This window comes from Methylobacterium sp. Leaf466, assembly GCF_001425565.1.
In the GTDB taxonomy this organism is placed as follows: Bacteria; Pseudomonadota; Alphaproteobacteria; order Rhizobiales; family Beijerinckiaceae; genus Methylobacterium.
Map to the genome: position 1 here is coordinate 167949 of NZ_LMRC01000032.1, position 94135 is coordinate 262083.

At 71.2% G+C, this 94135-nt stretch carries 93 protein-coding genes (1 of these 93 running past the window's edge); 37 read left to right on the plus strand and 56 right to left on the minus strand.

Translation table 11 applies throughout. From position 1 onward, the window contains the following. Together lpdA and ASG59_RS14520 are read left to right on the plus strand one after the other, a co-directional pair. A protein-coding gene (gene lpdA, locus ASG59_RS14515; RefSeq protein WP_056409576.1) for a dihydrolipoyl dehydrogenase crosses the window boundary here: on the plus strand, positions 1 to 1244 show its 3' portion. Its footprint begins 157 nt before the window's first position; the window shows 1244 of its 1401 coding nt (coding positions 158-1401); its start codon lies off the left edge, out of view; it ends in the stop codon at positions 1242 to 1244. 63 nt (positions 1245 to 1307) lie between these two features. Further along, entirely contained in the window at positions 1308 to 2030 is a 723-nt protein-coding gene (locus ASG59_RS14520) for a glutathione S-transferase (protein ID WP_056409578.1), read from the plus strand. Here ASG59_RS14520 and ASG59_RS14525 read toward each other — a convergent pair. Continuing rightward, entirely contained in the window at positions 1984 to 2970 is a 987-nt protein-coding gene (locus ASG59_RS14525) for a tyrosine recombinase XerC (protein WP_200945966.1), read from the minus strand. The genes ASG59_RS14520 and ASG59_RS14525 overlap by 47 nt on opposite strands. Before the next feature lie 278 nt (positions 2971 to 3248). Between ASG59_RS14525 and ASG59_RS14530 the strand changes: the two genes are divergently transcribed. Beyond that, positions 3249 to 3833, plus strand: coding sequence for a histidine phosphatase family protein (locus ASG59_RS14530; protein WP_055880729.1), 585 nt, complete (start codon positions 3249 to 3251; stop codon positions 3831 to 3833). An 8-nt stretch (positions 3834 to 3841) separates the two neighbouring features. On the opposite strand, the gene ASG59_RS14535 is transcribed toward ASG59_RS14530, so the two are convergent. From ASG59_RS14535 to ASG59_RS21335, 22 genes are all read right to left on the minus strand, one after another. Next, positions 3842 to 4567 carry a hypothetical protein gene (locus tag ASG59_RS14535; RefSeq protein ID WP_056409581.1) on the minus strand — a complete coding sequence of 242 codons (726 nt, stop codon included), beginning with the start codon at positions 4565 to 4567 and terminating at the stop codon, positions 3842 to 3844. A gap of 184 nt (positions 4568 to 4751) precedes the next feature. Continuing rightward, positions 4752 to 5765 (minus strand): nickel transporter, encoded by a 1014-nt coding sequence (locus tag ASG59_RS14540; RefSeq protein WP_056409583.1) that lies wholly within the window; start codon positions 5763 to 5765, stop codon positions 4752 to 4754. Next, entirely contained in the window at positions 5756 to 6427 is a 672-nt protein-coding gene (locus ASG59_RS14545) for a DUF1007 family protein (protein WP_056409584.1), read from the minus strand. Before ASG59_RS14545 ends, ASG59_RS14540 begins: the two co-directional genes overlap by 10 nt. 204 nt (positions 6428 to 6631) lie before the next feature. Then, entirely contained in the window at positions 6632 to 6775 is a 144-nt protein-coding gene (locus ASG59_RS20675) for a hypothetical protein (RefSeq protein ID WP_156399252.1), read from the minus strand. Between the two features lie 23 nt (positions 6776 to 6798). Further along, entirely contained in the window at positions 6799 to 7869 is a 1071-nt protein-coding gene (locus ASG59_RS20680; RefSeq protein WP_156399253.1) for a hypothetical protein, read from the minus strand. A gap of 41 nt (positions 7870 to 7910) precedes the next feature. Next, positions 7911 to 8438, minus strand: coding sequence for an ImmA/IrrE family metallo-endopeptidase (locus tag ASG59_RS20060; protein ID WP_162245459.1), 528 nt, complete (start codon positions 8436 to 8438; stop codon positions 7911 to 7913). A 279-nt stretch (positions 8439 to 8717) separates the two neighbouring features. After that, a complete protein-coding gene (locus ASG59_RS14550; protein WP_056409586.1) occupies positions 8718 to 9182 on the minus strand; it encodes a cytochrome c-type biogenesis protein in 465 nt (154 codons plus the stop codon). After that, positions 9179 to 11182: a heme lyase CcmF/NrfE family subunit gene (locus ASG59_RS14555; protein ID WP_056409588.1), complete on the minus strand. Its 2004-nt coding sequence runs from the start codon at positions 11180 to 11182 to the stop codon at positions 9179 to 9181. Before ASG59_RS14555 ends, ASG59_RS14550 begins: the two co-directional genes overlap by 4 nt. A 31-nt stretch (positions 11183 to 11213) precedes the next feature. Further along, entirely contained in the window at positions 11214 to 11738 is a 525-nt protein-coding gene (ccmE, locus tag ASG59_RS14560; protein ID WP_055880747.1) for a cytochrome c maturation protein CcmE, read from the minus strand. Between the two features lie 153 nt (positions 11739 to 11891). Further along, positions 11892 to 13457 (minus strand): c-type cytochrome biogenesis protein CcmI, encoded by a 1566-nt coding sequence (gene ccmI / locus ASG59_RS14565; protein ID WP_056409590.1) that lies wholly within the window; start codon positions 13455 to 13457, stop codon positions 11892 to 11894. 94 nt (positions 13458 to 13551) lie between these two features. Further along, positions 13552 to 14970 carry a sensor histidine kinase gene (locus ASG59_RS14570; RefSeq protein ID WP_055880752.1) on the minus strand — a complete coding sequence of 473 codons (1419 nt, stop codon included), beginning with the start codon at positions 14968 to 14970 and terminating at the stop codon, positions 13552 to 13554. Positions 14971 to 15086: 116 nt separating this feature from the next. Continuing rightward, positions 15087 to 15998 carry an NAD(P)-dependent oxidoreductase gene (locus tag ASG59_RS14575; RefSeq protein WP_277996119.1) on the minus strand — a complete coding sequence of 304 codons (912 nt, stop codon included), beginning with the start codon at positions 15996 to 15998 and terminating at the stop codon, positions 15087 to 15089. Continuing rightward, entirely contained in the window at positions 15995 to 16528 is a 534-nt protein-coding gene (locus ASG59_RS14580) for a dTDP-4-dehydrorhamnose 3,5-epimerase family protein (protein WP_056409592.1), read from the minus strand. The genes ASG59_RS14575 and ASG59_RS14580 overlap by 4 nt, the downstream gene beginning before the upstream one ends. A gap of 5 nt (positions 16529 to 16533) precedes the next feature. After that, on the minus strand, positions 16534 to 17763 hold the full coding sequence (locus tag ASG59_RS14585) for a class I SAM-dependent methyltransferase (protein WP_056409594.1): 1230 nt from the start codon (positions 17761 to 17763) through the stop codon (positions 16534 to 16536). After that, on the minus strand, positions 17760 to 18866 hold the full coding sequence (rfbG, locus tag ASG59_RS14590; RefSeq protein WP_056281148.1) for a CDP-glucose 4,6-dehydratase: 1107 nt from the start codon (positions 18864 to 18866) through the stop codon (positions 17760 to 17762). The genes ASG59_RS14585 and rfbG overlap by 4 nt, the downstream gene beginning before the upstream one ends. Before the next feature lie 173 nt (positions 18867 to 19039). Then, a complete protein-coding gene (gene rfbF, locus ASG59_RS14595) occupies positions 19040 to 19807 on the minus strand; it encodes a glucose-1-phosphate cytidylyltransferase (RefSeq protein ID WP_055880763.1) in 768 nt (255 codons plus the stop codon). 340 nt (positions 19808 to 20147) lie between these two features. Then, a complete protein-coding gene (locus ASG59_RS14600) occupies positions 20148 to 20666 on the minus strand; it encodes a hypothetical protein (protein WP_055880765.1) in 519 nt (172 codons plus the stop codon). A 136-nt stretch (positions 20667 to 20802) separates the two neighbouring features. Then, on the minus strand, positions 20803 to 21480 hold the full coding sequence (locus tag ASG59_RS14605) for a response regulator transcription factor (protein WP_055880767.1): 678 nt from the start codon (positions 21478 to 21480) through the stop codon (positions 20803 to 20805). Between the two features lie 55 nt (positions 21481 to 21535). Continuing rightward, positions 21536 to 21904 carry a PepSY domain-containing protein gene (locus tag ASG59_RS14610; RefSeq protein WP_055880770.1) on the minus strand — a complete coding sequence of 123 codons (369 nt, stop codon included), beginning with the start codon at positions 21902 to 21904 and terminating at the stop codon, positions 21536 to 21538. Positions 21905 to 21991: 87 nt separating this feature from the next. Then, the gene (locus ASG59_RS14615) at positions 21992 to 22204 is read right to left on the minus strand and encodes a hypothetical protein (RefSeq protein ID WP_055880772.1); all 213 of its coding nucleotides are present in this window, start codon (positions 22202 to 22204) and stop codon (positions 21992 to 21994) included. A 40-nt stretch (positions 22205 to 22244) separates the two neighbouring features. After that, on the minus strand, positions 22245 to 22613 hold the full coding sequence (locus ASG59_RS14620; RefSeq protein WP_244472243.1) for a hypothetical protein: 369 nt from the start codon (positions 22611 to 22613) through the stop codon (positions 22245 to 22247). A gap of 18 nt (positions 22614 to 22631) precedes the next feature. Beyond that, the gene (locus tag ASG59_RS21335) at positions 22632 to 23954 is read right to left on the minus strand and encodes a glycoside hydrolase family protein (protein ID WP_244475720.1); all 1323 of its coding nucleotides are present in this window, start codon (positions 23952 to 23954) and stop codon (positions 22632 to 22634) included. Positions 23955 to 24050: 96 nt separating this feature from the next. Between ASG59_RS21335 and ASG59_RS20685 the strand changes: the two genes are divergently transcribed. Then, complete coding sequence (locus ASG59_RS20685; protein WP_156399254.1) at positions 24051 to 24227, plus strand: hypothetical protein; 177 nt, start codon at positions 24051 to 24053, stop codon at positions 24225 to 24227. A gap of 24 nt (positions 24228 to 24251) precedes the next feature. Here the strand turns inward: ASG59_RS20685 and ASG59_RS14635 are convergent, their stop codons facing one another. Further along, positions 24252 to 26012 (minus strand): DUF2793 domain-containing protein, encoded by a 1761-nt coding sequence (locus tag ASG59_RS14635; RefSeq protein ID WP_056409595.1) that lies wholly within the window; start codon positions 26010 to 26012, stop codon positions 24252 to 24254. A gap of 38 nt (positions 26013 to 26050) precedes the next feature. Then, positions 26051 to 29959 carry a glycoside hydrolase/phage tail family protein gene (locus ASG59_RS14640; RefSeq protein ID WP_056409706.1) on the minus strand — a complete coding sequence of 1303 codons (3909 nt, stop codon included), beginning with the start codon at positions 29957 to 29959 and terminating at the stop codon, positions 26051 to 26053. A 74-nt stretch (positions 29960 to 30033) separates the two neighbouring features. Here ASG59_RS14640 and ASG59_RS14645 point away from each other — a divergent pair, with 74 nt between their 5' ends. Continuing rightward, entirely contained in the window at positions 30034 to 30375 is a 342-nt protein-coding gene (locus tag ASG59_RS14645; protein ID WP_055880785.1) for a type II toxin-antitoxin system RelE/ParE family toxin, read from the plus strand. Beyond that, a complete protein-coding gene (locus ASG59_RS14650; protein WP_056409598.1) occupies positions 30372 to 30653 on the plus strand; it encodes an XRE family transcriptional regulator in 282 nt (93 codons plus the stop codon). The genes ASG59_RS14645 and ASG59_RS14650 overlap by 4 nt, the downstream gene beginning before the upstream one ends. A 19-nt stretch (positions 30654 to 30672) precedes the next feature. On the opposite strand, the gene ASG59_RS14655 is transcribed toward ASG59_RS14650, so the two are convergent. The 3 genes from ASG59_RS14655 to ASG59_RS14665 are packed head-to-tail and all read right to left on the minus strand — an operon-like array spanning position 30673 to position 32929. Beyond that, entirely contained in the window at positions 30673 to 31131 is a 459-nt protein-coding gene (locus ASG59_RS14655; protein ID WP_056409599.1) for an NlpC/P60 family protein, read from the minus strand. Then, complete coding sequence (locus ASG59_RS14660) at positions 31128 to 32009, minus strand: DUF2163 domain-containing protein (RefSeq protein WP_056409601.1); 882 nt, start codon at positions 32007 to 32009, stop codon at positions 31128 to 31130. Before ASG59_RS14660 ends, ASG59_RS14655 begins: the two co-directional genes overlap by 4 nt. An 11-nt stretch (positions 32010 to 32020) precedes the next feature. Further along, positions 32021 to 32929: a LysR family transcriptional regulator gene (locus ASG59_RS14665; RefSeq protein WP_056409603.1), complete on the minus strand. Its 909-nt coding sequence runs from the start codon at positions 32927 to 32929 to the stop codon at positions 32021 to 32023. Between the two features lie 139 nt (positions 32930 to 33068). Between ASG59_RS14665 and ASG59_RS14670 the strand changes: the two genes are divergently transcribed. Both ASG59_RS14670 and ASG59_RS14675 read left to right on the plus strand, forming a co-directional pair. Next, on the plus strand, positions 33069 to 33683 hold the full coding sequence (locus ASG59_RS14670; RefSeq protein ID WP_055880802.1) for a glutathione S-transferase: 615 nt from the start codon (positions 33069 to 33071) through the stop codon (positions 33681 to 33683). Positions 33684 to 33728: 45 nt separating this feature from the next. Further along, positions 33729 to 34670, plus strand: a complete 942-nt coding sequence (locus ASG59_RS14675) for a pyridoxamine 5'-phosphate oxidase family protein (protein ID WP_056409709.1) — start codon at positions 33729 to 33731, stop codon at positions 34668 to 34670. On the opposite strand, the gene ASG59_RS14680 is transcribed toward ASG59_RS14675, so the two are convergent. From ASG59_RS14680 to ASG59_RS14715, 8 genes are all read right to left on the minus strand, one after another. Further along, entirely contained in the window at positions 34651 to 35292 is a 642-nt protein-coding gene (locus ASG59_RS14680; RefSeq protein WP_055880806.1) for a DUF2460 domain-containing protein, read from the minus strand. The two genes, ASG59_RS14675 and ASG59_RS14680, sit on opposite strands and share 20 nt — an antisense overlap. Positions 35293 to 35429: 137 nt before the next feature. Next, positions 35430 to 36005 (minus strand): phage tail tape measure protein, encoded by a 576-nt coding sequence (locus tag ASG59_RS14685; protein ID WP_056409605.1) that lies wholly within the window; start codon positions 36003 to 36005, stop codon positions 35430 to 35432. A 14-nt stretch (positions 36006 to 36019) separates the two neighbouring features. After that, positions 36020 to 36241 carry a phage tail assembly chaperone gene (locus tag ASG59_RS14690; RefSeq protein WP_056409714.1) on the minus strand — a complete coding sequence of 74 codons (222 nt, stop codon included), beginning with the start codon at positions 36239 to 36241 and terminating at the stop codon, positions 36020 to 36022. Continuing rightward, the gene (locus ASG59_RS14695; RefSeq protein ID WP_055880812.1) at positions 36238 to 36564 is read right to left on the minus strand and encodes a gene transfer agent family protein; all 327 of its coding nucleotides are present in this window, start codon (positions 36562 to 36564) and stop codon (positions 36238 to 36240) included. Before ASG59_RS14695 ends, ASG59_RS14690 begins: the two co-directional genes overlap by 4 nt. Then, entirely contained in the window at positions 36564 to 36971 is a 408-nt protein-coding gene (locus ASG59_RS14700) for a phage major tail protein, TP901-1 family (protein ID WP_055880815.1), read from the minus strand. The genes ASG59_RS14695 and ASG59_RS14700 overlap by 1 nt, the downstream gene beginning before the upstream one ends. Positions 36972 to 36995: 24 nt before the next feature. After that, positions 36996 to 37469, minus strand: coding sequence for a DUF3168 domain-containing protein (locus ASG59_RS14705; RefSeq protein WP_244475721.1), 474 nt, complete (start codon positions 37467 to 37469; stop codon positions 36996 to 36998). Further along, positions 37466 to 37816: a head-tail adaptor protein gene (locus ASG59_RS14710; protein ID WP_056409608.1), complete on the minus strand. Its 351-nt coding sequence runs from the start codon at positions 37814 to 37816 to the stop codon at positions 37466 to 37468. The genes ASG59_RS14705 and ASG59_RS14710 overlap by 4 nt, the downstream gene beginning before the upstream one ends. A 26-nt stretch (positions 37817 to 37842) precedes the next feature. Then, a complete protein-coding gene (locus ASG59_RS14715) occupies positions 37843 to 38412 on the minus strand; it encodes a phage head-tail connector protein (protein WP_055880821.1) in 570 nt (189 codons plus the stop codon). Positions 38413 to 38442: 30 nt separating this feature from the next. Here ASG59_RS14715 and ASG59_RS14720 point away from each other — a divergent pair, with 30 nt between their 5' ends. From ASG59_RS14720 to ASG59_RS14730, 3 genes are all read left to right on the plus strand, one after another. Further along, positions 38443 to 39195 (plus strand): trypsin-like serine protease, encoded by a 753-nt coding sequence (locus ASG59_RS14720; protein ID WP_055880824.1) that lies wholly within the window; start codon positions 38443 to 38445, stop codon positions 39193 to 39195. A gap of 128 nt (positions 39196 to 39323) precedes the next feature. Continuing rightward, the gene (locus tag ASG59_RS14725) at positions 39324 to 40187 is read left to right on the plus strand and encodes a trypsin-like serine protease (protein WP_056409610.1); all 864 of its coding nucleotides are present in this window, start codon (positions 39324 to 39326) and stop codon (positions 40185 to 40187) included. Positions 40188 to 40454: 267 nt separating this feature from the next. Continuing rightward, the gene (locus tag ASG59_RS14730) at positions 40455 to 41558 is read left to right on the plus strand and encodes a PAS domain-containing protein (protein WP_082528777.1); all 1104 of its coding nucleotides are present in this window, start codon (positions 40455 to 40457) and stop codon (positions 41556 to 41558) included. 9 nt (positions 41559 to 41567) lie between these two features. Here ASG59_RS14730 and ASG59_RS14735 read toward each other — a convergent pair whose 3' ends face one another. Then, complete coding sequence (locus ASG59_RS14735) at positions 41568 to 42254, minus strand: Crp/Fnr family transcriptional regulator (protein WP_056409614.1); 687 nt, start codon at positions 42252 to 42254, stop codon at positions 41568 to 41570. 233 nt (positions 42255 to 42487) lie between these two features. Here ASG59_RS14735 and ASG59_RS14740 point away from each other — a divergent pair, with 233 nt between their 5' ends. Continuing rightward, the gene (locus ASG59_RS14740) at positions 42488 to 43252 is read left to right on the plus strand and encodes a Crp/Fnr family transcriptional regulator (RefSeq protein ID WP_055880838.1); all 765 of its coding nucleotides are present in this window, start codon (positions 42488 to 42490) and stop codon (positions 43250 to 43252) included. 2 nt (positions 43253 to 43254) lie between these two features. Further along, a complete protein-coding gene (locus ASG59_RS14745; RefSeq protein WP_055880842.1) occupies positions 43255 to 43551 on the plus strand; it encodes a hypothetical protein in 297 nt (98 codons plus the stop codon). Between the two features lie 50 nt (positions 43552 to 43601). Here the strand turns inward: ASG59_RS14745 and ASG59_RS14750 are convergent, their stop codons facing one another. The 4 genes from ASG59_RS14750 to ASG59_RS14765 all read right to left on the minus strand — a co-directional run bounded on the left by ASG59_RS14750 (position 43602) and on the right by ASG59_RS14765 (position 46914). Further along, positions 43602 to 43847: a hypothetical protein gene (locus ASG59_RS14750; RefSeq protein ID WP_055880845.1), complete on the minus strand. Its 246-nt coding sequence runs from the start codon at positions 43845 to 43847 to the stop codon at positions 43602 to 43604. A gap of 2 nt (positions 43848 to 43849) precedes the next feature. Continuing rightward, a complete protein-coding gene (locus ASG59_RS14755; RefSeq protein ID WP_056409619.1) occupies positions 43850 to 44953 on the minus strand; it encodes a hypothetical protein in 1104 nt (367 codons plus the stop codon). A gap of 180 nt (positions 44954 to 45133) precedes the next feature. Beyond that, positions 45134 to 46399 carry a phage major capsid protein gene (locus ASG59_RS14760; protein ID WP_056280960.1) on the minus strand — a complete coding sequence of 422 codons (1266 nt, stop codon included), beginning with the start codon at positions 46397 to 46399 and terminating at the stop codon, positions 45134 to 45136. Further along, the gene (locus tag ASG59_RS14765; RefSeq protein ID WP_055880854.1) at positions 46396 to 46914 is read right to left on the minus strand and encodes an HK97 family phage prohead protease; all 519 of its coding nucleotides are present in this window, start codon (positions 46912 to 46914) and stop codon (positions 46396 to 46398) included. Before ASG59_RS14765 ends, ASG59_RS14760 begins: the two co-directional genes overlap by 4 nt. Positions 46915 to 46997: 83 nt before the next feature. Between ASG59_RS14765 and ASG59_RS14770 the strand changes: the two genes are divergently transcribed. Further along, entirely contained in the window at positions 46998 to 47177 is a 180-nt protein-coding gene (locus ASG59_RS14770; RefSeq protein WP_055880858.1) for a type II toxin-antitoxin system VapB family antitoxin, read from the plus strand. 576 nt (positions 47178 to 47753) lie between these two features. Here the strand turns inward: ASG59_RS14770 and ASG59_RS14775 are convergent. The 3 genes from ASG59_RS14775 to ASG59_RS14785 all read right to left on the minus strand — a co-directional run bounded on the left by ASG59_RS14775 (position 47754) and on the right by ASG59_RS14785 (position 50806). Then, complete coding sequence (locus ASG59_RS14775) at positions 47754 to 48914, minus strand: phage portal protein (protein WP_056409621.1); 1161 nt, start codon at positions 48912 to 48914, stop codon at positions 47754 to 47756. 136 nt (positions 48915 to 49050) lie between these two features. Then, a complete protein-coding gene (locus ASG59_RS14780) occupies positions 49051 to 50358 on the minus strand; it encodes a terminase family protein (RefSeq protein WP_082528780.1) in 1308 nt (435 codons plus the stop codon). Further along, on the minus strand, positions 50276 to 50806 hold the full coding sequence (locus ASG59_RS14785) for a hypothetical protein (RefSeq protein WP_056409623.1): 531 nt from the start codon (positions 50804 to 50806) through the stop codon (positions 50276 to 50278). Before ASG59_RS14785 ends, ASG59_RS14780 begins: the two co-directional genes overlap by 83 nt. Positions 50807 to 50989: 183 nt before the next feature. On the opposite strand from ASG59_RS14785, the gene ASG59_RS20690 reads away from it, so the two are divergent. The 4 genes from ASG59_RS20690 (at position 50990) to ASG59_RS14795 (ending at position 57355) form a co-directional block, all read left to right on the plus strand. Next, on the plus strand, positions 50990 to 51493 hold the full coding sequence (locus tag ASG59_RS20690; RefSeq protein ID WP_156399255.1) for a hypothetical protein: 504 nt from the start codon (positions 50990 to 50992) through the stop codon (positions 51491 to 51493). 79 nt (positions 51494 to 51572) lie between these two features. After that, positions 51573 to 52439: a hypothetical protein gene (locus ASG59_RS20695; protein ID WP_162245460.1), complete on the plus strand. Its 867-nt coding sequence runs from the start codon at positions 51573 to 51575 to the stop codon at positions 52437 to 52439. 219 nt (positions 52440 to 52658) lie between these two features. After that, on the plus strand, positions 52659 to 53894 hold the full coding sequence (locus ASG59_RS14790; RefSeq protein ID WP_056409624.1) for a DNA repair exonuclease: 1236 nt from the start codon (positions 52659 to 52661) through the stop codon (positions 53892 to 53894). Further along, positions 53894 to 57355: a YhaN family protein gene (locus ASG59_RS14795; protein WP_056409625.1), complete on the plus strand. Its 3462-nt coding sequence runs from the start codon at positions 53894 to 53896 to the stop codon at positions 57353 to 57355. The genes ASG59_RS14790 and ASG59_RS14795 overlap by 1 nt, the downstream gene beginning before the upstream one ends. 248 nt (positions 57356 to 57603) lie before the next feature. Here ASG59_RS14795 and ASG59_RS14800 read toward each other — a convergent pair whose 3' ends face one another. Further along, entirely contained in the window at positions 57604 to 58989 is a 1386-nt protein-coding gene (locus ASG59_RS14800) for a M20/M25/M40 family metallo-hydrolase (protein ID WP_056409627.1), read from the minus strand. Between the two features lie 213 nt (positions 58990 to 59202). Between ASG59_RS14800 and ASG59_RS14805 the strand changes: the two genes are divergently transcribed. From ASG59_RS14805 to holA, 16 genes are all read left to right on the plus strand, one after another. Further along, entirely contained in the window at positions 59203 to 59709 is a 507-nt protein-coding gene (locus ASG59_RS14805) for a (2Fe-2S)-binding protein (RefSeq protein ID WP_055880882.1), read from the plus strand. Next, complete coding sequence (locus tag ASG59_RS14810; RefSeq protein ID WP_056409629.1) at positions 59706 to 60713, plus strand: xanthine dehydrogenase family protein subunit M; 1008 nt, start codon at positions 59706 to 59708, stop codon at positions 60711 to 60713. Before ASG59_RS14805 ends, ASG59_RS14810 begins: the two co-directional genes overlap by 4 nt. A 13-nt stretch (positions 60714 to 60726) precedes the next feature. After that, positions 60727 to 62979 carry a xanthine dehydrogenase family protein molybdopterin-binding subunit gene (locus ASG59_RS14815; RefSeq protein ID WP_056409631.1) on the plus strand — a complete coding sequence of 751 codons (2253 nt, stop codon included), beginning with the start codon at positions 60727 to 60729 and terminating at the stop codon, positions 62977 to 62979. A gap of 267 nt (positions 62980 to 63246) precedes the next feature. Next, a complete protein-coding gene (locus ASG59_RS20700) occupies positions 63247 to 63408 on the plus strand; it encodes a hypothetical protein (protein ID WP_156387536.1) in 162 nt (53 codons plus the stop codon). Further along, positions 63398 to 63721 carry a hypothetical protein gene (locus ASG59_RS14820; protein ID WP_056409633.1) on the plus strand — a complete coding sequence of 108 codons (324 nt, stop codon included), beginning with the start codon at positions 63398 to 63400 and terminating at the stop codon, positions 63719 to 63721. The genes ASG59_RS20700 and ASG59_RS14820 overlap by 11 nt, the downstream gene beginning before the upstream one ends. Before the next feature lie 137 nt (positions 63722 to 63858). Then, a complete protein-coding gene (locus ASG59_RS14825) occupies positions 63859 to 64050 on the plus strand; it encodes a hypothetical protein (RefSeq protein WP_056409635.1) in 192 nt (63 codons plus the stop codon). 191 nt (positions 64051 to 64241) lie between these two features. Then, positions 64242 to 64496: a hypothetical protein gene (locus tag ASG59_RS14830; RefSeq protein ID WP_082523878.1), complete on the plus strand. Its 255-nt coding sequence runs from the start codon at positions 64242 to 64244 to the stop codon at positions 64494 to 64496. A 174-nt stretch (positions 64497 to 64670) separates the two neighbouring features. Continuing rightward, a complete protein-coding gene (locus ASG59_RS14835) occupies positions 64671 to 65102 on the plus strand; it encodes a hypothetical protein (RefSeq protein ID WP_082528781.1) in 432 nt (143 codons plus the stop codon). A 102-nt stretch (positions 65103 to 65204) separates the two neighbouring features. Beyond that, positions 65205 to 66101 (plus strand): diguanylate cyclase, encoded by an 897-nt coding sequence (locus ASG59_RS14840; RefSeq protein WP_055880903.1) that lies wholly within the window; start codon positions 65205 to 65207, stop codon positions 66099 to 66101. Between the two features lie 153 nt (positions 66102 to 66254). Further along, a complete protein-coding gene (locus ASG59_RS14845; RefSeq protein ID WP_056280929.1) occupies positions 66255 to 66992 on the plus strand; it encodes a hypothetical protein in 738 nt (245 codons plus the stop codon). Next, entirely contained in the window at positions 66989 to 69013 is a 2025-nt protein-coding gene (locus ASG59_RS14850) for a glycosyltransferase family 4 protein (protein ID WP_056409639.1), read from the plus strand. Before ASG59_RS14845 ends, ASG59_RS14850 begins: the two co-directional genes overlap by 4 nt. Next, on the plus strand, positions 69010 to 71064 hold the full coding sequence (locus ASG59_RS14855; protein ID WP_056409641.1) for a glycosyltransferase: 2055 nt from the start codon (positions 69010 to 69012) through the stop codon (positions 71062 to 71064). Before ASG59_RS14850 ends, ASG59_RS14855 begins: the two co-directional genes overlap by 4 nt. Then, positions 71061 to 71969: a hypothetical protein gene (locus tag ASG59_RS14860; RefSeq protein ID WP_056409643.1), complete on the plus strand. Its 909-nt coding sequence runs from the start codon at positions 71061 to 71063 to the stop codon at positions 71967 to 71969. The genes ASG59_RS14855 and ASG59_RS14860 overlap by 4 nt, the downstream gene beginning before the upstream one ends. 266 nt (positions 71970 to 72235) lie before the next feature. Continuing rightward, positions 72236 to 74815: a leucine--tRNA ligase gene (leuS, locus tag ASG59_RS14865; RefSeq protein ID WP_056409645.1), complete on the plus strand. Its 2580-nt coding sequence runs from the start codon at positions 72236 to 72238 to the stop codon at positions 74813 to 74815. A gap of 156 nt (positions 74816 to 74971) precedes the next feature. After that, the gene (lptE, locus tag ASG59_RS14870; RefSeq protein ID WP_056280922.1) at positions 74972 to 75508 is read left to right on the plus strand and encodes an LPS assembly lipoprotein LptE; all 537 of its coding nucleotides are present in this window, start codon (positions 74972 to 74974) and stop codon (positions 75506 to 75508) included. 22 nt (positions 75509 to 75530) lie between these two features. Then, entirely contained in the window at positions 75531 to 76559 is a 1029-nt protein-coding gene (gene holA / locus ASG59_RS14875; RefSeq protein ID WP_056409647.1) for a DNA polymerase III subunit delta, read from the plus strand. Positions 76560 to 76580: 21 nt separating this feature from the next. Here the strand turns inward: holA and hisS are convergent, their stop codons facing one another. From hisS to ASG59_RS14925, 10 genes are all read right to left on the minus strand, one after another. Continuing rightward, entirely contained in the window at positions 76581 to 78104 is a 1524-nt protein-coding gene (gene hisS, locus ASG59_RS14880; RefSeq protein WP_056280918.1) for a histidine--tRNA ligase, read from the minus strand. 434 nt (positions 78105 to 78538) lie between these two features. Then, complete coding sequence (locus ASG59_RS14885; protein WP_056280917.1) at positions 78539 to 79429, minus strand: ParB/RepB/Spo0J family partition protein; 891 nt, start codon at positions 79427 to 79429, stop codon at positions 78539 to 78541. Positions 79430 to 79486: 57 nt separating this feature from the next. After that, entirely contained in the window at positions 79487 to 80329 is an 843-nt protein-coding gene (locus ASG59_RS14890; RefSeq protein WP_055880940.1) for a ParA family protein, read from the minus strand. After that, positions 80326 to 80961 carry a 16S rRNA (guanine(527)-N(7))-methyltransferase RsmG gene (gene rsmG / locus ASG59_RS14895; protein ID WP_056280915.1) on the minus strand — a complete coding sequence of 212 codons (636 nt, stop codon included), beginning with the start codon at positions 80959 to 80961 and terminating at the stop codon, positions 80326 to 80328. Before rsmG ends, ASG59_RS14890 begins: the two co-directional genes overlap by 4 nt. Then, the gene (mnmG, locus tag ASG59_RS14900; RefSeq protein WP_056409649.1) at positions 80961 to 82841 is read right to left on the minus strand and encodes a tRNA uridine-5-carboxymethylaminomethyl(34) synthesis enzyme MnmG; all 1881 of its coding nucleotides are present in this window, start codon (positions 82839 to 82841) and stop codon (positions 80961 to 80963) included. The genes rsmG and mnmG overlap by 1 nt, the downstream gene beginning before the upstream one ends. A 98-nt stretch (positions 82842 to 82939) precedes the next feature. Continuing rightward, a complete protein-coding gene (gene mnmE, locus ASG59_RS14905; protein WP_056409651.1) occupies positions 82940 to 84244 on the minus strand; it encodes a tRNA uridine-5-carboxymethylaminomethyl(34) synthesis GTPase MnmE in 1305 nt (434 codons plus the stop codon). A gap of 228 nt (positions 84245 to 84472) precedes the next feature. Continuing rightward, positions 84473 to 85810: a transcription termination factor Rho gene (gene rho / locus ASG59_RS14910; protein WP_055880952.1), complete on the minus strand. Its 1338-nt coding sequence runs from the start codon at positions 85808 to 85810 to the stop codon at positions 84473 to 84475. Positions 85811 to 86051: 241 nt separating this feature from the next. After that, positions 86052 to 86732, minus strand: coding sequence for a Smr/MutS family protein (locus tag ASG59_RS14915; protein ID WP_055880955.1), 681 nt, complete (start codon positions 86730 to 86732; stop codon positions 86052 to 86054). After that, positions 86729 to 87895 (minus strand): MltA domain-containing protein, encoded by a 1167-nt coding sequence (locus tag ASG59_RS14920; RefSeq protein ID WP_056409722.1) that lies wholly within the window; start codon positions 87893 to 87895, stop codon positions 86729 to 86731. The genes ASG59_RS14915 and ASG59_RS14920 overlap by 4 nt, the downstream gene beginning before the upstream one ends. 42 nt (positions 87896 to 87937) lie before the next feature. Continuing rightward, entirely contained in the window at positions 87938 to 88648 is a 711-nt protein-coding gene (locus ASG59_RS14925) for a Tim44/TimA family putative adaptor protein (RefSeq protein ID WP_055880958.1), read from the minus strand. 470 nt (positions 88649 to 89118) lie between these two features. Here ASG59_RS14925 and ASG59_RS14930 point away from each other — a divergent pair, with 470 nt between their 5' ends. The 3 genes from ASG59_RS14930 to ASG59_RS14940 all read left to right on the plus strand — a co-directional run bounded on the left by ASG59_RS14930 (position 89119) and on the right by ASG59_RS14940 (position 92774). After that, positions 89119 to 89892: a ferredoxin--NADP reductase gene (locus tag ASG59_RS14930; RefSeq protein WP_055880961.1), complete on the plus strand. Its 774-nt coding sequence runs from the start codon at positions 89119 to 89121 to the stop codon at positions 89890 to 89892. Further along, positions 89889 to 90563, plus strand: a complete 675-nt coding sequence (gene bioD / locus ASG59_RS14935) for a dethiobiotin synthase (protein WP_056409653.1) — start codon at positions 89889 to 89891, stop codon at positions 90561 to 90563. Before ASG59_RS14930 ends, bioD begins: the two co-directional genes overlap by 4 nt. A 306-nt stretch (positions 90564 to 90869) precedes the next feature. Then, positions 90870 to 92774 (plus strand): KUP/HAK/KT family potassium transporter, encoded by a 1905-nt coding sequence (locus ASG59_RS14940; RefSeq protein WP_244475722.1) that lies wholly within the window; start codon positions 90870 to 90872, stop codon positions 92772 to 92774. A gap of 84 nt (positions 92775 to 92858) precedes the next feature. Here ASG59_RS14940 and ASG59_RS21340 read toward each other — a convergent pair. Beyond that, positions 92859 to 94135: flagellin (locus tag ASG59_RS21340; RefSeq protein ID WP_056409655.1), on the minus strand; the 1277-nt coding region annotated here is incomplete at its 5' end.

Below are 94135 nucleotides of genomic sequence, written 5' to 3' on the forward strand. Positions count from 1 at the left end.
TCCACGCCTCGGAGGCGTTCGAGGAGGCGGGTACGCATTTCGCCGACATGGGCGTGATCGTGAATGCCCCCAAGCTCGACCTCGCCAAGATGATGGCGTTCAAGCAGGACGGCGTCGACGGCAACACCAAGGGCGTCGAATATCTGCTCAAGAAGAACGGCATCGACACCTATCGCGGCATCGGCCGGCTGGCGGGTGCCGGCCGGGTCGAGGTGCTGTCGGAGGACGGCGGCAACCGGATGCTGGAGACCAAGAACGTGGTCATCGCCACGGGCTCGGACGTGACGCGGCTGCCCGGCGTCACCATCGACGAGACGGTGGTGGTCTCCTCCACCGGCGCCCTCGACCTCAAGAGCGTGCCGGGCAAGCTCCTCATCATCGGTGCCGGCGTCATCGGCCTCGAACTCGGCTCGGTCTGGCGGCGGCTGGGCTCCGACGTCACGGTGGTCGAATACCTCGACCGGATCCTGCCGGGCATGGACGGCGAAACCGCCAAGCAGTTCCAGCGCATCCTGGGCAAGCAGGGCATCGCCTTCAAGCTGTCCTCGAAGGTCACCGGCGTCGAGGTCGCGGCCGGGGCGGCGGCGGTCACCGTGGAGCCGGCCGCCGGCGGCGAGCCCGAGACCCTGGCGGCCGACGTGGTGCTGGTGGCGGTGGGGCGGGTGCCCTACACCGAGGGCCTCGGCCTCGACACGGTGGGGGTCGGCCTCGACAACAAGGGCCGTATCCAGACCGACAGCCACTACGCCACCAACGTCACCGGCATCTACGCCATCGGCGACGTCATCAGTGGGCCGATGCTGGCTCACAAGGCCGAGGACGAAGGCGTGGCGGTGGCCGAACTCCTCGCCGGCCAATCGGGCCACGTGAACTACGGCGTCATCCCCAACGTGGTCTACACCTATCCGGAGGTCGCCTCAGTGGGGAAGACCGAGGAGGAGCTGAAGAAGGACGGGATCGGCTACAACACCGGCAAGTTCCCCTTCACGGCCAACGGCCGCGCCAAGGTCAACCACACCACCGACGGCTTCGTGAAGATCCTGGCCGACGCCAGGACCGACCGGGTGCTAGGCGTCCACATCGTCGGGGCGGATGCCGGCAACCTCATCGCCGAGGTGGCGGTGGCGATGGAGTTCGGGGCGAGCGCCGAGGACGTGGCCCGCACCTGCCACGCCCACCCGACGCTCACCGAGGCGGTCAAGGAAGCGGCCCTGGCGGTGGGCAAGCGGGCGATCCACATCTGAGAGTGCCGCTCGACCGCCGGCTTCCGTCGCAGGACCGCCGGCCACCCTCGCGGAACCCGCATCGTGCCCTATGAGCTGCATGACTGGCCCACCATCCTGGGGCGCGGCGAGTTCGTCCGCCTCGCCCTGGAGGAGGCCGGTGCCGCCTATGTGGACGTCGCCCGCTGCGACGAGGCGGAAGGCGGCGGGCTCGGCGCGTTGGTAGCGCGGCTGCAGGACCCCACGGTCGCACGCCCGTCCTTCGCCCTCCCCGTCCTGAAGGACGGGACGGTGACTATCGGCCAGACCGCGGCGATCCTGCTCTATCTCGGGCCCCGCCTCGGGCTGGTGCCGAAGTCGGAGGCCGACCGACTCTGGACGCACCAGATCCAGCTCACCGTCGCCGACATGGTGACGGAGGCCCACGACACCCATCACCCGATCGCCGTCGGCCTCGCCTACGAGGACCAGAGGCCGGAGGCCCTGCGGCGGGCCGAACACTTCCGCCGCGAGCGCATCCCGGAATTCTTCGCCTGGTTCGAGCACCTGCTCGCCCGCAACGGCGGCCGTCACCTCGTCGGACGCGCGCTCACCTATGCCGACCTGTCGCTGTTCCAGCTGGTGGAGGGCCTGCTCTACGCCTTCCCTCGCGCCGCCCGCGCCGAACTCCGCGAGAGCCCGCACCTGAGCGCGCTCCACGCCGCGGTTCCCGCGCGCCCGCGGATCGCCGCTTATCTCGCCGGACCGCGTCGGATTCCGTTCAACGAGAACGGGATCTTTCGGCGCTACCCGGAGCTGGACGGATAGGCGCCGTGCCGGCCCGCGGGTGCGCCGCGTCGAACGCCTCCATCAGGCGGGCGGCATCGACCCGCGTGTAGAGCTGGGTCGTCGAGAGCGAGGCGTGGCCGAGCAGCTCCTGGATCGCCCGCAACTCGCCCTGGCGGCCGAGCAGGTGGGTCGCGAAGGAGTGGCGCAGGGCGTGCGGCGTGGCGCTGTCGGGAAGGCCGAGGCCGGCCCGCATCGCGGCCACCGCATATTGGATGATCCGCGGCGACAGCGGCCCGCCCCTCGCCCCCACGAACAGCGGCCCCTCGCCGGGCAGCGGGTGCGGGCAGGCGGCGAGGTAGGCGGCCACCGCCTCGGCCACCACCGGCAGCACCGGCACCATCCGCTGCTTGTCGCCCTTGCCGGTCACCGTCACGGCGTCGATGCCGGGCACCGGCGCATCGCGCCGCGCCAGGCCGAGGGCCTCGGAGATGCGAAGACCCGAGCCGTAGAGGAGCGCCAAGACGGCGGCGTCGCGGGCGAGGATCCAGGGTTCGCGGGTCTCGCCGGCCCGCACATCGGCTCCGGTCATGGCGCGGGCCGCCGCGATCGGGATCGGCCGGGGCAGGCGCCGCTCGACCTTGGGCGACCGCACGGCACCGAGCGCCGCCACGGTGCCGTGACCGTCGCGTTCCAGATGTCGCGCGAACGAGCGCAAGCCCGCCAGGGCCCGCATCAGCGAGCGCCCGCCGACGCCCTCGGCGCGCCGCGCGGCCATGAAGGCGCGCAGGTCGCGGGGTTTCAGGGCGACGAGGTCGGCGATCCCCGGAGGGCCTTGCCGCCCCTGGAGATGGTGGAGGAACTGGCGCAGGTCGCGGCCATAGGCCTCGACGGTGTTGCCGGCCATGCGGCGCTCTCGCTCCAGGCACTCCTGCCAGGCCCGTGCCGCCGTCCGCACGCCGGCGTCGCCCGGCCATCCCATCGCTTCGGTCCTCGGGGAGAGCGTCGTCGGGACCATGGAGACCCTGCCGGGCGAGGAACCACATCGGTCGAGACCGGCGGCCCCGCCGCGGCACGCTACGGTCGGGCGGGTTTACATCGGGTGTCCGGCTACGGTCCCTATGGCACTGCCGTCGACCGGCGCACCCGCATCGTCGTCTGACCGGGCGCACGACGCGCTTCTCACGCCGTATCGCTCCGGCTATGGACAGCGGGTCAAAAAACCGTCGACACCGACACGGTACGTCAGCACTGGACCGCATGACCCTTCAGCGCATCGTCTGCATCCGCCACGGCGAATCCACCTTCAACGCCGCCCATCGCGCCACCGGGCGCGACCCAGGGCACATCGATGCGCCGCTCACGACGCGCGGCCTGTCGCAGGTCGCGGCGGCGCGCCGGGCCCTGCACGACGTGCCCTTCGAGGTGGTGGTGACCTCGCCCCTCACCCGCGCCATCCAGACCACCGTGGGCCTGTTCGCCGAGCATCCGGCCCGGCCCGAGATCCTGGTGGAGGTGCTGCACCGCGAGTGCCAGGAGAGCAGCTGCGACGTCGGCCGCGCCGCCTCGCTGATCGCCGCCGAGTTTCCCGACATCCGGGTCGACCACCTGCCGGAGACCTGGTGGTACGCGGAGGGCGAGCCGCATCCCAGCGGGTTCCACATCGAGCCGCGCACCGTCTTCGACGCCCGCGTCGCCGCATTCCGGGACTGGCTCGCCGCCCGGCCGGAGCGCACGATCGCGGTGGTCGGGCACGGGACGTTCTTCTTCCACCTCACCGGGGTCTGGCTCGACAACTGCGAGACCGTCGAACTGGACCTGGCGAGCGCCCCCGCCCTGTCCTGAGGCCGGCGTCAGCCGGCCGCGATCCTGCCCGCGATCCTGGCCGCATCCAGCCGTTCGCGCGCGCGCAACGGGTCGATGTCGCCCGCCTGCCGACCGATGAGCAGGGCCTCGTCGAGGATCGTCATGGCACTCGTCCAGGTGCCTGGCGAGAAGGGAGCCGCAGCCGCGGCGACATCGGCGGCACAGCGCGCATCGCCAGCCGACCGCACCGCCGCGGCGGCGGCGCGGGCCACCGCCGAGGCCAGCGCACCGCGCCGCCACTCGCCCCGTTCCGAGTCGCCTTGAGCCGCCGCACCGCCGCGCCATTCGGCCGCCCGTGCCGCCGAGACGGCGGCGTCGAGATCCCGCACGTCGTCGCAGCGGGCGGCCAGATCCGAAAAGCCCGCCCGGTCGAGGAGCGGCGGCAGGATGCGGCGGATGCCCTCCAGCGCCAGGAAGGCGATGCGCCTGGCCTCGACGTCCGCCCCGTCCGCCGATCCCGACAGCCGCAGCACGAAGGCCATCAGCCGGGGCCGCTCCGCGTCGGGCATGGTGTCGTTGAGGCCCAGGGCATAGGCGGCCAGCGGCGGCGAGAAGCAGGGCGGGCAATCGGCGGACGAGCGGATGGCGCGGTAGGGCAGCCCGGCCGCCACCACCGCCGCCTCGTTGATGCAGGTGCCGCCATCGGGCCCCGGAAAATCGTGCGAGCCGGCCAGCAGCCGCCAGTCGAGGATGTGGTCGAAGCTCGCCGCCATGCCGTCCCGTTCCTGAGCCGTCCCGTCCCTGATCGCTCCGCAGCCTGCCACGTCGCGGGTGGGCTGGCGAGGGGGCGTTCTTCAGCGGACCCGGCATCGGCGGGCCCACGCCAGGTCCGCTTAGGGTCTTGGCGGGGAAGCAGGTTTTCGTCGGGATTCCGGCGACCGCCGACCCGAAACCCGCTCAGCCGCCGACGCCGACCGACAGGCCCGCGAGCATGGCGAGGCCCAGCACCAGCACGAAGGCTCCTGCCACCACCTCGAGGCCGGCGATGACCATGGCGCCGGTGGTGCCCCGCCCGCCGGCGAGGCGCAGGGCGAAGGCCTTGGCGAAGACCGCGAGGCTGGCCAGGACGCCGGTGGTCAGGGCGGTGCCCAGGGCCATGGCGAAGGTCGCCGCGATGCCGGCCGCGAGCATGCCCTGCGAGGCCGAGAACACCAGGATGAGGATGGCGCCTGCGCAGGGGCGCGAGCCCGCGGCCAGGACGACGCCCACGCGCGCCGACCAGCCGTCGAGGCGGCCGACGGCGGCGGCATCGTTGAGATGCACGTGTCCGCAATCCGGGGCGCAGGCGGCGGGGGACCCTCCCCGGACCACGGCGGCGAGGCGCCCGGCCTTGCGCCAGGTCATGGCGAGGCCGAGCAGGGCCACGAGGGCGAAGCTCACGGTCTCGATGGCGGTGCCGGCCCGGGTCAGGGTCGCGGCGGTGGCGCCGAGAAGCAGGGTCCCGATCCCGACGATGGCGATGGCGACGAGGGCCTGGAGCAGGGCGGCGGCCGCACTCAGGGTGAAGCCGCGCAGGAGCGCCCGCTCGCCCGCCAGGAGATAGCCGGCGATCACCGCCTTGCCGTGGCCCGGCCCGGCGGCATGGAAGACGCCGTAGCCGAAGCCCAGGGCCAGCATGGGGCCGTAGCCGCCGCCCGCCCGGATCGCGGCGAGCGCGGTCTGGAGGCTGCGGGAGAAACTGGCCTGCAGGGCGAGGATCCAGCCGCCGAGCCCGGTCGCGGTCGGTGCGGCCTCGCGCAGTCCCATGCCGAAGGGCGAGCGGGCCGGCGCGGGGGCGGCGACGGGTGCGAGCAGGAACGACAGGCCGGCGAGGACGAGGCCCGCGAGCAGGATCGCTCCGGCGGCGACCAGCAGCCGCGCGCCGAGCCGGGAGGGCTCCGGCACGGTGCCCGACGCGACCCCTACGGACATGCCACCAGGATCCGGTTGGCGAACTGCTCGCCATAGGTGGAGGCGTTGGTGAGTGCCTCGAAGAAGGCCTCCGACATGCCGGGCTTGGCGGCATTGGCCTGCGCCGGTGGCGCGGCATCGGATTTCGCGCGGGTGACGGTGATGGCGCAGCCGCCCGGCGCATCGGCGAGCCTGGCGACGTCGGCGGCATCCGACAGGCTGAAGGCCACGAAGTAGGTGGGGTCGTAGACCTCCAGTGCCGCGACGCCGCGCCCCTGCGCCGCGGGGCTCTTGAGCGGCAGGAGGAAGCTCAGGGTGAGCTTATCGCCCTCCATCGCCATCCGCGGTTCGGCGGGCTCGGCGAAGGGCTGGTCCTTGCCCGCCACCTTGAGCTTGGTGAAGTAGCCGAACTCGGCGAGGTTGGTGGTGTTCTCGGTGGCGAGCCCGGCCAGTTCCTCCGGGCTGAGCTTGCCGTCGCCGTTGGTGTCGAGCCCCTGCGTCACGAAGGCCGAGTAGGACGCATCGAAGGTCCAGGCATGGCGGATGCCGGTGACGCGACCGCCGGGGCCGTAGGCGACCTGCGCCTTGGCGGTGATCCAGACATGGGGATGGGCCTGCGCGGTGCCGGGCAGGGCGAGCGCGAGGGCGAGCGCGAGGAGGGGGAGCGAGGCGTTGGGCTTCATGTCGCTCGGCACGCTCGCGGCTCGTGGTTAACGCATCGTTATCGCCGGGCCATACGGCGGGCCGGCAACCCCGTGGTCTCGTTTCACTGGGGCGAAAGCGAGGCGTCGCCGTGGCCGCAGGGTCGTCGACGACAAAAGCCCGGCCGCGTCGGCGGCCGGGCTCTTCTTCGGGCATCGCGGCGGGCGGCCCGCGCCGGAGGCGCGTCAATCGTTCGCGATGTCGGCCGCGGCCACCTCGACCCGGTCGCCGCGCCGGGAGAACGCCACCGTGGCGTCGCGGCCGTCGGCACCGAGCGCGCCCGGCAGGGAGGGAGACAACAGGGATTGCGTGTTTAGGGGGTAACTCAATTTGCTTACAAATTGATCCATGACTATCCATCGCTCTTTGAGCTAAGATCTTCGATAAGCCTCTTGAACATGGATTTTATTTCTACCTCTTCTGCTGATGTTCCTTTTTCTAAGGCGTTAGGATCATCTTTAAATGCATCAGCTTCGGCTTGATTTTTATCTTTCTCTTCATCTTCGCGGTAGCTCGCTGCCCACGCTTTTTTAAGATCCTCGTAGCACCTGGGAAAATTACCATTCTCTGTTAACTCATTATGCATTGAGATAATTGGGATTTCGACTTTGTGATGCTCCATAAAACTATGCAAATAATTCCTTAAGCCGATATGCTCGGCAAAACCTGAACCAGCAACCGTGCGTTCGAGTGCCTCGAGCTCGCGGCGTTTTACTGATCTTTCTGTTTGAATCGTAATGATTGGATAGGGAGTTCCGCCAATAACGCCCTTCAATGATTCTCTGCCTCGAAAAGTAAAGTGACAGTCTATAAGATTCCTTTGTCTTAAGAGCGTAAGTAGCCATGCTAAGTCAATGGAGAGCGCCAGCTCATGTGTTTGGGCAAATTTTGATATGCGAAATCCAGTATCTATTTGTTTGCCAAGAAAGTCATAATTGCCCGGCCTTACATCCGCCTGTAGCTCGTCCGCTTCGTACAGTTGTCCGCCGACTTCCGCGATGGATGCATCTTGGGGTGCTCTGCTGGCGGATACTATAGTTACGTTCGGTGCGGGAAAGGAGGCAATCCACGCACACCCCTTAACATCAAGCTCGCTTTCAAGCGAGTTTATTGACTCGCCATACGTTGCCAAAGCTTTGATGAACGCACGAATACAGCACGCCAAGTGCTCAAGACAATCAATTTTCACACAAAATATTATTTCGTCGCCAACAGTCTTCCAAACCTGTGGAGAGTAGTTTTTATATACATCCGACCCGTCTAAAACACTAAGAAATTCATGAAAGTGGCCTGAAAGTATTTGAGGAAATAGACGATAAAAATTTTTTGTCCTATTAAGCCAAGTTGGATATGGCTCGTTTGGCAGTCGAGCATCTCCATTTTTGGCTTTAAATGCTGTCGACCCAACTAGGTCGACAGACATAAACAAACGAACTCGGTACGCAGGACAGTCTTTGCTCAAAACTAAAGTCCGAGTGATTGCGCGCGGATTTCAGCAGCCTTTGTGCTAACTCCAAATTCTATAGCAGTTACTTTTATAGAATTAAGGTTTGATTGGTATGCTGCTTTAAAATCTTTCGACGGCATCAGAAATGCTGCTGCAAACCAATTTGCTTCCCACTCAGCGCGGCGCAAATCTTCATTTTTTTCATCGACCCATCTGGTCGCTATCATAACAGCGCCCCTATTCGACACCGTAGCAAGAGGATAATGAAGAAATAGGTGGCCTAATTCGTGGGCAATTGTAAATCTATCTCTCACTACAGAGGTAATGCTTGGAAGAAATATAGTGAAATCACTCAATCCGCGAACTACGATTGACTCAGGTAGTTTGTCCGCAGACAGATCTGCCGTTTTATATTCTACTCGCCCTCCTAACCGCACCACCAGCGGCTCTATAGCATCGCTGTGCTTAAATTTTAGATGTGCAGCAACATCCTCAGCGAAAGCATAAACTTTCGCTTTAAGCATTCGAGTAGGAACTGGCTCCACAGGCTTCACTTTTCTACCCGCAAAAACACAGACGTAAGTGACTGCACGTCACCAAATAGAACATAGGGGGAACGATTCGTTTTTCCACAGCGTTCGTGATTTTCTACATCACATTGTCGCAGTCGGTGTGAAACGGAGTGCGATTTAGCACATATCCACAGCAGTATTGAATTCTGTTCCTATGCCAACAAAGAAGTTTCTGGGTGAGGCTGCAAAATGCCCTCACCGCATAGCTTGCCCGATCCGCCGCAGAGTTATGCGCTCACGGAAGGCGCCGCCCTAATCGCGCTTGGTCAGGGCGGCGATCTCCGCCTCCTCGAGCGCGGTCAGGCGCTCGGGGGTTGCCGCCACCGCCCGTCGCCTCGCCAAGCGCCAGATCCCGAAGGCGCCGAGCCCGAGCACGAGGATCGGGGTCAGCCACAGGAGCAGGGTGTGGAGGGCGAGGACCGGGCGCAGCAGCACATATTCGCCGTAGCGGCCGACCACGTAGTCGCGCACCTGGGTGTCGTCGTCGCCGGCCTTGAGGCGCTCGCGCACGATGAGGCGCAGGTCGCGGGCCAGCGGCGCATCGGAATCGTCGATCGACTGGTTCTGGCAGACGAGGCAGCGCAGGCCCGAGGAGATGTCGCGGGCCCGCGATTCCATCCGCGGGTCGCTCAGCACCTCGTCGGGCTGGACGGCATGGGCGCCGCCCGCGAGCAGCGCGAGGCCGAGGCCGAGCACGGGGAGGCGCAGCGTCCTCATTCCGCCGGCACCGCAGTCGGAGGCAGCGGCCGCGCCTTGGCCTTGGCCGGGGCCCCCACCCGCATCCGCCGGTCGGTGATGGAGACCGCACCGCCCAGCGCCATCACCACCGCGCCGAGCCAGATCAGCAGCACGAGGGGCTTGTAGTAGAGGCGCAGGCCGATGCTGCCGTCGGCCATGACCTCGCCGATGCTGGCGTAGACCTGGCTGGCGCCCACCGTCAGCAGGCCGGATTCCGTCACCGTCATCTTGCGGCTCGGGTAGAACCGCTTGCCGGTCTCGAGGGTGCCGACCTTGTCCCCGTTCAGGGTGCGGATGGTGAGGAAGGCGGCCGTCTCCTCGAAGTTCTCGCCGGTCTTCGGCCCGACCCGCTCGAGGGTGGCGCTGTAGGGGCCCGAGGCCAGCGACTGGCCCGGCTTGACCACCGAGAGGCCTTCCGTCGCCCAGCCCTGGGCGGCGATGCCGAGCACGACGATGCCGACGCCGGCATGGGCCAGGGCCGTTCCCCAGGACGAACGCGGCAGGCCGATCGCCCGGCGCATCACGTCGGCCGGCTTCGAGGAGCGCGAGTTACCGTAGCCGCGGGCCCGCGACACGATCTCCATGATCGAGCCCAGCACGAGGTAGGCGCCGAGCCCGATGCCGATGGGGGCCATCACCGGTCCGCCCCAGGTCAGCGCCATGGCGGCGAGGCCGACCACGAGGGCGAGGCCCAGCGCCGCGAACAGGCGCTGGCTGGCGGCGTGGACGTCGCCGCGCTTCCACGCGAGGGTCTGGCCGAAGGGCACGATCAGCAGGAGCGGGATCGCGATCGGCACGAAGGTGTAGTTGAAGAAGGGCGGTCCCACCGAGATCTTCTCGCCGGTCAGCATCTCCAGGAGCAGCGGATAGAGCGTGCCCACGAACACGGTGGCGCAGCCGGCGGCCAGGAACAGGTTGTTCATCACCAGGGCGCCCTCGCGGGAGATCGGTGCGAACAGGCCGCCCTGGCGGAGCATCGGCGCCCGCCAGGCGAACAGCGCCAGCGACCCGCCCACGAACAGGATCAGGATGGCGAGGATGAACACGCCCCGGGTCGGGTCGGTGGCGAAGGTGTGCACCGAGGTCAGCACGCCCGAGCGCACGATGAAGGTGCCCAGCAGCGACAGCGAGAAGGTGAGGATGGCCAGCAGCACCGTCCAGACCTTGAGGGCGTCGCGCTTCTCCATCACCACGGTGGAGTGCAGGAGCGCGGTGCCGGCGAGCCAGGGCATCAGCGAGGCGTTCTCGACCGGGTCCCAGAACCACCAGCCGCCCCAGCCGAGCTCGTAATAGGCCCAGTACGAGCCCATCGCGATGCCGAGCGTCAGGAAGCTCCAGGCGGTGAGCGTCCAGGGCCGCACCGCCCGTGCCCAGACCGCGTCGATGCGCCCGTCGATGAGCGCGGCGATGGCGAAGGCGAAGGTGATCGAGAACCCGACGTAGCCGACGTAGAGCAGCGGCGGATGCACCGCGAGGCCGAAGTCCTGCAGCAGCGGGTTGAGGTCGTTGCCCTCGAGGGGGGCCGGGTTGACCCGGTTGAACGGATTCGAGGTCGTGATGATGAACAGCACGAACACGAAGGTCACGAGGCCCTGGACGGCGAGCGTGTTGGCGCGCAGCACCGCCGGCACCGACTCCTTGGCCACCGCCACCAGCGCCCCGAACAGGGCGAGGATGAGGACCCAGAGCAGCATCGAGCCCTCGTGGTTCCCCCAGACGCCGGAGATCTTGTAGAGGAAGGGCTTGGTCGTGTGCGAGTTCTCGACCACGTTCTGGACGGAGAAGTCCGAGGTCGCGTGGGCGTAGGTGAGCGCCGCGAACGAGAACAGGATGCAGCCGAACGCCCCGAGGGCGGCCGGCGTCGCCACGGCGCGCATGGCCGCGTCGCCCGAACGGGCGGCCCAGATCGGGATCACGATCTGGACGAGGGAGAGCGCCAGCGCCAGCGCCAGCGCGAAATGGCCGACCTCGATCAGCAAGGGTGCCTCTCCTTTCGCGGAAGGGACTGCGTCATCGTTCGGTGCGCGGGCCGAGGGTGGCTTCGCCGGCCGGTGCGGCCTTGGTGGCGGAAGCCGGGCCGTTGCCGGAGGCCGGCTTGGCGCCGCCCTCCTGCCAGCGTCCCTGCGCCTTGAGGGCGTCGGCGACCTCGCGCGGCATGTAGGATTCGTCGTGCTTGGCGAGCACGGTGTCGGCCTTGAAGATGCCGCCGGGGATCAGCGTTCCCTCGGCGACGACGCCCTGGCCCTCGCGGAACAGGTCCGGGAGCAGGCCGCGATACTGCACCGCCACCGTGGCGTTGGTGTCGGTGACCGTGAAGTCGACGGTCTGGTCCGGCCCGCGCTTCAGGGTCCCGTCCTGCACGAGGCCGCCGAGGCGGAACCGGGTGCCGGGGGCGACGCCGTTCTGCGCGACCTCGGTGGGCGAGCGGAAGAACACGATCGACCCGCTCATGGCCGACAGGATCAGGCCCAGCGCGAGGGCGAGCACGCCGCCGCACACGGCAATCATGATCAGGCGGCGGCTCTTTCGGGTCACGTTGTCGTCCCGTGCTGTTTCAGGCTCGCCTGGTCGATCTTGCCGGAGCGCTGCGGAGCGTCGCCGCCGCGCCCCGTCCATCTTTGTCTTTGGCGTAACACCGATGTCGACCGCCGGGCCGCGAGGGTCAAGGCCCGCGGGCGGGACCGATTGTCAGGGGGTGGTGGCCTGACGCGGCTCGGACCCATGCAACTCGAGCTCCTTGGCGAGGAGATCGAGGCGTCCCACCGAGGACGGATCGGGGCTCAGCGCCATGCGCGCGCGGTCGAGGGCCTGGGCGGCCTGCTTGCGCTCGCCCAGCGCCGCGTAGGAGCGCACCAGCCGCAACCAGTCGTCGAGGCTGCCGCCCTTGGCCGCGAGGCGCCGATCGAGGGCGGCGACCATGCCGCGGATGGCCGCGTCGCGCTCGGCCGCCGGCATCGCCTTGACCGCGGCGATGGCGGCCTCCGTGTCGGCATTGGCCGCGGGTGCGCCGGGGGCCTGCGAGGCCTTGCCGGGAGCGCCGTTGGCGGGCGACGCCTTCTCCGGCGAGGGTCTGCCCGGCGGTGCGGGTTTGGCGAGGTCGAGTTCGCTCGCCAGGGCTTCGACCCGGGCGAGGCCGTCGGCGTCCTGCGCCAGGCCGGCGCGGGCGCGGGCCAGGGCGGCCACCGCCTTCTCGCGCTCGCCCAGCACCCCGTAGGAGCGCAGCAGCCGCACCCATTCCTCGGCGGTGCCGCCCTTGGCGGCGAGGCGCTGGTCGAGGCCGTCGACCATGCCGCGGATGGCCGCGTCCCGGGCCTCGGGCGGCATCGCCTGGGGCGAGGCCGCCGGCGGCGAGGTCGACGGGGGAACCGCCGCCGTCGCGGCGGGGGACGACGGGGCCGGCTCGCCCTTCAGGCGGGCGAGGTTCTCGCGCACCAGGGGCAGCCACGAGGCGTCGGCCGGCGCGCTCTCGATCATCTGGGTGAGCCGGTCGACGGCGCCGGGCACGTCGCCGCTCAGCTCGGCCGCGCGGGCGAGGTAGAACCGGGGCTTGGGGGCGGCGGGGTCGAGGCCGGCCGCCCGTTCGAAGACGGCGCGGGACTCGGGCGAGATCGCACCGTTGCCGGCGGCCACCATGGCCTCGCCGAGGTCGGAGAGCCGGTCGGGCGTCTCGCCGAGGATGCGGTTGGCCATCTCGTAGGCGCGCACCGCGTCGTCGAACCGGCCCATGCGCATGTAGACCGGGGCGAGCACCTGCCAGCCGCGGCCGTCCTTGGGATCGCTGGCGAGGCGCGCCTCGATCTGGCCGACGGCCTTCAGGAGGTCCTGGTCGCCGGTCCGCCCGGCCTGGCGCTCGGCGGCGGTCTGAGCCGGCAGGTGCGGCGACCCGTAGATGCCGTAGGCGATCAGCGCCACCAGCGGGATGGTCGAGAGCGCGAAGGCGGAGGCCGCCCGGCGCTGGCGCAGGGCCGGTTCGGCGATGCCGCCGGCGGCCTTGGGGCCTCCGTCGCGGTTGGCGCGTAGCAGCCGGCGCGCCGCCTCGGTGCGGGCGGCCTCGGCTTCGGCCGGTGCGATCAGGCCGCGCGCGAGGTCGCGGTCGATCTCGCGCAGCTGGTCCTCGTAGAAGCCGGTCTGGGTCGCCAGGGCGTCTCCCTCGGGAGAGCCGGCGACCGCCCTCGTTCGGCGGGACATCGGCCAGAGCAGGCTAAGCACGGCAAGTCCCGTCATGAACGCCAGAATGAACCAAATCGCCGTCATCACACCCCGGTCGTTCGCGAGATTAAACTAGATAAAGGCGCCGGTCCGCACGACCTGACCGCACGGTGACACGGTGTCACGTAACCGCCAACGGTCAAGCATGGCTCGACGAGGCCGGCGCGTCGCCGGGCACTTCGATCACCGCCCTCAGGCCGCCGAGCCCCGCCTCCTCCAGGCGGAAGCGGCCGCGGTAGAGGGTGGCGAGGTCGGCCACGATCGACAGGCCGAGGCCCGATCCGGGCTTGGTCTCGTCGAGGCGCCGGCCACGGCCGATCACCGCCTTGCGATCGTCGGGCGACAGACCGGGGCCGTCGTCCTCCACCGCCACGAGGAGGTGGGGATAGGCGTCCTGGTCCACCGCCTCGGCGCGGATCGAGACCCGGCCTTCCGCCCATTTCGAGGCGTTGTCGACGAGGTTGCCCACCATCTCCTCGAAATCCTGGCGCTCGCCGCGAAAGCGCAGGCCCGGCGGCACGCTGACCTCGTAGGCGATGTCCTTGTCGCGGTAGATCTTGCCGAAGGTGCGCACCAGGGCCGCCAGCGCCGGCTCGACCTCGGTGGAGGTGCCGAGCGTGCCGGCGAGCGCCGCGGCGCGGGCGCGGTCGAGGTGGTAGTTGACCTGGTCGCGCATGATCGCGGCCTGCTCGCGGATCTTGGCGGCGATGTCGTCGGGCGCCTCGCTCGAGCCGACCTCGTTGACGATGATCGAGAGCGGCGTCTTCAGGGCGTGCGCCAGGTTGCCGACCTGGGTGCGGGCGCGCTCGAGGATCTCGCGGTTCGTCTCGATGAGCAGGTTCACCTCCCCCGTGAGCGGGGCGATGTCGCGCGGGTACTCGCCGCCGATGCGGTCGGACTCGCCCCGGCGGATCGCGCCGAGCGCATGGCGCAGCTTGGCCAGGGGGGCGAGGCCGAACCGGATCTGCAGGAGGGTGGTGAGCGCCAGCGACAGGCCGAGCAGGCCGAAGGTGACGACCAGGGAGAAGCGGAAGCGGCCGACGTCGTTCTCGATCTCGTCGGCGGGGCCGGCCACCCGCACGGTGTAGCGCCCCTCCTCGCCGAGATCGACGTCGCGCTCGATGATGCGCAGGGCGCGCTCGTCCTGGGCCCGGCCGTAGCCCTGGCGGATCTGGCCGACGCCGGCGGTGGAATCGGGCCGGCCGGCGGGCTTCAGGGGCACGCCGACCAGGGAGCGCGAGGTGCGCAGGTCGCGCGGCTTGGCGTCCGGCCGCCCGATCTGCCAGTACCAGCCCGACAGCGGCAGGTCGAAGCGCGGGTCGCTCAGCGTGAAGGAGCGGCTCTCGGGGTCGCTCGGCGCCACGAGGTCGGTGGCGAGGTTGTTGGCATAGACCAGGAGCCGGCTGTCGAAGGCGCGCTCGGTGTTTTCGCGGTAGAGCGTCGTGAGGATCCAGGCGGCGATGAGCAGGATCGCCGAACTCGCCAGCAGCGCCGAGGTGGCCAGGCGCACCGCGATGGAGCGCCGCTTGAGCGAGAACAGGGTGAGCGACAGGGCCATCCGGTCTTCCCAGGGCCTCCCAGCGGCCGGTGCTGCATCGTCCGGTGTCGCCTGGACCCGTGCGTGGTGCGCACCCATAGCGGAACGATCCCGCACCGACGAGCCCGGATGGGCCCTCAGGGTGCGCCGGGCGGCAGCGCGCGATACCGTTCGACCATCTGTGCCAGTCCCTCGTCGAGGTCGCGGCCCGGCGCCACCCCGAGTTCGCCGCGCAACCGCGCGACGTCGGCCTCGATCACGGCGGGGTCGCCCGGCGGCAGGGTCCGTTCGCCGAACCCGATGAGGTCGGCCCGGCCGGTCAGCGCCCCGATGCGCGCCAGGATCTCGCGCACCGGCACGGCGCGGCCCGATCCGACGTTGACCGGGCCTTCGAGGGCGGCGGCGAGGAGGGCGGCCAGCGCCTCGGCGGCGTCGTCGACGTGCAGGAAGTCGCGCCGCTGCAGGCCCTCGGTGGTGGGGATGCGCTCGCCGGCCAGGAGCCGGCGGATGGTGTCGCCGACGAGACGGCCGGGCTGCTCGCCGGGGCCGTAGAGATAAAAGAGCCGCCCCCAGGCGAAGGACAGGCCGGCCTCCCGCGCATAGGCCGCCAGGACGCGGCGCAGGCCGTCCTTGGCCGCCCCGTAGAGGGTGGCCGGCCGGCACGGGGTTCGGCTCTCAGACAGGCGCTCGGACCCCCATTCGTATTCGGCGCAGGTGCCCGCCGCCACGAGGCGACGGCCGCCGGCCTCGGCGAAGGCCTGGGCGAGGTCGAGGCTGGCCCCGACCCAGTCGAGGTTCTTCGGCGAGGTCCAATACGCCCCCGGCTCGGCGTACCAGGCGAGGTGCAGGAGGTGGGTCGGGCGGATGTCGGCCACCACCGCCCGGCGCTGGGCGGCATCGAGGAGATCGACCCGATGGCCGACGACGCCGGCAAGATCGACCGGATCCGGCCCGGCCGCATGGACGGTAAAGCCGCGCCGCACCAGCAGCGGCATCACCGACCGGCCGACGAAGCCCGATCCGCCCGTGACGAGGACGCGCCCGGTCACGGGGCCACCCAGTCGGGGTAGGCGAGGTCGCGGGGGGAGATGACGCTCACGGGCTCGGGCCAGGTCACGCGGATCGACGGGTCGTTCCAGCGCAGGCCCCGGGCGCTGGCGGCGACGTAAGGCACGTCGATCATGTAGAGGACCTCGGTTTCGTCGCGCAGGGCCTGGAAACCGTGGGCGAGGCCGGGGGGGATGTAGAGGGCGTGGCGGTTGCCCGCCGTCAGCTCGAGGCCGACGCTCTCGAAATAGGTCGGCGAACCGGGCCGCAGGTCGACGATCACGTCGTGGATCGCGCCCGCCGTGCAGCGCACGAGCTTGGTCTCGGCATGGGGCGGGACCGCGTAGTGCAGGCCGCGCACCGTCCCGCGCCTGGCGTTGTAGGACACGCTCGACTGGGCGAAGGCGCCGACCAGCCCGTGGGCGGCGAAGGTCTCGGCGCAGGCGGTGCGCGCGAAGAACCCGCGCTCGTCGGTCGCCGGCTCGGGCACGATGCGATAGGCCCCCGCCAGGGACAGCGCCTCGATCCGCATGCGGCTCAGGTCACGCTCAGGCGGGGGATCGCGGTCACGAAGCGACCGCCCCAGGCCCGGATGGCGGCCATCTGCTCCATCACCTCGTCGCGCAGGTTCCAGGGCAGGATCAGGACGTAGTCCGGCCGCCGCGCCAGCAGCGCCTCCGGCGAGACGATCGGGATGCGGCTGCCCGGCAGCAGCATGCCCTGCTTGTGCGGCGAGCGGTCGGCGACCGCGCCCACCAGTTCGGGGCCGATGCCGCAGTAGTTGAGGAAGGTGTTGCCCTTGGCCGCCGCGCCGTAGCCCAGCACGGTCTTGCCCTCGCGCCGCGCGGTGGCGAGGAAGGTCAGGGTCTCGCATTTGATGTCGATCACCGCCTCGGCGAAGGCGTCGTAGCCCGAGGCGTCGAACAGGCCGGCCGCGCGCTCGTCGGCCAGGACGCGCGCGACCGCGGGGCTCGCCGGATGGGCCGCGGCCGCATGGCAGGCGAAGACCCGCAGCGAGCCGCCGTGGGTCGGCCATTCCTCCACGTCGAACACCCGCAGGCCGCTGCGCGCGGCCAGATCCGCCACGACGCCCAGCGACAGGTACGAGAAGTGCTCGTGGTAGATCGTGTCGAACTGGCGCTCGGCGATCATCCGCAGGAGGTGCGGGAACTCGAAGGTCGCCACGCCGTCGGGCTTCAGGAGCGTCCGGAACCCGGTGAGGAAGCCGTGGAGGTCGGGCACATGCGCCAGCACGTTGTTGGCGGCGATGAGGTCCGCCTCGTGGCCGGCCGCCTTCAGGCGCGCGGCGGTCCTCTGCCCGAAGAAGGCGACCTCGGTGGGCACGCCGCGGTCCACCGCCGCCCTGGCGACGTTGGCGGCGGGCTCGACGCCGAGCACCGGGATGCCGGCGGCGACGAAGTATTGCAGCAGGTAGCCGTCGTTGCTGGCGACCTCGACGACCTTGGACCGGGCGGTCAGGCCCAGGCGGGCCTGCATCGCCCGGGCGTAGCGCTCGGCATGGGCGAGCCAGCCGGCGGAGAACCCCGAGAAATAGGCGTAGTCGGAGAAGATCGCCTCGGGCGTTTCGAACTCCTCGAGCTGGACGAGGAAGCAGGCCTCGCACAGGTAGGCCCGCAGGGGATGCACCCTCTCGCCGCGCCCCGCCGCATCGGCCGGCACGTAGGCGTTGGCGAGGGGCGACAGGCCGAGGTCGACCACGGTCCGGGTCAGGGGTGCGCCGCAGCCGCGGCAGTGGAGGCCGCTCATGCGCCGGCTCCGGCGGGAGCGCCGAGCGCCTCGTAATCGGCGATCTGGCCCTGCATCAGATCGAGGGCCGCCCGCCCGCCGGCGTCCTCCCGATACCAGCGCGCGGTCCAGTCCAGGGCCGTGTCCAGCGACAGGCGCCGGTCCCAGCCGAGCCCGGCCCGCGCCTTGGCGGAATCGACCTTGAGGGTGCCGGCCTCGTGGGGGTGCCCGGCCGTCGACACGTGCCAGGCCGCGCCCTCGCCCCAGCTCGCGGCCAACCGGTCGGCGATGGCCGAGACCGGGCGGCAATCCTCGTCCGCCGGCCCGAAGTTCCAGGCTTGCGCAAAGCGCCCGCCCTCGTCGCCGGCGAGCGCCTCGGCGAGGCGCAGGTAGCCGCTCAAGGGTTCGAGGACGTGCTGCCAGGGGCGGATCGCCCGGGGCGAGCGGATCTCCACCGATGCGCCCCGCGCAAAGCCGCGCATGATGTCCGGGATCAGGCGGTCGGGGGAGCGGTCGCCGCCGCCGATGACGTTGCCCGCCCGCGCGGTGCCGATCCGGGCCGGGTGGGCGCCGTTCGCGAAGAACGAGGCGCGGTAGGCGGCCGTGACCAGTTCGGCGCAGGCCTTCGAGGCGCTGTAGGGGTCGTGACCGCCCAAGGAGTCCGTCTCGCGATAGGCATGGGGCCACTCGCGGTTCTCGTAGGCCTTGTCGCTCGTCACCACCACCACGGCCCGCACGGTCGGACAGCTCCGGACGGCGTCGAGGAGGTTGACGGTCCCCATCACGTTGGTGGCGAAGGTGCCGACCGGGTCGCCGTAGGAGGGCCGCACCAGGGCCTGGGCCGCCATGTGGAGGACGACCTCGGGCCGCGCCGCCTCGAGGCAGGCCGCCACCGCCGCGCGGTCGCGGATGTCGACGAGGTGGGACGCGGCCGGGGGGAAGCCGATCGCCTCGAAGAGATGGGGCGTCGGCTCGGGGGCGAGGGCGAGCCCGGTCACCCGGGCCCCGAGACGGGCGAGCCACACGCTGAGCCAGGCGCCCTTGAAGCCGGTATGACCGGTCAGGACCACGCGGCGCCCGGACCAAAAGGCGGGGTCGGGGTTCGAGGCGGCGGGACGGTGGATCACTGGCAACCGCACGATGCTCCGGCTGGTTCGTCCGACCCGCCTCGCAGAGCCGGTCTCCAAAAATCGACCTCTAGAGCATCGGCTCGAAAAGAGGAGCCCGGTTCTCGCTGCGGTGCCGAAAAAGACCGGCGCCGACGGCGGCGCCGAGACGTTCAAGACTTCGTGAGGGGCTACCAAAGCTTCCAGGGGGCCGCACCCTGGGTCCATAACGCTTCGAGGTGGTTCTTGTCGCGCAGGGTGTCCATCGCGTGCCAGAACCCGTCATGGACGTAGGCCGACAACTGGTCCTCCCGCGCCAGGGTCTCCAGCGGGCCCTTCTCCCAGACGGTGGTGTCGCCCTCGATGAGGTCGATCACCTTGGGCGAGAGCACGAAGAAGCCGCCGTTGATCGCCACACCGTCGCCCACCGGCTTCTCGCGGAACCGGCGCACGCCGCCCCGGTCGAGCTCAAGGGCGCCGAAACGGCCCGGCGGCAGCACCGCCGTCAGCGTCGCCAGCCGCCCGCGCTCCCTGTGATAGGCGGCGAGCGCCGTGAGGTCCACGTCGGAGACCCCGTCGCCATAGGTCATGAAGAAGTCCTCGTCGCCGAGGTAGTCCCGCACCCGTTTGAGGCGGCCGCCGGTCATCGTCTCCGGGCCCGTCTCGATCAGCGAGATGCGCCAGTTCTCGGCCTTCGAGCGATGGAAATCGATCTTCCCGCGGCCGATGTCGATGGTGACGTCGCTCAGGTGGAGGCGGTAGTTAAGAAAAAATTCCTTGATCATGTAGCCCTTGTAACCCAGGCAGATCACGAAGTCGGTCGTGCCGTGGGCCGCGAAGATCTGCATGATGTGCCAGAGGATCGGCCGTCCCCCGATCTCGACCATGGGCTTGGGCCGCACCACCGTCTCCTCGGACAGCCGCGTCCCGAGACCGCCCGCGAGGATGACGGCCTTCACGATGCCGCCTCCCGGGCTGCCAGCCTGTCGGTGTCCAAGGACGCGGTCGTCGAGCGGTTCAAAGGCGAAACTCCGTCGTCTGAGCGAGATGTCGGGTCGGGATGCCCCGATGGCCGCCCGTCGAACGCCGGGTGCGAAGGGGTTGTCGAGGACACAGCCGGTATCGGCCGGGTCCCGTGTGAGGCGTTGTACAGTGGCTCGCTCTCCTCGCGCGGCCGATTCGACGCTCCTTGCCGCATCGAATGCATCGCCTGCCTGTTTGATTGCTTCGGGCGGGATTCGTCAACGCTGTGGCGAACCCTGGCCGGCACCGATCGTTCCGTTCGCGCCGGCGCGCCGGTCACAGCCCCTCGACGGAGGCCCTGAAGCTCTTGAAGATCGTGTCGAGGTCGGCCGCATAGGTCGTCTCGCCTTCGGGCGAGGCCCAGATGCTCACCAGCAACTCGCGCTTGGTCGTGTCCTTGGGGGCCACGGAGATGTAGCGCAGGATCGTCCGCTTGCCCTCGTAGGTGGCCGGATAGTCCGTCGTCTTGACGACGTAGGTCGGGAAATCCTTCTCCTGGGAGGCGCCCTGGCCGGTGATCGCGACGCCCTGCTTCTTGAAGTAGGCGTTGTGCTCGTCGAGCAGCGTCTTGAACTGCGCCGGACGGTAGCTCTCGAACCAGACGAAGACCTCGTCGTCGGCGGTCTTGGCCTGGATGCCGCGGTCGATCTTCGAGGCCTTCCAGGCGGCGGGGACGTCGACGGTCACGGGCGGATTGCCGGGCGTCACCGTCACCGGCTTGGCGTCCGCCGGGAGCCCGGCGAGGATCGTCAGGAGGGCGGCGGCGGCCGCCCGCATCGGCCATGTCGATCTCATGTGCTTCACTCCCCCGTCGGCGATGCCGGCCTGTCTAAGGGAGGACGCCGCCGGGCGCATCCCGATTGTCTTGTCCGAACGTTCCAAAAGTCGACGGCGCCCCCGCAAGGGGGGCCCGACGGGGGCTGGCCGCGCGTCAGACCCGCTGGGCGGGATGGTTGGGGTCGACGAGGTAGCCGAGCCCCCGCACGGTCTGGATCAGGTCCACCGCCAGCTTCTTGCGCAGGCGGCCGACGAAGACCTCGATGGTGTTGGAATCGCGGTCGAAGTCCTGGTCGTAGAGGTGCTCGGTCAGTTCCGCCCGCGAGACCACCCGGCCGGTGTGGTGCATCAGGTAGGACAGCAGCCGGTATTCGTGGCTCGTGAGCTTGACCGGGTTGCCGTCGACGAACACCCGGCCGGACCGGGTGTCGAGGACCACCGGGCCGCAGGCGATCTGGCTGGTGGCGTGCCCGGCCGCCCGCCGCAGCAGGGCGCGGACCCGCGCCATCAGCTCCTCCATGTGGAAGGGCTTGGTGACGTAGTCGTCGGCGCCCGCGTCGAAGCCGTCGACCTTGTCGCTCCAGCGGTCGCGGGCGGTGAGGATGATGACGGGCGTCTTGATGCCGGCCCGGCGCCACTTCTGCAGGACGCTGACGCCGTCGGCCTTGGGCAGGCCCATGTCGAGGATGATGGCGTCGTAGGGCTCGCTCTCGCCGAGATAGCCGCCCTCCTCGCCGTCGAAGGCCTTGTCGGCGACGTAGCCGGCCTCCTCGAGGGCGTTCACCACCTGCCGGTTGATGTCGCGATCGTCCTCGACGACGAGCAGTCTCACCGCGAAGTCCTCCCCAAGTCCGTCATGTCAAGTCCGTCATGTCATGTCCGGTCCGTCAACGCCCGGTGATCTGTCCGGTCGTGGCGTCGACCATCACGTGCACGAACTGCCCGTCCCGGCGCAAGGCCGTGAGCAGGTAGACGAGGCCGTCGTCGTGACGGCACAGGCGGGCGCGCTGGATCTCGGCGCGCGGGATCACCTGCCTGGCGGCGCGGATCGCGGCGACGGGCTCGATCACCCGCTTGTCGGCGAGCGCCTCGCGCATGTCGGCCGGGCTGAGGCAGGATTCGGTGCGCGGCATCGCCTGGACAGGGATGGTGCCGACCACCGGCGCGGCGGATTCTTCGGCCCACGTCTCGCCGGGTTCCGTCGCGAGAACCGCGACGGTCAGGCCGGCGAACAACAGGGCGAGGACGTAACGCATGGCGATGGCAGTGCCCCCCGGGCACTGAATGCGCCCTGAATGCGAATGGAGCCGGGGGACGCAGCGTCCCAGGTTCCGGGTCGCCCGTCAAAGGCGCCCGGCCTCCGAGGCGAGCCGGTCGGCGGCGGCACGCAGGGTGGCGCTCACCGCCACCTGCCGGTCGACCTCGTCGAGGGCCGCCTCGCGCAGGGCGGCGATGGAGCGCTCGAAGCGCCGCTGCGCGAGCCCGAAGCGGAGCACCGCGGCCCGGCGACGGCCCCGTGCGGTCTCGGGGCGGGAACGACGGAGGAGGTCGCGCATGGCAGGTGTCCTTCGAGGCGGGTCCGCGGGTCGCGCGGATCTAAGGGCGGGTGCGCTGCTGGAGGTCGCCGATCCGGCGCAGGATCTCGTCGAAGCGGTCGCGGGCGCGCTCGTCGCTGCGGTCGACCCCGCGGGCGATCTCGCCGGCCAGCCGCGACAGGTCCTCGACCACCCGGCTGCGGCTCTCCAGGGCGGCGGCCACGGCGGCATTGGTCTGCGAGGCCCGTTCGAGGGCGGCGGCGGTGGTGCCGGTCTCGCCGATCCGCGCCTCGTGGACGCGCTGGACCTCGCGATGGAGGTGGAGGCAGGCGAGGCCGAGGAGGAACGCCACGAGCCAGCCGGCCCCGCCCTCGCTCAGGAGCAGGCGGGCGGCGTCGAGGGCGGCCTTGCCGAGGGCGATCTTGTCCACGCCGGCCTCCCCGTGTCGTCAGGGCATCGGGCCGGCCGGCCGCGTGCGCTTCGCCAGGGCCTCGTCGAGGGCCGGCACGAGGGTGTTGGCCGCGGTGGCCCGCGCATCGAGGGGCAGGCTGCGAAACACCTTCTCGGCGAGGCCGGCCGGGCCGCCGGCCGCACCCATCAGCCAGGCCGGGGCCTCGTCGTGGCCGCGCCGGACCGCCCGCGCGATCACCGCCGTGCCGATCGGTACGTCGAGGGTGCGCCCGCGCGCGGCCCCGGCCACGGCGTTCACCGCGTAGTCGGCGACGTTGGTCACGAGGCGCTCGACCAGGGCCGCGGTGACGAGGAGGCGCAAGGGGCCGGCGATCCGCGCCGCGGCAGCCGTGGCGGCGGCGATCGCCAGGGGCAGGAGCAGGCTCGTGAGGCCCTGCGCCAGGGCGACGACGGCGTCGCCCCAGGGCAGGGCGAGGCTCGTCGCCGGGTCCGCCCGGGCGGAACCGGTGTCGAGGACGAGGGCGAGCAGGGCCGTTCCGAGGAGGGCGTGTGGCGCACGGTATCGCAGCATGGCGTCGGTCCTTCGAGAGGGTGAGGGAAGCGGGGTCAGGCGCCGGGGTGCAGGCGGGCGAGGAGGCGGCCCCACAGGCCCTTGGGTCCTTCGGGACGTGTGGGTTCCTCGGGATGTGTGGGTTCCTCGGGATGTGTGGGTTCCTCGGGATGTGTGGGTTCCTCGGGATGTGTGGGTTCCTCGGGATGTGTGGGGTGTGGGTTCCTCGAGAGGCGCCGCGGGCCGTGTCTGCGGGCGTGCGGGGACGAGGTGCGGGGCGCGGGGGATCGGCCGGCGCGCGGGCGGCACGGCGGCGGGCGGGGCCGCGACGGGCGCCTCGCCCCGGCGGGCCGACGGCAGGGCGAGCGCGTAGGGCGTGCTGAACTGGTCGTGCTCGGCCTGGCGGCGGGTGACGATGGAGGCCGGCCGGTTCCACATCAGGATGGCCTCGGCCGCTCCCTCGCGGTCGCCGGCCCTGAGGCGCCGGACCACGGTGGAGCGCAGGAAGGCCGGCTGCCCGATGTTGAAGCAGAGGGAGACGAGGGCGTCGAAGGCGTGCTCGGGCAAGTCCGCGGGCAGGTCCGCTGGCACCGCGCCGCGCACGGTGTCGGCGTAGCGGGCGACGTCGCGGGCAAAGAGCGCGTCGCATTCGGCCGCACTCAGCCTGAGGCCCGGCGTCACCAGGGGCGGCCCGGCCGCGCTGGTGTGCCCGACCCCGATCGTCCAGATCCCGACGGAATCGCGGTAGGCGGAGAGCCGGCGCCCCTCCCGGGCGATGAGCGCGGCGCGGCCGATGGCGCTGAGGTCCATGGATCGTCTCCTGTCGAGGGATCGGGGGCGGCGGTGCGCGGCTTGCGCGGTCCGCCGGAACGGACGGAATGAGAGGGGCCGATGGCGCGATTCGGGATGAGGCTTGGCCGGAAACGGGACGAGCCGGCGGGCGATGGCCGGGAACGGGACGACGAGGCGTGGAAGGACCGCCTCATCGCGCTCGGCCTCTGCCTGGGGGCGGGCCTGACCCTGGTGTGGTGCGCGGTGATCGCCGGCTCGACCTGGTGGCTGGTGGAGCGGATGGGGTTCTAGCGGGCCTGCACCCGGTGCGGTCGCTCACGCCGCCTCGAGGGCCGTGAGCCGCGCCTCGAAGCCCCGGGCCAGGAACAGCAGCAGCTCGTCGCTGCGAAAGCCGTAGCGGTCGCCGGCCCCCGCCCCTGTCCCGGCCGATGCCTCCGGGTCGGGGTCGAGCACGTCGTGGCAGATGAAGCCGAACGCGAAGGGGTCGAGCCCGTGGGCCTCGAGGACGCCGATCGCCTCCTGGACGGTCAGCCCGACGTGGAGCCGCGCGGCCGCTCCCTTGCGGCGGACCGCCTCGAGGAAGCGGAAGGTGCCGATCCGCCTGCCCAGCGCCACCGAGGCCGCGATCTCCGCCGCGGACAGCGGCGCCAGGGGTGATTTCTCGCGGGCGTCGGAGGTGTTGATGGCGCCGGTGGCCGCATAGAGCGTGGCGTAGCGGTTGGCGGGTCCGCCGAGGTTGAGCGTGTTGTCGGGGCTCGGCAGCCGCGGGGCGTAGTGCGCATCCGTGCCCGCCGTGGCGGTGCCGCCGGCCCTGAGGATGGCGCCGGTGCCGAGCTTGATCGTGTTGTCGTCGCCGTTGTGCGCCGCCACGAGCAGCCAGTTGCTCGGCGCGACGAAGGCCGACGCGTAGTTGACGACCCAGAGCGTCACGCTCGAGGCGGTGCCCCCGGGCGGATGCACCGCATAGAGCGCGTCCCACGGGGTGAGGACGATCCCCGTCGGGTCGGCCGTCCGCGCGAGGTTGTCCCAGCACTGCGCCGCCGGGATGTCGGTGGTGGGCTGCGTGATGGCGATGTAGCCGTTCTGGGCGGTGGGCCTGCTCATGGGTATGGCCAGGAACCGCCCCGTCCAGCGCAGGCGCCCGCCCGCCCCGCCCCACGAGACGCTTCCGCCGCCGGACAACGTGGTCTGTGCCTGGCCGTAGTCGTTGGCCGCACCCGTGAGGGTGCCGAGCCCGGTGTCCAGGGTCGAGCGCGGCGTCGCCGTCCCGAGCCCGAGGCGCCCGTCGCTGCCCACCCGCAGGCGCTCGATGCCGCCCGTCGCCACCGCCCAGGCATCCGCGCCGGGGGAAAAGACGCCGGTGTTGGCGTCCCCGGCCGGGGTCAGCGCCGGGGCGGCGGCGGTGCCCGCCACATGCGCCAGGGTGCCGTTCGACCGGTTGACCCTCAGGGCCTCCAGGAACGCGGAGCCGTTGGCCGAGACCTTCACGTGGAGGTCGTCGTCGCCCGTCAGCCCGATCTCGGCCCGGCCGGAGAAGCCGGTCTGCATCAGGAGCGACAGCGTCCGGGCGGCGGCCTCCTTGTTGAGGGTGTAGCGCAGGTCCCCCGTCCCGCCCTCGCCGATGCCGAGTGCCGTCCACAGCGCGGCGTTGAGCTTGGCCGCGAACGGGTTGCCCGCGTCCGCCGTGGTGCCGACCCCGAGGCGGGCCAGGTTCTGGAGCGCGGTCAGGGTCGCGCGAAACCCGATCCAGGCGGTGCCGTCGAAGGTGTAGAGGTCGCCCTCGTCGACGACCCAGCAGAACCAGCCTGCCTTGGGCGCGAACCCGATCCAGGAGCCGTCCTGGTAGCGCACGACCTGGCCCGACAGCCCCGCCCAAGGTCCCGCCGGGCTCGCCGTGACGACGAGGTAGCGGTCGCCCTCGCGCGGGCCGGCGGGCGGCGCGGTCAGGTCCTTGTCGAGGCAGGCGAGCTGCACGAGGCTGTCGAGGGCGGTGAGCGCCTCGTTGTGGGTGACGTGCTTGGAGGCCTGCGCCGCCGCGATCAGCGGCAGCGCGAGGTTGGCCGTGGCCTGCGACATCGGTGGTCTCCTGACAGGATTGCGAAGGGTGGGCTTCGTCAGCCGGCCCTGACCGGCATCAGCGTCCGGGTCGCGGGCCCCCGCCCGGCGACGGTGCCGACCTGCGCCACGGCCACGTCGAGGCGCGTCTGGGGGCCCCCGAAGTCCGCGGCCTCGGCGGCGGCGTCGTAGAGGAGGCTCGCCGTCGTCGCGCCGAGGCTACGCAGGAGGGTGCCCTCCGGCCCGTGGAGGTCGACGACGTAGCTCTCGCCCGGCTCGTCGAAGGGGATCTCGGCCGGCTCCCAGGCGTCCGCGTCGCGCCGGGCCCGGCGCAGCCAGGTCAGCCGCACCCCCTGCGGCGTCCGCCGGGCCCGCAGGTGGACGGGGGCCAGCGGCCGCAGGGCGCCCAGCCCCGCCGTCGCGGTCGCCTCCACGAACGACGGGTCGGCCGGATCGCGCGCGGCCGGGCCGATCCGGTAGCGGAACGGGCGGCCGGCCTCGTCGAGGCGCTCGACCAGGGGCACCACCGCGCCGTCGTCGAGGCGCACGATCAGGCTCCCGGCGGCCAGCGGGCGGGCCGCCTGCGCCTCGCTGCCGGCGAGCCCGCGCAGGAGCCGGGTTAGGCGGTAGCGGCCCTGCCCCACGAGCGCGACCCCGGCCGCCGCCAGGATCTCGATGGCCCCGTCGGGACCGCGCAGGGCGAACAGGTTGCCGCCCGCCATCGCCGCCTCCTCGGCGATCGCCGAGAGTGCGCCGGCGTGGCGCAGGGTCACCTCGAGGACGGCGTGCCGGTCGAAGCGCCAGAGCGGTCCGGGCGGCAGCACGCCCAGGGTTTCGCCGAGGCAGGCCGGGTAGTCGACCTGGCCGTGCAGCACGAGAGGGGCGCCTTCGCCCGAGGCGCGCCAGACCGCGACCGCGCCGGGCCACGGGTCGGCGGCCACCGCCAGGTCCTGCAGCGGCGTCGGGCCGCCCCGGTCGACGGGCAGGTCGAGGATCGCCGCATAGGGCCGTCCGGCCAGGAGCGGGGGCGGCCGGTGCGGCCTGACCTCGGCGCGGTCGCGCAGCGGGGCGGCGAGGCCACCCGCCGGCACGGCGCGGGTCTCGATGCGCCGCCCGCCCGGATCGTCGGTGATCCGCACGATGCGGTGGCGCGCCGCCGCTCCGGGCAGGGCGAGGAGGTCGCCGGGCTCCAACGTCACCAGGCGCGGGCTCACACCGAAGCGGGCGGTCTCGCGGCCTGCGATGGCGGTGTCGAGGGCCGCCTCGGCGAGCCGCTCGACCGCCTCCCGCCGGGTGACGACGGGGGCTTCCACCCGCGTCTCGCGCCGCCGGCCGCCGGCGGGCCGGACCGCCGCGGCGGTGGCGGTGCGGTACTCGGCGCTCTCGGCGTCGCAGAAACTCACCTCGACCGAGCGCGGCAACTCGCTCTCCTCGGCCCGCACCAGGGACAGGGGCGCGGCCTCCGGCTCGTCGCGGACGAGGTCCGCCTCCGACAGCGCCAGCGGGCTCTCCCGACGCGGCCCGCGGATCGTCAGGATGCCGGCCACCGCCGAGACGTCGAGGCCGTAGACCTGGGCCAGGGGTTCGAGCGCGGCGCGGGCCGACAGCGGCCGGTCGAGGACGTAGCCGTCGAGGAAGGTGTCGGCCGCGATCCGGCGGGGCACCGCCACGCCGAGGTCGTCGAGGACGGCGCCGATCAGCCGGTCGAGTTCCAGCCCCTCGATCCGCCCGGTGATCCAGTGGCCGACCCGCCAGTTGACCGCATCCGCCCACACCGCGTCGAAATCCGGGAAGGCCGGGTAGGGCCGGGCGTCCCAGCACCACACGAACACCCCGGCCGGGTCCACCATCCGCCCGCCGTAGAGGGGCGAGACCGGGTTGTCGGCGGGGTCGAAGCCCGGCAGGGCGGGGTCGAACCGGCTCAGGATCGCGGTGAGGCCGCGGGCCTGGACGAGGTCGTCGCGCGCGCCCGACGAGAACGGCGGGGCGGCGTTCTCGGAGGATTTCGGGTCGGGGAAGACGTTGGGGCCGTTGCTGCCCTTGTCCACCGCCGGCACCCCGATCTCGGTGAGCCAGATCGGTTTTGAGCGCGCCACCCAGGCGGTGGCGCGGGTCTCGAGGCCGCCGTCGCGCTCGATGTGATCGTTCGACCACCACGCGACGAGGTCCTTGGCGCGGTAGATCCAGGGTTTTCCATATGCGCCGTCGGTGATCGGCGTGCGCGCCTGCGCATTCCGGGCTGCCGCGTCGGCATAGAACCAGTCGAAGGCCTCGCCCGAGCCGAGCCCGCGCTTGAGGTAGGCCGGATCGTAGATCGTGCCCGCCTGCGCCAGATCGGCATGGCCGTCGCCGTCGCGCCAGTCGGACAGGGGCGGATAGTAGTCGATCCCGACGGCGTCGATGGCCGGGTCGGCGAACAGCGCGTCGAGGGGAAAGCGCACGATCGCGCCCCCCTCCCGGACGTGGGCACCGTACTCGGTCCAGTCGGCGGCGTAGACGAGCTTGACGCCCGCGCCGAGGCGGGTGCGGACCGCGCCCGCCAGTGCCCGGAACCCCTCCACCGCCGGGTAGCGCCCGGCCTGCGCCCGCACGCGGGTGAGGCCGACGAACTCGCTGCCGACGACGAAGCCGTGCAGGGCGATGCCGTCGCGCAGCCAGGTGGCGGCCAGATCCGCGTAATGCAGGAGGAACCGGCGGTAGCCGTCCGCCCGCTCGAAGAAGGCCGCGACCTCGGTGCCGGCCGCCGCCGTGCCGTCGGGGCTTCCGGTCAGATCGGGCGCGGGCGCGCAGGTGATGCGCCCGCGCCAGGGGTAGGGCGGCTGGCCGGGTGCGGCGGGGTCGCGCGGGTCCGGCAGGGCGTTGCCGGCGGGCACGTCCATCATCACGAAGGGGTAGAGCACCACGTCGAGCCCGCGCCGTCCGAGTTCGGCCACGAGGCGGGTCAGCCCCGCGTCCGAGGGGGTGCCGCCGTAGGCCGGGCCGCCGGTGGGTGCGGTCGAGACCGTCCCGACCGCGCCGCGGGTCAGGCCCGCGACCCGCCAGACGTCGCCGAGAGTGGCCTTGCCCGGGTTGTCGACCTTGGGGCGCACCGTGCAATGGCCGGCGCGCAGGTCGTCGCCGAACCAGCTCGCCACCACCGAGACCCGCTCCAGGCGCGGGCACAGGGCCTGGAGGGCGTCGAGGGAGGCGACGACGTCGGTGGCGCCCTGGAACTGGAAGCGGTTGGCCGGGCGGCTTGCGCCGTAGCCCGCGTCCTCGGTGACGAGGGCGGGATCGAGGCCGAACTCGGTGGAGCCGGGGATGAGGCAGACCGCGCGGATCATGCCGGCCAGGCCATCGACGGGGCGGACCACCTCGAAGGCGAACTGCGGCACCCGGTTGCCGAAGGGGGCCAGATCCAGGCGCTCGAACACGACGTAGGCGAGGCCGCGATAGGCCGGCGCGTCTCCCCCCTCCTTGGCCGCGATCAGCGGGTCGGGCGCCTGGTCCGGTCCGCCCGTGTGCAGGCGGTGGGTCAGCGTGGCGAGGTCGATCTCGCTGCCGTCGGCCCAGACCCGGCGCAGGCCCGCGATCTCGCCCTCGCACAGGCCGACGGCGAGGTTGGCGTAATAGGCATAGGTGGTGGACACGGTCTTCTGCCTGCCGCCACCGCCCTTGGCGCCGGCCGAGGCGCGCGCCACCGTGGTGTTGGGGACCTCGACCGGGCGCGTCGCCCAGATCAGGGTGCCGCCGATCCTGGCGCGGCCATAGACCCGCGGGATCGGCGCGCCCTCGGTGGAGCCGAGCCCGGCCACCTCCGACAGGCGCGGCCCCTCGACGAAGCGCGGCCCCGCCCGCGCGCCGAACAGCGCCCCCTCGAGGGCCGACCCGGCCGCCGACCCGACGGCGCTGCCGACGATGGCGCCGATCGGCCCGCCGAGCGCGGTGCCCGCCGCCGCCCCGGCCGTCTGCAGGATCAGCGTGGCCATGGCGGGCTCCGGGGGATGGGCCAGATGCGAGCCGACGCCTTGGCCATCCATACAAAATTTTGTATGGATGGCGGGTGACCGACCGATCGAAAAGCGTCGTCTTCGTGGGTACTGCGCTCGACGACCTGCGCGCGTTTCCGCTGACCGCTCGCCGTGAGGCCGGTTATCAAATCGACCGGGTGCAGTCGGGCCGTGACCCGGACGACTGGAAGCCTATGACGTCGATCGGCCCTGGTGCCCGAGAGCTACGGATTCGCGAGGCGAGCGGCGCGTTTCGCGTCGTCTACGTTGCGAAGTTTGCCGATGCGATCTTCGTCCTGCACTGTTTTCGAAAGACGACACAGAAGACCAGTCGCGAGGATCTGGCGCTCGCGACACGCCGATACGGCGAGGCCATCAAAGGAGCCACCCCATGACCGCCAACCGCTATGCGAGCGTCTGGGACGCGATCGAGGACACCCCGGCGCAGGCCGAAAACATGAAGCTACGCGCGGCGCTGATGACGGCGCTCAAGGATCACATAGCCGGCGAAGGATGGAGTCAGGTGCAGGCGGCCAGAATTCTGGGCGTGACGCAGCCGCGGGTGTCGGATCTCCTGCGCGGCAAGATCGATCTGTTCGCGATCGACACCCTCGTGACCATGCTGAGCGCCGCCGGATTGCAGGTGGAGATGACGGTCGGCAAGGCGGCGTAAGACCGTCGTTGGTGGGGTTTCAGGGAAACCGGAACCCATGCGTCAGGTGCCGGCGCCACCAGCGGGTGAGGGCGACCTCCGTCACCGCGGCGCCGTCGTGGGCGTGGATCATCGTGCCCGCACCGGTGGCGATGGCGCAGTGCCGGGCGGGCAGGTGGGCGCGGAAGGCAAACAGCAGCACCGCGCCGGCTTCCGGCTCGGTCCCCGCATCCGGTCGCGGCAGGGGCACGAGGTGGCGCCCGGCCGCCTCCGCGAGGGGATCGCTGCCGCGGGGCGCCGACTCGGCCCAGCTCGCGCCGTAGGGCGGGGCGACCTCGGGCTCGGGGCCGTGGACCTCGCGCCAGACCCCGCGCACCAGCCCGAGGCAGTCGCAGCCGACCCCGATCAGGGAGGCCTGATGCCGATAGGGCGTGCCGATCCAGGCCCGGGCCCGCGCGACGACGCGGTCCGACGGGCCGATCCGTTGCAGGACGATCATCGGAACAGGCTGCCGCCGTCGAGGCCGGGGCCCGAGCCCGGCGCGTGGCGCAGCACGAAGTCGTTGCCCGGCATGTGCGGAAAGCCCTGGAAGTTCGGGACGTTGGCGAAGCGGTCGCCGCAGGTCGACAGGCGCTTGTCGCAGCCGGCGGTGAGGACGAAGGCGTCGCCCGTGGCGACCGCCCTGGCCGGAACCTCCCACAGCCAGATCCGGTCGCTGAGGAGGCCGCGCACGTCCGCCGAGGCGCCGGCATTGGACCCCGAACGCCAGGCGAGGCGGCCGCCGTCGAAGCGGCCGTCGTCGGCAGGGGTGGCGAGGGCGACGCCGAGCCCACCGGTGGTGTCCGGTCCGGTCACGGTTCCGGTGGTGCGCCAGCGCGGATCGGCGAGGTCGATCCGGCAGCGGCGATCGCCGAGGTCGGCGCCGCAGGTGGCCCGGTAGGTCCGGCCGCGCTCGACGTCCAGCGCGTGCATCAGGCCGCGCAGCTCGGCCACGAAGGCGGCCCCGCTGCGGCGGATTTCGCCGACCGTGCCGACGTCGAGGAGGAGGCGCGTCTGCGGATCGCTCCAGTCCACCAGCCAAGTCTCGACCCCGGCCCCGTCGTAGAGCCCGGCGGCGATGTCGGCCTCGGCGATGCCCGAGGAGCGCAAGGCCCCGGCGACCTCGCCGCCGCCCACCGCGAAACCGAGCTCGGCGCTGGCCTCGGCCGCCTCGAGCCCGGAATGGGCGGCATGGACCAATCCACTGAGCACGAGGTCGCGGTCGTGGTCGGTGAAACCCAGGGTCGCGCCGTCGCGGCGGGTGAGCGACCAGCACCGGCACAGGGTGGTGGCCCCGCCGGCGAGATGCGCGGCGAGGGCGGGGGGAAGCGCGCGCATGGTCGTGACCCTCAGGAACGGTTCGGATTGACCCTCGGATCGGCCTGAAGTCGCGTCACGGCCAGATCGATGAAGGCGCGCACCTTCGCGGGTGCGCGCCGCCCCTCGACACTCACGACGTGGACCGGCATCGGCCCAGCCTCGGGGTCGTCGAGGACGAGGCGCAGGCGGCCGTCCGCGATCGCGGGCGCGACCTGATAGGACAGGAGCTGCGCGATGCCGTGCCCGGCGAGCGCGACCGCGAGGGCCGAATCGATGGTGTTGCAGACCAGCCGCGGGCGCGCCGTGGCCGGAACGCCCCGGCCGAGACCGAAGCGCCCGTCCTCTCCCAGGCCGGAACTCGCCGAGCCGATCAGGGCGTGGTGCTGCAGGTCGCGGGCGGTCTCGGGGGTCCCGTGCCGGTCGAGGTAGTCCGGCGACGCGCACAGGATCCGGCGCACGCTGCCGACCCGGATCGCCGCCAGACCGGAATCGGCGAGGTGACCGATGCGGACCCCCACATCCGCGCCCTCGTCGAGCATGGTGATGACGCGGTCGAGGAACAGGGCGCGGGCGCTGACGGCGGGATGGCGCGCGAGGTAATCGGTGATGACGGGCAGCACGTAGAGGCGGCCGAACTGCACCGGAGCGGTGACGGTCAGGGTGCCCGAGGGTGTGGCGTAGGACCCGGATGCGGCGGCCTCCGCCTCCTCGATGTCCGCCAGGATGCGCCGGCAATCCTCCAGGTAGCGCCCGCCCGCCTCGGTGAGCTTCACCGAGCGGGTGGTCCGCGCCAGAAGCCGCGTCCCGATCCGGTCCTCGAGGGCGGCCACCGCCCGGGTCACGGCGGGCGGGCTCATGTGGAGCTGACGCGCGGCGCCCGAAAAGCCGCCGCAATCCGCCACGCGGACGAACACCCGCATCGCCTGCCACCGGTCCATGCCGGCACCTCCCCACCGTCTCGATTGTTCCAATTTGCGCAATAGTCGATTGCGAGGAAAGCCGGTTCTCGCCTGCCCGGGAAAGGGGTTCGATACGGATGCGGCCGGCGCTCTTGGCCGGTTACCGAGGAGACATCCGATGAAGCTCTTTCATGTCGCCCTGTCCGGGCATGCCCACCGGGCCCGCCTGTTCCTGTCCCTGGTCGGGGCGCCCTGCGAGATCGTCGAGGTCGATCTGGCGAAGGGCGAGCACAAGGCGCCGGACTTCCTCAAGCTCAATGCGTTCGGCCAGGTCCCGGTCCTGGTGGACGGGGCGAACGTGGTACCCGATTCCAACGCCATCCTGGTCTACCTGGCCAAGCGCCTCGGCCGTACCGACTGGCTGCCGGAGGATGCGTCCGGCGCGGCGCAGGTGCAGCGCTGGCTCTCCGTCGCGGCCGGCCCCATCGCCTTCGGGCCGGCGGCCGCCCGCCTCGTCACCGTGTTCGGCGCATCCTTCGATGCGGCGGAGGTCATCGCCCGGGCTCACCTGATCCTGGGCCGCATCGAGGCCGAACTCGCCGGCCGGTCCTGGATCGCCGCCGACCGTCCCACCATCGCGGACGTCGCCCTCTACAGCTACATCGCCGCCGCGCCCGAGGGGAACGTCGACCTCGCACCCTATGGCGCGGTCCGCACCTGGCTCGCCCGCATCGAGGCCCTGCCCGGCTTCGTGCCGTTTGCGCGAACGCGCGCCGGCCTGCGTGCCGCCTGACGCTCAGGCCTCGTCCGGGAGTTCCCCATGTCCTTCTCAGAATACATGTCCTTCTCAGAACATCCGCCCGCCTCGCCCTGGCATCCGGGCGAAGTCGCCCTCCAGGCGAACCTCGGCGTCGCCGAACGGATGGCCGAGATCGGCCCCCGCGTGATCCGCGACCACCTGATCGACCAGCATCGCGCATTCTACGCCCACTTGCCGTTCGTGGTGCTGGGGGCGGTCGATCCGGCCGGCGATGTCTGGGCGACCCTTCGGACCGGGCGACCGGGCTTCCTCGAGGCGACCGATCCGGCCCATCTGCGGGTGCGGGCGGTTGCCGAGCCCGGCGACCCCGCCGAGGCGGGGCTGTCGGACGGCGCCGCGATCGGTCTCCTCGGGATCGATCTCGCCACGCGGCGGCGCAACCGCCTGAACGGCCTCCTGGAGCGGACCGGACCGGACGGCTTCGCCATCCGGGTGCAGCAGAGCTTCGGCAATTGCCCGCAATACATCCGCGTGCGCGCCAACCCGCACCCGATCGCGGTGTCGGCGCCGGCCGTTCCCGAGGTGTCTGATCGCCTTGACGAGCGCGCCCGCGCGCTCGTCGTGCAGGCCGAGACCGTCTTCGTCGCCAGCTACGCCGAGGGCGGGGACGGGACACGGCAGGTCGACGTCTCGCATCGCGGCGGGCCCGCCGGCTTCGTCCGGGTCGGTGCCGATGGCGCGCTCACGGTCCCCGACTATTCCGGCAACCGGTTCTTCAACACGCTGGGAAACATGCTCGCCAATCCGCGCGCCGGGCTCGTCGTCATCGATTTTGCCGGCGGCGACCTCTTGCAGATGACGGGGCGCGCGACGGTGGCCCTCGACGCCGAGGAGATCGCGGATTTCCCGGGCGCCGAGCGGCTTTGGCGCTTCGAGCCCCGCACGGTGATCCGACGCGCGGGCGCATGGCCGCTGCGGTTCGACGAGCCGGCCGTCTCCTCTACGGCACGATCTCGATGAGCGGCACCCGCGGGATCTCGCCGGCCGTGAAGGCCGAGAGGTCGACCGTGAGGTCGTCGGTGTCGAAGCGGACGGGCACGTCGAAGGCGAATCCCGCCGTCACCGCCGCGCCCGCCGCCGGCACCGCGTCGGCGGCGAAGGTGAGCCGGCCGGTGGCGGCGTCGCAAGTGACCTTCGCGGCGGGCACCGTCACCCCCGCCACCGCGACGCGCACGCTCTCGGCCACCGGCTTGGCGATGACACGGCGGTAGGGCAGCGGGCCGGTGCCGTAGGTCTTGGCGAGCTGGAACACCCGCGTCGTCCCGTCGCCGGTGCCCAGCGGCTGGTCGGTGGCCGAGACCGCCTTCGAGGGTGGTCCGGAGAGGTGGTCGACCCGGTCGCGGTAGCGGAAGCCGTAGAGGCGCCCGCGCCGCTCCTCGAAGAAGCCCAGCACCGCATGCAGCGCATCGAGGCTGCGGATGCCTAAGCCCGCGTCGTAGCGCCGGCGCGAATCGGCCCAGCGGCCGTTGCGGTGCTCGGCGCCCGAGGCCAGGGTGACGATCTCGGTGAGCCGGCGCGGGCCGCCGCTGCCGCGCAGGGCCACGTCAAGGGGAAAACGGACCTCGTGGAAGTCGCTCGGCATCGGTCGGTCTCCGTGATGGACGAGGCTCGCCTCATCCCATTTCCGGCTGATCACTTCGTGATGCGGACATGGGCTTCGCTCAGGCGCCGCGCGGGCTTGGTGATACGGTTCCCGCTCGATTCAAGCGGCAAACCGTATCAGAGCCCGCGCCGGCCCCGCGCCACCGCCCGCGCCAGGGTGGCGGCGACCTGCGCCTCCGAGCGGCGGAAGCCGGCCACGTCCGGCGTCGTGATGTTGACGGTGACGCTCGGCCCCCCGCCCGGTGCCGCCGCGACCCCGAGGCGGCCGTCGCCGCCCCGGCGCAGGGGCAGGATCGCCTCCGGCCCGGCCTCGCCCATCAGGCCGGTGCCGCCCTGCATCGGGAAGTAGGTGGGCGCGGCCACGATCCCGCCGCTCGCGAAGGGCCGCACCCGCCCCTGCGCGATCACCCCGCCTCGGGCGAGCGCCGTGGTCTCCTGGGTGGCCCCGGCGTTGAGCAGGCTCTTCACGAGGCCGGTCACGCCCGCCTTCACCGGTGCCGCGATCGCCCGGCCGGCGAGGCCCGCGAGCCTGGCGCCGATGGTGGCGAGCACCCCGTCGAGCTGGCGCCCGCCGCTGACGTTGACCGACAGGGCCCTGGCGAGGCTCTGGCCGAATTTTTGGGAGAGTTTGTCGAGGGTTTCCTGCTGCCTGGCGCGGCCGGCCAGGCTGCGGTCGGTGTCGGTCTCGGGCATGGCGGCTTTCCGGATCAGCTCGGGTCGGGATGGGCGGCGATGAGCCTGTCGAGGTCGGCCCGGCTCATGGGGCTCGCGCGGCGGGAAAACCCGGCGGCGGCGGCGAGTTCGCGCGGGGTCGCGGCCCAGACGTCGGCGGGGCGCCAGCGCAGATCGTGGAGGGCCAGGGCCAGCACGTCGTCCCACGGGAAGGCGGAGGGTGGCGCACCCTCCGGGCCCTGCCCGCCCGTGGTCAGGGAGGGTCCGGCGGTTCGGCCCCGAAGGCGGCCGCGAGCACGTCGCCCAGCGCCGTGACGATGGGTTCGAGGCCGCCGGCCAGGGGCAGGGCGGCCACCGCCGCGTCGTCGAGGGGGTGGCCGCCCCCGCGCAGAGCCGCGCCCAGGAGCGCGATGAGGTCGCGGCTGGCCAGGCGCCCGCCCGCGAAGCGGTCGGCCAGGCCGGCGAGGTCGCCGGCCTGGAGAGCGTCCTCGAGGTCGGCCAGGGCCCCGAGGGTGAGGCACAGGGTGTAGCGCGTGTCGGCGATGACGAGGGGCACCTCGCCGCGGCGGCGGTTGGCCATCACGCGGCCACGAAGGCGAGGGCACCGCCAGAATCGAGGGCGATGTCGAAGGTCACCTCGCCGGCATGGTCGCCGCGGTATTCGAGGGCGGTGATCTGGAACGGGCCGGTGACGGTGCCGAAGTCCGGCACCACGATCTGCCAGGCCTCGATGGTGCCCTCGAAGAACACCTGGCGCAGCCGCGCGTCCGAGGCCCCGTCGCGAAACACGCCCGAGCCCGAGATCGCGGCGCGGCGCACGCCGGCTCCGGCCAGCAGCTCGCGCCAGCGCCCGGTGGATTCGGCGCAGGTGATGTCCACGGTCTCGGCGTTGAAGGCGATCTGGCGGGCGCGCAGGCCGGCGACGGCGGTGAAACCGGCGCCCTCCGCGATGCGCAGGAGGAGGTCCTTGCCTTTCTGGGCGGTCATGGCGGGCTCCGGATTGGTGAGGGATCAGGTCGGAAGGGCTTCGGGGAGAAGGGCTTCGGTGACGGCGGCCAGCGTCAGGGTGGCGCTGGCCTCGCCGCTGCGCGGATCGCGGACGGTGGACAGGGACTGGACGCGCAGCAGCACCAGGGCGTGGCCGGTCAGCGACAGGGGGGCGTCGGCGAGCAGGTCGCCGATGCGGGCGGCGGCCTCGACGGCGCTGCGGGTCGAGCCCGGTTTCCCAACCACGACCAGCGCCAGCTCGTGGAGGTGGCGGCTGGCGCCGTCGACGGGATCGGCCCGGACCGTGGTGTCGCCGAACAGGGCGTAGACCGGGCTCGCCCCGCGCGGCGGCTCGTCGTGGAGGCGAAAGCGCCCGCCCGTCAGCCCGGCGAGGGTGGCGTCGGCGGCCAGACGCGCCAGGATCGCTCCCCGCAAGGCGAGGAGCGGGCCGGTGGACACGGCGGTCATGGTCGCGGCGCTCGTGGTCGCGGCGCTCATGGCCGGGGCTCCGAGGCGGTCTCGACGAGCTCTTCCACCTCGCAGAGGAGGTCGCGGCGGCGCCCGTCCGGATCGCCGGCGAGGCGGATCGCGAAGCGGCGCGGGCCGGCGCTGAGCCGCATCGGCGGCGCGATCCCGTCGCGGTAGGCGAGGCGGATGCGGTGGGTGGCACGCCGGTCGGCGCGTCCGCCCCCGGCCCGCTCCGTGGCGCCGAGCGGCGTGATCGCCCCCCACAGGAGCGGCCCGGCGACGTAGCGGCGCAAGCTGCCGCCGAAGCCGTCGGGCTCCTCGATCGGGCGTTCGAGCACGAACCGGCGCCGGCGCGCGCCGATGGGGGAAGAATTCATCGCGAAGGCTCCGGGAAGGGAGGGCGTCACAGGCGCAGCCGCCGCCAGGGGGCGATCAGGGCGGCGACCGCCGGCGGCCGGGGCTCCTGGCCGGCCTCGTCGCCGCGCCGCTCGAAGCCGTGGGCCACGAGCAGTCGGATCGCCTGGGTCAGCGGAGCGGGCACCGGCGGGCCGGCGCCGCCGTGGCCGGCCTCGACCTCGATCAGCGCGACCCGCCGGGACAGCTCCGGCACCGCGGCCGAGACCACGAGGCCGGGCGCCTCGACGGGGTCGTCGCCGAGGCGCACGAGGCCGGGCGCGAGGGGGGTGACCGTCCCGTCGCCGTCGACGGTGCCCGCCCGCGCCAGGGCGACGAGTGGGCTCAGCGGCAGCGGCACCCGGCCGTCGGGCGGCCAGGCGGTGAGCATCACCCGGTAGCGGCCGGGGGCGAGGACGCGGCGGGTCTCGGCCTCCACGCTCGCGCGGGCCGCCGCGATCAGGGCGGCGACGAGGCCGTCCTCGGCCCCGCCGTCGTCGGGGTCGAGGCGCAGGTGGAGGCGCATCTCGGCGAGGCTGACCGGCTCGACGATGTCCTCGTCCAGGCGTATCGGGGTCATCGGCGTCTCCGGGGCGCGCGGGGAGAAGGCATGCGGGGAAAAGGCACGCGGGCGGGTTGGCGGACGGTCGCGGCGGCGGTCGCGTGGGTCGTTCTGGCCGGCCCTGCGCCCGCCGTGGTCGGCGGCCGCGAGGCGCCGGAGGCGGCCGGGTCGAGCGTGATGGTCCTGTCGTCGAACGGCGGGGTCTGCACCGGCGTCGTGGTGGCCCGCGACGCCGTCCTCACCGCCGCCCATTGCGTGTCGGGACGCGCCGAGCACCGGGTGCATTTTCGCGACGCCGCCGGGGCGCCCGTCCTCCTCGATCTCGCGAGCCGGGTGGTGCATCCGGGCTACGATGCCGGGGCGATCGCCGGACGCCGCCGCTCCATCGACCTCGCCCTGGTGCGCACGGCGTCCGCGCTGCCGCCCCGCTTCTCCGTCGCCCCCTTGAGCGCGGCGATGCCGAGGGCCGGCGAGCGCCTCGCCCTCTCGGGCTACGGTGCCGGCAAGGCGGGTGACGCGCGCTCCACCGGCACCTTCCGCAGCGTCGCGCTGCCGGTGGTGGAGCCCTACGGCCAGAGCCGCATCCTGGTCTGGCTGAGGAGCGCGGGTGCGGGCGGCTGCCAGGGCGATTCCGGCGGGCCGATCGGGCCCGAGGGCACCGCCGCCGTGCTCGCGGTTTCGGCCTGGATCGGCGGCGGTTGCGGCGGCGTCTCCCAGGGCGTGCTGCTGGGGCCGCAGCGCGACTGGATCGACCGGACGCTCGCCGGCTGGGGCACGACGGCGACCTGGACGGCGCCCTGACGACCCATGCCGCCGGAGGGGTCGCACCGCCGCCGCCCTCGCGATGGAACCACGCCTTGGCCACGACCCTTCCTTCGGCTAGGCTTGACCCGCCCTGGGACACGCGTCCCCGGACTCCGGAGAGATCGATGCTCGTAAATGCCCTGCGCGTGGCCCGTCTCGGCGCTGCCCTGGTCGCGCTGACGAGCGCCGGCCCGGCGATGGCGGTCATCAACGGCGCGGTCTCGCGCGATCCCGACGGCCTGCGCGCCTCGGTGGTGCGCATCGAGAGCACCCGGGGCGAGATTTGCTCGGGCACCCTGATCGGTCCGGACCTCGTCCTCACCGCCGCCCATTGCGTGATGCACCGGGCCGGCTACAGCGTGGTGGCCGTCGACCGGCGGTTCCGCCAGCAGCGCGTCCTGGCCGTCGCCGCCTCGATGCACCCCGACTTCGTGCCCGGCACCACGCCGGAGGACCAGCCCGGCATCGACCTGGCGCTGATCAAGCTGGAGCGGCCGCTGGGCCCCGAGTTCCAGCCCCTCGACCCGCGCGGCGGCGCCATCACCACCGGCGAGGCGGTGGACATCGCCGGCTTCGGCGTCGTGGCCGAGAACCGTCGCAACACCGCCGGCACCCTGCGCTCGGCGCAGCTCGTCTCCATCGGCTCGCTCGAGGTGGCCAACAAGGTCACCATGGTCACCGACCGCCGCCGCTTTGCCGAGACCACCGGCTCGGGCGCCTGCCTGGGCGATTCCGGCGGCCCGATCCTGCGCGGCGGCCGCGGCGGCTACCAGATCGTCGGCGTGGTGAGCTGGTCGAGCGGCGCCATGCGCCAGAACGCCCGCGCCCGCACCGCCTGCGGCGGTTTCACCGCGGTGACGCCCACCGGCGAGCACGCCGGCTGGATCGCCTCGCGCTCGGCCGAACTCGCCCGCATCCAGCCCGGCGAGGCCCTGCCCGCCGGCCGCGGCAACCGCTCCGACTGGATGGCCCGGCCCGCGCGCCGGTAGCGCATCGCCCAGTCCAGCGCCGCTCATCCCTCCGCGACGGGGCGGCGACGACAGCTCCCGTGCACCATAGCTCGCCGCTGCGGAACGGCGTTACTGCGAGGGTCCTGTCTTCGAGGGCGTGCGAGATATCGGCACTTCGCGACATCTTCCCGATAGGGCGTCTGTACGATTTCCAACATATGTTGGTGGCCTGACAACACGATACGGTTACGGTTCGGGCGGTCGACACCTTTCCCGAAGCCTTGCGGGGCCCAGCAAGGAAGCGCGATGACACAGGGCGGAGACGGTGACCGTTCCGTGCAGGAAGGCCAGCCGTGGTGGAGCCGACGGGGACCGTCTGGCGAGGCTCAGCGAGCCCCCTCCGCCCCGAGCCCGAACGAGGCGTCGGCCACCCTGTCCCGCATGCTCTGGTCCGGCGCGCGGCTCGGGGCCGGCATCGTCGAGGCCACGCCCGACTGCATCGAGGTCCTGGACGGCGAGGGGCACCTGCGCTTTGCCAATCCCGCCGCCGCCGAGACGCTCTACGGTGCCGGCATGGTGCCGGGCGAAGCCGGTCGCTGGAGCGACCTCTGGCCCGCGGAGGCCCGGATGGCGATCCTCGCCAGCCTGTCGGTCGCCCGGTCCGGCATCGCGTCGCGGTTCTTCCTGAAGCGCCCCACCGCCCAGGGCGACAGCCGCGACTGGGACGTGGTCCTGACGCGGATCACCGACGAGCGCGGAGCCCTGCGCGGGTTCCTCGCCGTCTCGCGGGACGCGACGGCCCTGCGCAGGATCGGCGCCGACCAGGACCTGCGCCGGCGCGAACTGAACCACCGCCTGAAAAACGTCTTCGCCCTCGTCAACGGGCTCATCGGTTCGTCGGCCCGCAGCCTGCCGGCGGTGCAGCCCTTCGCCAAGGCCCTGCGGGACCGGTTCACCGCCCTCGACCGCGCCCACGCCCTGCCCGAGGATGGGCCGGGCCGGACGCTGGGGGCTCTCCTGGGCGCCCTGCTCGCGCCCTACGGCGATCCGGACGGCGGGGCCCGGATCGTCGTCGACGCCGTCGGCGACGGGCCGGTGGGATACACCGCCGCCACGAGCCTGACCCTCGTCGTCCACGAACTCGCCACCAACGCCGTCAGGCACGGCGCCCTGGCCGGGGAGGCCGGGCACGTCCGCGTCACCTGCCGGCGCGACGGGGCCGCGATGCGACTCGCCTGGATCGAGCGGGGCGGCCCCTTGGTCGCGGGCGCACCGGCCGCGCCGGGGTTCGGCTCCGCCCTGGTTCAGCGCAGCGTCACCGGACAGCTCGGCGGAACGATCGCGCAGGAGTGGGAGCCCGAAGGACTGAGCGTGCGCATCGCGATCCCGCTGGACTGCCTGGCGCGCTGACGCTGCCGTTCACTCGGGCCGGGGCTGCTCGGCGCCTGCGCCGATGAGCCGAAGGTATTCCGCCTCCGGCGCCCCATAGGCGGCGCCCGCCAGGGCCAGCAGCGCGTCGCGGTCGCGGATGGTGATGGAGCCGCGGCTGGTCTCGATGATGCCGGCCCGTTCGAGGCCGGCCACCACCGTGGTCAGGCCGGTGCGGTTGACCCCGAGCATCAAGGACAGGAACCGGTGCGTCGTGGGCAGGACATCGCCGTCGATCCGGTCGTGGCACATCAGCAGCCACCGGGCGAGCCGTCGCTCGATCTTGTAGAGGCCGTTGGCGAGCGCGGTCGCGGCCACCTCCACCGCCACGGCCTGGGCGTAGCGCAGCAGGAAATCGTGCAGGCTGGGCCGCCGCCGCAACGCGTCGCGCAGGGCCGCGGCCGGGATCGACCAGGCCGTCCCCGCGACCTGGACCCGCGCCTCGTTGGGCGTGCGCTCGGCATCGAGCAGGATCGGCACGCCGACCATGCCTTCGCGGCCGACGAGGCCGAGTTCGATCTGCTGGCCGTCCGCCGCCACGGCGATGCAGGAGACGATCCCGTCTTCGATGAAGTGGGCCGTCGGGATCGGGGTGTCGGCCCGGATCAGGACGTCACCGGTCCGGAGCGGTGACGTCTCGAGATACGGCTGTATCGTCGAGAAGTCGTCCGGCGGCATGAAGCTGAGAAGCCGGTTCGCGCAAGCAGTCTGAAGTGGGTGTGGCAATGGTCCCGTCCGCATCCGGGGCGGGAGCAAAAACCCTCAGTCGTCTGCGCCCAGTGACTACGGCAAACGATGCTTATGACTTACGTGCATGTCGGGATCGACGCAATCATTATCATATGATGGCACGGAGGTTGTATTTTCAACATAGTGCTGAGGCCGCGAAGGCCACACACATGGCGTGATAGATGCACCATGCCTTGATCAAGAAGCTCGAAAGTTTCGAGTCACTGTCGGACGACGACCGCAGCGCCCTCGATGCGCTGGTGCCGAAGGTGCGGCAGGTCGGCGCTCGCGTCGACCTCATCCGGGAGGGCGAGGTACCCGAGAACGTCCACCTCGTCCTCGACGGTTTCGCCTGTCGCTACAAGGTCCTGGCCGACGGCCAGCGGCAGATCATGGCCTACTTCCTGCCGGGCGATTTCTGCGACCTCAACGTCTTCATCCTCGACCAGATGGACCACAGCATCGGCACGATCTCGGCGTGCCAGATCGTGGACATCCCGCGCGCGGCCATCGACGAGATCACCGCCAGTCATCCCCGCGTCACCCGCGCCTTCTGGTGGTGTGCGCTGGTCGATGAAGCCATCCTGCGCGAGTGGCTGGTGAATCTGGGAGCGCGCGAGGCAAATCAACGCATCGCCCACATCATGTGCGAGATCCTGATGCGCCTCGACGCCGTCGGTCGCGTGCGCGACAACAGCTATCAGTTTCCCTTCACCCAGACCGACATCGCCGACACGATGGGGCTCTCGAACGTTCACGTGAACCGCACCCTGCGCGAACTGCGCGAGCTCGGCCTCGTCACGCTCAAGCATCGGGTCCTGACGATTCTCGACGTCGACCGGCTGAAGGCCTACTGCGGCTTCAACGCCAACTACCTCCACCTCAAGAACACGCGCTGGGTCGAACGTCGGCGCGCGACCTGGCTCGGTCGAACCGAAGGAGCTTGACCGTGGACGCGCAGCACAACGTCGAGACGTTGGTGGTGCTGCAGCCGGTCGCCGTCGACACCGCGAGCCTCGACCGCGACGGCATGCTGGTGATGGCCAACGGAATGCTGGTCGGGGTTCTCGTGCGCCTCGTGACCCCGGGTCACGAGCATAGCGGCGCCTGGTTCGTCGAAGCCGCCTTCGGCCACCTGAAGGGCGTACGGGTCCAGCCCTTCGACACCCTCGACGATGCGACACGCTGGTTCCGGACCAACCTCAAGCGCAGCCAAGCCGGGACGTCGTGGCGCCCGCCCCCATGATCTAGCAGATCTTTGGATCTAGCGGAGCTTGGATATAGCGGATCTTGGATCTAGCGGATCTTGACTTGCCCGGTGATCTCCACCTCGACGTCGAACGCGCCGAAATGATCGGGCAATTCCTCGGCCGCCGAGGGCGTCTGCGCGAACACCTTCACGGCCCAGTCGTCGCCGCTCCGGTTGACGCCGAGCCCGACCGCCCGGTCCGGCCGTCCCGCCGCGTATTGAGAGGTGAACGCCTCCTTCGCAGCCAGGGCCGCCGACCGCGACGCCAGCAACTTCTCCCGCTGCTCACCCATGGTCAGACTCCTGTCGCAGGACTGTAGAGATCGACGGCGAGTGCATCAAGAACGGCCCGGATCGGATTTGCAAAAGTGATGCCGCGGTCGTTGCGGCCACCGGTCTCGGTTCCGGCGAACAACAGGGCGATCGGCCGGCCGTCCATCGTGCAGATCAGCGAACCGCTGTCGCCGCCCTTGGAGAAGGTCTTCTCCGTGCCGCTGATCGCGATCTGGCGATTGAATATCGCAAAGCGGGGTGCGGCGCCGCTGACCATCTGGACCCGGACGTTGTCGATCGCGATCGCTTCCACGACGCCCGTGCTGAAGCGGGTGGTGCGGCCGACCTTCTTCACCGGGTCGCCGTCGATGAGCAGCTCTTCGATATCGCCGATGCTCCAGCCGTCCGAACCGATCTCTCCGTCGCCGACCAGGAAGGGCTCGGGGCGGGCATGCCCCTCTTCGAGCGGCGCGAAGGCGCAGTCGACGAGGTTGAAGGACGTCGGGTCGAAGTCGAGCGGAATGTAGGTGCCGAGCTTGGCGACCACGTGCGCGGCCTGCCGCGCGTCCCCGCCATCGGCCCTGCCCGGCTGGAGGATGATGTCGCCCACTCGGGCTTTGTTGTTCATGGCCAGGACGTGGTTGTTCGAGATCAACCCGACGCGGCCGTCCGCATCGACGCCGAAGCAGCCGATCGTGCCGGCGGTGATGCGATGGTGGCCGACCGACTCGCCCATGCGCAGGGGGCGGCAGGTCCTGACCTTCCGCCTGCCCTGGCTGCGGATCCGGCCGGTCACGATGACCTCCGCTTCCGTGGGCGCGACACGCAACGCCGCCTCGACGACGGGATGGTGGAGCAGCTTCTTGTGCTGGACGAACAGCCCCAGCTTGAGTCCCTGCCCGCGGTCGTCCCCCCGATCCCGTCGCAGGATGCCGACCGCGATCTTTTCCTTGGGATCGATCTCCCCGGCCCGCCTCGCCCGCGCGATGTCGGCATGGGCGGCCGTGTCGGGGGCCGGCGCGAAGATCGGCCCACCGCCGTCGGTCGCCGCCGTCGCCACCTCCGCGTAGCGGAAGGCGCGCTTGAACACCTCGGCTTTGGCGTTCTCCGCTCCGTCAAGGTTCATTGCGATGCTCCTCGATTAACCTGAGGTAGCGTTATGGACATGACCAAGCGGTTAAGGAAGCGGTACGACGGGAAAAATGCAGCCACCGGTTACACAATGGTGGGGATCGCGGGTGGGGCTCGCGAGGGCGCATCGTCCGGACGGCCGGCCTCCGCCCGGCGTCGGCGGAGGCCGGGGTGTTCAAGCGAACGACAGCAGCTTGATCGCATCGAAGTCCTGCACGCCGCCGCCGACGCGCTTGGTGGTGTAGAACAGCACGTAGGGCTTGGCCGAATAGGGGTCGCGCAGCACCCGCAGGCCGGTGCGGTCCACCACCAGGTAGCCGCGCTTGAAGTCGCCGAAGGCGATCGAGAGGCTGCCCGCGCTCGCATCCGGCATCGCCTCGGCCTCGGCCACCGGGAAGCCGAGCAGGGTGGCGCCGCGGTCGGCGGCGGTGGGCGGCTGCCAGAGGTAGTTGCCGTCGGCATCCTTCATCTTGCGGATCGTGCTCTGGACCTTGCGGTTCATCACGAAGGCGGCGTTCTGGCGGTAGCCGGCGCGCAGGGCATAGACGAGGTCGAACAGCACGTCGGCCGCGTTGGCCGCCGGGAAGGCACCGGCCGCCCCGGTGGCAATCGTCCCGAGCTTGCCCGGCACCAGCGACGCGTTGGCGACCGTGTCGTAGGCGAGCAGGCCGCGCGGGCGGCTGATGCCGTTGCCGGTGACGAAGGCGGTGCCCTCCTGCTCGGCGAAGGCGGTCTCGACCTCGTCGGCGAGCCAGGCGTCGATGTCGACGACGGCGTCGTCGAGCAGCGTCTGGGTCGCGGCCGGCATGGCATAGAGCTCCATCGCCGGAAAGCTCAGCTCGGACAGGGTCGGGCTCGCCGTCTGCGGCCGCGGCGCGGTCTCGGCGACCCAGCCGGAGACGGCCTCGCTCACCGAGACCGCGCGCTTGTACTGCCCGCCCGAGATCGTCCGCACGCTGGCCAGCGCCCGGATCGGCGAGAGGCGGGCGAGGCGCACGAGCACTTCGCGCTCCACCGTGGCGGGCACGAGGTAGCCGCCGTCCGGCCCGGAGCCGGCCGAGAGCGCCTTCTCCTCCAGGCGCTTGAGGCCGCCGCTCTCGCCGGCCCTGACGTAGAGGTCGAAGGCGGCCTTGTGCTCCGTGGCGGCGGCGTCGCGCGGGACCGGCCCGTTGGCCATGGGCGGCCGGCGTCCGTCGAGGGCGAGGCGGTCGAGGCGCTGGCGGGCTCCGTCGAGGGCCGCGTCGATCCGGGCGAGCTTTTCCTCGGTCACCACGTCGGTGCCCAGGCGCGCGTCGAGCTGCGCCAGGCGGGCGTCGTTGGTCTCCTTGAAGGCCGAGAAGGCCTGGGCGAGCTCGGCCAGGGCCGTGCCGGCGTCGGCCGGCGCCGCCTTGTTCTCGAGGAGGGGGGAGGATGCGGTCTCGAAGGGGGCGTGGACGCTCATCGTGTACCTCGGGTGGGGGCGGAAGGGGCGGCGCGGGGCCGGGTGGAAAGGGGGGCGATGCGGCGGGCGAGCGCCCGCAGCTGCGCGGGCATGTCGGCTGCCGCACGGGCCGGCGCGCCGATGCGCGCGCCCGGCTGGAGCGGGAAGGTCACCAGCGAGATCTCCCACAGGTCGATCGCCTGGAGGCGGCGCAGGCCGTTGCGCTCGGGCGCCGCGCGCAGGGTGCGAAACCCGATCGAGAGCCCGTCGAGGCCGCCCTCGCGCATCAGCGCGTCGACCTCGCGGGCCCGCTGGACGGCGAGGTTGAGCCGGCCCTCGACCCTGAGGCCGCGGGCGTCCTCGGAGAGCGCCAGCCAGCGCCCGATCGGCTCGGCGGGATCGTGCTGCCAGAGCATGCGCACCCCCGCCGGCCCGCGCTGGGCGAGGCTGGCGGCGAAGGCGCCCGGCGCGACCACGTCGCGCCCGAGGTCGGGCACGCCGAACAGGCTGGCGTAGCCGGTGACATGGCCATCCATGGATGATCCGATCGGTGAGGGATGACAGGGGTGAGGACCGCGAATATCCGTGTGGTGCATCGAGGATATGCGAGGAGGGGCGGATGCCGCTCACCATCGAGGACGACGCGACGGCGGATCTCGTGGCGCAGCTCGCCAAGGCCACCGGCACGACGAAGTCCGAGGCGGTGCGGCTGGCCGAACGTCGTGCGCTCCACCCGCTGCCGGCGCCCACCGGACAGCTGGCGGACAAGGCGTTCTTCGATGGGTTGAGCGGCGAATGACACTTTTGGTCGATGCGTCGGCGTTGATCGCCATCATCGCCGGCTAAGTAGAGGCCGATGTCTTCAGCGACATCGTCGATGCCGACGCCGATTGCCTGTGTTCTGATGTTTAAGAAGGCTTAGGGATGAGCGGGTTTCATAATCTTATCGCTGAAGGAGGCCGTTTCCACTACGTCCTCGGCACCCTCGCAGCTATCTGTGCCTCGCCCGCAATGTCGCAATATCGTATTGGCATAACCGCTACACCCATAGTGCGGCGCCGGCAGTACAGAGACGCGATAAAACTTCAATACCCTCATTTTGTTTTGTTGGCGACAGAACTTAGGCGTGAAGACGCTCTTAATATTGAGGGTGAATTGCAATCGGCTTGCTGTGAACAGCCAACAAGTTTTCTATACGGAAAATACGATCCCACCGTTAGAGGAAGAAAGCACCAGCGCAGCGCTGGCGGCTCAGCCAAATACTTGGGTAAGGATTACTCCGTTTATATCACTTGGAGATAAAAAGCACATTCTGACATGTTGCCGGGGCTGGGTACGTCAGGTGCACTATCGTCCTTTCGAAGACCGACCTCCCTCACCCCCGCGCCCCATAGCCCACCGCCTCGCGCTTCTCGTCCTCGGACAGGAAGTCCGCCCCCTGCACCCGGCGCCAGAGGGATTCCCGTTCCGGCGCCAGCGCCTCGATGGCGTCGAGGTCGGGTTCCAGGCGGGCGGGGCCGAAGGCGGGTTCGAGCCATTGCGCGAGGCTCTCGGCGGTGCGGCGCACCAGCGGGATCACGGTCTGGCGGTAGAAGGCGCGGTTGGCCTCGGCATAGTTGGCGTGGGTGTTGTCGCCGGGCAGGCCCAGGAGGAGCGGCGGCACGCCGAAGGCCAGGGCGATCTCGCGGGCGGCCCCGTTCTTGGCCTCCACGAAATCCATGTCCTTGGGCGAGAGCGACAGCGGCTTCCAGTCGAGCCCGCCCTCCAGGAGCAGCGGCCGCCCGGCGTTGCCGGCGCCCTGGTAGTTGGTCTCCAGCTCGCCCTTGAGCCGGGTGAACTGCGTGTCGCTCAAGCCATTGCCGGCGGCGGCGGCGAACACCAGCGCGCCGGACGGCCGGGCGGCGTTGTCGAGGAGCGCCTTGTTCCAGGCGCCGGCCGCGTTGTGGATGTCGAGCGCCACCGCCGCCGCCTCCATCGGCGAGAGGCCGTAGTGGTCGTCGGTGGGGTGGAACAGGGTGAGGTGGAGGATCGGGCTCATCCCCTCGTCGCCGCGATGGTAGCGCAGGACGCGCCCGCCGACCGTGTAGTCGTAGGCCGCCGGCCATCCGTCCGGGCCGGGCACCACCCGCATCCGGTCGGGGCGCAAGGCGTGGAGCTCGCGCGGGACGCCGTCGAGGGCGACGCATTCGAGATAGGCGTTCCCCGACACCATCAGGTGCCCGTAGAGCGTTTCGCGCAGCCGCGCCCCGCCCTCGCGCGGGTTGGGACGGTCGAGGAGCGCCGTCAGCGGATGCCCTGCGGCCCCGTCCGTGAGACTCAGCGGCACCGCGGCGGCGGCCTCCGCCACGAGGCGCACCGCCCGGTGGACCACGGCGTTGCGCTGGAACCCCTCGCGGGCCAGCGCAACGCCGTCGCGCGGCGTCCAGGCGGCCCGGCCCTCGCCGTAGAAGGCGACGCGGGTGGCCGAGAGGGGTGCTGCCTTGGTGGCCGGCGCGCGGGCGATCGCCCGGGTGAGACGGGTGAGAAGATTGGGCATGGGGGCTCTCGCGGGTCTCTCCTCCCCCTTGTGGAGAGGCGTTGGAGGTGTGGGTGGTGGGGCGACCCTGGCCCGAGGCCGGCGGAACCACCCCCACCCCCGGCCCCTCCCCACGAGGGGGAGGGGAGAGCGGGCCCTACAATCCCCGGATCCGCGGCTCCGCCCTGGCCCTCAGCATGAGGTGGGTCAGCGCCCACACCAGCGCGTCGAGGCGGTCCGGCGAGGCGCCGGTGGAGAGGCCGTCGGGGCCGAGGTCGCACAGTTCGTCCTCCAGGGCGGCCAAGGCGCCGACGTGGTGGACGAGGCCGCGGGCGTAGAGCACCGAGACCGGCTCGGCCCGCAGGTACTTGCCGCGGCTGGCCCGCACCGGGGTCACCGGCACGGCGGGGTCGATCTGGGCGATCACGGCCGAGGCCATCTCGCCGCCCTGGTTGACCTCGACCACGAGGGCGTCGGCTTCCAGGCGGTGGTAGAGGGTGAGGGCGGCCAGCGCCCACACCTGCGGCGTCGCCCGGCTCAGCGTGGCATCGGCCAGCACGTAGGCGTGGCCCGAATCCGACAACCCCGCCGCCACGATCCCGCAGGCGTCGGCCCCGGCCCGCGACGAGGCCGGCGGGTCCACCGCCACCACGATGCGCCTGAGCGCGTCCGGCGCCCTGGCCACGCGGGCCGCCTCGATCCCGGCCCGGTTCCACAGGGCGTCCGGCCGGTCCTCGATCAGCTCCCCGTCGAGTTCCTGGCGCCCGAGCCGGGTGCCGGCGTAGCGCCCGACGATGCCCTCGAGGAAGGACGGCGCCAGGTTCATGGCGTTGTCGGCGGTGCGCGAGCGGCTCACCACCACGGACGGGTCGGTGAGGAGCCGGCGGATCAGGGCGGTGGGGCGCGGCGTCGTGGTGACGAGGCTGCGCGGCCGCGCCCCCAGCCGCAGCCCGAACTGGATCATGTCGTAGGCGGCCTCCGCCTGGCGCCACTTGGCGAGTTCGTCCGACCAGGCGGCGCCGAACTGCGGCCCCCGCAGGGAATCCGGCTCCTCGGCCGAGAAGGCCAGCGCCACCGCGCCGTTGGGATAATCGACCCGCCGGCGGGAGGGCGACCACACCGGGCGCGGCCCGGCGAGCGCCAGCAGGCCGGACGGCCCCTCGATCATCACGTCGCGCACGTCCGCGAAGGTCTCGCCGACGAGCGCGATCCGCCCGACGGGGCTCGCCGTGAAGGCGGGATCGCCCAGCGCCAGCGCCCGCACCCATTCGGCGCCGGTGCGGGTCTTGCCCGAGCCGCGCCCGCCGATCACCGCCCAGGTGGTCCAGGGTGTTCGCCCCTCGCAGGGCGGCAGCTGGTCGGGGCGGGCGCAATGGAGCCAGTCACGCGCCAGGGTCAGGACCAGGGCCGGCGGCAGGCTCGCCAGGAAGGCCGGCAGCCGCCCCGTCGCCTGCGAATGCCGCATAGCGGTCCGCGATCTGCGCGCGCAGGGCGGGCAGGTCGAGGCCGCCGCCGCCGGGGTCGCCACCCGCATCCGCGCCATCGTCCGTCTCCCGCCGCCCGTCCGCATCGATCTCGTCCAGTAGCTTCTTGAGGCCGCCGAGATCGCGCAGCACCTTGGCCGAATCGAGGGGTTTGGGTGCGAGGGTCTTGGCCGCGGGGGTCTTGGGTGCTTGCCGCAGCGCCTTGTCGAACCGCGAAATCTGGCGGGCGATGTGGCGGCGCAGGGTCGCCCGCAGGTCGTTCTTTCCGCCCGGCGACGGCGACGGGCGCCAGCCGTAGCGCTGGCTCCATTTCGCGATGGTCGACGGGTGGGCGACGCCGGTCTCCGCGGCGATCTGCCCAAATGTCTTGGAGGTTGTGCGCACCAGCGCCTCGACGCGCCGACGCCCCTCCTGAGGCGAACCCGTCATCGCCGCCCCCGCCGTCTCTCGTCACACTTCTTGAGCGTGGAGGAGTGATAGCCCAGGAGCGTCGCGGTGTCAATCATTAATTCCTATGAAAGGAATTAATGAAAGGCAATACACTTCGCAAACCCAACTTGATCGCCCAGCTAGGCCATTGCGCAGCATTTCGGTCCAGCTACCATGTGAGGCATGGCGGGCTTCAAATTTGATTATGCGCCTCTGTTAGCGCCAGGCCGTCATTATCGACAACTGGCCGAGATTGAGGAGCTATGCGTACGCCCTTTCTCGAAATCCAAAGTCCGAAGCCAACTTTTCGCTAGGTTGTCAGATTTCATACTTGTATTCACGATAAAGAGGATCAGGTGCGAAATGCTTATTAATGGAAGCTTTTTGACAGAAAAGATGGATCCCTCTGATGTCGATGTCGCAGTTATTCTTGATCCAGATGTCGCAGAAAATCTTACAGATGAGCAAGAGTCATTAATTTATTCTATAAACGATAATAATTTTATTGACGGAGTGGACGGTTTCGTAGAAACTTTGTTTCCGATAGGGCACCCCTCGTTTCGACTTGGTGGCAATGAAATGCTATGGAGCGAGCAGTGCGGCCGGGAGCATAACGGCGAGTACCTGAAGGGAATAGCGGTGTTGAGGTTGGGCGAAACCGATGTCGGGCTACGCATCCGTCGCTGAAGAGACTAGGCGTGCGCTTGCCTCAGTGGCGAGGCTGGAAGCGGCTTCCATGCGGGAGCCGGACAGCAAGGCCCTACGCATGAACCTCGCCGCGAAGCAGAAGCTTGCCGGGCAGCTCCGCCAGCGCATGTTTGAGGCCGCCAGCGAAGCACAAATCGAGGTCTGTAATTACCGGCTCATACAGGTGGAAAACCGTCGCTACGGGCTCTCCTATGTGTCCGAGTCGATGCTTACTTATCAGAACCTATTCACGCAGGTTCACGACGCCAAGAAGAATGGCCCGAAAGCTAAGGCTACGTTTGGCAACGAGGCACTTGAAGAGAGCATGATGGAGCTTGGCTACACCTATGCCGGCTCACTCGGCGTGGTGCTGCTGGCGCCCACTCAACGGGATATATTTCAGCATGGCGCGCTGGACGCCTCAATTGACGCATTTTTTCGCGTAGTTGAGATAGACAGCCGATCGGCCGTGAGGCATGTCGCGCAGGAGCTTGGCAACGCGGTAATAAAACGTGTCCATGACTGGTCTGCGGCTAACGTCAAAGGTGGTTTTGACGCCGACGTGCGCTGGAATCGCTCAGATGGCCGTCAGCTAGGCCAGCTTGTCGGCCGCGAGCGTATGGAGCGCATTGTCGGCATTATCGAAGCGGCATCGGACGAGATACGAAACATCCGACCAATCGTTGGAACACTTGTTGGCATAGACGTGATGACCGGCTCTTTCCACCTAGTCGTGCCCAATGGGGAAGACTTCAAGGGATTGCTGGGACCGGACTTTGATCGGAACCGCGAATGGCCGGTAAACCGAGCCTATGGGGCCACCATCCTTGAAGCCCGCACCACCATTTACTCGACTGAGCAAACCCGGCGGCAACATACTCTGCTCAATCTTTCTGATCGGGCGCCGGATCTATCGGCTCCGGCAGCCGCGCCTGTACGGCGTTAGCGAAGGCCTTTTCAAGCGCTTCACCTGTCTCGTCACACCTAGCTGTCATTGCTAAGGAGCTTGCGCATTCGAGGGTGTCGGGCGAGGCTGTGGTTGCTAGCGTCGCTGCCCGTTTCACGTGAAACGCCCACCTCCCAGAAAAAGCTCCCAAGATCCCCCTCCACAGGCCAATCCCCCGACCCCGTGACAGCGACTCGCCATCCGCGTTACGCCAACCGGATGGCCGCCTTCACCTTCATCCATGCCGCCGACCTGCATCTGGGCAGCCCTTTGACAGGGCTCGCGCTCAAGGATGCCGAGATCGCCCGGCGGTTCGCCTCGGCCGGGCGGCGGGCGTTCGAGGAGCTGGTGGACCGGGCCATCGCCCTGAAGGTGGCGTTCCTGATCGTGGCCGGGGACGTCTACGACGGCGATTGGGCCGACAACACCATCGGGCTGTTCTTCGCCCGGCAGGTGGCGCGACTCGACCGGGCCGGCATTCCGGTGGTGCTGGTGCGGGGCAACCACGATGCCGAGAGCGTCATCACCAAGGCGATCACGCTGCCCCCTTGCGTGCGCGGCTACCGCGCCGACCGGGCCGAGACCCACCGCCTCGACCACCTGCGGGTGGCCCTGCACGGGCGCAGCTTCCCCAACCGGGCGGTGGAGGAGAACTACGCCCTGACCTATCCGGCGCCCGTGCCGGGCTGGTTCAACATCGGCGTGCTCCACACCTCCTGCACCGGCTCGTCGCTGCACGACACCTATGCGCCCTGCTCGATCGCCGATCTCACGGGGCGCGGCTACGATTATTGGGCGCTCGGCCACATCCACGAGCATGCCGAGCTCGCCCGCGACCCGTGGATCGTGTTTCCCGGCAACCTCCAGGGCCGCTCGGTGCGCGAATGCGGGGCCAAGGGCGCCGTGGTGGTGGAGGTCGCCGACGGCCGGGTGACGGGGGTGAGCCGGCTCATCGTCGACCAGGCCCGGTTCGCGACCCTGGACGTCGCCCTCGCCGGGATCGCCGAGGAGGGCGAGGCGCTGGCGGCGATCGAGGCGGCCCTGCGGCCCCTGGCTCAGGAGGCCGGCGGGCGGCTCCTGGCCCTGCGCCTGCGCCTCACCGGACAGACCGGCCTGCACGACCGCATCGCCGCCGACCGCGAGGCCTTCACCGCCGAGGTCCAGGCGGCGGCCCAGCGCATCCACGAGGACATCTGGCTGGAGCGCCTCGTCAACGCCACCCGCCGGCCCGAGGGGGCGGGTCCGCGCATCGACATTTCCGGCATCGACCCCGTCGCGATGCTGGCCAGCGTCGAGCGCGACCCGGATTTCCGGGCCCGCGCCGCGGCGGTCCTGGCCGAGATCGGGGGCAAGCTCCCGGCCGGGGCCGGCGGGGAGGAGTTGTCCGACCTCGACGCCCTCTGCGCCGAGGCCGAGGCGGTGATCGTCGGGCGCCTGTCCGGCCGGTCCTGCTGATGCGCCTCCTCAGCCTCGACCTCGAACGCTACGGCCCCTTTTCCGGCCGCCGCCTCGCCTTCCGGCCGGATGCGCGGCTGCACGTGGTGCTCGGCCCCAACGAGGCCGGCAAGAGCACGGCGCTGGCCGCCGTCACCGACCTGCTGTTCGGGATCGAGGCGCGCACCCGCTTCGCATTCCTGCACGAGATGAAGACCCTGCGGCTCGGGGCCGAGATCGAGGCCGTGGACGGCCGCCGCCTCGCCTTCCGCCGGCGCAAGGGCAACAGCGGCACCCTCGTCGACGCCGCCGATGCGGCCCTGCCCGATGACGCGCTGGTGCCCTTCCTCGGCGGGCTCACCCGCGACGTGTTCTGCCGCGCCTTCGGACTCGATGCGGCCAGCCTGCGCCAGGGCGGCCGGGAGATGCTCACCAGCGACGGGGAGGTCGGGGCCAGCCTGTTCGCCGCCGCCTCGGGCCTGCGCGGCTACCACGACCTGCAGAAGGGGCTCGGCACCGAGGCCGACGCCATCTTCGCCCCGCGCCGCTCGAAGGACCGCACCTTCTACCAGGCCCTCGACCGGCACGAGGCCGCCCGCCGGGCGATCCGCGAGACCGAACTGCGCGCGGGCGACTGGCGCGCCCTCAACGACGAGATCGAGGCCGCCGCATCCCGCCTCGACGCGATCCGCGACGCCCGCGAGGCCATCGCCCGCGAGCGCGCCCGGCTCGAACGACTCAAGCGCGTCGCCCCCCTGGTGGCCGCCATCGACGCGATCTCGGCGCAGGCGGAGGCCGACCCCGACCTCGTCGAGGCCAGCCCGGACTGGATCGACCGCCTCGGCGACGCGCTCTCGGCCCTGCGCTCGGCCGGTGCGGAACAGGCCCGGGCCCGCACCGCCCTGGCGCATGCCAGCGCCGACCGCGACGCGGTCACCGTCGAGGCCGGCGTGATCGCGCGCGACCAGGACGTCCTCGAACGGTTCCGCGGCATCGACCGGTTCGACAAGGACGGGGTCGATCTCACCCGCATCCAGGCCGACGCCGACCGGGCCGCGGCCGACCTCGACCGCCTGGCCATCCGGGTCGGCCTGCCCGACCGCGCCGCCCTGTCCGCCCGCCAGCCCTCGGACGCCGCCCGCGCCCGCATCGACGCCCTGGTCCGCGAGGGCCGCGAGCGCGAGGCCACGCTCACCCGGCTCCGGCGCGACCTCGCCGCGGCCACCGCCGAGGAAGCCGACCTCGCCCGCGCGGTGGAGGCCGAGGGGGTGGTGGTCGATCCGGGCCCCTTGCGCGCCGCCTTCAAGGTGCTGGCTCCCTTGCGCGAGGATCTGGCCCGGCGCGACGCCCTCGATGCGGCGGTGCGGCACGAGGCGCGGCTGCTCGCCGGGCAGGCCGCCCGCCTCTCGCCCGCCGTGACCGACCCCGCCGCCCTGGTCGATGCGCCCCTGCCCCAGCCCGAGACGGTGGCGCGGTTCCGCACCCTGATGGAGACCAAGGAGCGCGAGCGCCTGCGCGCCTGCGATGCCCTCGCCACCGCCCGCAAGGCGGTGGCGGCGACCCGCACCCGGCTCCTGCGCCGCGAGGCCGGCCGGCCGATCCCGTCGCTCGTCGATCTCTCCGCCCTGCGCCGGGAGCGCGACGACCTGTTCGCCCCGCTGCGCGCCGGCACGGCCGGCGCCGACCCCATCGCCCGCTACGAGCGCGCCGTCGCGGCCGCCGACCGCATGGCCGACGACCTCGGCCTGGACGCCGCCCGCGTCGCCGAGCAGGCCGCCGACCACCGCCGCCTCGCGGCCGAGGAGGAGGAGGAGGCCGGCGCCCGCGCAAGCCTCGACGAGATCGCGGCGGAGGCCTCCCAGGCGCTGGACGACTGGCGCGCCGCCTGGGCCCCGGCCGGCATCCTGCCGCTGCCGCCGGCGGAAATGGCGGTCTGGCTCGGCGAGGCGGTCAACCTCATCGAGGGCCAGCAGGTCCTGGAGAGCCGGCAAAATGAAATCGCGGCCCTCTCGCGCCGCATCGAGGCGTGCCGGACGCCCCTGGTCGATCTGGCCGCCCGCGCCGGCCTGTCCGGTCTCGATACCCTGCCGCCGGCGCTCCTCCTGGCGCGGCTCGACGACCGCATCACGGAGCTCGCCGGCCTGTGGGAGGCCGGCCGCGAGGCCAAGGCGCGGCTGCGCGCCGCCGCGACGCAACGGGCCCGGCTCGGCGACGCCCTCGGCGAGGCCGACGCCGGCCGCACCGCCTGGGCGGCGGGCTGGGGCGAGGCCGTCGCCGCCGTCGGTCTCACAGCGACCGCCAGCCTCGCCGAGGCCGAGGGCGCCATCGAGGCATGGCGGGCGGTGCCGCTCGCCCTCGACGCGCACGACACCCTCGCCCGCCGGGTCGCCGGCATCCGCCGCGACCGCGAGACCTATGCCGCGACCGTGGCCGAACTCCTGGCCGCCGTCGCCCCCGACCTGGCGGAGATGGCGCCCAGCGCCGCGATCCGTTCCCTGCACGGCCGCCTGCAACAGGCCCGCGACGCCCAGGCGCGCCGCACCGCGCTGACGCGCCACTGTGACGAGGCGGACCGCAGGGTCGAGATCGCCGACGCCGACCTCGCCAGGGCCGAAGCGGCCCTGACCGGACACCTCGCCGGTTACCGGCCCGATCTCGGCGCCGATGCCGTTCCCGCGATCGAGACCCTGCAGGGCCGCCTCCTGGCCCGCGCCCGCCTGCGGGCCGATCTCGCCGCCCGCCGGGCCGAACTCACCCGCGCCGCCGACGGCCTGCCCGAGGCGAGCCTGCGCGACGACCTCGTGGCGACCTCGCCCGATGCCATCGAGGCGGCGCTCGCCCGCATCGCCATGGAGGACGAGGCCCACGACCAGGAGGGCCGCGTCGTCTTCGCCGACCGCGACCGGGGCGAGCGCCGCCGACAGGACCTCGAGGGCGGGGTCGGCGCCGAACTCGCGGTCGCCCAGCGCAAGGCGGCGGAGGCCGAGTTGCAGGTCCACGCCCGGCAGTGGGCGGTGCTCAAGCTCGCCCACCTCATGCTCGGCACCGCCATCGGCCGCCACCGGGCCGGACAGCAGGACCCGCTCCTGTCGCGGGCCGGCGACCTGTTTTCGGGCCTGACCGGGGGCGCCTTCGCCGGGCTGGCGCAGGAGTACGACGAGGCCGACACCCCCCGCCTCACCGGACGCCGGGCCGACGGCGGCTCGGTCCCGGTCGAGGGCCTGAGCGAGGGCACCCGCGACCAGCTCTACCTCGCCCTGCGGCTCGCCTACCTGCAGGATTACGCCGCCCGCGGCGAGCCGGCCCCCTTCATCGGCGACGACCTCTTCATCACCTTCGACGACGCCCGCACCGGCCACGGCCTGGAGGCCCTGGCCGCGGTGGGCGGGACGATCCAGCCGATCCTGTTCACCCACCACGCCCATGTCGCCGACCTCGCCCGCGCGCGGCTGGGCGATGGGGTCGATGTCGTGACGATGTGAGGGGGCGCGCCAACCCTTCCCCCTTCAACGGGCTATCGGATGCACGCATTTCTCCCACCCGCCACCTCATCCTGAGGTGCCCGCGTCAGCGGGCCTCGAAGGAGGTTTCCAGAGGGCACAGCGGTATCTGGAGGGCTCCTTCGAGGCCTCCGCTTCGCTCCGGCACCTCGGGATGAGGGGAGAGGGTGGGACGAGCCAGGACGGCGTTCGGGGATGTGCGAATACGGTCGCTCCGCGGGGGGAGGGTTTCAGAGCCCCCCGAAGGCCCCCAGGATCCGCGCCCACGAGCGCGTGCCCTTGTGGAAACTGCGCAGGTCGTACTTCTCGTTGGGCGAATGGATGCGGTCGTCGTCGAGGCCGAAGCCGATGAGCAGGGTGTTGCGGTCGAGCAGGCGCTTGAAGTCGCCGACGATCGGGATCGAGCCGCCCGCGCCGATGGTGACGGGGGCCACCCCCCATTCCGCGGCCAGCGCCGCCTTGGCGATGTCGAGTTCCGGCATGTCGAACGGCAGGCTGATGGCCCGCGAGCCCTTGTAGCAGACCACCTCCACCGAGCAGTCGGCGGGGATGCGCTCCCGCACGAACGCCTCGAAGGTGGTCGCCAGCACCTCCGGGTCCTGGTCGTCCACGAGGCGGAACGAGACCTTGGCGCTGGCCTGGGATGCGATCACCGTCTTGGTGCCCTCGCCCGTGTAGCCGCCGACGATGCCGTTGGCGTCGCAGGCCGGGCGCGACTGGATCTGCTCGATCAGCATGCGCCCGCGCTCGCCGGACGGCTGGCTCAGGCCGATCGGCCCCAGGAACTTGTCCGGGCTGAGGTCGAGGCCGCGCCACTGCTCGAGGATCTCGGGCGGGGTCTCGCGCACCCCCTCGTAGAACCCCGGCAGCGTCACCCGGCCGTCGGTGTCGTGCAGGTCGGCGATGATCTTGGCGAGCACGTGGATCGGGTTCGCGGCGGCCCCGCCGAAGAAGCCCGAATGCAGGTCGCGGTCGGCGCAGGTGACCTTGACCTCGAAATAGGCGAGCCCGCGCAGCGAGGTGGTGATCGCCGGCGTCGTGGAATTCCACATGCTGGTGTCGCACACGAGCACGATGTCGGCGGCCAGCTTGTCCCGGTTGGCCGCCACCCATTCGGGCAGGCCCTGCGAGCCGTTCTCCTCGGCACCCTCGATCAGGATGGTGACGCCGCAGGGCAGTTCCCCCTCCATCGCCTTCCAGGCGCGGCAGGCCTCGACGAAGGTCATCACCTGGCCCTTGTCGTCGGAGGCGCCCCGCGCGACGATCCGCTTCTCGCCCGCGGCATCGGTGGCGATGCGCGGCTCGAACGGCGGCGTCTCCCATAAGGACAGCGGGTCCACCGGCTGCACGTCGTAATGCCCGTAGAACAGCACGTGCGGCTTCCCGGGCTTCGGCGCATGCGCCAGCACCACCGGGTGCAGGCTGGTCTCGTGGATGCCGGTCTCGAAGCCGATCGCCGCGAGGGTGCCCTCCAGCCAGGCGGCGGCCTCGCGGCAATGGCCGGCATAGGCCGGATCGGTGGAGATCGAGGGGATGCGCAGGAACGAGAACAGCCGCGCGAGGGCGTTGTCGAGATCGTGGTCGATGTCGTTGAGCACGGGGTCGAGCGCGGCCATGGCGGGATCCTGATCGGGGTGCGTTTCCAGAAGGCGTAGCCGAGGCCGGGGCCGGCCGTAAACCGTGGCCCCGTCCGGCCCGGGGGAACAGGGCGCAGACTGGAACTGTTATCGACTGCGCCGAGCGGCCTGCCAGCGGGCCCCGCCGCACGACCCCGGTCCGCCCGCTTGTCGCGCGCAGACCATTCGACCGAAGCAAACAGCGGATCGCCCATGCTCATCGACAGCGGCTCACCCCGGGCCATGGAGACCGTCGGCATCAGCCTGACGATCAACGGCGAGGTCCGCACCCTCGAGGTCGCCCCCTGGACGACGCTGCTGGATCTGCTGCGCGAACGGCTCGATCTGACCGGTACCAAGAAGGGTTGCGATCACGGCCAGTGCGGTGCCTGCACGGTGCTGGTGGACGGCAAGCGCATCAATTCGTGCCTGGCGCTGGCCGTGATGAAGGACGGCGCCACCGTCACCACCATCGAGGGCCTGACCGAAGCCGGCACCCTGCACCCGCTCCAGGCCGCCTTCGTGGAGCACGACGCCTTCCAGTGCGGCTATTGCACCCCCGGCCAGATCTGCTCCGCGGCCGGGATGATCGCCGAAGGCCATGCCCGGTCGCGGGACGAGATCCGCGAGGCGATGAGCGGCAACATCTGCCGCTGCGGCGCCTACACCAACATCGTCGACGCCATCGAGGACGTGATGCAGTCGGGAGCCGCCCGATGAACCGCTTCGATTACGTCCGCGCCGGCACCGTGGCCGAGGCCGTGCAGGCGGTGGCCGGCGGCGGCCGCTTCATCGCCGGCGGCACCAACCTCGTCGATCTGATGAAGTACAACGTCGAGCGGCCAGGGCGCCTCGTCGACATCACCCGCCTGCCGCTGGATGCCATCGAGGAGCACGAGGGCGGGCTTCGCATCGGCGCCCTCGTCACCAACGCCACCGCCGCCTACGATGCGCGCATCGTGGCGCGCTACCCCGTCCTGGCCAACGCGATCCTGGCCGGTGCGTCGGGCCAATTGCGCAACGCGGCCACCACCGGCGGCAACCTCAACCAGCGCACCCGCTGCTATTATTTCTACGACGAGGCGACGCCCTGCAACAAGCGCGAGCCCGGCAGCGGCTGCCCGGCCATCGGCGGCGTCAACCGCATCCACGCGATCTTCGGGGCCAGCGACGCCTGCATCGCCACGCACCCGTCCGACATGTGCGTGGCGTTGGCCGCCCTCGACGCCGTGGTGCGGGTGGCCGGCCCCGGCGGCGAGCGCAGCATCCCGTTCGCCGACTACCACCGTCTGCCGGGCGACACGCCCCACATCGACACCACCCTGGCACCCGACGAGATCGTCCTTTCGGTGGATCTGCCGGAGCAGGATGCGGCCTCGCATTACACCTACCTCAAGCTGCGCGACCGGCTCTCCTACGCCTTCGCGCTCGTGTCGGTGGCGGCCGTGCTCGATCTCGACGGCGATACCATCCGGGCGGGCCGCTTCGCTCTGGGCGGCGTCGCCCACAAGCCCTGGCGCAACCCGCAAGCCGAAGCCTCGCTCCGGGGCAAGCCGGCGACGGCCGAGACCTTCGAGGCCGCCGCCGCCATCGTCGTCTCGGAGGCCGAGCCCCAGTCGGGCAACGCCTTCAAGGTCGAACTCGCGCGACGCGCCATCGTGCGCGGCCTCTCCCAGGCCGCCGCCGGCACGCCGCAGTCGATCTCCGACAAGCGCATCGCGTAAAGGTCACAGCCTCATGGTCACCACCATCAGCTCCACCGGCACCGACCGCTACGTCGGCACCGCCCACAGCCGCGTGGACGGTCCGGCCAAGGTCACGGGCCTTGCCAAATACGCCGGCGAGTTCGCGGCCCCCGACCTCGCCCACGGTTACGTCGTCTCCGGCGGCATCGCCAAGGGCAGGATCACCGCCATCGAGACGGCCGAGGCCGAGGCGGTGCCCGGCGTCATCAAGGTCTTCACCCACGAGAACCGGCCGCGCACGGCCTGGCTCGACTACAACTACCGCGACGCGGTGGCGCCCCCCGGCTCGCCGTTCCGGGCGCTCTACGACGACGTGATCCACTACAGCGGCCAGCCGGTCGCCCTGGTGGTGGCGGAGGACTTCGAGACCGCCCGCCATGCCGCCTCGCTGGTGAAGGTCGCCTATGCCGCCGAGGTGCCGGCCACCGACGTCGATGCCCAGGCCGAATTCGCCTACGACCCGCCAAAGAAGCGCGCCGGGATCAAGCCGCCGCCCCAGCCCTGGGGTGACGCGACGGGGGCCTACGAGGCCGCGCCGGTGAAGCTCTCCAACGATTACCGCCTCGCCGTCGAGCACCACAACCCGATGGAGCCGCACGCCTCCACCGTGGTTTGGGACGGTAACGGGCGCATCACCGTCTACGACAAGATCCAAGGCGTCTCGAACAGCCAGGGCTACATCGCGGCGGTGTTCGGGATGAAGAAGGACGAGGTGCGGGTGCTCAATCCCTACCTCGGCGGCGGCTTCGGCATCGGCCTGCGCCCGCAATACCAGCTCTTCCTCGCCGTGATGGCCGCGCGCGACCTCGAACGCTCGGTGCGCGTGACCCTGACCCGCGACCAGATGTTCACCTTCGGCTACCGCCCCGACGTGCGCCAGCGCGTCAGCCTCGGGGCCGATGCCGCCGGCAATCTCCAGTCGCTGCGCCACGACGCCCTCTCGGGCACCTCGCGCTTCGAGGATTACCAGGAGGTCGTCGTCAACTGGTCGGCCATCCTCTACGATTGCGACAACGTCGCCTTGAGCTACAAGCTCGCGCAGATCGACACCTACACGCCGGCCGACATGCGCGCGCCCGGCGCGGTGACCGGCGTCCTCGCCCTCGAGATCGCCATGGACGAGCTGGCCTATGCCACCGGCCAGGACCCGGTGGCGCTGCGCCTGGCCAATTATTCCGAGCGCGACCGCACCGAGGGCAAGCCGTTCGGCTCCAAGGCGTTGCGCGCCTGCTACGCGCAAGGGGCCGAGCGCTTCGGCTGGGAGCGGCGCAACCCGGAGCCGCGCTCCATGACGGAGGGGCGCGAGCTGGTGGGCTGGGGCATGGCCACCGGCGTGTGGGAAGCCCTGATGCAGCAGTCGAGCGCCCAGGCGACCCTGACCTCGGACGGCAAGCTCGTGGTCGGCAACTCCACCGGCGACATCGGCACCGGCACCTACACCATCCTGACGCAGATCGCCGCCGAAGTGCTGGGCCTGCCGATGGAGGACGTCACGACCAAGCTCGGCGACACCGATCTGGCCGAGGCGCCCGTGGCCGGCGGCTCCTGGACCGCCGCCTCGTCCGGCACCGCCGTGATGAAGGCCTGCCGCAAGATCGCCGCCGACGTCTTCGCCATGGCCCGCGCCATGGACGACTCGCCGCTGGCCAACGTCGACTTCGACCGCGTGGTCTTCGAGGGCGGCCGCATCGCGGTGGCCGGGGACCCGTCGCGCAGCGTCTCGCTCGTCGACGCCATGACGGCGGGTGCCGTCGACAAGGTCGAGGCGACCGAGTCCGCCGGGCCGGACTCCGGCCACGCCAAGGAGTTCGCGGCCTATACCCACTCTGCGATCTTCGTGGAGGTGAAGGTCGACGAAGACCTCGGCCAGGTGCGGGTGACCCGCGTGGTCTCGGCCATCGCGGCGGGCAAGATCATCAATCCCAAGACCGCACGCAGCCAGATCCTGGGCGGCGTCGTCATGGGTATCGGCTCGGCCCTCGAAGAGGAGTCGATGCTCGACCACACCATCGGCCGGTTCATGAACCACAACCTCGGCGAGTATCACGTACCGGTGAACGCCGACATCCAGAACCTCGACGTGATCTTCGTCGAGGAGGAGGACAAGGCCAACCCGATGGGCGTGAAGGGCCTGGGCGAGATCGGCATCGTCGGCACGGCCGCCGCCATCGCCAATGCGGTGTTCCACGCCACCGGCAAGCGCATCCGCGATCTGCCCATCACCGTGGACAAGCTCATCGACTGAGATCCATCGTCACCGGGTCGGCCCTGCCACCGGCCGGATCGGACACCTCGTCCGATCCGGCCTTTTTCGTGCGCGCCGTGGCTCCGCGCTTCGAATGTGGAGGGCCGCAAGGTATTTTATGGGTAGAGTGGAATCGTTCTCGATCGACGCCAGTCGACGATATAAGAATTACAATCTATAGGAATTCCAATATTGCGATCGCTGCTTGATCTTGCCGTGATCGGTCTTCATTCAGGTCGCCGGAACGGGTGATCGACGGAGGCCGGAATGGTGGAACGGGTGCTGACGACGATCCGTCAGTGGGGGCAGATCGCGTGGTGGGACGGCTCTTGCCTCGACCTGCGCCTCCACCGCCTCGCCGGGTTCATCGACCGCGACGGCGCCGACCCCGCGCTGGCGCCCGCGCGGGAGGTCCGCCATGGCCGCTGATCGCGCGAACCGGCCGTGTTCGGCCGCCGCCGCGACCCGGGCCGACCTCGACGAGGCGATCCGGCGGGCGTTCTGGACCGTGCTGCATCGCGGTCCCTTGCCGCCGATGGACGCCCTGCAGGTGGCCGCCCGCACGATCGGGACCCTCTACCGCCAGATGGCGCAGGCTCACGACGGCCCCGGCGGTTGCGCCTGCGGCTGGGAGCCGGACCCGGACGGCGACCTCGTGGTGCTCGAAGCCCAGCTCGCCGCCGCCCTGCTGCAACCGCCGTCGCAGGATCTCGCCCAGATGGCCACGATGGGCCAGGCCTGACGCCGTCTCCTTCGGCTGAAACCGTGGGTTCCTGCGGCCTCGGCATCGCACGGGTCGGTGGGGTTCCTCTTAACCCTCCCCGACTAGACTCTCCGGTGGCGCGACGTCAGGGCCGGGGCCGCGCGGGGAGAGTTCGGATGGACGGTTTCTATCGCGGCGTCGAGGCGTCGCTCCTGGCGCTGTCCCTCGCCCTCGGGCTCGGCGCATGGGTGGCGACCGCGCCGATCGGCACCACCGATGCGCTTCAGATCGCCGTCGTCCTGCCCATGCTGAGCGTCACCGCCGGCCACGACGGCACCCCCCGGAACCCGGTTTCGGTGCCGCGATAACAGGCATCCGGTGTCGTGCCGCACGCGGCGCGATATTTATCGCCGGTAACCGCGTTCGTTCTGCAACTGAATACGGTTTTCGCGCTTTACTTGTCCGACGGTCGGGACGATCTGGAGCCGGTGACGGGCCGGGTCATCGCCGGAGCGCCGAATGCGGTGTTTCCAGGTCAAGGCAGGCGGACGAGAAGATCATGAGCGCGAAGAACACGAGCCTGGCCGCCCTTGCGGCGGGCGTCGCTATGGCGTTTGCCCTGGCCGGCGTTCAGCCCGCCACGGCCGCCCCCGAGGCGGTCACCACCAAGGTCGCCCAGGTGTCGAGCGCCGACACCCAGCCGGCGCTCTCGCCCGATACCGGTGACGACGCCGCCAATTGCAGCCGTGCCCGTCGCCGCCTCTGGGTCGACGGCGAAGGCTGGATCGTGCGCCGCGTCACCACCTGCCGCTGAGCCGGCCGTTTCGGTCCGCCGACCTGGCGCGTCACACCGCGAAGCCCGTCCCACCACGTTCGCCTACGCAGTCTTCGCCCCTGGCGCTACGGTGCCGTTCGGAACGACTCTCTCCCTCGCAGTGTTCATGGATTGGGTTAAGCAATCCTTACCGCGCGGGCAGGAGTACGGCGTATGAGGTGGTCGCAACGGATGTCGCTGAGGGCGCTCGGCTCGGTTCTGGTCCTCGCCAGCGCTACCGCCGGCGTCTCGGCGCAGGGCTATTACGGCGGCTCCCGCTCGGTCGTCTACGGCCCGTCCTACGGCCATGGATTCGCCGAGCCGGCGATCCGCGGCGACTACATCGGCGCCCCCTTCACCCGGTTTCCGTCCCCAAGCGACATCGTCCCGCCCGCCTGGGGCTACGGCACCTACGGCATTCCCACCGCGAGCGGGATCCGTGCCGCGCCCAGCGGTGTCCCCACCGTCTACGTCATCGACGCGCCCGCCCGCAGAAGCGGCCTTGCCGGCGACGACCGTACGAGCCGTCCGGGCGTCGCATACGATGCCCGTCGTGGATACGGCGGCGGTGCGCGCGTGATCTCGGTCTCGGTGCCCCGGCGCTGATTGGTGCTGCATCGGGACCGTCGTCGGGCGGATTTGGCAACCCATTAAGGTGTTGCGGTTAGTCTGAGGGGGAATCGTCTCCCTTGGACAGATCCGGACGCCATGCACATCGTCATCGTCGATTCCAGCCGCGTCGTCCTCAAGATCGTCGCCGGGTTGCTGGAACCGCACGGTCACACGGTCGGCGTGTTCACGAACTCCGCCGAGGCGCTCGATTACGTCACCCAGACCGCCTCGGTGCGCGTGCTCATCACCAGCCTCGAGGTCCGGCCCCTGAGCGGGCTCGAATTGTGCTGGTCGGCCCGCCTCCTGGCCGAGGCCAACCGCCCGCTCTACGTCATCACCATGTCCTCGGCCCGCAATGCGCGCAATCTGGCCGAGGCGCTGGACAGCGGGGCCGACGACTTCATCGAGAAGCCGCCGGGCGCCGAGGAACTCCACGCCCGCCTGCGCGCCGCCGAGCGCCTCACCACCATGCAGAGCGAACTGATCCGGCTCGCCGACACCGATCCCCTCACCGGCCTCCTCAACCGCCGCGCCTTCCTCAAGCGCGTCCACGAGGCGGCCGAGCGCGTCGGCAACCACGGCCGAATGAGCGCCATCATCGCCGATATCGACTTCTTCAAGCGCATCAACGACGAGCACGGCCACGACGTCGGCGACACCGCCCTGCAGAGCGTCGCCCGCGAACTGGCCGCAGACGGCATCGTCGGGCGCCTGGGCGGCGAGGAATTCGCCATCGTGCTGCCCAACAAGACCCTGGCCGAGGCCGAAGCCGCCGCCGGCCGCCTGCGCCTCGTCATCGAGTCCCTGCGGCTGCGGGGCGCCAAGACACCCATCCGCGTCACCTGCAGCTTCGGCGTCAGCGAATGGTCGGAGGGCGACACCGTCGAGGGCATGATCAAGCGGGCCGACATCGCCGTCTACGAAGCCAAGGTGGCCGGGCGCAACCGCGTCGTCTCCGCCACCACCGATCTCCTCCTCGAGCGGGCCGGCTGAGCGGACGGACGCCGCCGCCCGTGTGCCTTGCGGTCGGCACGCCAAGTCGCCCGCGAGCCAAGGTGGTTGACGGGGCGCCGCCCGGTCGTGCAAGCGGCTGGCCGATGTCGCCGATATCTCCCGGCGTTCCGTCGCAAAGCGCGAGGATGATGCATGACGAGCCTCGCCGAACCCGCGGCGCAGGCCGCACGCCGTGTCGGCGGTGAGATCTGGCCGATCACCGATCACGTCGTGGTGTGCCGCTATCCCGTCTCGACCTCGCTGCCGATCCCGCTGGCGGTGCTGGCGCCCGGCGGCCTCGACCTCGTGACCTGGACCTTCGCCGGCATGGGCGAGGCCGGGAGCGGGGGGCAGGCACCGGTGGCGCTCCTGGTCCTGGCCGGTCCCGATGCCGCCACCGCCCTGCGCGAGGCCGGCGAACTGGCGCTGGCGACGCATTTCCACGATCTCGCCATCGCCGTTCCCCGCTCCGGCACCGCCCAGGCCCTCACCGCCGTCGAGCGCGAGGCGCTGTGCGTGGCCGTCCTCTCGGCGATCGTGCCCGAAACGGTGGGGCCGCTGTCGAAGCTCCTGCCGATGCTGCGGCCGGTGATCGACGCCCTGCCGGTGCCGGAGACGGCCCCGGAACTGACCGTGTCGGGCGAGGGCGCCTCGACGGTGACGCTGGCGGGCTTTTCGGTGCCGAACTACCTCCTCCTGCGCGGGGACGGCGATCTGTCCTGTGCCCGCGTCGCCTCGGCGCGGGTGCGGCCGGGAGGCGACGTCCGCACCGATCTGACCCTGGACACCGTCTGGGGGCGGCCGTGCCGCACGCGGCCCGACCGGGCGATCCTCCTCACGGAGGCGGGCTTTTCCACCGCCCGCATCGTGGCGGCCCCCGCCCCGCGATGAGTGCGGACACGATCCTCGTCCTGGCGCCGATGCCGCCCTTCCCCACGAGCGCGGGCAACCGCCGCCGCCTCGTGACCACCTGCCAGTCCCTGCAGCGGGCCGGCTTTGCCGTGGACCTCGCCTACGTCGCCCACGAGGACCAGATCTACCGGCGGTTCGGCCAGCATCCGCCCACCGACATGGTGGCCACGGCGGCGTCGTTCCAGCGCAGCTTCCTGATCGAGGCGGACGAGACCATCCCCCTCAAGACGCGTGCGCGCTGCTTCGGCATCGACGACTGGTGCCCCCAGGCGGTCGGCGATTTCGTCGCCTGGTACTTGGCGGCCCACCCCGAGACCCGTACCGTCCTCGTCAACTACGTGTTCCTGTCGCGCGCGCTCGCCGCCGTCCCGCCCGGCGTCCTCACGCTGATCGACACCCACGACCGCTTCGCCGACCGGCAGCGGCAATACCGCCCGTTCCGGGCCGAGCCGAACTTCTTCTACACCGATACCGCCAACGAGACGATCGGCCTCGACCGCGCCGACATCGTGCTGGCGATCCAGTCCGAAGAGGCCGCCCACTTCCGCGCCCTGACCGCGAGCCGGGTGCACCTGCTGCCGCCGCGCTTCCTCGTCGAGGCTCCCTTCCGGACCCCGTCGCGCCTGGCGCGGCTCGGCTTCATCGGCCACGGCAACGATCCCAACCGCGTCTCGATCACCCGCTTCGTCGAGGCCTGGGCCGAGGGCTGGACGCCGGCGCGCCCGGAACTCGTGATCGCGGGCGAGATCTGCGCGAGCTTCGCCGGGCCCGTCCCGGCCGGGGTTCGCCTGGCCGGCTACGTCCCCTCGGTCGCGGCCTTCTACGAGGAGGTCGACCTCGTGGTGGCGCCGATGCTGATGGGCACCGGCCTCAAGATGAAGGTGGCCGAGGCCCTGTCCTTCGGCGTGCCGGTGGTGGGCACCGTGGTCGGCTTCGAGGGGTTCGATCCGCTCGTGCCGGCCCATCGCTGCGAGGGGGCGGAGGACGTCAAGGCGCAGGTTCTGTCCCTCGCCGGGGACGCGGACGGCCTCGCGGTCCTGGCCCGGGCCTGCGCCGACCTCTTCGCCACCTACAATGCCCGCGCCGAGGCTGCCGAGACGGACCTCGTGGCGATGATCCGCGACTGGCGGGCGCCGTCCCGCGACGGGCCGGTGCCCGAGCGGACCCGGCTCCGGGGCTGGCTCGCCAAGGCCGGCGACATGACCGATCGCGTGACGAGACCCTACGCCGCGATGTTCTCCGGCGGGGAGCCGAAGCCGGCCTCCGCCGAACCCGTCCCGCCGCCACCGGCCCCGCCGGCCGATCCCGCCCCGGAGCCCGTGGCGGTCCAGCGGTTCGGGACGGTGGTGCTCAGCGGCCTGGACTCCCTCGATTCGGCCCTGCGCGAGCATCCCGACCACGGCCGCCTCGTCGCCACCGAGCGCGTGCCGGCCGGAGCGGATGCCGCCGCCCGTGCCTATTCGCCCTCTCGCCGGCGCTGGTTCGCGACGGCCGCCGATGCGACGGCACCCCGGACCGCGGCCGCTCTTTCCGACGCCGGCTTTTGCGAGCGCCGCCTCGCCCTTTCCCCCGAATGGGTCCGCGACCGGGCGCTGCCGCGGGCCGTGCGCGAGGATCTCGCCCTGCTGCTGTCGCAGGCGGAGCCGGACTGGCGGGCACAGGCCCGTCTCGTCGGCATCTGCGACGGCATGCTCCTCCTCGCCACCGTGGTCCCGAGCCATTTCCTGACGGCACCGCGCGAAGCCGCGGTCTTCGCCGTCGACCGGGCCGGGCTGTCGGCCGGCGAGCGCATGGGGGGTGCCTTCGCCGAGACGGCGGCCGGATGGGGCGCTGCCTTCACCGCCCGGCGTCGCGACGAGCTGACCCCGGTGCCCGCCACCCTGCGCCTCGACCACGACCTGTCCCTGGCCGTCCCCGGCGACCGCATTCTCGTCCTTACCGATGACATGATCGGCGTGCTTGACCTCGCCGGCCCCAACGGGCCCGGAAGCCCGCCATGACCATCACCATCGACACCGTCGATCCCGCTGCCGGCCGCCGTGTCGCCCTCGTCGAGGCCGCGCTGATCTGGAACCATCTGGCGCTCAACGACGTGCGCATCGGCTTTCGCGATGTCGCCGCGCCCCGGGTCAGCGTGGTGATCGTCTCGCACGGGGCCGGCCCGCTCCTGGCGCTGACCCTCTACCGCCTCGCCGCGCAGCAGGACCTCGCCGGGGTCGCCTTCGAGGTGATCGTCGTCGACAACGCCTCGGATGCCGAGACGCGCACGCTGTTCTCCCGCCTTGACGGTGCGCGCGTGGTGCAGAACGCCGAGAACGTCGGCTTCGGGCCGGCCTGCAACGCCGGGGCGGCGCTGGCGCGGGCCCCCCACATCCTGTTCCTCAACCCTGACATCGACCTGATGCCGGGGGCGATGAAGGCGCTGGTCGACACCCTCGAGGAGTTCGACGAGGTCGGCATCGTCGGCGCACGCCTCGTCTTCCCCGGAGGCATCCTGCAGGAGGCCGGCGCGAATTTTCGCGACGACGAGCAGGTTACCCATCCCTACGGTCGCGGCTGGACCGATCCCTTCGCCGCCGAGGCCGGGTTCGCGCGCGACGTCGGCTACGTCTCCGGGGCGGTGCTGCTGATCGAGCGGGCGCTGTTCGAGGAGCTCGGCGGCTTCGACGACCGCTACGCACCGGCCTATTTCGAGGACACCGACCTGTGCGTGCGGGTCCTGCAGAAGGGCCGGCGGGTCGTCTACCAGCCCCGCGCCACCGCCATCCACGTCGAGAACGCCACCTCGCCCCGGCGCGAGGACGTCGAACGCCTGCTCGACCGCAACCGCGCCCTGTTCCGCGAGCGGCACGGGGCCTGGCTGTTCGAGCAGGGCCCGCAGCGCCGGGGGTTCGGCGGCCGCGACCAGGACGCCTTCGCCCTGCGCGTGCTGGTGGTCGACGACTTCACCCCGCACCAGGACCTCGGGGCCGGCCTGCCCCGGGCCAACGGCGTGCTCAACGCCATGGCCGACCTCGGCTACGCGGTGACCTTCTGCTCGGTGTTCGGCACGGGCGAGGAGCCGGCCGCCCGCCGCCGCGACCTCTCCACCCGCATCGAGGTCATCGACCCCTGCGGCCCCGAGGGGATCGCCAAGCTGATCCAGGAGCGGCCGGACTATTACGACGTGCTCTGGGTCAGCCGCCCGGCCAACATCGACCTCGTGTGCCAGATCGTCGACGACCTCGGCTTGACCCTGCGCCGGGTCGGACGCTCGCGGGTGATCTTCGATTCGGAGGCGCTGTTTGCCGTGCGCGCCTTCGTCACCGCCGCCTTGAACGGCGAGGCCGCCAACGCCGCGACTCTCGCCCGCGAGGCGAGGCGCGAGACCCGCAACTTTCCGCGCGCCGATCACGTCGTCTGCGTCTCGCAGGCCGAGGCCGGCCTCGTCGCCCGCTACGGACGCGCCAATGCCGCCGTGCTCGGGCACGCCCTGGCGCCGCGCCCCGACCCGCCCGGGTTCGCGGGGCGGCACGGATTCCTGTTCATCGGGTCCCTGGCCTTCGCCCACGAGCCCAACGTCGATTCCCTGGTCTGGCTTCTCGACGCGGTCTGGCCGCGCCTGCGCCGCCGGCTGCCCGAGGCCCGTTTCGACGTGGTCGGGCAGGTGGCGCCCGCCGTGGCCGAGCGTCTGGCCCGGCCGGGCGTGACCGTGCACGGCCGGGTGGCCGATCCCGGCCCGCTGTTCGATGCCACCCGTGTCTCGGTGGCCCCGACGCGCTTTGCCGCCGGCATCCCGCACAAGGTCCACGAGGCGGTCTCGCGCGGCCTGCCGGGGGTGGTCACGCCGATCCTCGCGGACCAGATCGGCTGGCCGGAGGGCACCGGCTACCGCGTGCGCGACTGGCGCGATCCGGAGGGGTTCGCCGATGCCCTGGTCCACCTCCACGAGGACCGCGCCACCTGGGAGGCCGTGCAGCGGGCCGGCCTCGAGCGCCTGCGCATCGACTGCGCGCCCGCCCCCTACGCCACCCTCCTGAGACGGCTCTGCGAGGCGCCGACATTCGCATGACCGACTCCCATAAGACCGACTCCCATAAGACCGAGCCACACACGACCGACGCCTCGCTCCGCCGGCGCGCCATCCGCCTCGTCACCGCCGCCTATCGGCGGGCCACCCTCGGCCCGGTGCCGAGGTTGTTCGATGCGGTGTTCTACGAGCGCACCTATCCGGACGTCGTCGCCTCGGGCCTCGACCCGTACCTGCATTTCGTCCGGTCGGGGGCCGCAGCCGACCGCAACCCGAGCGCGGATTTCGACACCGCCTACTACCGCGACCAGAGCGGGCCCACCGCCCTCGATCCGGTGCGGCACTACATGAGCCTCGGGGTGAAGGCCGGCTTCGATCCGAGCCCGGCCTTCAGCACGGTGGCCTATCTCGCCCGCTATCCCGACGTGGCCAGGGCCGGCGCCAACCCGCTCCTGCATTTCCGCACCGACGGGCGGGCCGAACGGCGCATCGCCAGCCCGTCCCTGGCCCGGCCGCTCAACGCGGTCTTCCTGCGCGGCGTGCCCGAGGGACGGCAGTGGGCCTATCCCAACGCCCGCATCCCGCGCTTCTGCCTGAGCCTCCTGCGCAACGCGCCGGTGGCGGCCTGCACCCAGGCGGCGGCCCGGATCTGCCTGCTCCTCACCCTCGACGGGTCCGAGGTCGATGTCCTGACGCACAATCTGGCCGCCTTCGCCGATTCCGCCCTCGACAGCCTCGCCATCGAGATCGACATGCGCCTGCGGCTGCACCCGCCCAACCCGACCCTGGCGCTCACCCTGGAATCCTGCTTCCACGGCGCCAGGGATGCCGACGGCACCACCCTCGTGCGCTACGCCGAGGCGCGGCTGTGGGACCTCGCCCCGGACATCCCCCGGCTCAAGGCCTCGTTCCCGCCCGGCTGCCTCGCCGTGCGCGAGCTGGCGTGATCCCCGCGACCTCGTCCAGGGACGCCTAGACCTTCGACAGAAGGGGCGGGAACGCGGATCGAGGTTGGGGGCCCTTTCGGCGAAGCGGCGTTCGCTCCGCTTCGGGACGAGGCCGCACGGCGTGGGATCGACGGCGGGAGGCCGTTTCCGGCGCCGAGACGCGCGCCGCCGGCACCGGCGTGTTGACCCCCCGGCCTTCCGTGCTAGTCCGGCGCGACATCCCGCCCCCGATCACGCCCTCCCAACGCCTTGGCGCCCGAGTCTCGATGACCGCTCCCCCGACCGTCCCCGCCCCGCCCGAGCGTTACAACGCCAAGGACGCCGAGCCGCGCTGGCAGGCGGCCTGGGCGCAAGCCGGGATCGACCGGACCCGCAACGACGACCCGCGCCCGACCTATTACGTGCTCGAGATGTTCCCCTACCCGTCCGGGCGCATCCACATGGGCCACGTGCGCAACTACGCCATGGGCGACGTGGTGGCCCGCTACAAACGCGCGCGGGGCTTCAACGTGCTGCACCCGATGGGCTGGGACGCCTTCGGCCTGCCGGCCGAGAACGCGGCGATGGAGCGGGGCGTGAACCCGCGCGACTGGACGCTGGCCAATATCGCCAGCATGCGCGCCCAGTTGCAGGCGATGGGCCTGTCCCTCGACTGGAGCCGCGAGATCGCCACCTGCGAGCCCGGCTATTACAAGCACCAGCAGCGCATGTTCCTCGACTTCCTCGACAAGGGGCTGGTGACGCGCCGCACGGCCAAGGTGAACTGGGACCCGGTCGATCACACGGTGCTGGCCAACGAGCAGGTGATCGACGGGCGCGGCTGGCGCTCGGGCGCGCTGGTCGAGAGCCGCGAGCTGACGCAGTGGTTCTTCAAGATCACCGACTTCGCGCAGGACCTCTACGACGCCCTCGACGGGCTGGAGCGGTGGCCCGAGAAGGTCCGGGTGATGCAGAAGAACTGGATCGGCCGCTCCGAGGGGCTGGAGGTCCGGTTCGACCTCGACGGCCGCGACGGCGGCATCCTGGTCTACACCACCCGCCCCGACACCCTGTTCGGCGCCAAATTCCTGGCGGTTGCGGCGGATCATCCGATCGCGGCGGCGGTCGCCGCCGGCGCGCCCGACTTGCAGGCGTTCATCGAGCAGTGCCGCCGCACCGGCACCGCCCAGGCCGCCATCGACACCGCCGAAAAGCTCGGGTTCGACACCGGGCTCAAGGTCCGCCACCCCCTCGACCCGTCCTGGCTGCTGCCGGTCTACGTCGCCAACTTCGTGCTGATGGACTACGGCACCGGCGCCGTGTTCGGCTGCCCGGCCCACGACCAGCGCGACCTCGACTTCGCCAACAAATACGGGCTCGGCAATACGCCGGTGGTCTGCCCCGAGGGACAGGACACCGCCAGCTTCGTGATCACCGACACGGCGTTCGACGGCGATGGCCGGATGATCAACTCGGCCTTCCTCGACGGCATGAGCACCGGCGACGCCTTCAAGGCCGTGGCCGACCGCCTCGAGGCGCAGGGCGTCGCATCGCGAAAGGTGCAGTTCCGCCTGCGCGACTGGGGCGTCTCGCGCCAGCGCTACTGGGGTTGCCCGATCCCGATCGTCCATTGCGAGGCCTGCGGCCCGGTCGGCGTGCCGGTGGCCGACCTGCCGGTGACCCTGCCCGAGGAGGTCTCGTTCGACGTGCCCGGCAACCCGCTGGAGCGCGACCACGCCTGGCGCAACGTGCCCTGCCCCCGCTGCGGCGCGGCGGCCCGGCGCGAGACCGACACCATGGACACCTTCGTCGATTCGTCCTGGTACTACGCCCGCTTCACCGCCCCCTGGCTGACGGACGCCCCCACCGACCGGGCGCAGGTCGACCGCTGGCTGCCGGTGGACCAGTACATCGGCGGCATCGAGCACGCGATCCTACACCTACTCTACGCCCGCTTCTTCATGCGGGCGATGCAGGCCACCGGCTGGTCCGGCGTGTCGGAGCCCTTCGACGGGCTGTTCACGCAAGGCATGGTCGTCCACGAGACCTACAAGGACGAGGCCGGGGCCTGGGTGCCGCCGGCCGACATCCGCTTCGAGACGCTCGACGGGGAGCGCAAGGCGTTTCACGTGAAAACATCGGCGCCGGTGGCCATCGGCGCCATCGAGAAGATGTCGAAGTCGAAGAAGAACGTGGTCGACCCCGACGACATCATCGCCAGCTATGGTGCCGACACCGCGCGCTGGTTCATGCTCTCGGATTCGCCCCCTGAGCGCGACGTGATCTGGACCGAGGACGGGGTGCAGGGCGCCGGTCGCTTCGTGCAGAAGGTCTGGCGCCTCGTCTCCCAGGCGGCCGTTATCGCGGGCGCCGCTGGCCCGGCCGACGCCATCCTGCGCAAGGCCGCCCACAAGGCCCTGGCGGCGGTGGAAGAGGATGTCGAGCGCCTGCGCTTCAACCGCTGCGTCGCCCATATCTACACCCTGGCCAACGCGCTGGAGGAAGCCCTCAAGACCGGGATCTCCCAGGCTACGGCCCGGGAGGCGGCGGGCATCCTGGTGCAGCTCGTGGCCCCGATGATGCCGCATCTGGCCGAAGAATGCTGGTCGGCGCTCGGCGGCGAGGGCCTGGCGGCGCAGGCGCCCTGGCCGGTGGTGGACCGCGCGCTGCTGGTGGAGGACGAGATCACCCTGCCCGTCCAGATCAACGGCAAGAAGCGGGCGGACGTCACCGTGCCGGCGGGCGCTGACGCCACGGCGGTCGAGGCGCTCGTGCTGGCCGCAGAGGCGGTCCTGAAGACCTTGGAGGGCCGCACGCCGCGCAAGGTCATCGTGGTGCCGGGCCGGATCGTGAACCTGGTGGTGTGACCGACCGTGATCGTCTTGGCGCCTTGCCTCTCGTTCGGCTGCCGCCCTCGTGCCGCCGCAGGGGAATCGTAAAGCTTGGGGCCTTATACGGGTGACGCGAAGCCGCCGATCGCCGTAAGACGGGGTCGCGGGACTCCAGCCGGGACGATGGCGAGCATGATGCGTGTGACGAAGCGGATGGCGGTGCGGATCGCCCTTGTCGGCGCCCTCTCCCTTTCCCTGTCGGCCTGTTTCCGCCCCCTCTACGGCCCGACCGCGTCCGGCGAGTCGATGTCGGCGCTGCTGGCCTCGATCCAGGTCGACGACATCACCATGGCCCAGGGCCAGGAGCGGATCGGGCACTACCTGCGCAGCGAGCTGATCTTCGATCTCGACGGATCGGGCACGCCCGCGCCCAAGCGCTACCGCCTGAAGATGCAGGGCAGCGAGTCGGTGCAGACCCCGATCGTCTCCTCCACCACCGGCCGGGCCGAGGCCGGCACCATCATCGGCACGGTGAAGTACGCCCTGGAGAACCTCGACGGCACCAAGATCATCACCGAGGGCGTCGCCACCGGCACCGCCACCTACGACCGCTCGATCCAGCGCTTCGCCTCGCTGCGCGCCGCCCGCGACGCCGAGATCCGGCTGGCCAAGGTGCTCTCCGAGCAGATCAAGACCCGGCTCGCCTCCGTGCTGGTGACGAAACCCTGATCCGCCGAGCCCCGCCCCTCCCATGACGATCGTCAAGGCCCACGAGGTCGAGGGCCTGATCCGGCGCGGGCTCGATCCGCGCATCGGCGTCATCCTGGTCTACGGCCCCGACACCGGCATGGTGTTCGACCGGGCCAAGCGCCTGGCCGAGGCCTTCGTGGCGGACCCGGCCGACCCCTTCGCCCTCGTCAAGATCGACGGCGACACCCTGGCGCAGGACGCCGGACGCCTCGCCGACGAGGCCGGCACGGTCGGCCTGTTCGGAGGCGCGCGCACGATCTGGGTGCGGCCGGGCAGCCGCAACTATGCGCCCGCCGTGGAGGCGGTGCTCGGCGCCCCCCTGGTCGACACCCGGGTGGTGGTGGAGGCGGGCGACCTCGCCAAGACCGCCCCGCTGCGGACCCTGTGCGAACGCTCGGCGAGGGCGCTGGCCCTGCCTTGCTACCCCGACGACGAGCGGGCGCTGGCCGAGCTCATCGACCGCACCCTGCAGGAGAGCGGCCTGCGCATCGCCCGCGAGGCCCGCGAGGTGCTGGCGGCGAGCCTCGGCGGAGACCGCCGCGCCAGCCTTGGCGAGATCGAAAAGCTCGCCCTCTACGCGCAGGGCCAGGGGCAGGTCAGCCTCGACGACGTCGAGGCGGTGGTGAGCGATGTCGCCGGCAGCGTCCTCAACACGCTGATCGATGCCGCCTTCGCCGGCCGCACCGCCGAGGTCGAGCGTGACTACCGCCGCTTCCGCCACGAGGGCATGGACCCCTCGGTGATGCTCGGCAGCGCGCTGCGCCACGCTCTCACCCTGCTCTCGACCCGGCTCGCCAACGAGGGCCAGAGTGCCGGCGCCATGGTGGCGACCTGGCGCGGTCTGCATTTCAAGCGCAAGCCCATCGTCGAGACGCAGCTCGCCCGCTGGTCGCCCCCCGCCCTGCGGCACGTCCTGCGCCTGCTCCAGGAGGCCGTGCTCGCCTGCCGGCGGTCGGATGCGGAACTGGCCCACGCCCAGGCCTCGGGCACCCTCCTGCGCATCGCGACGGAGGCGGCACGGCGCGGGTGATCGAGAGGGCCGGGGTCGGTCTCAAAAATGCCGGGCCAGGACCTCCTTCACCCGGGCCACCATCTCGTCTTCCTTCACCGAGAACTGGGCCGGCCGGGCGGCCTTCCATTCGGCGTTGCTGGCGATGTCCTGCGCCGCCTTGGCGCCCTCGATCAGATCCTTGATCTGGACCTCGCCGGCCTCGCGCTCGTTCGAGCCCTGGATGATGGCGCAGGGGCTGCCGCGCCGGTCGGCGTATTTCATCTGCGCCTTCATGCCGGAGCTGCCGAGGTAGAGCTCGGCGCGGATGCCGTCCCCCCGCAGCCGCGCGACGAGGCGCTGGTAGTCGGCGATGTTTTCGCGATCCAGCACGAGGACCACCACCGGACCGGGCTTGGGCCGGCCCTGCAGCAGCGGGCTCCCGGTGAGTTGCAACGCCGAGAACAGCCGCGAGACGCCGATGGAGAAGCCGGTGGCCGGCACCGGCTCGGACCGGAACCGCCCGACGAGCCCGTCGTAGCGCCCGCCGCCCGCCACCGAGCCGAAGCGCACGGTCTCGCCGGCCTCGTTGGTGACGGGGAAGGTCAGTTCGGCTTCGTAGACCGGGCCGGTGTAGTATTCGAGGCCGCGCACGACGGAGGGGTCGGCCCGAATGCGATCGGAGCCGTAGCCGCCGGCCTCGCACAGACGCATCATCGCGTGCAGTTCGGCGATGCCCTCGTGGCCCGTCTCCGATGTCCCCACGACGTCCTTCCACGACCCGAAGAACTGGTCCCAGAAGGCGATGCGATCGCCGCCGACATGGGGGGCCGCCTCGAACGACACGTAGGCGAGGATCCGGGCGATGCCGGCCTCGTCGAGCCCCGCGCCCTTCGTGAAATCCCCGCTCTCGTCCTTGCGGCCCGGCCCCAGTAACTGGCGCACGCCGTCCGCACCCAGCCGGTCGAGCTTGTCGATCGCCCGCAGCACCGTGAGGCGCTGGCCGGCCTTGTCGGGGCCGGCGAGCCCGATGGCCTCCATCACGCCGTCGAGCACCTTGCGGTTGTTGACCTTGACCACGTAACGGCCGGCGAGCCCGAGCCTGTCGAGCGTGTCGGCCATGAGCATGCAGATCTCGGCGTCGGCCGCCACCGACCCGGCGCCGACGATGTCGGCGTCGAACTGCATGAACTGGCGGAAGCGCCCCGGCCCCGGCTTCTCGTTGCGAAACACGTAACCGTTGCGAAAGCTCCGATAGGGTTTGGGGAGCGCGTCGAAGTTCTCGGCCACGTGCCGGGCCAGCGGCGCGGTGAGGTCGTAGCGGAGCGACAGCCAAGACTCGTCGTCGTCCTGGAACGAAAAAACGCCCTCGTTGGGGCGGTCGAGGTCGGGCAGGAACTTGCCCAGTGCCTCGGTGTACTCGATGAACGGGGTCTCCAGCGCCTCGAAGCCGTAGAGCTCGAAGCTCGCCCGGATCGTCTCCAGCATCCGCCCCTGCGCGGCGATCTCGTCGGCCCGGCGGTCGACGAGGCCCCGCGGCAGACGGGGCTTCAGGATGTCGACCTTCTTGGAATCGGCCTGGGCCATGGGTGTCGCTTCATCTGTAGAGGGGTGAAAGGCATCGGAACGGTGGTCGATCAGCCCAGCCCGCACCCCTCATCCTGAGGTGCCGCGAAGCGGCCTCTAAGGAGGGCTTCAGGGACCACGCAGCGCACTGGAAGTCTCCTTCGAGGCCCGCCGCCGCGGGCACCTCAGGATGAGGGACCGGTTCGGATCACGCGGAGTCCGACAGGTCGAAAGACGTGTTCGGCTCTATCGCGCGCCGATTGGGCGGGCAAGCGCCGCCCCGTCGTCTCTCTCCCTCTGCGGGAGAGGGAAGCGACTTCGCCGGACATGTCGCTCCCCTCGCCCGACCCGCTTCGCGGGCCACCCTCCCCCGCGGAGGGGGAAGGACGCGCGCAGTCTCGAACCGTCTGCCCCGTGAAGGAAGAATGCGATCGCCCACCGTAGGTGGGACCGCCTCAGCCCTCCGCCGAGATCTTGAACCGCCGGCACAGGTCGTCGAGCTCGGCCTCCGACTCGTAGCGGATCCGGATCTCGCCGGTGCCGGTGCCCTTGGGCTTGAGGGAGACGCGCACCCCGAGGGCCCGGGCCATCGCCACCTCCAGCGAACGGTGGGCCGATTCGGCCTCCGGCGCCTTACGCGGGCGACCCGGACGGACAGTGTCGCCCTCCTGAGTCTCGGAGGCGGCCAGGGCCTCGACGTCGCGCACCGACAGGCCTTCGGCCACGATTCGGCGGGCCACCGCCTCCGGGTCCTTGACCGAGAGCAGCGCGCGGGCATGGCCGGCGGTGATCTCGCCGGCCACCACCCGCTCCTGGATCGCCGCCGAGAGCTGGAGCAGGCGCAGGGTGTTGGCGAGGTGGCTGCGGCTCTTGCCGAGGATCTCGGCGAGTTCGGTCTGGCTGTAGCGGAACTCGCTCATCAGCCGCTCGTAGCCGGCGGCCTCCTCGATGGCGTTGAGGTCGGCGCGCTGGACGTTCTCGAGGATCGCGTATTCGAGGGAGGTGCGGTCGTCGATCTCCACCGTGACGACGGGGACTTCGTTCAGCCCGGCGCGCTGGGCCGCCCGCCAGCGGCGTTCCCCGGCCACGATCTCATAGGTGTCCGGCACGCCCGCCAGCGCCCGTACCACGATCGGCTGGATGATGCCACGCAGCTTAATCGAGGTCGCGAGTTCGTCGAGCTCGGGGTCGTTGAAGCGCCGGCGCGGATTGCGCGGATTGGGGCGCAGGAACTCCACCGCGACCTTGCGCTGCTCGTGGGACTTGCCGCCTTCGTCGCCGCCGAAATCGCCGATCAGGGCCGCGAGGCCGCGACCGAGCCGGGGCCGCACTACGTCATCCGCCATCGCCACCCGCTTCCGCTCCTCTTTACGCAACATTGTCAAACACTTAACCGATGGTCGTCAGGCCGCCTGCGGGAGCCGGCCCTCACGCTGGATGATCTCCGAGGCGAGGCGGAGGTAGGCCTGGCTGCCGGCGCATTTCAGGTCGTAGAGCAGCACCGGCTTGCCGTGGGAGGGCGCCTCGGAGACGCGCACGTTGCGGGGGATCATGGTCTCGTAGACCTTGTCGCCCATGAAGCTGCGCACGTCGGCCACCACCTGCGCCGAGAGGTTGTTGCGCGGGTCGAACATCGTGAGCACGATGCCCTGGATGGTCAGGCGCGGGTTGAGGGCGCCGCGCACCTGCTCGACGGTCCGCAACAGCTGGCTGAGCCCTTCGAGCGCGAAGAACTCGCATTGCAGCGGCACCAGCACCGCATCCGAGGCGGCCAGGGCGTTGATGGTGAGCAGGTTGAGGGAGGGCGGGCAGTCGATCAGGACGTAGGTGACGCCCTCGGTGGCGCCGGGCTCGCCGACGCTCTTGAGCACCTGGCGCAGGCGGTGCGCCCGGTCCGGTGCGCTGGCCATCTCCATCTCGAGGCCGAGCAGGTCCATCGTCGAGGGCGCCACCAGCAGGCGCGGCACGGCGGTCGCCACCACCGCATCGGCCAGCGAGGCCTCCCCGGCGAGCACATGGTAGGTCGAGACCTTGCGCGAGCGCCGGTCGATCCCGAGCCCGGTGGAGGCGTTGCCCTGCGGGTCGAGGTCGATCACCAGCACGCGCTCGCCGATGGCGGCCAGGGCCGTGCCGAGGTTGATCGCCGTCGTGGTCTTGCCGACGCCACCCTTCTGGTTGGCGAGGGCGAGGATGCGCAAGGGGCGCTCCGACGAGGTGCCGGACGGGAGAGTCGAGGAATTCGTCATGGATCCACGCGGGAGAGGGCGGTGACGCGCACGATGCGCGCGTCCGACTCGGTTCGGCTCGGCACAAGATCGTAAACGAATCTCCACTCTTGCGCGGCCTCGGTCAATTCCGCATCGACGTCACGACCCTTCGGAAACAGGCCGGTGGTGCCGGTTGTCAACAGGGGCTCGGTCCAGGCGAGCAGCTGGCGCAGCGGAGCCAGCGCGCGGGCGCAGACCACCGCCACGCCGGCATGGTCCGCGATGATGGCCTCGATCCGCGCGGCGTGGACGCGGGCCGGGGCTTTGGTGAGGCGTGCGGTCTCCTGCAGGAAGGCGCACTTGCGGGCGTTGCTCTCGACGAGATCGACCCGGAACCCGTCACGCTCGCGCCCGGCGATGGCCAGCAGCAGGCCCGGGATGCCGGCCCCGGAGCCGAGGTCGAGCCAGGTCTTCGCTTCGGGCGCGATGGCGAGCAGTTGCAGCGAGTCTGCCACGTGTCGCGTCCAGACCTCGGTGAGGGTGGCCGGGCCGACGAGGTTCTTCACGCCCTGCCAGCGCCGCAGCTGCGCCACGTAAAGGTCCAGGGCGGCCGCTGTTTCACGTGAAACACCGGCCTGTGCGACGACCCGGTCGCGGTCGGACGGGGCCATCAGGCGCCGGCCATGGCTGGGACGGAGCGCCGGGCGTGGGCGGCGAGCAGGGTCAGGGCGGCCGGCGTCACCCCCTCGATGCGGGCCGCCTGCCCAAGGGTGCCCGGCCGCACCGCTTCGAGCTTCACCCGCATCTCGTTGGAGAGGCCGGGGATGGCGGCATAGTCGAGCCGGGCCGGCAGGCTCACCTGCTCGTCGCGCCGGAACGCGGCGATGTCGGCGCGCTGCCGGTCGAGGTAGACCGCGTAGGTCGCGTCGGTGCACAACCGGTCGACGATGCGCGGCGGCACGCTCGCGAGGTCGGGCCAGACCGCGACAAGCCGCGACCAGTCGATGTCGGGATGCGACAGGAGCTGGAAGGCGCTGCGGCGGATGCCGTCCTGGTTGAGGGTGATGCCGTGGGCCCGGGCCTGCGACGGCGTCAACGCGCAGGTGTCGAGCAGGGTGCGGGCCGCCTCCAGCGTGGCCTGGCTTCGGGCGAAATGCACGGCCCGCTCGTTGCCGACGCAGCCGAACGCGAGGCCGCGCGGGGTCAGCCGTTCGTCGGCGTTGTCGACCCGGAGGGACAGCCGGTACTCCGAGCGCGAGGTGAACATGCGGTAGGGTTCGCTCACCCCATGGGTGACGAGGTCGTCGATCATCACGCCGAGGTAGGATTCGGCCCGGTCGAACACCGCCGGGGTCGATCCGCCGGCCAGGCGCGCCGCGTTGAGGCCGGCCACCAGCCCCTGCCCGGCCGCCTCCTCGTAGCCGGTGGTGCCGTTGATCTGCCCGGCCAGGAACAGGCCGGGCAGGCGCCGCGTTTGCAGGGAGGTGTCGAGTTCGCGCGGGTCGACGTAATCGTACTCGATGGCGTAGCCGGGCCGCAGGATGTCCGCCCGTTCCAGCCCCGGGATCAGCCGGATGAGGGCGTGCTGGACCTCTTCGGGCAGGGCCGTGGAGATGCCGTTGGGATAGACGGTGGGATCGTCGAGCCCCTCGGGTTCCAGAAAGATCTGGTGGCCCTCGCGGTCGCCGAAGCGCACCACCTTGTCCTCGATGGAGGGGCAATAGCGCGGGCCGCGACTGGCGATCCCGCCCGAATACATCGGCGAGCGGTGCAGGTTGGCGCGGATGAGGTCATGGACCGCCTGGGTGGTGCGGGTGATGCCGCAGGCGATCTGCGGCACCGTGATCCGCTCAGTGAGAGTGGAGAACGGCACGGGGTCCGCGTCGGCGGCCTGCATCTCCAGGCCGGCCCAATCGATGGTGCGGCCGTCGAGGCGTGGCGGCGTCCCGGTCTTGAGCCGGCCCAGACGGAACCCATGGCGCTCCAGGGTGCCGGCGAGACCTAGCGCCGGCGCCTCGCCGGCCCGTCCGGCGGGAATCTGGACCTCGCCGATGTGGATCAGCCCGCGCAGGAAGGTGCCGGTGGTGATGACGACGGCGGCGCAGGCGAGGGTGCGGCCATCCGCCAGGACGACGCCCACCACCCTCCCCGCCTCGACCGTCAGGTCGGCGACCTCGGCCTCCGTCACCGTGAGATCGGCGGTCTCGGCGATGGCCCGTTGCATCGCCGCCGCGTAGAGCTTGCGGTCGGCCTGGGTGCGCGGCCCGCGCACGGCCGGTCCCTTGCGCCGGTTGAGGAGACGAAACTGGATGCCCGACGCATCCGCGACCCGGCCCATCAGACCGTCGAGGGCATCGACCTCGCGCACGAGGTGGCCCTTACCGAGCCCGCCGATGGCCGGGTTGCACGACATCGCGCCGATGGTGGCGGCTCGATGCGTGACGAGGATCGTACGGGCACCGGTGCGCGCGGCCGCTGCGGCGGCCTCGGTGCCGGCATGGCCACCGCCCACGACAATGACATCGGCGGAATCGGAACAGTTCAGGGACATGCCGGTGAGTACGCGGCCGGGCGCGATGGCGTCAACAGACGGCCGATGTTTCACGTGAAACATCGGCCATGCGAAGCGGCCTCACTTCCCGATGCATCTTACTTCCCGATGCAGAAGCCGGCAAATAGGCGGTCGAGGATGTCTTCGACGCCGACATGACCACCGACTTCGCCAAGCGCCTTGACCGCCAGACGCAGATCCTCGGCGACGAGTTCCGGCGGTAGCGCGGCCGCCGCCAAAAGCCTGTCGAGGTGATCGCGGCAGCGGGTGAGGGCCTCGCGGTGGCGCTCGCGGGTGATCAGCGTCTCACCGCCGAGCAGCGCCGCCGTGGCCCGCTGCTGGATGGCATCGAGCAGGTCCGAGACCCCCTCCCCCGTCCGGGCCGAAACCGCGAGGCCGGTCCGATCGCCGATCCCGAGATCGCCTTTCGTCCACACGCGCAGCGCGGCCGGAGGCGCGGGCTCGAAGCCGGCGGCATCGTCGTCGGCGGCGGCGAGAAACACGACGAGGTCCGCTGTCTCGATCCGGCCTCGGGTACGCCGGATGCCTTCGGCTTCGACGGCGTCGGCGGTCTCCCGCAGGCCGGCGGTGTCCACGAGCAGCACCGGCAGGCCGCCGAGGTCGCAGCGGACCTCGATGGCATCGCGGGTGGTGCCTGGCACCTCCGACACGATGGCGACGTCGCGCCGGGCCAGCGCGTTGAGCAGGGTCGACTTGCCGGCGTTCGGGGCTCCGGCCAGCACCACGACGAAACCCTCGCGCAGGCGCTCGCCGCGGCGTCCATCCGCCAAGGCTCGGTGGATCGCATCGCGGACCGCCCTCGCCTGCCCGAACAGGGCGGCATCGAGCCCAACGTCGTCGACATCGCCCTCGTCAGAGAAGTCGAGGGCGGCCTCCGTCGAGGCGAGCAGGTCGATCGTCCGGGCACGCCAGTCCGCGACCTGGCGGCCGAGGGCGCCATCGAGCTGCCGCAGGGCCTGGCGGCGCTGACCGTCCGTCTCCGCCTCGATCAGGTCGGCGGCGGCCTCGGCCTCGGTCAGATCCATGCGGCCGTTGTAGACGGCGCGGCGGGTGAAGGCGCCGGGCTCGGCCGGCCGACAGCCCGGAATGGCGGCCAGGGCCGCCAGCACGCCGGCGCGCACCGCCAGACCGCCGTGGAGGTGGAGCTCGGCCATGTCCTCGCCGGTGAAGGTCGCCGACCCCGGCATCCAGCACACCATGGCCCGGTCGAGGACATCGCCGGCGGCATCGCGCAGCGTGCGCAGGGACAGGCGGCGAGGGGGCGGCAGGTCGCCGATCAACCCGACGAGGATGGCCGCGCTTTCAGGGCCGCTGATGCGGACGACGCAGACGGCGGCGCGGCCATAGCCGCTGGCGGGGGCGAAGATGGTGGCGTCGGCCATGGCGCGGCTTCGGTCGGAGGGATGAACCGTCAGGCTTCGTCTCCTGCCCCGATTGCCCCCTTGCGGGGAGGCGTCGGAGGCGGCGCGGCTAGGCGACCCTGTCGCGCAGGCCGGCCGAACCACCCCCACCCCCTAATCCTCCCCGGATGGGAGGGAGAGCTCCTTCGACCGGCTAACGATCTATTTTCCCTGCGAAATCGTTCAATTTCGCCAGGGATTTAGTCCATCTTACGTGTTCATCGAATCGAAGAAGTCGTTGTTGCTCTTGGTCTGGCGCAGCTTGTCCATGAGGAACTCGATGGCGTCGGTGACGCCCATCGGGTTGAGGATTCGGCGCAGCACGTAGGTCTTCTTGAGGGAATCGGGCGCCACCAGCAGCTCTTCCTTGCGGGTGCCCGAGCGGGTGATGTCGATGGCCGGGAAGATGCGCTTGTCCGAGACCTTGCGGTCCAGGATGATCTCCGAGTTGCCGGTGCCCTTGAACTCCTCGAAGATCACCTCGTCCATGCGCGAGCCGGTGTCGATGAGCGCGGTGGCGATGATCGAGAGCGAACCGCCCTCCTCGATGTTGCGGGCCGCACCGAAGAAGCGCTTGGGGCGCTGCAGCGCGTTGGCGTCGACGCCGCCGGTGAGCACCTTGCCCGACGACGGCACGACGGTGTTGTAGGCGCGGCCGAGACGGGTGATCGAATCGAGCAGGATGACCACGTCGCGGCCGTGCTCGACGAGGCGCTTGGCCTTCTCGATCACCATCTCGGCGACCTGGACGTGGCGGGTGGCCGGCTCGTCGAAGGTGGAGGCGATGACCTCGCCCTTCACCGAGCGGATCATGTCGGTGACCTCCTCCGGGCGCTCGTCGATGAGCAGCACGATGAGGTAGCACTCCGGGTGATTGATGGTGATCGACTGCGCGATGTTCTGCATCAGCACGGTCTTGCCGGTACGCGGCGGCGCCACGATCAGGGCACGCTGGCCCTTGCCGATGGGAGCGACGATGTCGATGATCCGAGGACTGAAATCCTTCTTGGGCGGAGCGTCCAGTTCGAGCTTGAAGCGCTGGGTCGGGAACAGCGGCGTCAGGTTGTCGAAGTGGACCTTGTGCTTGATCTTCTCCGGGTTCTCGAAGTTGATCGTGTTCACCTTGAGCAGCGCGAAATAGCGCTCGCCGTCCTTGGGGCCGCGGATCGGGCCCTCGACGGTGTCGCCGGTGCGTAGGCCGAAGCGGCGGATCTGGGTCGGCGAGATGTAGATGTCGTCCGGCCCCGGCAGGTAGTTCGACTCCGACGAGCGCAGGAAGCCGAACCCGTCCTGCAGCACCTCGACGGTGCCGGCGCCGATGATCTCGACCTCCTTGGCCGCCAGCTGCTTCAGGATCGAGAACATCAGCTCCTGCTTGCGCATGGTGGAGGCGTTCTCGACCTCGACCTCCTCGGCGAAGGCGATCAGGTCGGTGGGCGTCTTGGACTTGAGGTCCTGGAGCTTGACCTCGCGATGGGCGTCGAGGGCGATGACGGCGCCCTCGGCCTGCGGTTCCGCGGGAATGAGGGCATCGGTGTGTGAGGTCATGGGAATCGAGAGCCGATTGGGACGGGAAAACCCGACTGGGAGGGGACGACCGACAGAGGCTACGCGCAACACGGAAGAAGGATGGTTCGGGGAGGTGCCGAGCGCCGGTTCGGCGCGGTTCATCGGACCACTCTGGGTCCGCGCATCGCCTGCGGTGGCCTCTGGGGCTCGCGGGATACATCTCGGCATAGACAGGAGGGAGCTGTGCGTACCGCGATTCGAGCTGCCGCTCAAGTCCCCGTCAGCGTCGTTTCAGCCGGACGTACAAGGCCCCTGCCCCGCCGTGGTGGCGGGCGGCCTCCTCGAAGCCGAGGACGACGCCGCGCAACTCCGGTGCCCGCAGCCAGTGGGGAACGGAGCGGCGCAGCACGCCGCGCTCGGAAAAGGCGTCGTCGTAGGAGGGACCGCCCTTGCCGGTGACCACGAGGATGTGGGTGTGCCCGGAGGCCTGGGCCCGCATCAGGAAGCCCACCAGCGCCCCGTGGGCCTGGGCCTGGTACAGGCCGTGCAGATCGATGCGGGCGTCGACCTGGAGCGCCCCCCGGCGCAGGGCGAGACGGGTGCGCCGCTCCAGGCCGGGGGCCGGTGGCGGGATCGGCCTCGCCACCGGCGCGGGCGCCGCGGGCGGGGGCGTCGGCTTCACCGCGACGCGCTTCTGCCGCGGCTGGGGCGGGGGCGGCGCGACCTTCACCGGGGACACCGGCCGCGCCTCGGCCGGCGGGGCCTCGCCGCGAGGCGCTGTTCCCGAGACGGTCTTGCCCGGGGTCGCCTTGCCCGAGACCATTTTGCCCGAGACCATCTTGCCGTGAAGCAGCTTGCCCTGCACGGCCTTGCCCTGCAGCGGCGTGATCAGCCGGGCGACGGCGTTCCACAGGCTGGCCTCCTCGCCGGTGAGGGGACGGGGGCGGCGGGGCGGCCTCATGGCCGAGGGGACTTCGGCGGGGTGTCGGACGAGGGTCTGGGCGAAGGTTTGGGCAGGAAGACCACGAAGCCCACGGCGTCGCGCAGGTTGCCGGCGGCGACGCCCGCGGCCTCCCCGGTGCCGAGGTAGAGGTCGCCCCGCGCCGGTCCGACGATGGCCGAGCCGGTGTCGGCCGCCACCACGAGGCGGCCGGGGGCGGTTCCTCCCGGCAGCGGGCCTTCCAGCCAGAACGGCAATCCGTAGCGCCACAGGGTGGCGTCCACCGCCAGGCTGCGGCCCGGCACCAGCGGTACGCCCGCCGCGCCGGGCGGGCCGAGGCCGGGGTCGGCCACCGGGCTCAGGCGGAAGAAGATGTAGGAGGCGTTGGCGCGCATCAGCCGGCGCGCCGTCTCGGGGTTGGCCCGCAGCCAGCCGGTCCAGCGGGCGAGCGTCAACCCCTCGAGCGGCAGATGGCCCTCGGCGACGATGCGCTTGCCGATGGAGGTGTAGGGCCGGCCGTTGCGGCCGTCGTAGAGCACCCGCACGGCGCCGCCGTCGGGCAGGCGTACCCGGCCCGAGCCCTGCACCTGGAGCACGAAGAGGTCCACGGCATCGCGCAGGTACAGGAGCGGCCGGGCGCGGCCGCCCAGCGCCCCGTCCTCGATGGCGGCGCGGTCGGGGTAGGGCTCGAAGCCGTCCGCTCCGCGGCGTCCGGCGCGCAGGGCCGGGTCGAGGCCCGGCAGGGTCTCGCCGGGCTGGAGGCTGACGAGGTCGTCGGGACGGGCGAGCACCGGGGTCGGGAAGTCGGCGCTGGGCGTGAGCGAGCCCGTCAGTTCGGGCTCGAAGTAGCCGGTGAGGAAGCCGGCCTTGCGCTGCCCGCCCTGCCCGTCGGCCCGCAGGATGCGGTAGGCGTCGAAGGCCTCGGCGAAGAACGCGGCCGCGCCCTCGGGCACCACGTCCTGCGCCCTGCGGCAGGCGGCGGCGAGGGCCTCGGGGTCGCCCTGCACCGTGGCGGCGACGGGCACCGGGTCGGCGGCGCAGCTGCGGCGGAAATGGTCCAGGGCGGGTGCCGCGTCGGTGCCGGGGAAGCCCGGCAGGCTCGATGCGGCCACGGATTCGAGCACGGCATCACCGACGCGCGTCTGCGCGGCGGCGGGGGCGCAGGAGACCAGGGAGAGGACGATCCCGGCGAGGAGAGGCTGAGACGGTCCGGCCACGGGGAAGGGTCAGGCGCCCGCTTCCGTGGCGACGAGCTGCCAGTTCGGGTCGCGCCCGCCGAGCGTCCGGGCGAAGGTCCACACGTCGGGAACCTCGACCACCGCCTCGGCGCTGCCGTCCACGACCTTGCCGTCGGCATCGCGGGTGGCGGTGATCAGGTGCGACAGGAAGCGCACGGTGATCTGGGCGACGCGGTTGTTCACCTCGACGGCGACGATCTCTGCCTTGTCGAGGGAGACGAAGGTGGTCTCCAGGACGTGGCGACGGGCCTCACGCTCGGTGATCTCCCGTTCGAAACCCTCGCAGACCTCCCGCGACAGCAGCATCCGCAGGGTCTTGCGGTCGCCCTTGGCGAAGGCGATCACGATGGCCTCGTAGGCGCTGCGGGCGCCGTCGAGGAAGGCGCGCGGGTCGAAGCCCGGCTCCACCTGCAGCACCGCCTCGAGGCCGCCGGCCACCGCCGAACCGGGCTCGGCGATGCCGCGCCAGTCCCGCGGCGCGGCCGCCGCCTGGGCCGGGGGAGCCGCCCGGTCGGCGCCCGGAAGGCGGACGACGTTGTCGCCCTCCTTGCGGGCGGCGGGCGTCTGGTTGCGATCCACCGGCTTGAACGGCGAGCGTTCCGTGCCCGTCTTCTGGCCCAGCACCGAGCGCAGGCGCCAGATCACGAACACCGCAAGCGCGAGGAAGATCAGGGTCGTCGCGTCGAGAGAATCCTGCATCACCGATCCGTTCGTGGCCGTCAGCTGTTGTCCCGCGCGTGTCGCGCCCGTTCGAGATCCCGCCCCGGGATCCCGGCACCATGATCGAACCCCGACGTCCGCACCCTCGCGTGCGCCGGACCCTTCACGAAACGCTCCTCGTCCGAGGAAAGTCCCACCGACGCCGGCAGCACGGCGGGGGATGTCGTCTGTGGCTCTTAGCCGAGGCGGGCGCAAGGATCGAGCCGCAGCCCCGATCCCCGGGAACCGGCCCTGCGACCCGACCGGGGCTCCCACGCATATGGTATGGCCGGCCCGTCCGGTCCACTCTCCGGAGCGACGCGGGCGCACGGGGCGATGCCCTCGCCGCCCGGAACGGCGACCGATCCGGACATGCCTGGCCCGAATGCGACGCAGGCCCGGCTTGACGTGCCCCTCGCACCTGCGAAAAGACGCCACGACACAGTATAGGGTGTGGGACCGGTCTGCCGATGAGCAAGTTCAACGAGGAGCGCGTGCTGAGTGTCCGTCACTGGACGGACACGCTGTTCTCCTTCCGCACCACGCGCGATCCCGCCTTCCGCTTCCGCAACGGGGAGTTCGTGATGATCGGCATCGAGGTCGAGGGGCGCCCGCTCCTGCGCGCCTACAGCGTCGTCTCGGCCAATTACGAGGAGGAGCTGGAGTTCTTCTCGATCAAGGTGCCCAACGGCCCGCTCACCTCGAAGCTCCAGCACCTCAAGGTCGGCGACCCGATCATCGTCGGCAAGAAGTCCACCGGCACCCTGGTGCTCGACAACCTGATGCCCGGCCGGCACCTCTACCTCCTCGGCACCGGCACCGGGCTCGCCCCCTTCATGTCGATCATCAAGGACCCCGAGACCTATGACCGCTTCGAGAAGGTCGTGCTGGTCCACGGCTGCCGGCAGGTGCAGGAGCTCGCCTATGGCGAGACCATCACGCAGGAGCTGCCCAACCACGAATTCCTCGGCGAGACCATCGCGGCGCAGCTGATCTACTACCCCACCGTCACCCGCGAGCCGTTCCGCAACCGCGGCCGCATCACCGACCTGATGACCTCGGGCAAGCTGTTCGCCGATATCGGCCTGCCGCCGATGTCGGTGGAGACCGACCGCTTCATGCTCTGCGGCTCGCCGGACATGATCCGCGACACCCGGACGCTCCTCACCGAGGGCGGCTACGAGGAGGGCAACCACGGCGAGGCCGGGCACTACGTGATCGAGAAGGCCTTCGTCGAGAAGTGACGGCCGTCTTCGTCGCCGGTGCCGGCACCGGGATCGGCAAGACCTACCTCACCGCCGCCCTCACGCGGGGCCTGCGGGACGCGGGACGCGGCGTCCTCACGCTCAAGCCCGTCGCCAGCGGGGTCGCGCCCCTCGACGATCCGGCGTTCGCGTCGAGCGACACCGCCGTCCTGCTGGCCGCGCAAGGGTTGCCGGTGACGCCCGAGACGGTGGCGGCCTGTTCGCCCTGGCGGTTCGCGGCTCCCCTCGCCCCCGATCTCGCCGCCGCCCGCGAGGGCCGGCACCTGGCGCTGGACGACCTCGTCGCCTGGTGCCGGGGCCGGATCGCCGAGGCACCAGACGGCACCACGGTGCTGATCGAAGGGGTCGGCGGGGTGATGAGCCCGGTCACGCCCGAGGCCACCGGCCTCGACTGGCTGACGGCCCTCGACCTGCCGGCCGTCCTCGTCGCCGGCTCCTACCTCGGCGCCATCAGCCACGCCCTCACGGCGATCGAGACCCTGCGCGGGCGCGGCGTGCGCCTCGCCTGCGCGGTGGTCTGCGAGAGCGAGGAGGCGCCGGTCCCCGTGGAGACGGTGGCCGGGTCGATCGCCCGCCATGCCGGCGGCGTGCCGGTGCTGGCCCTGGCGCGCGGTGCGGCATGTCCGGCGGGGCTCCTGGCGCTGGTGTGACGGCGACAGCCAGGCGGCCCACGTCCCTGCTCGGATGTCCCGACGAGTGGCGTCGTCGCCTGCGAACGGAACGCACTTCGCTTCCTCTTCCTCTTCCCCTTCCCCTTGCGGGGCCGGGGTTGGTTCCGCGGGGCCCTGACCGAGGGTCGCCCGGCCACCCCCACCGCGAGCGCCTCCCTGCGAGGGGAAAGGGACGCCGCTCGAAAAATCGGTGACTCCGGCCCTCCGCCGCGCAGATTTTGCTCGCCGGGCGTCGTCGATCCTGCGTTGTATCCGCACGGATCGACGACGACCGGAGCGCTGCCCGTGACCGACTCCTCCTCCACCGGCGCGAAGCCTCGGCTCGCGGGTCCGGCCGTGCTGCTCGCCACCCTCGGCATCGTCTACGGCGACATCGGCACGAGCCCGCTCTACGCCTTCAAGGAGGCGGTGCGGGCGGCCTCCGGCGGGGCGCCGCCCCAGGCCGCGGCCGTCGTCGGCGCGGTCTCGCTGATCGTCTGGGCGCTGATCCTCATCGTCTCCCTCAAGTACGCGGTGCTGATCCTGCGCGCCGACAACCGCGGCGAGGGCGGCATCGTCGCGATGCTGGCGCTGCTGGGCGCCCGCCATGCCAGGCCGGGCTCCTGGCAGGGGCTGATCCTCGTCACCGGCCTCGTCGGTGCCGCCCTCCTCTACGGCGACGGCGCCATCACGCCGGCGATCTCGGTGCTGAGCGCGGTGGAGGGCCTCAAGGTCGACGCGCCGGGGCTGAGCCCCTTCGTGGTGCCGATCACCCTGGCGATCCTGGTCGGGCTGTTCCTCGTCCAGAGCAAGGGCGTGGCCTTCATCGGCCGCATCTTCGGGCCCGTCATGGTGGTGTGGTTCTCGGTGCTGGCGCTGCTCGGCATCGGCGGCATCCTGCAGTCGCCGCAGATTCTCTCCGCCCTCAACCCGATGGCCGCCATCGACTACGTCCTGCTCGCGGGCTGGAAGGTGAGCTTCCTGATGCTGGGCGCCGCCTTCCTGGCGGTCACCGGCGGCGAGGCGATGTACGCCGACCTCGGCCATTTCGGCGCCCGGCCGATCCGGATCGCGTGGTTCGGCTTCGTGCTGCCGGCCCTGACGATCAACTACGTCGGCCAGGGCGGGCTGCTGCTCGCCGAGCCCGACGCCATCGCCAACCCGTTCTACCGCCTCGCGCCGGACTGGGCGCACTACCCGCTCATCGCCCTGGCGACCGTGTCCACGGTGATCGCCTCGCAGTCGATCATCTCGGGCGTGTTCTCGCTCACCCAGCAGTCGATTCAGCTCGGCTTCCTGCCGCCGATGCGGGTGATCCACACCGCCCGCGAGGAGCGCGGCCAGATCTACGTGCCGGTGGTGAACTGGCTCCTGGCGGCGGCCACCCTGACGGCGGTGGTGGTGTTCGAATCCTCGGACGCGCTGGCGGGCGCCTACGGCATCGCGGTCTCGGCGTTGATGGCGATCACCACGCTGCTGGCCGCCCTCGTCGCCCTGCGCTGGGGCTTCAACCCGGTGGCGGTGCTGGCGGTCAACGGCTTCTTCCTCGCCATCGACGCGGTGTTCCTGGCCGCCAACGGCGTCAAGCTGTTCGAGGGCGGCTGGTTTCCCCTGGCGCTGGCCTTCGCGGTCGCCTTCCTGATGCTGACCTGGCGCAAGGGCAACGGCCTCGTGGAGGAGGCCCGGACGGTTCTACGCGAGCCCGAGCCCGCGTTCCTCGAACGCATGCGGCACGCACCGCCCATCGCCCTGCCCGGCAACGCCGCCTTCCTGTCCTCGGCCACGAGCGGGATTCCGCTCCACTTCTCGCGCTTCGTCGAGCGCAGCCACGCGCTGCATGCGCGCGTCCTCATCGTCACCGCCCGCTACGAGGAGGAGCCGGTGGTGCCGCGCTCCCGCCGGGCCGAGATCGCGGCACTGTCGCCGGAGATCGTCCGCGTCGTCCTGCGCTACGGCTTCATGGAGGAGGCCTCGATTCCCGACGGGCTGCGCTGCGCCGTGGAGAGCGGCCACCTCGACGCCGCCTTCCTCGACGACCTGACGATCTTCATCGGCCACGAGACCATCATCCCCAAGAGCGACCGCCGCGGCATGGCCCATTGGCGCGAGCACGTGTTCGCGTTCCTGCTGCGCAACGCCGAGCGCACCGGTACGCAGTTCTGCATCCCGACCCGGCAACTGGTGGAGGTCGGCACCGAAATCGAGATCTGAGGGCGGCCCACTTCGCTCTCACGCGAGCGGTCGTGCGCCCCCTTGACGGCGCCGGATCCCGAGGCGGGTGAAGCGTCGGCCCGCTCACCGGAACAGGGCGAGCAACGCCTTGCTGGCCGAATTGGCGATGCCGAGGGATTGCACGCCCAGCTGCTGCTGGGTCTGAAGCGCCTTCAGCCTCGTCGATTCCTCCTCGATGTCGGCATCGACCAGGATGCCGAGGGTGCGCTCGTTGGCCTTCATGAGCGAGCCCACGAAGGCCTTCTGCCCGTCGATCCGGGTCTTGCCGGCCCCGAGCTTCGCGCCGGCGTCCGTCACCTCGGCCAGCGCCCGCTCGACCTGCGCGATCGCGGCCTTCAGTGCGGCATCGCCCGCCGTGCCGCGCAGGGCGCCGATGTCGATGGTGTCGATCGAGGTGCCGCCCGAGAGGGAGTCGAGGATGCCTTTGCGAGCCCCGGCGACCGCATCGGTCCCACGGCCGGTTCGGTGATCCGCGGCCCCGGTCCCGAACCCCAGCGTGATGTCGGCGCCCGACGTCGTCACGGCGATGTCGTCGAGATACCAGTAGCTGGGGTCCTGGCGCGCCTCGAACGCCAGGGCTGACGTGGTGGCGCTCGCCGTCACGGTGAACTGGTAGTGCGTATAGGGTTGGGCCGGCACGTCGACGTGCGAGGCGAGTACCGTGCTGTCCCAGGAGACCTTGAACTGGTTGGGCGTCCCGCCGGCGTTGCGGAGCCAGAAATCGATGACGTAGGTCTCCCCGGGCACCGTCGCGAGGGTCCGGCTCAGGACGGCGCTGCCACCGACCGTCCCCATCGCGAGGCCCTTGGCGCCGCTGTGCGCCGTCCCGTTCGTGAAGACGAGCGACGTGTTGCCCCCGAGCGTCCAATCCGCCAGGTCGCTCTCGAAGCCGCCGTTGGCGAGGAGGTTGCCCCCGGGCCCAGGCGTCCCGACGCCGGCCCGGTCGATCGCGAGGCTCCTGGCGCCGCCCGCCGCAGTCGTCTCGAAGGTCAGGCGCCCGTCATCGTCGAGGCTGGCCCTGACATGGCCCCGCAGCACGGCGTTGGCCGCGATCCGGTTGTTGATCCCGCGCACGATGTCCGGCGCCCCGACGGCGGCGAGGTCGGGGACGGCGGCGGCCATGCTCGCCCGGTCGAGGACGATGTCCTGGGCGGCCCCACCGTCGAGGGCGATGGAAAAGCGGACGCCCTGGCCGCCGCTCAGGTCGATTTTTCCGACGAGGGCCTGGCCGGCGGTGACCCGGGCGGCGGTGGCGGCGGTCTGAACGCTGGCCGAGTTGGTGTCGTAGAGCTTGATCGCGTTCACATCGACGGTGATCTCGGAGAAGTTGATGGTGCCGT

Excerpts from the sequence above, each read along its gene's own strand:
- leuS (WP_056409645.1), top strand. The coding sequence starts at position 72,236 with ATGACCGCTCCCCCGACCGTCCCCGCCCCGCCCGAGCGTTACAACGCC.
- ASG59_RS14720 (WP_055880824.1), top strand. The coding sequence starts at position 38,443 with ATGCGGGGAAAAGGCACGCGGGCGGGTTGGCGGACGGTCGCGGCGGCG.
- ASG59_RS14735 (WP_056409614.1), bottom strand. The coding sequence starts at position 42,254 with ATGCCGCCGGACGACTTCTCGACGATACAGCCGTATCTCGAGACGTCA.
- ASG59_RS14585 (WP_056409594.1), bottom strand. The coding sequence starts at position 17,763 with ATGAGCGGCCTCCACTGCCGCGGCTGCGGCGCACCCCTGACCCGGACC.
- ASG59_RS14760 (WP_056280960.1), bottom strand. The coding sequence starts at position 46,399 with ATGAGCGTCCACGCCCCCTTCGAGACCGCATCCTCCCCCCTCCTCGAG.
- ASG59_RS21335 (WP_244475720.1), bottom strand. The coding sequence starts at position 23,954 with ATGGACCTCAGCGCCATCGGCCGCGCCGCGCTCATCGCCCGGGAGGGG.
- ASG59_RS14780 (WP_082528780.1), bottom strand. The coding sequence starts at position 50,358 with ATGCGGCATTCGCAGGCGACGGGGCGGCTGCCGGCCTTCCTGGCGAGC.
- ASG59_RS14570 (WP_055880752.1), bottom strand. The coding sequence starts at position 14,970 with ATGGCCCTGTCGCTCACCCTGTTCTCGCTCAAGCGGCGCTCCATCGCG.
- ASG59_RS14730 (WP_082528777.1), top strand. The coding sequence starts at position 40,455 with ATGACACAGGGCGGAGACGGTGACCGTTCCGTGCAGGAAGGCCAGCCG.
- ASG59_RS14805 (WP_055880882.1), top strand. The coding sequence starts at position 59,203 with ATGCTCATCGACAGCGGCTCACCCCGGGCCATGGAGACCGTCGGCATC.
- rho (WP_055880952.1), bottom strand. The coding sequence starts at position 85,810 with ATGACCTCACACACCGATGCCCTCATTCCCGCGGAACCGCAGGCCGAG.
- ASG59_RS14815 (WP_056409631.1), top strand. The coding sequence starts at position 60,727 with ATGGTCACCACCATCAGCTCCACCGGCACCGACCGCTACGTCGGCACC.
- ASG59_RS14820 (WP_056409633.1), top strand. The coding sequence starts at position 63,398 with ATGGCCGCTGATCGCGCGAACCGGCCGTGTTCGGCCGCCGCCGCGACC.
- ASG59_RS14545 (WP_056409584.1), bottom strand. The coding sequence starts at position 6,427 with ATGAAGCCCAACGCCTCGCTCCCCCTCCTCGCGCTCGCCCTCGCGCTC.
- ASG59_RS14665 (WP_056409603.1), bottom strand. The coding sequence starts at position 32,929 with ATGGACCGGTGGCAGGCGATGCGGGTGTTCGTCCGCGTGGCGGATTGC.
- ASG59_RS14835 (WP_082528781.1), top strand. The coding sequence starts at position 64,671 with ATGAGGTGGTCGCAACGGATGTCGCTGAGGGCGCTCGGCTCGGTTCTG.
- ASG59_RS14845 (WP_056280929.1), top strand. The coding sequence starts at position 66,255 with ATGACGAGCCTCGCCGAACCCGCGGCGCAGGCCGCACGCCGTGTCGGC.
- ASG59_RS14550 (WP_056409586.1), bottom strand. The coding sequence starts at position 9,182 with ATGAGGACGCTGCGCCTCCCCGTGCTCGGCCTCGGCCTCGCGCTGCTC.
- ASG59_RS14795 (WP_056409625.1), top strand. The coding sequence starts at position 53,894 with ATGCGCCTCCTCAGCCTCGACCTCGAACGCTACGGCCCCTTTTCCGGC.
- ASG59_RS14525 (WP_200945966.1), bottom strand. The coding sequence starts at position 2,970 with ATGGGATGGCCGGGCGACGCCGGCGTGCGGACGGCGGCACGGGCCTGG.
- ASG59_RS14750 (WP_055880845.1), bottom strand. The coding sequence starts at position 43,847 with ATGGGTGAGCAGCGGGAGAAGTTGCTGGCGTCGCGGTCGGCGGCCCTG.
- ASG59_RS14715 (WP_055880821.1), bottom strand. The coding sequence starts at position 38,412 with ATGACCCCGATACGCCTGGACGAGGACATCGTCGAGCCGGTCAGCCTC.
- ASG59_RS14765 (WP_055880854.1), bottom strand. The coding sequence starts at position 46,914 with ATGGATGGCCATGTCACCGGCTACGCCAGCCTGTTCGGCGTGCCCGAC.
- ASG59_RS14640 (WP_056409706.1), bottom strand. The coding sequence starts at position 29,959 with ATGGCCACGCTGATCCTGCAGACGGCCGGGGCGGCGGCGGGCACCGCG.
- ASG59_RS14650 (WP_056409598.1), top strand. The coding sequence starts at position 30,372 with ATGACCGCCAACCGCTATGCGAGCGTCTGGGACGCGATCGAGGACACC.
- ASG59_RS14885 (WP_056280917.1), bottom strand. The coding sequence starts at position 79,429 with ATGGCGGATGACGTAGTGCGGCCCCGGCTCGGTCGCGGCCTCGCGGCC.
- ASG59_RS14740 (WP_055880838.1), top strand. The coding sequence starts at position 42,488 with ATGCACCATGCCTTGATCAAGAAGCTCGAAAGTTTCGAGTCACTGTCG.
- ASG59_RS14825 (WP_056409635.1), top strand. The coding sequence starts at position 63,859 with ATGGACGGTTTCTATCGCGGCGTCGAGGCGTCGCTCCTGGCGCTGTCC.
- ASG59_RS14890 (WP_055880940.1), bottom strand. The coding sequence starts at position 80,329 with ATGACGAATTCCTCGACTCTCCCGTCCGGCACCTCGTCGGAGCGCCCC.
- ASG59_RS14725 (WP_056409610.1), top strand. The coding sequence starts at position 39,324 with ATGCTCGTAAATGCCCTGCGCGTGGCCCGTCTCGGCGCTGCCCTGGTC.
- ASG59_RS14840 (WP_055880903.1), top strand. The coding sequence starts at position 65,205 with ATGCACATCGTCATCGTCGATTCCAGCCGCGTCGTCCTCAAGATCGTC.
- holA (WP_056409647.1), top strand. The coding sequence starts at position 75,531 with ATGACGATCGTCAAGGCCCACGAGGTCGAGGGCCTGATCCGGCGCGGG.
- ccmI (WP_056409590.1), bottom strand. The coding sequence starts at position 13,457 with ATGACGGCGATTTGGTTCATTCTGGCGTTCATGACGGGACTTGCCGTG.
- ASG59_RS14785 (WP_056409623.1), bottom strand. The coding sequence starts at position 50,806 with ATGACGGGTTCGCCTCAGGAGGGGCGTCGGCGCGTCGAGGCGCTGGTG.
- ASG59_RS14535 (WP_056409581.1), bottom strand. The coding sequence starts at position 4,567 with ATGGCGGCGAGCTTCGACCACATCCTCGACTGGCGGCTGCTGGCCGGC.
- ASG59_RS14915 (WP_055880955.1), bottom strand. The coding sequence starts at position 86,732 with ATGAGGCCGCCCCGCCGCCCCCGTCCCCTCACCGGCGAGGAGGCCAGC.
- ASG59_RS14810 (WP_056409629.1), top strand. The coding sequence starts at position 59,706 with ATGAACCGCTTCGATTACGTCCGCGCCGGCACCGTGGCCGAGGCCGTG.
- ASG59_RS14610 (WP_055880770.1), bottom strand. The coding sequence starts at position 21,904 with ATGCGTTACGTCCTCGCCCTGTTGTTCGCCGGCCTGACCGTCGCGGTT.
- ASG59_RS14685 (WP_056409605.1), bottom strand. The coding sequence starts at position 36,005 with ATGCCCGAGACCGACACCGACCGCAGCCTGGCCGGCCGCGCCAGGCAG.
- ASG59_RS20685 (WP_156399254.1), top strand. The coding sequence starts at position 24,051 with ATGAGGCTTGGCCGGAAACGGGACGAGCCGGCGGGCGATGGCCGGGAA.
- ASG59_RS14700 (WP_055880815.1), bottom strand. The coding sequence starts at position 36,971 with ATGACCGCCCAGAAAGGCAAGGACCTCCTCCTGCGCATCGCGGAGGGC.
- hisS (WP_056280918.1), bottom strand. The coding sequence starts at position 78,104 with ATGGCCCAGGCCGATTCCAAGAAGGTCGACATCCTGAAGCCCCGTCTG.
- ASG59_RS14680 (WP_055880806.1), bottom strand. The coding sequence starts at position 35,292 with ATGCCGAGCGACTTCCACGAGGTCCGTTTTCCCCTTGACGTGGCCCTG.
- ASG59_RS14660 (WP_056409601.1), bottom strand. The coding sequence starts at position 32,009 with ATGCGCGCGCTTCCCCCCGCCCTCGCCGCGCATCTCGCCGGCGGGGCC.
- mnmG (WP_056409649.1), bottom strand. The coding sequence starts at position 82,841 with ATGTCCCTGAACTGTTCCGATTCCGCCGATGTCATTGTCGTGGGCGGT.
- ASG59_RS14710 (WP_056409608.1), bottom strand. The coding sequence starts at position 37,816 with ATGAATTCTTCCCCCATCGGCGCGCGCCGGCGCCGGTTCGTGCTCGAA.
- ASG59_RS14755 (WP_056409619.1), bottom strand. The coding sequence starts at position 44,953 with ATGAACCTTGACGGAGCGGAGAACGCCAAAGCCGAGGTGTTCAAGCGC.
- ASG59_RS20700 (WP_156387536.1), top strand. The coding sequence starts at position 63,247 with ATGGTGGAACGGGTGCTGACGACGATCCGTCAGTGGGGGCAGATCGCG.
- ASG59_RS14830 (WP_082523878.1), top strand. The coding sequence starts at position 64,242 with ATGAGCGCGAAGAACACGAGCCTGGCCGCCCTTGCGGCGGGCGTCGCT.
- ASG59_RS14580 (WP_056409592.1), bottom strand. The coding sequence starts at position 16,528 with ATGCGGATCGAGGCGCTGTCCCTGGCGGGGGCCTATCGCATCGTGCCC.
- mnmE (WP_056409651.1), bottom strand. The coding sequence starts at position 84,244 with ATGGCCGACGCCACCATCTTCGCCCCCGCCAGCGGCTATGGCCGCGCC.
- ASG59_RS14930 (WP_055880961.1), top strand. The coding sequence starts at position 89,119 with ATGAGCAAGTTCAACGAGGAGCGCGTGCTGAGTGTCCGTCACTGGACG.
- ASG59_RS20690 (WP_156399255.1), top strand. The coding sequence starts at position 50,990 with ATGGCGGGCTTCAAATTTGATTATGCGCCTCTGTTAGCGCCAGGCCGT.
- ASG59_RS14635 (WP_056409595.1), bottom strand. The coding sequence starts at position 26,012 with ATGTCGCAGGCCACGGCCAACCTCGCGCTGCCGCTGATCGCGGCGGCG.
- ASG59_RS14850 (WP_056409639.1), top strand. The coding sequence starts at position 66,989 with ATGAGTGCGGACACGATCCTCGTCCTGGCGCCGATGCCGCCCTTCCCC.
- ASG59_RS14530 (WP_055880729.1), top strand. The coding sequence starts at position 3,249 with ATGACCCTTCAGCGCATCGTCTGCATCCGCCACGGCGAATCCACCTTC.
- ASG59_RS14670 (WP_055880802.1), top strand. The coding sequence starts at position 33,069 with ATGAAGCTCTTTCATGTCGCCCTGTCCGGGCATGCCCACCGGGCCCGC.
- ASG59_RS14675 (WP_056409709.1), top strand. The coding sequence starts at position 33,729 with ATGTCCTTCTCAGAACATCCGCCCGCCTCGCCCTGGCATCCGGGCGAA.
- ASG59_RS20680 (WP_156399253.1), bottom strand. The coding sequence starts at position 7,869 with ATGTCTGTCGACCTAGTTGGGTCGACAGCATTTAAAGCCAAAAATGGA.
- ASG59_RS14860 (WP_056409643.1), top strand. The coding sequence starts at position 71,061 with ATGACCGACTCCCATAAGACCGACTCCCATAAGACCGAGCCACACACG.
- ASG59_RS14695 (WP_055880812.1), bottom strand. The coding sequence starts at position 36,564 with ATGGCCAACCGCCGCCGCGGCGAGGTGCCCCTCGTCATCGCCGACACG.
- ASG59_RS14655 (WP_056409599.1), bottom strand. The coding sequence starts at position 31,131 with ATGATCGTCCTGCAACGGATCGGCCCGTCGGACCGCGTCGTCGCGCGG.
- ASG59_RS14600 (WP_055880765.1), bottom strand. The coding sequence starts at position 20,666 with ATGAGATCGACATGGCCGATGCGGGCGGCCGCCGCCGCCCTCCTGACG.
- ASG59_RS20695 (WP_162245460.1), top strand. The coding sequence starts at position 51,573 with ATGAACCTCGCCGCGAAGCAGAAGCTTGCCGGGCAGCTCCGCCAGCGC.
- ASG59_RS14775 (WP_056409621.1), bottom strand. The coding sequence starts at position 48,914 with ATGCCCAATCTTCTCACCCGTCTCACCCGGGCGATCGCCCGCGCGCCG.
- ASG59_RS14790 (WP_056409624.1), top strand. The coding sequence starts at position 52,659 with ATGGCCGCCTTCACCTTCATCCATGCCGCCGACCTGCATCTGGGCAGC.
- ASG59_RS14705 (WP_244475721.1), bottom strand. The coding sequence starts at position 37,469 with ATGAGCGCCGCGACCACGAGCGCCGCGACCATGACCGCCGTGTCCACC.
- rsmG (WP_056280915.1), bottom strand. The coding sequence starts at position 80,961 with ATGGCCCCGTCCGACCGCGACCGGGTCGTCGCACAGGCCGGTGTTTCA.
- lptE (WP_056280922.1), top strand. The coding sequence starts at position 74,972 with ATGATGCGTGTGACGAAGCGGATGGCGGTGCGGATCGCCCTTGTCGGC.
- ASG59_RS14800 (WP_056409627.1), bottom strand. The coding sequence starts at position 58,989 with ATGGCCGCGCTCGACCCCGTGCTCAACGACATCGACCACGATCTCGAC.
- ASG59_RS14925 (WP_055880958.1), bottom strand. The coding sequence starts at position 88,648 with ATGCAGGATTCTCTCGACGCGACGACCCTGATCTTCCTCGCGCTTGCG.
- ASG59_RS14615 (WP_055880772.1), bottom strand. The coding sequence starts at position 22,204 with ATGCGCGACCTCCTCCGTCGTTCCCGCCCCGAGACCGCACGGGGCCGT.
- ASG59_RS14540 (WP_056409583.1), bottom strand. The coding sequence starts at position 5,765 with ATGTCCGTAGGGGTCGCGTCGGGCACCGTGCCGGAGCCCTCCCGGCTC.
- ASG59_RS14770 (WP_055880858.1), top strand. The coding sequence starts at position 46,998 with ATGCCGCTCACCATCGAGGACGACGCGACGGCGGATCTCGTGGCGCAG.
- ASG59_RS14855 (WP_056409641.1), top strand. The coding sequence starts at position 69,010 with ATGACCATCACCATCGACACCGTCGATCCCGCTGCCGGCCGCCGTGTC.